This is a genomic window from Crystallibacter permensis, from assembly GCF_025960875.1.
Taxonomy (GTDB): domain Bacteria; phylum Actinomycetota; class Actinomycetes; order Actinomycetales; family Micrococcaceae; genus Crystallibacter; species Crystallibacter permensis.
Genome location: NZ_JAODLR010000002.1, coordinates 1 through 115,343, shown reverse-complemented (window position 1 = coordinate 115,343; position 115,343 = coordinate 1). Strand labels below are relative to the sequence as shown.

Below are 115,343 nucleotides of genomic sequence, written 5' to 3'. Positions count from 1 at the left end.
GTCGTCGCCTTCCGCTTGGATTGGCAGTCCGGCGTGGGAGGGCCGGCGCATCACAAATGCCCTCCCTGGCAGTGAGAAGCGTTTTACCAAGCCGAAACAGGGCCGAGGGCCGGCTGAAACACGGGCTCCGTAGCGTGGTAGCCATCGACAACCGATCCAACACCGAACGGGGTTCATGATGACCGTACTTACTGCTCCCGAGATGCACCTTGCCGCGGATACCCTCGACTGGCACACCGTCTGCGGCGTTGCCGATCTGGAAGTTGCCTGGGGCGAGGCCGCGCTGATCGACGGCGAACAGGTGGCCCTGATCAAGGTCTCCGCCAGCGAGGTCTACGCGGTTTCCCACCGGGACCCGGCCACCGGCGCCCACGTCATGGCCCGGGGCATCGTTGGCAACAAGGGCTGGCACCGGACGCTCGCATCGCCCCTGCATAAAGAGGTCTACGACCTGGCGACGGGGGAGTGCTTCACTGATCCGGCCTTGTCCCTGCGGGTCTACCCGGTCCGGCTGCGCGATGGCATGGTCACCGTTGGACTGCCGGCCGGCGCCGCCGTCGGAATCGCCGCATGACTGCCGCCGGTGTGCTGAGCAACCTGGACTGCGAGCCGTGGGGTGGGTTGGTGGATGTCCACGCCGCGAGTTCGCTGGTGGCGGCGTCCCACGGCACCAGTTCGCTGGCCGGCCAGTCAGCCATTGGCAACCTGGTTCGTGCCGTGGCCCGTCGCCGGCCGGACCTAAACGTGGCAGAAGCATTCGTGGACGTGCAGCAGCCCGACGTCTCCACGGTGCTGGGCGGGCTGGCCGAAGACGCGCGGATCGTGCCACTGCTGCTCTCCGCCGGGTACCACGTCCACGTCGACCTGGCCGAGGCCGCTGCCTGCCACGAAAGTGCATCAGTGACCCGTGCACTCGGCCCGGACCCGCGGCTGGTTAAGGTCTTGGCCCGCAGGCTGCAGGAAAGCGGTCTGAGGCGGGGCGACCGCGTCATCCTCGGTGCGGCCGGCTCCACCGATGCCCGGGCCGTGGCCGACTGCGAAACTACGGCGCGCATGCTGGGGAAGTACCTCGGCATGAAGGTGGCCACCGGCTACATCTCCGCCGCGCAGCCTGAACTGAAGTCAGCCGTCGCCGTCGAACGCGCCCGAATCGCTAAGCGGCGCTTCGCCGGCAGGAACGCCCGCGTGGTGGTGGCAGCCTACCTGCTGGCTCCGGGGTATTTCGCCTCGCTGGCTGCCAGCTGCGGAGCCGACATCGTCACCGAACCGCTGCTGGTGCCGGATCAGGAACCGCCCGCCGAGCTGGTCAACCTGGTGCTGGAGCGGTTCACCCGCGGCTGAGTTTTTCCAGAAGCCGGGCTACGTCAACGCGAGAACGTCTCTTAGCCACGAGATCGTTCCTCGGACGAGGACGTGGACGCCGGGAGGAACGATCTCGCGATCGGCAGCTCACACGCACCCGCACCGCTACAGCCCGAGGGCGTCGCTGATGTCTTCCTTGATGGTCTCCAGCGTGCCGCGGACCTTGTCATGCATCCCGGTCAGTTCATCGGCACCGTCCACCGGCTGAACCACTTCGATGTAGCACTTGAGCTTCGGCTCGGTCCCGCTGGGCCGGATGATGACCCGTGAGCCGTCCCGGGTCAGGTACTGCAGCCCGTCGGTCGGCGGCAGGTCCGCGCTGCCTTCGGCAAGATCCAGCGTCGAGTCCACCGGCGAACCACCGAACGACGACGGCGGGTTTTCGCGGAGCCGGTGCATCATGGCGCCCAGCAGATCCAGGCTGCCCACCCGGACGGAGAGCTGGTCTGTGGCGTGGATGCCGTGCGCCAGATGGAGCTCGTCGAGTTCGTCGCGGACGTCGCGGCCCTTGGCAATGGAATCGGCCGCATACTCGGCAACCAGCAGGGCGGCGGAAATACCGTCCTTGTCCTTGACCAGGTCGGGAGCCACGCAATAACCAAGCGCCTCCTCATAGCCGTAAGACAGGCCGGGCACGCGCGAGATCCACTTGAAGCCGGTCAGCGTCTGCACATGCGCGATGCCGTGCCGCTCGGCGATCTTGCCCAGCAGCCGCGAGGACACGATGGAGTTGGCGAAGACCGGCACAGCGCCACCGGCACCCTCGACCGCGAAACCAGTGCTCCCCGAAGCCGCGTCAACGGCGTCGTTGGCTGAATCCATGTCCGCCTGCGCCCTCAGCCGGTCTGCCATGTGCGTGCCCAGCAGGGCGCCCACATCGTCGCCGCGGAGCATGCCCCACTTGCCGGTTTCGGGCCGCTTCACGGCGACGGCGGCGCGGTCCGCATCCGGATCGTTGGCGAGCACGATGTCCGCATCAATCCGCTCGGCCAGTTCGAGGGCCAGGTCCAGCGCGCCGGGTTCCTCCGGGTTCGGAAAGGCCACGGTGGGAAACAGTGGATCCGGCTCGGCCTGCTCCTCGACCAAAGTGACGTCTTCAAATCCGGCCCTCCGCAGTACGTTCAGCGCGGTCTTCCCGCCGACCCCGTGCATGGGCGTCAGCACGATCTTCAGCCGGCGGGACGGGAAATGCCGCGGATCGGCCAGTGCGGTGACGGCGTCCACATAGGCGTCTTCGATGGAATCGGGTTCGCCCGAAGCCGGCAGGACGGTCCAGCCGTCCTCGGCCAGCGCGATGCCTTCCAACCCGTCGAACGCGGCAATCTCGGCGGCAATCTGCTCATCCGCCGGCGCCACAATCTGCGCACCGCGGCCACTTTCCTCCACGGTCCGCCCGCCCAGGTACACCTTGTAGCCGTTGTCCTGCGGCGGATTGTGGCTCGCCGTCACCATCACCCCGCCGTCGCATTCGAGGGCACGCACCGCATAGGCGAGCACCGGCGTCGGAAGCGCCGACGGCAGCAGGAAGGTTTCGATGCCGGACGCGGTGAAGATGGCCGCGGTTTCCTGCGCGAAAATGTCCGAATTGCGCCGCGCGTCATAACCAACGACGGCGCGTGGCCGGCCATGGGTGCCCACCTTGGCTACCAGGAATCTCGCCAGCCCCGCGGCCGCATGGCGCACCACTACCCGGTTCATCCGGTTCGGTCCGGGGCCGAGCGCCGCCCGCAGTCCGGCGGTGCCGAATTCAAGCCGGCCGCTGAAACTGTCCGCCAGTTCCTGCTGCGCCGCGGATCCGGCCTGGCCTTCCTCGCGGGTCCGTTCCAGTAGTTCCCGGAGTTCCTGCACGGTCTGCGGGTCCGGATCCTGCGCCATCCAGGCTTCGGCGGCGGCGGTGAGGGAAGCCAACGGATCCTGTTCGGAGTCAGTCAATGGGGTTACCTAGTCCTTTTAGAGCTTGGCGATGATGTCGGCCAGCAAGCGCGAGATGCGTGCTCCGGCGGCTTGCCCGGCTTCGATCACTTCCTGGTGGCTGAGCGGGACGGGGCTGATGCCGGCAGCCAGGTTGGTGACCAGCGAAATGCCGAAAACTTCCATCCCGGCATGGCGGGCTGCGATTGCCTCCAGCGCAGTGGACATGCCTACCAGATCCGCGCCGATCCGCTTGGAGTACTGCACCTCCGCCGGCGTCTCGTAGTGCGGGCCGGTGAACTGCGCGTAGACGCCCTCGTCCAGGCTCGGGTCCACCTCTTTGGCCAGTGCGCGGATACGAGAGGAGTAAAGATCCGTCAGGTCCACGAACGTCGCGCCTTCAAGCGGCGACCTGGCCGTGAGGTTTATGTGGTCGCTGATCAGGACCGGCGTGCCGGGCGTCCAGTCCGGGTTGAGGCCGCCGCAGCCGTTGGTCAACACCAGTGTTTTCGCGCCGGCCGCCGCTGCCGTGCGCACCCCGTGGACCACCGCGCGCACACCTTTGCCCTCGTAGAAATGCGTGCGGGCACCGAGTACGAGGGCCCGCTTGCCGTCCGGAGTCAACACAGACCGGATGGTGCCGACGTGGCCCTCGACCGTCGGCGCGGAGAAGCCGGGAATCGACCAGGCGTCCAGGGTGTGGGTGGTCTCGCCGATCAGCTCGGCGGCCCCGCCCCAGCCGGAACCGAGCACCAGCGCGACGTCGTGGTTCTGCACGCCGGTCTGTTTGGCTATGTACGAGGCGGCCGCGGAGGCAAGTTCAAACGGATCAATAGTCACACAGATAACCTACCCGCTGCCCGCCGCAGGCTCCATAGCTCACACCGGATGCCGCCGTCGTCTGGCACGATCAGGTTGAGTGGCGTGATCAGGTGCGACAGAATGGCGAGTGTGACGAACCAAATTGATTTCAGCGCCCCCCGTCTGGTGATCCTGGGCGGCGGCCCGGGCGGATACGAAGCCGCCATGGTGGCCAACTCACTCGGGGCGAAGGTGACCGTCATTGAGCGCAAGGGCATGGGCGGCTCGGCCGTGCTCACCGACGTTGTGCCCTCCAAAACCCTGATTGCGACGGCGGACGCCATGCGCCGCGTCGTCGGCGCCCACGATCTGGGTGTGCGGTTCGACGAGGGCTCCCGCGCAGCCTTTGTCGACCTGCAGACCGTCAATTCGCGCCTGCTCAAGCTTGCCGAAAGCCAGTCTTCGGACATCCACCGCGGGCTGGAGCGTGCCGGCGTACGGGTCATCATCGGCAACGGCCGGCTCGCCGATTCGAACACCATCACGGTCGAAACCGAGACCGGTACGGAGACCATCGACGCGGATGCCGTGCTGGTCGCCACCGGTGCCACCCCGCGCGAGCTGCCCTCGGCCAAGCCGGACGGGGAGCGCATCTTCAACTGGACCCAGGTCTACAACCTGACCGAAATTCCGGAGCACCTCATCGTGGTCGGTTCCGGCGTCACGGGCGCCGAGTTCGCCTCCGCCTACCGGATGCTCGGCACCAAGGTCACACTGGTCTCCTCACGCGACCGCGTGCTGCCCGGCGAAGACGCGGATGCCGCCGAGGTGCTGGAAGAGGTTTTCGCCCGCAGCGGGATGACTGTTCTCTCGAAGTCCCGTGCCAACGCAGTGGAAAGGACCGACGACGGCGTCCGGGTCACGCTGAACGACGGACGGATCGTGGATGGTTCGCACTGCCTGCTGGCAGTCGGCGGCGTTCCCAACACCTCGGGCATCGGGCTGGAAGAGGCAGGCGTGGCGCTGTCGGAAAGCGGCCACATCCAGGTGGACGGCGTCTCGCGCACCACTGCCTCGCACATCTACGCTGCCGGTGACTGCACGGGCGTCTTCGCCCTGGCTTCCGTGGCGGCCATGCAGGGCCGGATCGCCGTGGCGCACCTGCTGGGCGATTCGGTGATGCCGCTGAAGCTCAAGCGGGTCGCCTCCAACATCTTCACCAGCCCGGAAATCGCCACCGTCGGTGTGACCGAAGAGGACATCGCGGCCGGCAAGTACCAGGGGGACGTGATCAAGCTGTCGCTGAACACCAACCCGCGGGCCAAAATGATGAACGTGACGGAGGGCTTCGTGAAGATCATTGCCCGCCGCGGTTCGGGCACCGTAATCGGCGGCGTCGTAGTGGCCCCGCGCGCCTCCGAGCTAATCTTCCCGATCGCGCTGGCCGTGACGCAGAAGCTGCACGTGGATGATGTCGCCAACACGTTTACCGTCTACCCGTCGCTGACCGGCTCCATCTCCGAGGCCGCCCGCCGGCTGCACGTCCACCTGTAACGCCGAACCTGCCCTGGTCGCGGAACTGCCGGCCGACATCTGTTCAAGCACGCGCGGATCTTCCCGATAAGGTTATGTCCGGACGGCAAGCGCAATTCATCTGACGAGGGGCGGGGCGGGTGCACAGGCGGAGCAAGATTCTCAAAAACAAGACGTTGCAGAATGTGGGACTGGCGGTCCTGCTGCTGGCCACGCTGGCGGCATTCGTCTACGCCTTCCTGCCCAAGCCGCCTGCAACGCCGGTGGGCGGGACAACGCAGCCAGCGGAAGCCACGTCGTCGTCCGCTCCAACGGAAACCACCACTTCCAGCCCTTCGCCGTCCGCCACGGCCACCGAAACCGAGGAAGCCGAGCCGCCCGTTGCGGCCTTCCTGGGCGATTCCTACACCGAGGGCATCGGCGCTTCCAGCCAGGAGAACCGCTGGAGCACGCTGGTGGCGCTGGAGCTGGGCTGGGAAGAGATGAACCACGGAATCTCGGGCACCGGCTACGCCACCAATGCCCAAGGCCCGGGATACCTGGACCGGCTGGACGACGTTATCGCGGACAATCCGGATGTGGTGGTGGTCTCCGGCGGGCAGAACGATTTCAGCACCTACCAGTTCGATCCGCAGGGCACGATCCAAGCCATTTCCAGCGTCTACGAGGAGTTGCGCGCAGAGCTGCCCGACGCCGAAATTATCGCCGTCGGCCCGTCCACGCCAAGCGCCGCGGACCAGACTGTCTTTGCCCTCAACGCGGCGGTGCAGGAAGCGGCGGAGAGCATCGATGCCACCTATGTGAGCCTGCTGGATCCCGATGTGTTTACGCTCGAGATGATCCAGCCGGACGGAGCCCATGTGGACGACGCCGGCCATGCGGCGATTGCCGAACGCGTCATCAACGCGGTGGAGTAAACGAGCTGCGGAGCGGACCAAGTCCTCTCTGCCTGGCTGAACCTAGACGGTCAGGACCTGGATGAGCCGCCAGCCTTCCGGAATCTGCTGTTCCAGGGCGATTTTCGCCTCGGCATAGTCAACTCCTTCGGCTTCAATTTCTTTGATTTCCACCGGTTGAATTTTCCCTATTACCTTGACCACAAGGCCAGACTAACCTGTTCCGGCGGCGGTCCGGGGGAGCGGCGCAGGTGGTTCCGGTCACCCCACCGGAGCGTGCACTCATTCCGCCGAGATGCTGTTGCCGGAGCCCTCGTCGTCGATCTGCGGATTACCGGCGCTGAAGGTGACCTGATTGCCCTGTCCTTCGAGGGCGATCTTGCCTACCTCGCCGGCATGCAGCGTGTTGTTGCTGCCCTCGGCCCGGAGCTCGCCAGCTTTCTCCACGGTGACATTGTTCCGCGGCCCGTCGACATCGATTTCACTGACCGATTCGGCCCGCACCGTGGTGCCGGAAGACAGGATGTCGATTTCCTGGCAATGGCCCGTGACGGTCAGGGTAATGCCGTTGCCCAGCACTTCGATCTTCCCGCCGCCGTCACAGACAAGTTCCACGTCCGCGTCGGCCAGTGTGAGTTTGCGTTCCCGGCCAGGCGACAGGATCGGCTGCGCCAACGTGGTGCTGCTCGTCGGCGGCGTGGCGGGGGCCTCAACCGCAGCGGGAGCCTCAGCCGCGGTGCGGTCCTCAGCCGGCGCAGGTGCCGCCGGCGCGGGCGCAGACCCATGCACAGCACTGCCGATCGGGGTAGCGGTGTCCGTCGTGGCGTTCGTCGTACAGCCGGACATCAGGAGCACGACGGCGGCAAGACCCACCACGGTGCGCAGGGCCGGCTGGTACTTCATCGGACACTCCCTCGATCAGCGTGCGCGATGGACGCCCGTCCGCTGAGGCCGGCGGAGCCATCGCCCTACCCAGAGGCTAGCCCATGCAGGTTGGAAAATAACTGCAACGGCACAACCCGGTGGCGATATCCGGCAACTCTGCGCCGAAGCCGGCCAACCGCCGTCGTTATTTGCCCAGGCCGGCGCGGCGCAGGGCTTCCGCCATCGCGGTGTTTCCCGGAGCCGGTTCCTTGCCGTTGTCCCGGCCACGCGGCGGATTGGGACGGCCGCCGCGGGAGTTGCTGCGGGATTCCCCGCGGTCACGGGACGGGACGGGCCGGCCACCCTTGCCCGAGCCGCCGTTACCTGAGGATCCCTTGTCCGCGGAGCCGTCCCTGCCCGCACCTGCGCGTCCGCCCTGCTTGGCACCGGCTTCGTCGTCCAGTCGCAGGGTGAGCGAAATGCGCTTGCGGTCCGGGTCGGCCTCGAGCACCTTGACCTTGACTACCTGGCCGGACTTGACCACTTCGTGCGGGTCCGAGATGAACTTGTCGGACATGGCGGAAATGTGGACCAGCCCGTCCTGGTGCACGCCGACGTCGACGAACGCGCCGAACGCGGCCACGTTGGTGACGGTCCCTTCCAAAATCATGCCCGCAACCAGATCGGAGATCTTCTCCACACCCTCGGAGAAGGATGCCGTGGTGAATGTGGGCCGCGGGTCCCGGCCGGGCTTCTCGAGTTCGGAGATGATGTCCCGCACGGTGGGCAGGCCGAAGGAGTCGTCCACGAAGGTCTGCGGGTCCAGCGTTGCCAGTGAGCCCACCCCGCGCGGCACATCGGCGGCCGCGGCGCCGGCGGCCGAAAGGATTTTGCGGGCCACGCCGTAGGCTTCGGGGTGCACGCTGGAGGAGTCCAGCGGCTCGGCGCCGCCGGTGATCCGCAGGAAGCCCGCGCACTGCTCAAACGCCTTGGCGCCCAGCCGCGGAACCTTCTTCAGGTCCGCGCGCTTGGCAAATGGCCCGTTCTCGTTCCGGAAGGACACAATGTTCTCGCTGAGCAGCGGGCCGACGCCGGCCACCCTGGCCAACAGCGACGGCGAAGCGGTGTTCACGTCCACGCCGACGGCGTTCACGCAGTCCTCCACCACTGCGTCCAGCGAACGCTCCAGTTTGGTGGCGGTGATGTCGTGCTGGTACTGGCCGACGCCGATGGATTTCGGATCGATCTTCACCAGTTCGGCCAGCGGATCCTGCAGCCGGCGGGCAATGGACACTGCACCGCGGATCGAGACGTCCAGCTCCGGCAACTCGGCGGAGGCCAGGGCGGACGCCGAGTAGATGGAGGCCCCCGCCTCGGAGACCACCAGTTTCTGGATTTTCTGTTTCGGCGCCAGCAGCTTGATCAGCTCGGTGGCCAGCTTGTCCGTTTCGCGGGAGGCGGTGCCGTTGCCGATGGCCACCAGATCCACGTTGTGCTTTTCGGACAGGCGGGCCAGGGTGACCAGCGCATCGTCCCACTTCTTGGCCGGCGCGTGCGGGTAGATGGTGTCCGTGGCGACCACCTTGCCGGTGCCATCGACCACGGCGACCTTCACACCGGTCCGCAGTCCCGGATCCAGCCCGAGCGTGGCGCGGTTCCCGGCGGGGGCAGCCAGCAGCACGTCGCGCAGGTTGGCCGCGAAGATCCGCACGGCTTCGTCCTCGGCGTCGGTGAAGAGGCGCACGCGCAGGTCGATCGCGAGCTTGACCAGAATCCGGCGCCAGCCCAGCTGTGCCGTCTGCATCAGCCACTTGTCCGCCGGCCGGCCCTGGTCGGCGACACCGAGTTTGTAGGCCACCGCGTTTTCGTAGCGGCCGCGTTTAGCCGCGAACTCTTCCTTGTCCGAAGCGTCGCCCTCGACAATGTTCAGGTCCAGCACGCCTTCCTTCTCGCCGCGCAGCAGCGCCAGGACACGGTGCGAGGGCAGGCCGGACGGGACCTGCGCGAAGTCGAAATAGTCGGCGAACTTCTGCCCCTCGGACTCCAAGCCTTCACGCACCTGGGCGCGGACCAGCCCCTGCTTCCAGAGCCGTTCGCGCAGCTCGGTGACCAGATCCGCGTCCTGGCTGATCCGCTCCACGAGGATGGAGCGCGCCCCGGCCAACGCTTCGACCGCGTCGTTGATGGCATGCTCGGAGTTCAGGTAGCCGGCAGCTTCAGCCTCAGGCTCAAGGCGAGGGTTGGCGAGGAGTGCGTCCGCCAGCGGCTCGAGCCCTGCCTCGCGGGCGATCTGCGCCTTGGTCCGCCGTTTGGACTTGAACGGCAGGTAGATGTCTTCGAGCCGGGCCTTCGTGTCCGCGGCCTTGATGCTCGCTTCCAGCGCGGCGGTCAGCTTGCCCTGCTGCGCAATGCTTTCCAGCACCGAACGACGGCGGTCCTCGAGCTCGCGGAGGTAGCGCAGCCGTTCTTCCAGGTCACGCAGCTGGGCATCATCGAGCGTGCCGGTGACTTCCTTGCGGTAGCGGGCGATGAACGGCACGGTGGAACCGCCGTCGAGCAGCTCCACGGCGGCCTTGACCTGCCAAGGCTTGACGCCGAGTTCTTCGGCAATCTGGGCGTAGATCCGGGCGTTGAGCTGGTCCGGATCAACCGGCTTCAGAGCGGGGCTGGCGGCGGGCACTGCGGAGTTGGGCGTTTGCGTCACCCGATCCATTTTGCCGCATACGGGCGGCAGCGTGGGAAACGGTGGCGGAGTTGGAGCGTCACTGCTCGTCAGGGTAGTAAAAGCCGTAGTCGTCATACGGATCCCGCCAGGCGGACTCGTCCCGGGTAATGCGTCTAACGTCCGACGCCGGAACCCACTGTGTGCGCATGGAACCGTTTTCGTCCACCCACTTGAGCTGGACCGTGGTGCGGTCCCAGGAAATGGCCTTCGCATCCACGGTGTCCTCGGCGCCGGGGCCGAGGCGCGCGCGCACATAGGGCTCACGGCGGTAGGGCGCCCGGGCGACTTTTCCGCGCTTAACCGGGCGTCCGCCGTCGTTCCTTGCGTACTCCCTGGCGGTCACAACATCCACTTTATTCACGAACGCGAGCATGGCAGCCGGCTCGGACACTATTCGTGCGGACCGGCAGCCATTCGGCGAATCCCTGTTATTCCCAGGGCGAGGCACTAGCATGGGGCCAACTGCCAATCATCGGACGTGGGGATCCAATGGGACTAAAACGAAAATGGCGCCGCCTGAGCGACGCAAAGAAGCGGAACATCGCCAATACTGTGGTGGCGGTGCTGGCCGTGCTGGTGCTGGCGGCGGTTGCCTACGCCATGCTGGCGTAAGTGCCGCCGGTCCGGGCGAGGCCTGACTGCCGGTCCGCCGCAGTGCTCAAGCGGTCCGGCGCGCTTCGATCCGGCCGGAGACGAGGAACAGCGCGCTGGCACAGAGGCAGCAGCCAAGCATCAACATGGCCATCGGAGCGGCCGTGAAGCCTCCGCCGATGCCGGCCAGCGGTGTGACCAATGCGCCCAGCACGAACTGGGAGGCGCCCAGGACGGCTGAGCCTTGGCCCGCGGCCTGCCGGACCGTGCCGATGGCCAGGCTGGTGGTGTTTCCCATCAGGAAACCTGAGCAGCTGATGGCAAAGAAGATAGGGACGGCCGCCCAGATGGCTGGCGCGCCCGTTATGACCAGGACGAAGATGGCTCCGGTCATGAACAGCTGCGCCATCAGGGCCGCGGCGATAATGCGCCGCACGGCGAAGCGGCGGATCAGCCGGACCGAGGTCAGGCCGCACGCCATCATCCCCAGCGCGTTGACGGCCGCGGCGGTGCCGTACCCGATGGCGCTGAAGCCCATCAGGTTCTGGTAGACAAAGGACGAGGCCGAAATGTAGGAGATGATCACGCCGAAGGTAAAAGCGAACTGGAGCACGTAGGCCGGGAACAGGCCTCCCTTGAAGGCCCGCCGGACCACCTCGCCGGCGGCGAGCAGGGCGGCCTTGTCGCGGGCATGCGAAGGATGGGTTTCGCGGACCACCAGCAGGACGCCGCCGAGCATCACCGCGAAGATCCCTGCAGATACCCAGAAGATGCTGCGCCAACTGCCGGCGGCGAGCAGGACGCTGCCCAGCAGGGGAGCAAGCACCGGAGCCAGGCTGGAAATGGTCAGTAGCAGGGTGAAAGCCCGCGCCGCGCCGAGACCTGCGTTAAGGTCCGAAATGATGGCCCGGCCAATGACGATTCCGGCCGCAGCGGCAAAACCCTGGACAAAGCGGGCTCCCACCAGGAACCAGATATCCTGGGCCAGCGCAGCGGCAATACAAGCGACGACGGCGATGGCGACGCCGACCATGAGTGGCCGGATGCGCCCGTACCTGTCCGAGAGCGGGCCGAACGCCAGCTGCCCGAGCGCGATGCCGAGCAGCAGCGCCGTCAGAGTGAACTGGGCGCCGGAGGCACGCACGCCAAGGTCGGTGGCGATCATGGGCAGCGAAGCCAGATACATGTCGGAGGACAACGGCGCCGCGGCGGCCAACAGCGCAAGGACAGCCAGCAGCGGTCCCGACATGGCCGGCGTCGTACGTTGTGCAGTCATGGCCATTATCCAAACACGCTCCGGCAGCAAGTCATGGCTGTGTGACGCACAGACGGAGACCGGGAAGCTCGAAGGTATTTCGGCGCGGCCTGTCCAGCACTGTCCAAATATTGGAACAATGTCCGGATGCTGGACGAAGAGGCGTAGAATTTTCGGCGGTAATCATTCGTTTTCATCGAAAGCCGACACCATGTCTTCTGCAGCACCAGCCTCAACAGGTGCGTCCAAGGCCCCGGTCAACTCCCGCGGCCGTGTGATCGTTGCCAGCCTTATTGGCACGTCCGTTGAGTTCTATGACTTCTACGTCTACGCCACGGCCGCCGTGCTCGTTTTCCCGGCCTTGTTCTTCCCCGGGGCCGATGCGGCCACCGCGCTGCTGAGTTCGTTCGCCGTCTTCGGCGTCGCCTTCATCGCGCGGCCGCTCGGGTCCATTGTTTTCGGGCACTTCGGCGACAAGTTCGGCCGCAAGGGCACGCTGGTCGCCTCGCTGCTGACCATGGGCATCGCGACCTTCCTGATCGGCTGCCTGCCCACCGCGCAGGTCACCGGCTGGACGTTCTGGGCTCCGGCCCTGCTGGTGGTCCTGCGCTTTGCCCAGGGCCTGGCCCTGGGCGGCGAATGGAGCGGGGCCGCACTGCTGGCCACCGAGAATGCCCCGGCGAATAAGCGGGCCATCTACGGCACGTTCCCGCAACTGGGCGCCCCGATCGGCTTCATCATTGCCAACTCGCTCTTCCTGGTCCTTAGCCTGAACCTGAGCAACGAGGCGTTCATGTCCTGGGGCTGGCGCATTCCGTTCCTGGGCAGCGCCGTCATGGTCATCATCGGCCTCTGGGTCCGACTGAAGCTGGTGGAGACCCCGGCCTTCCAAAAGGTCGTGGACAAGGGCGAGGTCACCAAGCTGCCGCTCGGCCGCGTCTTCAAGTCCAGCTGGCGCCAGCTGATCCTGGGTACCTTCATCATGCTGGCCACCTACGTGCTGTTCTACCTGATGACCACCTTCACGCTGTCCTACGGCACCGCCGCCAAGACGGTGGACGACGCGGCAGCGGCCGCTGCCGCAGCCGGCAAGGACTTCGATCCCTCGGCGTTCACCGCCGGCCTGGGTTATGCCCGCAACGACTTCCTGCTGATGCTGATCATCGGCGTCGTCTTCTTCGGCATCTTCACGCTGGTGGCCGGACCGCTGGCAGAAAAGTTCGGCCGGCGGAAGACGCTGATCTGGGTATCGCTGGGCATCGTGGCCTTCGGGTTCCTCTGGGTTCCGCTCTTCGGCGGCGGCTTCGCCGGCACCATGCTGCACCTGATCATCGGCTTCACGCTGATGGGCCTGACCTTCGGTCCCATGGGTGCAATGCTGCCCGAGCTGTTCCCGACCAACGTGCGGTACACGGGCTCGGCCGTGGCCTACAACTTCTCCTCGATCCTGGGCGCCTCCGTTGCCCCGTTCATCGCGGTGGCGCTGTGGCAGGCGGCCGGCGGCAGCACCTTCCTGGTAGGCATGTACCTCAGCGGTGCGGCCGTTGTAACCCTGATCGCCCTGTTCCTGACCAAGGAAACCAAGGACATGGATTACGAAGGCCTGAGCAGCTGATTCCCCTCTGATTCCCGTCAAAGAAAGCCCGCGGTTCCAACAGGAACCGCGGGCTTTCTTTCAGTTATGAATTCGGCTGCCCGTTAGTGGACTTCCTTCCGTTTGGTGATGAAGCCCCAAATCAGCAGTACGATGACGGCGCCGGCGATGGCAACGAGCCAGCTCTGGATGCTCCAGAATTCTTCCAGTCCGACACCGAAGATGGCACTGCCGACCCAGCCGCCCAGCAGGGCGCCGATGACGCCGAGTACTAGGGTTGCGATCCAGCCGCCGCCTTGGTCACCCGGCAGGATCAGCTTGGCGATAGCGCCCGCAATTAGTCCGAGAATAAGAAAAGCAAGAAAACCCATGATGCTCTCTCCTTACGGTGATCAATGGTCCCCCGACGGGATTGCCGGGGAGTGTCCCTTACCAATTCCCACGGTACAACAAAGCATGCTTATTGTATTGTCTTTTTGCCAAAGGAATTTATGGCCGGTAGGGTCTCCGCTGCGCGCGCCGTCTCCAAGACAAGCGGGAGTGTCCGCAGCTGGTGGCTGCGGACACTTCCCTCAGGCGCCACGTCTTGCACGTTGCGCGCTGTGAGCGCCTACGGTGCCGCCTGAACCGCATCCGCAGTCGGTTCGGAAACCAACTGGACCGGGGTTCCGTCGCCTCCGGTGTAGGTGACGACCACCTGAACCGTGAAGCCGACTTCAGCTTCGCCGAGCAGGAAATTGCCGGTCGTACCGTCCTGGGTAGTGGCTGCTGCGCCCGTGTCGGGGTCAACGACCTGGAGTTCGAACCGGAGGTCCGTGACCTCTTGATCGGTAATCTCCGCCGTTGCGTTCACCGTCTGTCCTTCCACGAGGTCGCCCACATTGAGGTTGACCGTGCCGGCGGGCAGCTCGACCGGTGCTTCAACACCGTCGGAGACGTCCACCGTTTCATCGCTGAACTGCAGCTGCTCGACGTTGCGCAGAATGTCCTGGCGAATGCCGGGGTTGGCAACACTGGTGACCCGGATAACGCCATCGGAAAGCTGCTCGATCTCGAACTCTTCGCGGGTTTCCGCGTAGACGATCGTATCCGTGGCATCAGCCTGGTTGGCGTCAGCGCCGACAATCCTACGCTCAATGAACAGATCTGCCGGGCTAATGGTCCGGTTGAAGATCCGTTCCGAGAAGGCCGAGATCGACTTGGCCGTTTCGGCTACGGCACCGCCGGCAGGCCGCCAGACAACGTTCACGTCCAGCCATGCGTCGCCGTCGACGAAGTTGCGTCCGAGACGGGGTTCGACGAGGTCGCTGCCCGGACCGGCTAACAGGATGTTGTTGTTGAAATCAGCCGGTGTGGTGGGCTGGCCATCGAGGAACGGCAGGGCGTATTCGGGAAGCTCGCCACCACCCAGCAGGTCGCGAAGACCGGCGATCCGGTCCAGGTTTTCCTGGGTCATGCGGTGGCCGTACCCGAGGGTGCCGATGTCCGGAGCGACGAGATCATCTTCCGATTGGGATCCCCGGATAACGTCGTTGCTGTTCCAGCCGGCGACTGCTTCGACGCCGAGGTACCTGTCGCGGATACCCGACTCGACTTCGGGAACGATCTGCAGCCTGTCCATATCGACCCTGGCCGGGAACCTATTGTCCTTGAATGTCACCCAGTCGAAGCCAAGCATGCCGCCGAACCGCTCCGTCCCCGTGCCGGCGATCATGATGTCGTCGCCGCCTTCGGCATCGTGGTCCGCGTTGCCGGAGCCGCCGTTGAGGACGTCGTGCCCGCCGTGCCACAGGGCAGGATCGTTCATCATGGTGTTGCTCAGGTCGCCGACCAACAGATCGCTGCCGCCCGGACCGCCTTCAATCCAATCGTCCCCTTCATCGCCCCGGAGGTTGTCCGGTCCGGTGGAGCCAAGAATGAAGTCATTACCCAGACCGCCAAAGACCGTGGAATTGTCCTGGCCGCCGAGGATGAAATCCTGTCCGGAGCCGCCGAAGAGCAGGTCCGCTACGCCGGGTCCACCGCTGAGGGCATCGTTGCCGGCCTCACCCTGGAGCCTGTCGTCGCCGTTGAGATCGGTCAGGATGTCATCGCCGTCACCTCCCATCAGGGCATCGACGCCGTCGTCGCCTTCAATCCGGTCATTTCCGGCACGGCCCCAGAACGAGTCATCGCCGATGCCACCCCGGAGACTGTCATTGCTGTCCGTTCCCTGCATGGTCGTATGTTCGCCGCCGGTAAACCGGGACCATCCGTCCAGCGATTGCAGCCCGGCGGCGGAGAGATCCGCTGCCGGCTCGGTCAGGTCGAAGGTCGCCTGGGCTGCAGCGAAGACGTCGTGCGGCAGCTTGTCTGCGGAAGTGTTCCGGAGGATCAACTGGGAGAACGAATTGGCTTCGAGCGTGTGGAACAAGGAGTTGCCCAGGTTCCTGGTCAGGTAGTAGAAACGGTCGCCGTTCTGCAGGTTTTCCAGCTGCTGTTCGAACACCACATTAAATGTGGTGCCGAGCATGCCGCCGAAAACGAACGGCTTTTCAGCCATGCCGCCCATCCAGAAGTCGATGTCGTTGACACCGGTATCTGCGGCCGGAGCGGTCATGAACGCCTCGTCCTCGATGAGCACCGCCGCCGCTGCACGCTTTCCGTCCAGCGTGTCAACGTCCAGCGAGGGGTGGATTCCGTAGGCGGCCACGAAGTTCAGGATGGACTCCGGATTCTTCATCGCCAGCCGGAAGTCTTCCCAGCTGGTGTACGGGGCAAGTTCCGGATGCCGCGAATCTTCGTAGAACGTTTGGCGTGCCACCTGCAGTGACGGAACACCGGTCTCGCGTGCCCGCAGCATATTGATCGTGGCCAGGTCCAGCGGCAGTCCCAGCAACTGGTTGCGCAGCGTATCGGTCACGAATTCGTCGATGGCGTTTGCCGTCTGATGCGTGGTGCCCCGGATGATGGAGCCGGCAGCCTCATCCGGTGACAGTGCAGTGCCGTCAGGAGCTGTCAAGTAACCCTGCGGGTTCAGGAAGCCGTCGAAGAGCGGTATGTCCTCCATCTCGCCGTTGACCTCGCGCCGGATGTCCTCGGTCAGCAATGAATGCCCAAACCGGTAGACCACGTGCGCGAATTCCGCGACGATGGCCGGGTCAACATCCGGCATGTAGGAATTCTCGTTGAGGGTCGTGGCATCGATGTTCGGCTGGATCCGGCGGGCAAACTCTTCGAAAACGAGGTGCTGGTATTGCATCTCGGTGAAGAAGCGCGCCGCCTGGAACAGCCGCTCACCGTAGTCCCAAATACCGTCCTCGGCCATGTACCGCTCCCGAAGTTCGGCGGGTGCCTCGTTCTGCAGGAAGTCGTCGACCTGGTCCATGACCCGGTTGTGTTCCGAATGGAACACGTGGTGCACAGCGGTCAGGGCAATGTTCTCGTTGCCGCGTCCGTCGCCGGTGGCGAAGTGGCTTAACAGCAGCTCGGCGTCGTAACCGCTCGGTGGATTCGGCGTAGCGCCATGTGCAATGTCGTCCAGGAAAGCCTGGTTCACACGGACCACGTTCTCCGGTACGCCAACGCCGCCATTGGCAGGATCGCCTTCAACCATGGTGCCGTCTTCGAGAACCAGTTGCGGATAGCCGTTTGGGCCCGGAACAAAGCGGCCGTACGGATCCACCCGCAGCATCGGTACGTTCAGGACGTCCGTGTCCGTCAGGTTGATGCCGAGGACGGTACGGGCCTGGTTCTTGACGTCGTTCCAGGTAGCCAGGCCCTCACCGCCGACGCCGTTGAGCAGTTTGCCGGTGATCTCGGGTCCGTTTGTTCCGGCCGCATACTCCCGGAGGAACGCCTGGTGCGAGGGGTGCGATGTGTAGGTCTGGTTCTGGTCGACGAACGGTGTGGTGCGGTTGGTATGCTCCTGGCTGCCGTCCTCGCCGATGGTGGCGCGGGAGAGGGTCAGGAAGTTGGTACGGGAGCCCTCGACATACAGCGGATCATCTGGCTGCAGCGGGACTACGATGGTGCCGTTGCCGCCCTTGGATACCTGGTCCAGGCCGTGGTCGAAGAACTGCCCAAAGAACGTGAAGAAGCTGGTTACGGAAGCCGAGAGGCCCTCATCTGTAGCAACGTCGGGGATGAAGATTTCGGAACCCCCGACCAAGCCGGCCAGTTCGGCTTCCACTCCTGCGCTGACGGCCATCGGGCCGCCGAGGACAATGGCTTTCTTGGCCTTGAGCCGCTGCAGTTCGGCAGCGACACTGGCCGGGACTGCGCCGCTCTTGGGAACCAGCAGGATGGGCGCACCCCGCTTCCCCGCGGCAGGCGAACCGGAAAGCGCATCCGGGAAGTTCTCCCCGGTGCTGAGATAAACGGTGTCCACGCCGGATGCGTAGTGTTCGGCCGAGATCATCGCGGCCGTGTCATACAACGTGGTTCCGCCGATCCGGGTGACGGTGGAGTCGGTCCGGCTGTTCAGCTGGTTGAAGACCGGGTCGCTGACCGCCTTTGGCCCGCCGAGAACAACAATCTCAGAGGGATTCAACCGGTCCAGTTCAGTGGCGGTGGACGCAGGGATGCCGTCCCTGGTAACCAGGAGGACGGGATTGCCGTCCCTGGCCGCAGGGGCGGCGGCGGCCAACGCATCCGGGAAGTTCAGGCCCGTTGCGATGAACACCTTGGACGCACCATCGGGATGGTTGGCCCGACTGATGGCCGCCGCGGTGTCGTAGCGGGTTGTCCCGGCCTGGCGGGTCACCGTTCCTGCCGTGAATTGCTGGAGCGTGGTGGCTACATTGGCTGTGACAGCAACATCGCCGCCGACAACCACGATGCGCTGCGGCTGGAGCCGGGCCAGTTCGGTCCGGATGGAGGCGGGAATGCTGTTTGAATTGACCAGCAGCAGCGGTCCGCCGTTGGCCATGGCCGCCGGTCCTGCTGCCAATGCATCAGAGTAGTCATCCGCCCGGGCTATGTAGGCCACGGGGACCCCCGGGTTGTAGTTGGCCTTGCTGATTTCAGCGGACGTGTCGAACAGCGTGGTGCCATACGTTCGGCTGAACGCGGTGCCGTCAACGAGGCCGGATCCTTCAATCCGCTCGGACGCTGCCACTGCGGCGGGATTGTCGATGGTCTCGTCGACGATCAAGTTGCTGATGATGCGCGGTTCCGCGTCGTAGACGAATTCCCCGTCGGTGCTTTTGTACGAGGTCGGCGTCCCCGGAGCGCCGCCTGGTGCGCCGCCGCCGGGAATCGGATCGGCATCCTTGAAGTCGGCCGGAAGCAGCCGCGGAAAATCCTTCCCGCTTGTTCCGTAGCCGTCCTGGCCGGGCATGAGGTTGTTCCAGCGGCCGTCAACGGTCCGCAGCCCGAACGGCAGCGTCGGCGAACCCACGCAAGGGTCGCCGTCGACGTCGAAATGTGTCTGTTTGGCGATGTTGAAGGTGGCGCCGGCCCGGCACAGCGGAGATGAATCCTCGTCTTCAACAATGGTGTCCTCGGCGTGCGCTTCGGATATGTCGATCTGCTTGATAATGAACTCCAGATCACCGGTGGTGACATTGAAGTCCTGACCCGGCGGCGGTGCCGCCGCAGCTTGGCCGGGGAGCATCACCCCGGATAAGACCACCGCGCTGCCGGTGGCCAATGCTGCCAGTTTGGTCCTCGTTTTGCGGCGCGCTGAAATGTGCCGCGGACTCTTGTCCATCGTGTTTCCCCAATTCCGAATGGACCCGCTCTTTGCGCGAAGCCTCCCCAAACGGCCGGGCCGTCCGGTGCGAGTGGATGGAGCCGCTGTGCCGTCTGTGCGAGCCTTACACCAGCACCCTTGGAAAAAGTTGAGGCCCTAGTCGGAGCGTGGTTCGGGGAGTCCACACTGCAGGCGGCACAGCCGTGCGCACCGTCCGTTAACCAGCGGTGCCCGGTCCCTCAACGGAACCGGGCACCTGGACTGGAGCTGCCAGGGGCAAAGCCCGATACTGGCTAGCCGGGGGAATGCGGCCGACGCCGGGCTGCCTAGTCGATAATGGCGGCCAGCACCGCGCCGGCGGAGACCGTGGCGCCCGGCTTCGCCGTCAGTTTGGAAACGGTGCCGGCCTTGTGCGCTGTCAGCGGCTGCTCCATCTTCATGGCCTCAAGCACGACGACGAGATCGCCTTCCGCAACCGTGTCACCTTCGCTGACGGCCACCTTCACGATGGTGCCCTGCATGGGTGAGGACAGATCGTCCCCGCTGGCCGCCGCGCCAGCCGAGCCGCCGGAACGTCCGCGGCCGCGCTTGGGCTTGCCGTTGGACTTGGTGGCGGAGCCGCCGGAGGTATTCAGGCCGGCGGGGAGCACAACTTCCAGCCGTTTGCCGCCCACCTCAACGGTCACGCGCTGGCGCTCGCCGTCGTCGTCGTTGGTTGTTGACGCCGCGGCATCAAAGGCGGGAATCTTGTTGACGAACTCCGTCTCGATCCAGCGGGTGTGGACCTTGAAGGGCTCCAGCGGGTCCGCCGGGGCGAAGTCCGGATCCGCAGTCACGGCGCGGTGGAAGGGCAGGACGGTCGGCATGCCGACGATCTCCATCTCCTCCAGGGCGCGGCGGGCGCGCTGCAGGGCCTGGTTGCGGCTGGCGCCGGTGACCACGAGCTTGGCGAGCAGGGAGTCGAAGTTGCCGCCGACCACCTCGCCGGCTTCGACGCCGGAGTCCACGCGGACACCGGGGCCGGTGGGCAGTTTCATCGATTCCACCGTGCCGGGAGCCGGCATGAAGTTGCGGCCGGCGTCCTCGCCGTTGATGCGGAATTCAAAGGAGTGGCCGCGGATTTCGGGATCGCCGTAGCCCAGTTCCTCGCCGCAGGCCAGCCGGAACTGCTCGCGGACCAGGTCCACGCCGGCAACCTCCTCGGAAATGGGGTGCTCAACCTGCAGCCGCGTGTTGACCTCGAGGAAGGAGATGGTGCCGTCCTGGCCGACCAGGAACTCGCAGGTGCCCGCGCCCTGATACTTCGCTTCGAGCATGATGGCCTTGGACGCTTCGTACAGCCGGTAGTTCTGGTCCGCGCTCAGGAACGGGGCGGGTGCTTCCTCGACGAGCTTCTGATTGCGGCGCTGCAGCGAGCAGTCGCGGGTGGAAATAACGACGACGTTGCCGTGCGCATCGGCGAGGCATTGGGTTTCGACATGCCGGGGTGCATCGAGGAACCGCTCCACGAAGCACTCGCCGCGGCCGAAGGCGGCCGTTGCTTCGCGGACCGCGGACTCGAAGGCTTCGGGGATCTCGTCCCGGTCGCGGACCACTTTGATGCCGCGGCCGCCGCCGCCGTAAGCGGCCTTGATGGCCAGCGGCAGGCCGTAGGTGTCCGCGAAGGCCAGGACCTCGTCCACGCCCTGCACCGGATCCGCGGTGCCGGGAACCAGGGGAGCGCCGACCTTCTCGGCGATGTGCCGGGCCTGGACCTTGTCGCCGAGTTTGGCGATGGCGTCGGGGGAGGGGCCGATCCAGATCAGCCCGGCGTCGATGACCCGCTGGGCGAAGTCCGCGTTTTCGGCGAGGAAGCCGTAGCCGGGGTGCACGGCGTCGGCACCGGAGGCGGCGGCCGCTTCGAGCAGTTTGTCCATGGCCAGATAGGACTCCGTGGCGGTGCTGCCACCCAGAGAGTAGGCCTCGTCGGCCAGACGGACATGCAGCGCATCCCGGTCAGGCTCCGCGTAAACGGCGACGGAGGCGAGGCCTTCATCCCGTGCGGCTCGGATTACGCGGACGGCAATTTCACCACGGTTGGCGATCAGTACCTTGGTGATGCGCTGGGTCATTCAAAGCTCCTTCTATCCTTGAGGAGCCTAGCGCGGTTTTGCGGTTTTCGCCCATGAAGCATGCCATTTCTGCGTGTATGGGCGTGGTTCTTTGTAGGTGTTCTACAAAAGGGGCGGTGGTGGGAGCTGGTCTTGGGTGTCTCCGCCCGCCAGGGAGGTGCGGTCCCACTGTGACGATAATCCATTGAGGCCGATTCGCCGTTTTAGGTACCGTCGGCCGTTCGCCTCCTGTATACCTGTCGGTAACCCGTAGGGAGGATCAAGCGCGCCAAAGCGGTGCCCTTGGGAGCAAAGGATGGCAGTGGGGGACGTGTATTTGGGGCAGGTTCTGCCAGTTAGCCTGGGAGGCCGTTACAAGCTTCAGGAACTGATCGGGCGGGGCGGATCAGCGGCGGTCTATAAGGCCGTGGACGACGTGCTGGGCCGATTCGTCGCGGTAAAGGTTTTCCGCCCTGATGTCAGCGACGAAGGAGAGCTGCGGCGTCAGGAGGCAGAGGTACAACTGCTGTCGACATTCAACCACCCAGGCCTGGTGACTGTTTACGATGCAGGGAGGGAGACCTCCTCCGATGGGACCCGCTCCTTTGTGGTGATGGAGCTCGCGCAAGGCAAGGACCTGCGAAACCGGCTTCGGTTGGGGCCGCTGGAGGCCAGGGATGTAGCAAAGACCGGTCACCAACTGGCGGCTGCACTTCACTATGTCCACGTCCGGGGTGTGATCCACCGCGACCTCAAGCCGGCGAACATCATGCTCGCGTTCGATGAAGATACTGGTGAAGCCATGGCCAAGCTCATGGATTTTGGCATTGCCCGCGTCTTGGAAGGAACACGGCTGACCGCCACCGGGCAGACGGTCGGAACCGCAACCTACCTGAGCCCGGAGCAGGCGCACGGCGGGGCACTCGGAACATCCAGCGATATCTACTCCCTGGGACTGGTCCTGTTGGAGTGCCTGACCGGTCACGTCGAATTCCCCGGCAGTCCGGTCGAATCGGCAGTGGCCCGCCTGCAACGCGGACCGGTTATCCCAGCGGGGATCGGCCCTGGATGGGTTCGCCTTCTCTCGAAGATGACTGCGATGGATCCTGCCGCCCGACCCGACGCCGCCGAAGTAGCTGCCCTGCTGGCCGACCTGGATAACAGGGTGTGGGAGCCAGAGCCCGCCCTGGAGTCGCCGGAGAGGCCGGAGAGCAGTACGGCAGCCATGCCGGCTTCCCCGGTGGCAAGACCTCTGCGGTCGCTGCCCACGCTCAAGTTTGCCGTCTGGACCATCGTTGCTGTCCTCGTGCTCGCTGGTATTGCGGTCCTTGTACCTTCGCTGGCGTCCGGTCCGCAAGAGGCTCAGACCTCTGTCCCGGCACCATCGCCGGCCCTGACCGGAGAGCTCGAAGAGCACATGCGGAACCTTGAACGGAACCTTGTCCCATGAAGAAGCCACAAGGTGTTCGCCGTTTCGCAGCTGCTGCGGCAGTTTCTGCCGTGCTGCTCGGCAGCGCCTGCACTGCGCCGCCACAGCTGAATACAGGAGCCGCCGAAAGAATGCAGACCCACGCGGCCGAGGTCCGGACCGCCGCGGCCGCCGGGGATTATGAGAAAGCGATCGAGGATCTGGGCGACCTGACAGAGGAATTGAGACAGGCAGCCGGGGACGGCGACGTCTCTTTCGCCCGCTACCAGAGCATCGAAGCCGCCATCGAGCAACTCGGCGCAGACCTTGCCGCGGAACTAGCTGCTGCATCGCCTCCTTCGGAAACGCCGAATCCTGAAACAGAAGCGGCTGCGCCGGAGACGCCGAACAGTGTTGGGAAAACGGAACCGATCCAGGGGCAGCCGATTCCTCTTCTGCCGGCCCCGGTGCACGCACCCCCTTCCACAGTCTCTGCCCCGGACCCTTCCGAGACCTCGCCCGTGCCGGCTGAGCCGGACGGCGGCCAGGGAAATGGCAACAGTCAGCGGGACAAAGAACTTCCAGGCCAGGGCAACAACGTCAGCAAGAAGGACAACGGCGCCGGCCGGGACAATGTGACAGGCCCGGGTGGATCCGAGGGTGACGGGCATAAGGGAGGAGCTGGGACAGGTCCTGGTTCCGGCCAGGACAAAGGCAACTCCGGCAGGGACGATAGCTGATTCCCGCGGGGTCCGATACGCGGGCCACGTCGCCCGGGTGGCTGCCGTCTGTTATTGCCCCCAGAGGTCCGTAATCTGCACGTTGGCACTTGCCAGCAGGTGGCGCAGGGTGGAAACCGAAAGACCGACGACGGCGTGCGGGTCTCCGTCGACGCGCTCGATGAAGGCTCCGCCCAGCGAGTCGATAGTGAAGGAACCTGCTACCTGGAGCGGCTCGCCGGTGGCGATGTAGGCGTCGATCTCTGCATCGCTGAGTTGGGCGAAGTAGACGCCGGCCGAGGCAACTGCACCGATGGTGGCGCCGGTCCCGGCGTCGTTGTTCCTCTCTTCATCCTCATCCGAGTCCGCGGGCACGTCCCTGCAGTCGACCAGCCAGTGCCCGGTGTGCAGCACGCCGTGGCGGCCGCTCATCCGGTGCCAGCGCTCTCGGGCAATCTCGGGTTCGTGCGGCTTGCCGTGTGGTTCGCCGTCGAGCTCGAACACGGAGTCGCAGCCCAAAACCAGCGCCCCCTCCGCCTCGGGGAGGCTTGCGACGGCTTCAGCCTTGGCCCGCGCGAGCAGCAAGGCGGTGTCGTGCGGATCCGTCAGCCCGTAGCGCGCTGTCACAGCGTCCTCGTCTACATCGGACACGAGAATGCTGTGGGCGATGCCGGCGTCGGTGAGGAGTTTGGTGCGGGCGGGGGAGGCGGAGGCGAGAATCAGGTGCAAATCAGTCACGTCCCTAAGCGTAATGCCCGCGTCCGCAAGGCCCGCATCAGCCGGCGAAGAACGCCGCCGCTTCGGCCGCCGCCCGGCAAGCAGCGCACAAACCGACATATCCAATGTTGATTTATCAACATGCCGCTCCGGACCGTATGATCTCCACAGGGATTCTTCCGCTGCCTTCTTGCACCACAGAGTGGCGAAGGCAGCGGAATGGGCCGGTGCACCGTCGGGGGCTGCATCGTTCCGGGACCGGTGGATCGTTGGGGGATACACCGTTCCTGAACAGCAAAACGCTCGGCCGGAGGCATTTCCCGGCCGAGCGTTTTCTTGTACGTACTGCTGTACCTAGCGCAACAGGTCAGCGATTCGAGTCGACCAGGTCTTCCTCACGACGTCCGGTGGGAACCTCGGCAGACCCAGCGCCGGTTTCAATCCGGTCAACCCCGTCCGCGTCCACAGCGGCGTCGTCGGTAAACGGATCGCCGGTGCGCTTCGCGTTGTAGAGGTCCAGATCCAGAATGCCCTGGCGCTTGGAGACAATCGTCGGGACCACGGTCTGGCCGGCCACGTTGACCGCGGTGCGGCCCATGTCCAGGATCGGGTCGATGGCCAGCAGCAGGCCGATGCCTTCCAGCGGCAGCCCCAGCGTGGACAGCGTCAGGGTCAGCATGACGGTGGCGCCGGTGGTTCCGGCCGTCGCGGCCGAGCCAAGCACGGCCACCAAAGCGATCAGCAGGTAGTGTGTGAAGTCCAACTGCACACCGAAGAACTGGGCGACGAAGATCGCGGCGATCGCCGGGTAGATCGAGGCGCAGCCGTCCATCTTGGTCGTCGAGCCCAGCGGCACGGCGAAGGACGCGTAGGCCCGCGGCACGCCGAGGTTCCGCTCGGTCACCCGCTGGGTCAGCGGCATGGTGCCCATGGAGGAACGCGAAACGAAGGCCAGCTGGATGGCAGGCCACGCGCCGGAGAACCACTGCTTCACGGACAGCCCGTGGCTGCGGATCAGCACCGGGTAGACCACAAAGACCACCAGGGCCAGGCCCACGTAGATGGACAGTGTGAACATGGCCAGCGAACCCATGGTGTCCCAGCCGTACGTGGCAACGGCCTTGCCGATCAGGCCAACGGTGCCGATCGGGGCCACGCGGATGATCCACCACAGCACCTTCTGGATCACGGCCAGTGCGGAGGCGTTGAGCTTCAGGAACGGCTCGGCGGGCGCGCCCACCTTCAGGGCGGCGATGCCGACGGCGATGGAGATGACCAGGATCTGCAGCACGTTGAAGCTGACGCTCGTGGTCATGTCGCCGGATTCGGCCACCTTGGTGCTGGCTTCCAGCCCTAGGAAGTTGCCCGGGAACAGCCCAGTCAGGAACGCCCACCAGTCACCGGTGCGCCCGGTGTACTCGCCGGGCACTTCGCCGGCAGCGCTTGCGCCGGGCTGCATGACCGTGCCCAGCACCATGCCGATCACCACGGCGATGAACGCGGTGATGGCGAACCAGAGCAGCGTGTTCCAGGCCAGCTTGGCGGCATTGGAGACCGCGCGAAGATTGGCGATGGAGCTGACCACGGCGGTGAAGATCAGCGGCACTACGGCGGCCTTCAGCAGCGAGATATAGCTGGAGCCGATGGTCGTCAGGGTCTCGGTGAGCCAGTTCGGTTCGCCGGCGGCCGAGTCGCCCATGTCCTTGGCCACGAGACCAAGGATGAGGCCGGCGATCAGCGCGGCGATGATCTGCGGGCCGAAGGCGGTGGCCCACGAGGGCAGTCTCCGGGCCTGTTTTTCGGGGCTGGTAGCAGTAGTCACTCGAAGACCATAGATGGCGCGTATACCAAGTAAAAGGCAGCGTTGCGAAATATTACACCGACGTACGACGGCGGGCCGTCACTTTTGGCGCGACGGCCCGCCGATGCGTGGGTTGTGTGAAGTTATTCCCGGCGCCCGTGTGAGGAAGATCGCCGGCCAGGACCTTCCCGCTGCAACTGGATTCGGCCCTACGCCTCGGACGGGGGGCGTGAACGGTCTGCCTACTTGTAGAAGCTTCCCATCAGCGGCCTCCGTCGCGGCGAGCGGCTTGGCTCAGCTGCGAGATCGTTCCTTAGCGTCGAGATCGTCCCTCGCACAGGTCGCCCGCACCCGGCAGGGACGATCTCGCTGTAACTCGATGCAGCCCTAGGCCTCTGACAGAGCAGCGGCGTTGCCCAGCAGCGCGCGGCGCAGAGTGTCCAGCCCCACCGAACCCAGGTTCAGGGCCTCGCTGTGGAACCGCTTGATGTCGAAGGACTCGCCCTCGCGGCGGCGGCGCTCGTCGCGGATCTGCTCCCAGAGCCGCTGGCCCAACTTGTAGGAGGGCGCCTGCCCCGGCCAGCCCAGGTAGCGGGTGAACTCGAAGTTGAGCTGGCCCTCGCTGATGGCGATGTTCTTCTTCAGGAACTCGTAGCCCTTCTCCGGCGTCCATGTCCCCGAACCCCAGCGCGCAGGAATCTCAAGTTCCAGGTGCACGCCGATGTCGAACACCACGCGGGCGGCGCGCATGCGCTGGGCATCCAGCATGCCCATCTTGTCGCCGGGATCGGCCAGGTAACCCAGGTCTTCCATCAGCCGCTCGGCGTACAGCGCCCAGCCTTCGCCGTGGCCGGACACCCAGCAGATGTTCCGGCGCCAGTTATTCAGGAGCTCGCGGCGGTAGGTCGCCGTCGCAATTTGGAGGTGGTGGCCGGGCACGCCCTCGTGGTAGACGGTGGTGGTTTCCTTCCACGTGGTGAAGGTGTCCTCGCCCTCCGGCACGGACCACCACATGCGGCCCGGGCGGGAGAAGTCATCGGATGGCCCGGTGTAGTAGATGCCGCCTTCCTGCGTGGGCGCGATGCGGCATTCGAGCCGGCGCATCGGTTCGTAGATGTCGAAGTGCGTGCCGGACAGTTCCGCCACGGCGCGGTCCGAGAGCTTCTGCATCCAGGCCTGCAGGGCGTCCGTGCCGTGCAGCTGCCGGGACTCGTCCGCATCGAGCGCAGCCATGGCCTCTTCGATGGAAGCCCCCGGTTTGATCTGCCCGGCCACCGCTTCCTGTTCGGCGATGATGCGGTCCAGTTCCTCCACGCCCCACTGGTAGGTCTCTTCCAGATCGATCGCGGCGCCGAGGAAGCGGCGGGACATCAGCGAGTAGTGCTCCCGGCCGACGGCGTCCTTCTCCGGCGCAACCGGCAGCAGCTCGTTTTCGAGGAACGCAGCCAGCGAGGCATAGGCGTGCGAAGCCGTCTCAGCGCCGGCAGCCAAGCGCTTGCGCAGGTCCTCCGGCAGCCCGCCGTCGTTAATCCGGGCGGAAGCGGCCAGCGAATGGAAGAAGCCGTCCTCTGCCGCGTACGCCCTGGCCTGCTCCATAACGGTGCGGATCTGACGCTTGGCCGCCACCTGCCCGCGTTCCTTCGCCGCGCGGAGCGAGCTGGCGTAGCCGCTGATGGCATCGGGAACGTTGCCCATCCGGCCGGCGATGTTGTTCCAGTCCTCCACAGTGGCCGTGGGCATCAGGTCGAAAATGGCGCGGATGTCCTGCGAGGGCGAGGCGATGTTGTTCAGGTCCGCCAGGTCCAGGCCGGTCCCGTGGATCTCCAGTTCCAGCCCCAGCCGCTCGCGCATGGCATCCAGGGTCACACGGTCCACATCGTCTGTGGGCTCCAGGTCCTCCAGCCGCCGCAATGTCTCGCGGGTGCACTCGGCCAGCGCCTCGGCGCCGGCGGGGGAATAGTCCGCGTACTCGGTCTCGTGGCCGGGAATGCCCAGCGACGTGGCGAGCGAGGGATTCATCTCCAGCAGCGACTCGGTGAAGGAGTCCGCCACGGCATCGATCGCGGAGGGGCTCCGCACGGCCGTGTTATCCAGGGTGGGTTCAGATGTCTGGTTAGTCACAGGCCGAGCCTACCTGCCATCAGTTGCCTATGGACACTGCCTGTGGGTTTCCGGGCACTTCCGTGACGAGATTGTGCTCGGCGCAGGGCTGTTGTTTGCCCATGGGTGAACGTAGGTTGAAAGCACGGGGCCGGCCGGGGCAGCACGGCCAGGAAGACAAGAGGACGGTGCAGGGATGTGCATAGAAGAACGACGGCGGTGCTCGCCGCGCTCGGGCTGGTGCCGGTTGTGACGCTGGCCGGGTGCGGTGCGCCGGAGCCGGAACTGCTGGCGGCGGACGGAGTGGAGCAGCAGTCCGTCGCTCTGCAGGAGTATCCGGAGGCCGTGGCGTCGCTGCAGGATGCCACGCTCAAACTCGGCGCCGCCATGCTTGCCGGCAGGCCCGAGGCGAACCAGGTCACCAGCCCGGCGAGCCTGCTCTACGCGCTCGCCATGCTGCGCACCGGCGCCGGCACCACCACGGCGGCGGAAATGGATGCGGTGCTTGGCCTGCCTGCCCAGGACCGGGACGAGGCGATGAACGCACTGCTCAACGCATGGCAGGAGCACGACGGCGATCCCGGCTCCGTGGACGAGGACGAGCCTCCGGCCACCCCGCTGCTGCACCTGGCCAACGGGGTGTTCGTCGATGCGGGCACACCCACCGGCGAGGGGTACCTGGCCCGGCTGGCGGAGCACTACGGCTCGGGCGTGTATCCGGTGGACTATGCGGATCCGGCCACCAAGGACAAGCTGGACGCCTGGGTGGACCACCATACCGGCGGCCGGATCACGGAAGCGCCCGGCGAGTACGACAAGGACAACACACTGACCCTGCTGAACACGGTGTACTTCGCGGCCGCCTGGGCGGATCCGTTCTCGCCGTCGTCAACCAGCACGGAGGACTTCATCCTGCTGGGTGGGGAGGTAGTCCAGGCTGAACTGATGGGGAAACTGCTGCGCGCCGACTATGCCCGCGGCGAGGACTGGCAGGGCGTGGACCTTCCCTATAACGAAGGCTTCCTGATGCGCCTGGTGCTGCCGGACGACGGTTCGCCTGCGCTGGATGAAGCCGGGCTGGCCGCGGTGAACCGCGTGATGGCTTCTGCGGAGCCGGCCATGGTGTCGCTGGGGCTGCCGAAGTGGGAGCACGAGTACACCCAGGATCTGATGCCGGTGCTGCGCGGCCTGGGCCTGGCGGAGACATTCGGCAAGACGCCGGACTTCGAAGCCATCCAGCCGGAAGCCCGCGTCACCGGGGCAACCCAGCAGGCCAACATCACGGTGGGAGAGAAGGGAACGGTGGCGGCTGCCGTGACGCAGCTGGATGTGATGGCCACCTCGCTTCCGCCGGAGCCGGACGTGGAACTGGACTTCAACCGCCCGTTCCTTTACCAGATCATCCACGCGGAAACGGGGCTGCCGCTCTTCCTGGGCACGGTGATGGATCCGCGCTGACCGGAGGGACGGACGGAAGGTGGGCGGTCCGCCGTCGTTAATCGTGACCAGCCGCCATCGTAGGCCGGGACCGTGACGGAGGCTCAGCGGTAGCCGGTGGTGTCGGCTGGTTTGTCCGGATCCTGGACCTCGCGCATGTACCGCCAAGCGTCGGGTTGGCTGCCGTCGACGTCGGTGAAGCCGTAGACCTTGGCCAGCTCGCCGCTGGAGAGTGACTTGCCGTTCCAGCGGGAGACCTCGGGATCCTGGGCCAGCGCCGCGACGGCCCGGCCCACGTAGGCCGGGGTCTCCGAGATGGCGAAGTGCGGAATGCGCTCGGTGGCATCGCGCCAGTTCGCCTCGGTCACGCCGAATTCGTCCAGCATTGCCTCGGACCGCAGCCAGCCCGGGGTCAGCGAGAGCGCCGTGGCGCCGTAAGGCTCCAGATCGTGTGCCAGCAGGAACGCCATCCGGTTCGCCGCGGCCTTGGCCAGATCGTAGAAGAACGAGGCCCGGTAGTTCGCCGCGTTGTACTCGTCCGTACCGTCGGTCACCTCGATAGCCAGCCCGCCCGGCTGCCGGATCAGGAGCGGCAGGGCGAAGTGGCTGGTGATGGCGTGGGTGTCCACGCCAAGCCGGAGCATGTGCAGGCCAATATCCAGCGTGGACTCCCACACCGATTTGTCCCACTCCATGGTGGTGGCGCCCCAGATGTCGTTGACGAGGATGTGCAGGGCGCCCTGCTCGGCGTCGATACGGGCCACCAGATTACGCACTTCATCCGGCACGAGGTGGTCCACCCTGACCCCGATTCCGTGGCCGCCGGCCTCCTCGACCAGTTGCGCGGTCTCCTCGATGGTCTCCGACCGGTTCATCTCCGACGGCTGTTCCCGGGTGGTCCGCCCGGTGACATAGACGGTGGCGCCGGCCGCGCCGAGCTGGACGGCGATTCCACGGCCGGCACCTCTGGTCCCTCCGGCGACGAGCGCAACTTTGCCTGCCAGCGATGCTTGCATGCGGCCGACGTTAGTCCTGCGGAGGTTACTCCGGCAAGTGCGGAAAATCGTCGCCGAGCAGCGTCCTGCTGATCGCGGCCAGCTGGCGGACCTGCTCTTCGTCGAGGCGGTCAAAGACGGCGGCCCGGACCGCGGCTACATGGCCAGGCGCGGCGGCAGCGATTTTGGCCATGCCGGATTCGGTGATGCGGGCCAGCACCACGCGGCGGTCGTTGGCGTCCATGGCCCGGGTGACATAGCCGTCCTTTTCCAGCCGGGCAACAATCCGGGAAAGGCGGGACTGCGAGGTATTGGTCAGCTCCGCCAGTTTGCTCATTCGGCATTCGCGGGTGGCGGACTCGGAAAGCATCGCCAGCACCATGTAGCCGGCGACGGTCAGATCCTCGTCGCGCTGCAGCTGGGACTCCAGCGTGGCCGGAAGCCGGAACATTAGCGAGGCAACGGCCAGCCATGCTTTGCGTTCCTCGGGGTTCAACCACTGCGGCTCTGTCATGGGACAACTCTACCGGGATTCACTTGACGCTTCAAATGATTCCATCTACATTAGTTTCGGTTGCAAGTAATCAACGCAAGGAGCAACATGACCACGTACGCAGTAACGGGAGCAACAGGCGAACTGGGTGCACTCGTGATCGATGCCCTGCTGGAACGCGAGATCGAAGCGGCAGCAATTGTCGCCGTCGTACGCAATACGGCGAAGGCCGCAGCGCTGCAGGAACGCGGCGTGACGGTCCGCGAGGGCGACTACGACAAGCCCGAAACCCTGGCTTCGGCACTGGCAGGCGTGGATACGCTCATGTTTATTTCCGGCAGCGAGGTCGGCCAGCGCGTCCGGCAGCACGGCCACGTCCTGGAGGCTGCCAAGGTCGCCGGCGTGAAGCGGATTGCCTACACCAGCGTGCTGCGGGCGGATACCAGCGACCTGGCCCTGGCTCCGGAGCATAAGGCCACCGAAGCCCTGATCCGCGAATCCGGCATCCCGTTTACCCTGTTGCGCAACGGCTGGTACACCGAGAACTACACCGGACAGCTGGGCCAGTACCTGCAGTTCGGCGCGGTCATCGGCGCCGCCGGTGATGCCCGGATTGCCGCCGCCACGCGTGCGGACTTTGCCGAGGCAGCGGCCGTGGTGCTGACCGGCGAGGGTCACGAGAACGCCGTTTACGAACTCGGCGGCACGCCCTTCACCATGGTCGAGCTCGCCTCCGCCATCTCCGAGGTGACCGGCCGGAGCATCGACTACCGCAACGTCACGCTGGATGAGTACCAGCAGGGCCTGCTCGCCGCCGGCCTGGATGAGGGTATGGCAGGCTTCCTCAGTGCGCTCGAGGCCAACACCGCCGCAGGCGACCTAGACACCGAAAGCGAAGACCTGGCGAAGCTGATCGGCCGTCCCAGCACGCCGCTGGCTGAAGCGGTGCGGGCGGCCCATACCGCCTGATCCACGGGACCCAGTCCCGTACAAATACCGGAGACCGGCAGCGCGTTGGGGGCTGCCGGTCTTCTTTTTACCTAAAGGTGTGCCGCCAGGCGCCGGGGCCGTGCTGAACCACCGGGCGCAGCAATTCACGACGGCGGGAGCCGCGGCGGCGCGATTTGCCGGTCTCATCCTCGGTAGAGGAGGACTGCAGGGCAAGAACGACGGCGGTCAGCGCCGCGAGTTCCTCGGCGCTGGGATTTCCTTTGGCAACAGTGAACAACGGGGCCTGCCCGGCCTGGGCCTCGGCTTCTGCGTGCATGCGTTCCTCATTTCCGGACCAGCGCGTGGCGGCCTGGTCGGGGCTGGACCAGCGGGTATGGCCGGCGGCTGCGTCCGTCGGGCGGATGGGTGTCCTGGCGTGGGCGGTGGTCACAGCGGGATGTTTCCGTGTTTCTTGTGCGGCATGGTGGCGCGCTTGTCGCGCAGCGCCCGGAGCCCGCGGACAATCTGCAGCCGGGTGTCGGACGGGGCCACCACCGCGTCCAGGTAGCCGAGCTCGGCGGCCTGGTACGGGTTGAGCAGTTCTTCCTCGTACTGGGTGACGATTTCCTGGCGGCGGGCTTCAACGTCGCCGCCCTCGGCCTGCACGGCGGCCAGGTCCCGGCGGTAGAGAATGTTGACCGCGCCCTGGGCTCCCATGACGCCGATCTGGGCGGTGGGCCAGGCGATGTTCAGGTCCGCGCCGAGCTTCTTCGAGCCCATGACGATGTAGGCGCCGCCGTAGGCCTTGCGGGTGATGACGGTCAGCTTGGGGACGGTGGCTTCGGCGTAGGCGTAGAGCAGCTTTGCGCCGCGGCGGATGATGCCGTTGAACTCCTGGTCCTTGCCGGGCAGGAAGCCGGGGACGTCCACCAGCGTCAGGATGGGAATGTTGAACGCGTCGCAGTGCCGGACAAAGCGGGCGGCCTTCTCCGAGGCATTGATGTCCAGCGTGCCGGCGAACTGCATGGGCTGGTTGGCGACGACGCCGACCGTGTGCCCCTCCACCCGGCCGTAGCCGATGATGACGTTCGGCGCGTAGAGGGACTGCATCTCCAGGAAGTGGCCGTCGTCCATGACGTGCTCGATGACCGTGCGCATGTCGTACGGCTGGTTGGCCGAGTCCGGGATGAGCGTGTCCAGCTCAAGGTCCGCCTCGGTGGTCTCGAGCACCTCGTCGAAGTCCAGCAGCGGGGCTTCGGTGAGGTTGTTCGAGGGCAGGAAGTCCAGCAGTTCCCGGACGAACTCGATGGCGTCGGCTTCATCGGCGCCCAGGTAGGTGGCGGTGCCGGTGGTGGAGTTGTGCTGCCGTGCGCCGCCGAGGGTCTCCATGTCCACTTCCTCGCCGGTGACCGTCTTGATCACGTCGGGGCCGGTGATGAACATGTGCGAGGTCTTGTCCACCATGACCACGAAGTCCGTCAGCGCGGGGGAGTAGGCGGCGCCGCCCGCACACGGGCCCATGATGAGCGAGATCTGGGGAACGACGCCGGAAGCGGCCACGTTGTTGCGGAAGATGTCCGCGAACATGGCCAGCGAGGCGACGCCTTCCTGGATGCGGGCGCCGCCGCCGTCGTTAATTCCGATGACCGGGCAGCCGTTGCGTAGCGCGAACTCCTGGACCTTGACGATCTTTTCGCCGTTGACCTGGCTCAGCGAACCGCCGTAGACGGTGAAGTCCTGGCTGTAGAGCGCCACCAGCCGGCCATCCACCGTGCCGTATCCGCTGACCACGCCGTCCCCGAGCGGCTTCTTCTTCTCCATGCCGAAGGCGGTGGAGCGGTGCGTGGCCAAGGCGTCGAACTCCACAAAGGAGCCCTCGTCCACCAGCAGTTCGATGCGCTCGCGGGCGGTGTGCTTGCCACGGGCATGCTGCTTCTCGATGGCTTCGGCGCCGGAGGGCTGCATGGCCTGGGCCTGCCGGCGGCGGAATTCCGCGATCTTGCCGGCAGTGGTCGACAGATCAAGATCTGTTTCGAGGCTCATGAAATCTCCGGATTCTGCGCGCTTGGCGTTGCTGGTGGCGATGCTGGTGGCGGTCTCAGTGTGCCCGCGGGGAGGCGTTAAGTAGGTTTCGTACAAAAAGTCTGCCGACCGCGGCACTGTTTCACCAAGTCTAGTAAGCGCCGGTGGGTCAATAGCTGTAGCAATCCTACAATTTCGCGCACGGACATTTTGCCGTCCGCGCGTCCGGTGCCTAAACGGCCCGCTCTGCGTAGGATGGATTCATGAGCCAGAGTTTTTCCGACGTTGACCGACCGGCGCTGGATTTTGATGGACTCAGTGATGCGCTCTGTGCTCCGCTGGGACCCTACCGGAAGCTGGAACTGGTGGAGTCTACCGGCTCCACGAACTCCGACCTGGCCACCAAGGCCGGCGGAGACAAAGTGGGCTTCTCCGATCTGAGCGTCCTGGTGGCCGAAGAGCAGACCCAGGGCCGCGGCCGGCTGGACCGGCAGTGGACCGCCCCGCCGCGCTCCTCCGTGATCGTCAGCGTGCTGCTGCGCCCGTTCAACCACGCCGGCAACCCGGTGCCCACGCAGAGCTACGGTTGGTTCTCGCTGCTGGCGGCCATGTCCCTGGCCGAGGCGCTGGGCGAGTATGCCCAGCTGGAGGCCAAGGTCAAGTGGCCCAATGACGTGCTGGTCAGCGGCCGGAAGATCTCGGGCATCCTCGCGCAGATGGTGAGCTACCCGGACGGCACTCCGCCCGCCGTTGTTATTGGCAGCGGGGTTAACGTGACCCTGGGCAAGGATGACCTGCCCGTTCCCACGGCCACCTCCGTTGCGCTGGAAAAAGGTGCGACGACGGACCGCACCATCCTGCTCATGTCCTACCTGCGCGTTTTTGCCCAGCGCTACCGCCAGTTCTGCAACGTCAACGGGGACCCGAAGGCGCAGTGGAAGGACGGCACCACCTTGCTGTCCCGGCTGCAGAAGGTCATGGTCACGCTCGGCCAGCAGGTGCGTGCGGAGCTGCCGAACGGCGGGGAGATCATCGGCGAGGCGTTCGGACTGGACAGCTTCGGCGCGCTCAAGGTGCGTGAAGCGGACGGCACCGAACATGTAGTGTCCGCCGGCGACGTCGTACATCTGCGCCCCTACGAAGGTTCATGATTTGCCCCACTCAACCACCCTGGTCCCGGAGCTGCGGTGCGGCTGAAACTGAAACTGGACCCGGGGGAGCGGGTCATTGTCATCACCCGGCCCCAGGCGCGGCGCCTGTTCTGGCCCGCCGTGGCGTTCCTGCTGGTGCTGGCCGCCGGCGGTTTCGGCGCCGGCTGGCTGAGCCGGGAAGACCTGCCCGACTGGCTGGCGGACTGGCGCGCGCCCCTGCTGCTGATCGGGCTGCTGCTGGCGGTGCTGCTGGCGGGGAAAATGTCGGTGCTGCCGCTGCTGCGCTGGCTGGGCACCAGATACCTGCTCACCAACCGGCGGCTGATAGTCCGCCAGGGCTGGGGCAAGCGGCGCGAACACCAACTGCTGCTGGCATCGATCTTCGGGCTGGCCACCGAGCAGAGCTTGCTGCAGCGGATGCTGCGCAGCGGGCACTTGCGGGCGGACGTGGGGTACGGGCGTTTTTCGGTGCTGCCGGATGTGCCCGAGGTGGTCCGTTTCCGTTCACTGGTGGTGAAGGCGATCGAGGACCTGCCGCGGACTGCAATGTTCGATGGCGTAGACATGGAAAGATTGCATGAAATGGAATACGGCGAGGAAGGTTGGCAAGGCGATGACCAGCAATAGCGAGCAACGGGAACCGGAGCCGCTGACGCTGTCCATGCCCAGGATCGTGCCCAAGGAAGAGGTCCGCGCGGTCCAGGCGGATGTGCGGGAGGACCCGCAGCCGAACAAGGTGAACCGGCAGGCGGTCCGGGACCTGGAGGTGCGGCTGCTCGGTTCCGAACGGACCATGCGCCGCCGCGAGGTGGCCGCGGGGGCCGGGGTGTCCCTGCTCTCGGCGCGCAAGATCTGGCGCGCGCTGGGTTTTGCCAACCTCGGCGACGAGGACGTGGCGTTCACGCAGGCTGACCTGGAGGCGCTGACCACCATTATCGACATGGTCCGCGACGAGCGCCTGACCGAGGAGGCGGCGATCTCCATCACCCGGTCCATCGGCCAGATGACGGACCGCATGGTGGTCTGGCAGGTGGAAGCGCTGGTGGAGGAGATGGTCCACCAGATGCGGATCACCGACGCCGAGGCCCGTAAACGCCTGGTTACCGAGCTGCCCAACCTGATCGAATCGCTGGAAAAGGTGCTGCTGTATTCCTATCGGCGCCAGCTCAACGCTGCGGTGGCCCGGCTGACCGTCCGGGCCGAGGCCGGCCTGGGCGCGGCCGGGGAGCACGACGACGATTCGATGCCGCTGCTGCGCGCCGTGGGCTTTGCGGATCTGGTCTCCTATACCAGCCTGTCCCGCCAGATGAACGAGAAGACGCTGGCCCAGCTGGTGCAGCGGTTCGAGAACAAGTGCGCGGAAATCATCTCCGTGGGCGGTGGCCGGCTGGTCAAGACCGTGGGCGATGAAGTGCTCTACCTGGCGTCCACGCCCCACGCCGGCGCCGAGATCTCGCTGGCCCTGGCCAAGGCGATGGCCGACGACGACCTGCTGCCGAACGCCAGGGTGGGCATGGTCTGGGGCGGCATCGTCTCCCGGCTGGGCGACATCTACGGCCCCACCGTGAACCTCGCCTCCCGGCTGACCGCCTTGGCGGAACCGGGCACGGTGCTGCTGGATTCGACCACCGCGGCCACGCTGGCCGGGGACGAACGCTTTGTGCTGATGCCGCAGAAGGTCCGCACCATCCGCGGTTTCGGCGAGATCCACCCGGTGACCCTGGCGCACGGCACGGGCACCGGCCTGATTGTGGACTGACCGGCGGTTGGGCCAGCGGGGACCAGGGCCCCAACGCCAGACCCGTGGGTAGTTCTGCCCATCGGCGCAGGTTTACCTCAATCGGTTAACCTGCCATAGTCAGACACGGACAAAACCGAAGATGAGGATCTTTGGCGCGCCCGGGCATGGCCGTCTGCGCGCGGGGCAATAGCTGGACAATAACGGGGAAGAAACGACTTTGCGAAGGCAGCAGATTGTTTGGGCGTAACCGGCGCAGGAAGGCCGTCGCTTCGACCACCACTTTTTCGGTTGCCACCGCGCTGGTGGTCGGCGGTGCCCTGTACTACGAAGGCTTCCCTACCGCGGACGTCGACCTGAACGACGGCGGCGTCTGGGTCACCAACAACAGCGCCAACATGGTGGGCCACCTCAACTACCCCTCCAAAACGCTCGACGGCGGATTCCTCGCCAACAGCACCGGCTTCGATGTTCTGCAGCACGCCGGCAGCGTCTTTATGGAAAACCAGGACCAGGCCATGCTGAGCCCGGTCGATGTGGCGGAGATGTCACGCGGGGCCGAACAGCAGCTGCCCGGCAGCGCCGACGTCAGCTTCGGCGGGGACCTGCTGGCCATCACTGACAAGGTCAAGGGCCAGGTCTTCATCAGCCCGGCAACCGAACTGGCGTCCTTCAGCGAGGAAACTGCCGAGCCCGTGGTCGCCGATGCCAAGGGCTCCGTGGCCACGGTCGCGCCGGACGATACCGTCTTTGTGGCCAACCCGGACGCCAACGAAATCTACACCTACCGCGTGAACGACGAGGGCGTGCCCGAACGGGTGGAAACGCAAGCCGCGGAGCACCTCGACGAGACGGGGGACGCGCAGATTGCCGCCGTCGGCGACAAAGTGGTGGTGCTCGATGCCGGATCCGGCACGGTGTCCCTGCCCGGCGGCCGCAGCGTGGAGCTGCCCGGACTGGACGGCGCCAAACTCCAGCAGAGCAGCACGGACAGCGGCTTCGCCGCCATCGCCACCGAGACCGACCTGATCAAGCAACCGCTGGACGGCTCCGAGGCCACCCGCACCCCGATCGAGGGCACCGGGACGCCCGCCGCGCCGGTCCAGCTCAACGGCTGCCTGCACGCCGCGTGGTCCGGTGCCAACCACTACCTCCGCGACTGCGGCAACGATGCCGACGACCTCGTCCAGCCGATCAAAGGGATCGGCTCCAACGCCTCGCTGGTGTTCCGGGTGAACCGCGACGTCGTCGTACTTAATGATGTGAACGCCGGCAACGTCTGGCTGGTGCTGGAAAACATGCAGCTGGTGGACAACTGGAGTGACCTGATCCCGCCGGAGCAGGAGAGCGACGAAGAGGACGAGGACTCCGCGGACGAGAACCCGATCAACACGCTGCCGGACCGGACCGAGGAGAACCGGCCGCCGGTGGCGCAGGATGATGAGTTCGGGGTCCGGGCAGGGCGCACCACCACGCTGAGCATTCTGGACAATGACTCGGATCCGGACGGGGACGTGCTCACCGCCGCGCTGAGCGGGAATCCGCCGTCGGTCGGCACGGTCCAGAGCATCTACGAGAAGACCGGCCTACAGATTGTCATCGACGCCGGCGCCTCGCCGGGCCGGCACAGCTTCGAGTACGAGGTCAACGACGGGCGCGGCGGCACGGACACCGCCGCGGTGAACATCACCGTGCGCGCCGAAGGCAGCAACGAGCCGCCGCGGGCGAAGCGCAAGACCAGCATCCTGCTCGAACAGGGCCGGGAAATCAGCCAGAACATCCTCACGGACTGGAAGGACCCCGACGGCGACGACCTGTTCCTGGTCAGCGCCGAAAACACCGCCGACGGCGACCTGGTGCGCACCCGGCCGGACGGGCTGCTGACCTTCCAGGACGTGGGCAAGACCTACGGCAAGAAGGAAGTGAAGATCCAGGTTTCGGACGGGATCGAGACGGTCGCCGGCACTATCATCGTGGACGTGCGGCCGCCCGGGGCGCTGCCGCCGGTGGCGAACGCGGACCACTTCTTCACCACGGTGGGCCAGGAAATCCAGATCTCGCCGCTGAAGAATGACCTGGACCCCAACGGCGGGCAGCTGCGTCTGGCCAAGGTGGAACCGGTGGGCAATGCGGCCGCGGTGCCGGACTACGACGCGAACACCATCAAGTTCAGCGCCGAAACTCCGGGCGCCTACTACCTGACCTACCTGGTGACCAACGGCCCGGCCAGCTCCACCGGACTGGTGCGGGTGGACGTCGGTGCTACCGCCGGCGACGGCGCGCCGGTGGCTGTGCGCGATGTGGCGCTGCTGCCGCAGAACGGCCAGGTGCTGGTGGACGTGCTGGCCAATGACAATGACCCGGCCGGCGGCGTGCTGGTGGTCCAGGGCGTGGAATCCGGCGCCTCGGAGGTCAGCGTGGAAGTGCTCAACCACAACTTCCTGCGCGTCACCGATGTGAAGGGCCTGAACCAGCAGACCACCATCACCTACACGGTCTCCAACGGGTTCGCCTCCGCCACCGGCGAGGTGAGCATCATTTCCGTGCAGGGCCCGGACAAGCTGCTGCCGCCGCAGGCCGAGAACGACACCGCCACCGTGCGGGCCGGCGACGTGGTGACCGTGGACGTGCTGCACAACGACAGCCACCCCAACAACGATGAACTGACCCTGGTGCCCGAACTGGCCGAGACCGTGGACCAGGCCGACGGGGAGATTTTCACCGCGGAGAACTCCGTGCGCTTCATCGCCGGCAACACCGCCAAGACCGTCTACGCCGTGTACGAGGTGGTGGACTCGGCCGGGCAGAAGGATTCGGCGGAGATCCGGATCAACATCATCCCGCGCGACGACGAATCCAACTCCCAGCCCGCGCCGAAGAACCTCGAGGCCCGCGTGATCTCCGGCTCCACGGTGCGCATTCCGATTCCGCTCAACGGGACCGACCCGGACGGCGACTCCGTGTTCCTGCAGGGGATCGACCGCGCGCCGCAGCAGGGCGCCGCCGTCGCCGGCCCCAACTACATTGACTACACCGCCAGTGAGCAGGGCGCGGGAACGGACACCTTCACTTACCTGGTCAAGGACCGGCTCGGCGCCACGAATACGGCGACGGTGCTGGTGGGCATCGCCCCCGCGCAGGAGACCAACCAGAACCCGATCGCGCTGGACGACGGCATCGTGATCCGGCCGGGCAAGGCCGTGGCCGTGGATGCGCTGGCGAACGATTCGGATCCCGACGGCGATCCGGTCCAGCTGGATCCGGACAAGATTGCCGGCGAACCGGCGTCGTTGAACGCCGCCGCCAACAAGGGCCGCGTGCAGTTCACCATACCCGAGGAAGAGGGCACGGTCAACGTCCGCTACACCGTTGCCGACGGCCGGGGCGGCTCCGCCGTGGGGACCGTGACGGCCGAAGTGCGCCGGGATGCCCCGCTGCTGGCGCCCGTTGCCCGGGACGACAGGGTGGAGCCGGTGGATACCAAGGGCAAGACCGCCGTCGATGTTCCGGTGCTGGAAAATGACGAGGATCCGGACGGCGTCGCCGAGGACATGGACGTCCTGATTAACGGCAACTACCCGACCGCGTCCGTCACCGCGGGCGGCGAGGTCAACGTCGAACTGACGGAGAACGTGCAGTTGATTCCCTACACAGTGCGCGACGTCGACGGTCTGCAGGCCACCGCGGTGATCTGGGTGCCGGCGCTGGGCGAGCAGTACCCGACGCTGCGCGACACGGCCCCGGTAGACGTCACCGCCGGGCAGCAACTGGTCCTGGACCTGGCGGACCGGGTGGAGGTCCGCGACGGCCGCACCCCGCGGATCACCGTGGTGGACAAGGTCTCCGCCATCGGGACCAGCAATGACGACTGGGTGCAGGACCCGCAGACGCTGAGCTACCAGGCGGACATCGACTATGCCGGCCGCGGCTCCATCACCTTCGAAGTGACGGACGGCTCCGGCCCCGACGATCCCGAGGGCCTGAAGGCCACGTTGACCGTCATGACCAACGTCATCCCGGACGAGAACCGCAACTTCCCGCCGGAGTTCACCACCGGCAACGTGGACGTGGCCAAGGGCGAGGACGCCGTGGCCTACAACCTTGCCCCGCTGGTCACCGACCCCAACCCGGAAGACCTGGAGAACCTCGAGTTCACCCTTGAAGGCGGCACGCCGGAAGGTTTCGCGGTGAACCTCGACGGCGGCGTGCTCAACGTCTCCGCCGACGCCGACATCGAGACCGGCGCTTCCGGCGTCGTCAATGTCTCCGTGACCGATGGTCGCTCCGACAAGGTCATGAGCCGGGTCACCGTGACCGCGACGGCGACCACCCGGCCGCTGCCGGTGGCCAACGACGACGAGATCCCCGAGGCGGTGCAGGGCGCAGCGGTCACGGTGCCGGTACTGGAGAACGACGTCAACCCGTTCCCGGAGACCCCGCTGAACATCGTCAAGGCGACCGCCGGCAACGGCGGCACCGCGCAGGTGCAGGGCGAGAACATTGTGGTCACGCCCGGGGCCGACTTCTCCGGCACCATGAACGTGGAATACACCGTGGAGGACAAGACCAAGGAAGGCTCGCGGCAGGCCAGCGCGAACATTTCGCTGGTGGTCAAGGGCCGGCCCGAGGCGCCGTCCACGCCGCTGGTGGACTCGGTCCGCGACCAGACCGTGGTGCTCTCATGGGGTGCCCCGGCGGACAACGGTGATCCGATCACCAACTACCGCGTGACGGGCACCGGCGGCTTCAGCCAGGACTGCCCGACCACCACGTGTACGCTGACCGGTTTGACTAACGACGTCGAATACACCTTCACCGTGGTCGCCGAGAACAGTGTCGGTGAGTCGGACGCCTCGGCGGAGTCCGCTGTCGCACGTCCCGATGTGCGGCCGGAAGCGCCCGCGGCCCCGCAGCTGAAGTTCGGAGACAAGTCGCTGGACATCCGCTGGGAATCGCCGGTCAACGAGGGCTCGGCCATCGAAAGCTACACGCTGGAGATCTCGCCGGCCCCGCCGAGCGGCCAGCTGCAGAAGACCGGCCTGACCGGTACCGCCTACACCTGGGAAGGGCTGGAGAACGGTCAGGCCTATGAAGTACGGGTCCAGGCGCACAACAAGGCGCCCGAGCCCAGTGAGTTCAGTCCGTACTCCGCCAAGGAAGTGCCGGCCGGACCGCCGGCAGCCGCCGCGGCGCCGAGCACCGAACGGGTGAAGTCGGTGGGGGAGCAGAGCCAGCTGAAGGTCAGCTGGAGCGCCCCGGGCAACAACGGCGGCGAAATCCTCGACTACACCGTGCGCGAGTACCAGGGCGGGGACCTGCAGCGGACGTTCCCGCCGGTCAACGCGACCTCGCAGACCGTGACCGCGCCGAACTCGGAGACGGACTACACCTACACCGTGACCGCGCGGAACAAGGCCGGCGACGGCGAATCCAGCCCGCAGTCCAACGCCCGCCGGGCCGTGGGCGCCCCCGCGGCTCCCACCGGGGTGTCGCTGAAGGAAGCCAACACCGGCGGCGCCGGCCGGGCCGTGACAGTGTCCTTCAACGAGCTCACCGCTGCCCAGCGCAACGGCGCCCGCGCTGGCGAGGTCAGCTACCGCGCCAGCTTCAACGATGGCCGATCCATGACCATCACCAACGGCCAGAAAGTCACCGGCTTCACCAACGGCACTGCCGTCACCGTCCAGGTCACGGCCGTGGCCAACAGCGACGGGGCCAGTTACAACAGTCCCGCCAGCGCCAAATCCGGCGCGGCGAATCCCTACGGCGCTCCGGGCAAGCCCAGCGCCTCGGGCAAGGGCCAAAGCGGGGAGACAACCAATCCGCAGGTCACGCTGAGCTGGGGCCCGCCGAACACGTCAACACACGACGTGGACAAGCTGCAGATCAATATCGACGGCAAGGGCTGGGAGAACGTCGCGGTCCGCTCCGGCAGCCGCACCGTCAACGCCGGCCACAGCGAGACACACTCGATCAAGGTGCGCGCCGTTAACTCGCGCGGCGACGTGGGATCGACGGCCTCGGCCTCTGCCACCAGCGGAAGCAAACCCAAGCCGAAGCCGCCGACTTCCTGGCAGGTCGTCGTCGGTGGAAGCGGCACAGACCTGCAGACCAATCACCGCACCTGCATGGAGAGTCAGGACGGGAGCAGCAACAACTTCAACAATGGTGAGTGCAGGAATGGCCACTGGGCCGACTGGGGCAGCACCATCACCGTGGACTGTTATGTCGTCTGGCCCAGCAAGAACTGGTACAGGCAGTCCAGCGGCGGCAAGAACAGCGGCATGGTGATCAAGGGCATTCATATCCACGAGGCCGGCAAGGGCGGCAACATGGGCGGCAGTGCACCAGCCGGCATGCCTCGGTGCAACGGGTAGAAGACGTCGAATCTGGTTTGCGGCGAGCGGGCAGCAACCTACTCGAACGGGTCCGAAGCCTGGATTCACCTTGCCCACAGTTCCCTACCTCACGGCGGAACCTCGCCCCTCGTTGACTGTCCTCGCCTCAACTTCTATTGACTGATCAGAACGGAGGTGGGTCGTTTTTGATGATGCCGTCCCATGGTGGTGCCGGTTTTGGGCGGAGCCGTTGGCGGTGGTCATCGGGCAGATTGTCCAAAACCGTATCGGGGTAGGCCGGTGGGCTGGTGTCGCGGAAATCGCCTGGCCTGGTGGTGTATTTCTGGTTCCCAGGCGTGGTCGTGGTGAATTCGCCGGGACCGGTTTGAATGATTTTCCAACCGGCGTGGGACTTGAGCCGGTGAAGCGATTTACACAGCGGGCCGAGATTGATGTAGTCGGTTTCGCCGTGGCCGCCGTTTCCGTGGTACTCGATCGTGTGGTCCAGTTCGCAGTCTCTCGCGGGCGCGGTGCAGCCGGGTCCGGCACAGACAGGGTCGCGGTGTCTGACGGCGCGGGCCAGATCCGCCGGCGGTTTGTAGGTGGTTTTGCCATAGGAAAGCACGGCCCCGGTCTCCGGGTGCGTCAGGATCCGGTGGAACGAGGGCGCGTCCTGGCACAATCGCCGTGCCACGTCGGCGGGAATCGGCCCGTATCCTTCCAGCGTGGCGGGTTCTTCGTCCAGTCCCAGAAGCGTGAACACGGGCACCGTGAGGGCGACTTCAGGGCGGATGCCGGCGGCGGGGCCGGTGTCCATGCCTGCGTGCAGGAGCAAGTCGGCGAACACATCGGCGCGGAGCTGGCCCACGGTGCGGGTCTCGTCCTTGGACTGCAGACTGCGGGCAGCATCGTTGAGCCGGTTGAGGATGGCCATCCCGGTCTCCGCGGACACTCGGGCGCGCAGGGTGACCATGCCGTCGTCATCCGGTTCCAAGCACACGTTGCGGCGCTTAAGTGCCCGGGCATGGCGTTTGGCCAGGGAGTCCGGATCGCGGGATTCGCGTTCTTTCCGCGCGGCGTAGTGCAGTTGCCGGGCGGTCTGCTGCCCGGCCTTGGCCAGGAGGGCCTGTTCGTAGCCTTGTTTCTGTCCGTCCGGCAAGGTATCGCCTTGCCGTACGATGACGGTGGCCTGGTCCAGGTCCATTTCCCCCGCGGTCAGCGCGGCCAGTGTGCCCGGGTAATGGGCACACAGCTCGCGCGCCTGATCGAGGGTTTTCCTCCCCTCTAGCTCGGTGATCCGGTACAGGCAGGCTAGTTCCTCGGCCGCGGACTGATCGGCCAGCTCCTGCAGCGGGCCCGTCAACTCCGGGCCGGCACCTTCGCGCGGCGGCGGGAGCTGTGCCAGAGCCGCGTCGCCGACGCGTGTGGCCAGGCGTGCCATGCCGGCCTGAACCCAGGCGACCAGTCGCCGGCCCGCTACCAAGTGCTCGACTGCCCCTTGGTAATCCAACTCGTCAACCCCCGCCAAGGCAGAAGCATCACTGGCGGCGCCACTGGTTGTGGCTGCGGCAACGGCGTCCGCCGCTTTGGCAGTCTCAGCAGCGCTGGCAGCGTCGGTGGTGTTTGACGTGTTGATGGTTCCGAAGAGACGGAACCATTCGTTAGGGCCGCCGGCGGCGATCCGGCTAAGGCGGTGGGCGTAATACTCCGCGTGATCTTCGGTGAACAGTTCCGCCGGGACATCGCCGAGTTCCTCCGCAGGCCCCCAGCAGACCGGTACCGGTCCGACCAGCGGCGGGCACGCCCATTCGGGTTCGCGGTCCCAGGGAGCGAAGTCATCGAACCCCACCTCGCGGTCGTACAGCAATGGCTCTTCCGCGGGCCGCGGGATGTCCTGTCCGGCCAGCGGATCCGGACCGTACTCCGACGTCGCCGGGTCCGGGTATCTGGCTTTGGCACTCAGCTCCTCCATGGCCTTGGCCTTCGCACGCAGTTCCTCCATGTCCTTGGCCATCGCCGGGCTCCTCGGCGGCAACCCGGCGGCGAGACGTTCGCGTGCCTCTTCCCGGCGCCGCTTTATCCAAAACGCAACGTTCTCCCGCAGCTTTTCCTGCGTTCCCCGGAAATGGCTCCAGCCATCCTCACGGCGGATCACGGTCTCACGTTCACGATCCCGGGGCCGCCGGCCGCCAGGCATCGGTGCGGGGACATTCTCCTGCCCGGGAAGCGGCCCGGAAGACGCGTGTCCGTCGGCCGGGGATTCAGGATCCGGTGAGTGCTCTTCTGCTGCCATGACTCCAGTCCATCACCTGCCTCTGACGGTCAAGAGGCCTAATCCATTCGAATAGCGGCATTCGGAGAAAATTCTTTAGAAATTTCTTCTCAAGACTTCTTCCTTCAGATGCGGGCCGGCCGACGGATCCGCGAACCGACGTTTAACCCGTAGCCGGTCTAGACTGTTCTGGTGCGGCAAGGGGGCCGCGGGTTCCGATCTCGGGCAAAACATCAGTCTCTCAAAGGTCTCTCGCGGTGAAGTTCAAGGGGTTTGGCAGGAAACGTCCTGCCTCAATGCGTCATGGGGCCGTCCCTGCTACTGCCTTTTCCGTTGTGCTCGCTGTCATCGGTGCCGGAATTTTCCTGCATCCGGGCACGGATACCGCGGACGTTGACTTGCACGACGGCGGGATCTGGGTCACGAACCAGAGTGCCAACCTGGTCGGCCATGTCAATTACCAATCCCGCACGCTCGACGGCGGCTTCCTGGCCAACAGCACCTCGTATGACATCCTTCAGTATGAGGGCGATGTCATGCTGGAAAACTTTGACCAGTCCAGCCTGAGTACGGTGGACACCGCCGCTATGGCCTTTGTCGGCGGCACTCCCATTCCCGATGGCGCCGATACCAGCCTGAGCAATGACCTGCTGGTGGTTGCCGATCCGGCGAAGGGACTTGTCTGGGCCATGGATCCGGCGGCCCTGCCGGCCTTTACCCCGGACAGGCTGGAACCCGTGCATACCGCGACGCCGGGGGTCACCGCCGTCGCCGGTCCGGATCAGACCATCACGTTGGCCGAGCCGGAGTCCGGGATCCTGACCACGGTAGAGCTGGACGAACAGTACCTGCCCGCCGGGACCGACAGCACGGAGGTTCCCCAGCTACGTGGTGCAGACGAACTGCAGCTGACAGCCGTGGGGGACCAAGCAGTGGTCCTCGACGCCGCACGGGGGCTGGCATTCAACGGTGCCGGCCGACAACTTGACCTCGGGGAAGGAACTTCCTCAGCTCTTCAGGGCGAACAGGCGGCCGCCTTTCAGGGCGCGCAACTTCAGCAGTCCGGTGGGGCCAGTACTTATGCGGCGATCGCCACCACAAATGCCCTGGTCAAAGTCCCGTTGGATGGAGATGAGCCCACGGTTCTTCCTGCAAAGGGCGGGACGCCGGCCGCGCCAGTCCAACTGGATGATTGTACTCACGCAGCCTGGATCGGGAATTCACAGTACCTGCGCAGCTGCGAAGACCCTGCCCACAACCTTGACCAGGAGCTGCCCGAACTCGGCGAATCCTCGTTGCCGGTTTTCCGCGTCAACCGGGACAACGTCATCCTCAACGATGCCGTCAGCGGCAACGTCTGGCTGGTCAAGGATGACCTGGTGCTGGTGGATAACTGGGAAGAGCTGCTTCCGCCGCCGGATGAGACCGACGAGGAGGAGGAGACGGCGGACACCACCACCAACAACACGCTGCCGGACCGTAGCGAGGCCAACCGTCCGCCCTTGGCCGTGGCAGATGAATTCGGCGTCAGGCCGGGCAGGACCACCGTACTGCCGGTACTGGACAATGATTCGGACCCCGACGGCGACGTCCTCACCTCGGCGGTCCGCGGCGAGCAGCCGGATATCGGCCAGGTCCAGCGCATCTACAACGGCGGCGGACTGCAAATCAGAGTCGCCGAGGATGCCGAGCCCGGCACCCGCTCCTTCAGCTACCAGGCCGACGACGGCCGGGGCGGTACCGCCGATGCCGACGTCACCCTGCGGATCCGCGCCGACAACGAAAACGGCGCCCCGCAGCAGAAGCGCAAGACAATCATCCAGCTGGAACAAGGCAAGTCCATTACCCAGAACGTGCTCAATGACTGGACGGATCCGGACGGCGATGATCTGTACCTGGAGGAGGGCGCAACAACCGATGACAACCAGGTCGCAGTACGCCGGGACGGTCTGCTGACCTTCCAGGACGCCGGCGACGAACCGGGCCGCAAGGAGGTGCGTATTTCCGTCTCTGACGGGCGCAGCACCACCGAAGGCGTGGTGACGATCGACGTCCGTCCTACCGGTTCGCTGGCTCCGGTGGCCAACGCGGACCACGTCTCCGTCGTCGCGGGCCAGGACCTGCGCATCAGTCCGTTGGAGAATGATCTGGATCCGCGTGGCGGCACGCTCGCGCTGGCCCGTGTGGATGTGGAGGGCCAAGGGGAAGTTGAACCGGACTTCGCCTCCAATACTTTCGTTTTCAAGGCGGCCCCGGTGGGGCGGTATTACGTGACCTATCTGGTGACCAACGGTCCGCTGAGTTCCACCGGCCTGGTGCGCGTGGACGTCCTGGGCAGCGCCCGCGAGGGTGTGCCCGTGGCTACCCGGGATACGGCGCTGCTGCCTGCCGGCGGGGAAGTGCTGGTCGATGCACTGGCCAACGATTCGGATCCCGGCGGCGGGGTGCTGGTCATTCAGGGCGTCTCCGCCCCCGGAAACGACGCCATCTCCGTTGCGGTGCTCGAACACGGGGTCATCCGCGTCCAGGACCTGCGCGGTCTGGCTGAACCCACCACCCTGAGCTACACCATCTCCAACGGCGGCCAAAGCGCCGTGGGGGAGATCGCCGTCGTTCCTGTTCCCGCGCCGGACCGGGCGGAACCGCCGGAGGCCAATCGCGACACCGCCCGCGTGCGCGCCGGCGACATCGTGACCATCGATGTGCTGGCTAACGACACACATCCCAATGGCGACCGGCTCAAGCTCGTGCCGGAACTGGTGGAAACGGTGGATGGGTCCGCCGGCCGGCTTTTCGTATCGGAAAACTCGCTGCGCTTCATCGCCGGCGACCAGGCCCGGACGGTCTCGCTGGTTTACGAGGTGGAAGACTCGCTGGTCCAGCGGGACTCGGCCCAGGTGCTGATCCATATTGAAGCGCTGGATGCGGAGAAAAATGACCGGCCCAATCCGCGGCACCTGACGGCGCGTGTCTTATCGGGCGCCACCGTTCGCATCCCGGTGCCGCTGAACGGTATCGATCCCAACGGGGATTCGGTCAGCCTGACCGGGATCACCAAGGCGCCCGCTCAGGGTACGGCGCTGCCGGGCAGCAACTACATCGACTACGTCGCCACCGATGTTGCCCGCGGAACCGACACCTTCACCTATTCCGTCACGGACCGGCTGGGTGCCACCAACACCGCCACGGTGCGGGTGGGCATCGCTCCTGCCGGCGAGACCAACCACGCGCCCGTGCCGGTGGATGACGTCTTCCAACTGCGCCCGGGCCGAGCGGCCGCCCTGGATGTGCTGGCCAATGACACGGATCCCGACGGCGACCGGCTCACCTTGGTACAGGACGGCGTCGACGGCCCGCAGCTGAATGCCGAAGCCCGGCAGGAGCGCGTCTGGCTGCAGACACCCGCCGAGGCCGGGGCGCACAACGTCCGTTACCGCGTGGCGGACGGCCGCGGCGGCACGGCGTTGGGAACGGCCACGGTCACGGTCGACCCGGACGCGCCGCTGCAGTCGCCGATCGCCCGCGATGACCGGGTGGAACCGGCGGAGGCCATGGGCCGGACCGCCGTCGACGTGCCGGTACTCGAAAATGACGAGGACCCGGACGGCGTGGCCGACGAACTGGACGTGGAAGTCGATGCGCTCGGCGGCACCGCCACGGTAATGAACGACGGCGTGGTGCGGGTTAATCTCACGGCGGCACCGCAGTTGGTTCCCTACACCGTGACGGACGCGGATTCGCTCAGCGGCACGGCCGTGATCTGGGTGCCGGGGCTGGGCGACCAGTTCCCGGTGCTGGCGGAGACGGTTCCGCTTGAAGTCATCGCCGGGCAAAGCCTGACGCTGGATGTCGCCGACCTGGTTCGGGTGCGCACGGGCCGCACGCCCGTCATCACGCAGGAAGATTCCCTCCGAGCCATCGGCACGGACGGCAGCCCGCTGCTGGCCGATCCCACCACCTTGACCTACACCGCGCACCAGGACTTCATCGGCCGCGGCTCCGTCACCTTCGAGGTCACCGACGGGACGGGGCCGGACGATCCCGAAGGGCTCAAGTCCACCCTGACGGTGCTGATCGACGTCCTCGCGGACCCCAACCGCAACCAGCCGCCGGCCATGCGCAACGGCGCACTGAATGTTGCGCAGGGGGAGGAGCAGCAGACGCTGGACCTGCGTCAGCTGGCCGAAGACCCGGACCAAGACGACGTCGACCGGCTCGACTTCTCCTTGTCCGACGCCATCCCGGCCGGCTTCACCGCGTCGATCGCGGACGGCCGGCTTGAAGCGGCGGCAACGGAGGACGCCGCCGTCGGCTCCACCGGAGTCCTGGCGGTGACCGTCACCGATCCCTACGGCGAAGAGGCCACGGCGCAGATCTTCCTCAATGTCGTGTCCTCCACGCGGCCGCTCGCCGTGGCTAATCCGGACAGCCGCGACGACGCGGTCCAGGGGGAGCCGGTTACCGTGGACGTGCTGGCGAATGACACCAACCCGTTCAGCGGCGACCCGCTACGGCTGGTCAGTGCGAAGGTGACCACCGGAGACGGCCGGGCCGAGGTCGCCGGGGATGCCGTCCGCGTCACGCCGGGCGCCGATTTCACCGGTGTGCTCCAGGTGACCTACACGGTGGCCGACAAGACGGGCCAGGCGGACCGTCAGGTGAACGGGCAGCTGCGGGTCACCGTCCGCGGCAGGCCGGACACGCCGGCCCAGCCGGTGGTGGAATCGGTGGAGGACAGCTCCGTGGTGCTCAGCTGGGCGCCGCCGAACAACAACGGGCTGCCCATCACCGGCTACACCGTCCGCGCCGCGGGCTTCGCGCAGGAATGCGCCGCCACCACGTGCACCCTGACCGGACTGACCAACAACGTGGTGTACAACTTCACCGTCGAAGCAACCAACGACGCCGGCACCTCCGAGGTCTCGCCGCCGTCGGCCGATGCGCGTCCCGACACCCGGCCGGACAAGCCCCAGCCGCCCACCCTGATCAGCGGTGACGGCAGCCTGGCGGTCAGCTGGGCACCGGCCACCAGCTCGGGCTCGCCGGTGGAAAGCTACAACGTGCGCATCACGCCCGCGCCGGCAACGGGCAATCCCACGAAGACCGGGGTGACCGGAACCGGCCTGGTCTGGGAAGGCCTGCAGAACGGCCAGGCCTACACGGTGGCCGTGCAGGCCGTGAACCAGGCGCCGGAACCGTCCGACTTCAGCGAGCCGTCCGCGCCCCAGACCCCGGCGGGGCTGCCGCGGCAGCCGGCGCCGCCGTCGGCCGCCGTCGTTCCTTACGGGGCCAGCCAGTCCCAGCTGAGCGTGAGTTGGCGGGCGCCGGATTCCAACGGCGCACCGATCCAGCACTATGTACTCTCCGTTTTCCGCGGCGGTGCGTTGCAGCAGAAGCTGGAAACAGCAGGCACCAGTCAGACGGTGACGGTGGCCAACGCGGACCAGGACTATACGTTCGCCGTTGCCGCCGTCAACAAGGTGGGTCGGGGCGAGCCGAGCGGCACCTCCCCGCCCAAGCGCGCCGCCGGTAAGCCGGGGACCGTTTCCGGCGTCAAATTGGCGGCCCACAATACCGCCGGCGACGGCGGGCAGGTTCAGGCGAGCTTTACCCCGGTGGCCGACTCCGGGCTCAACGGTGCCCGCCGCAGCGAGATCAGCTACATCTGGACGGCATCGACCGGGCAGTCGGGCACGTTCTCCGGCAGCGGCCGGCCCGAGACGCTTTCCGGCTTCACCAACGGGGTGTCCACGTCGGTGACGGTCCGCGCCGTCTCACGTGCCAGCGGCACTGCCGTGCGTGGGGCCGGCGCCACATCCGGTTCCGTGGTGCCCTACGGCAAACCGCTGCCGCCCAGGGTGCAGGGCCACGATGCCCCCAAGGGCTCGCAGGACGTCAAGTTCACCTGGGAGACTCCGGTGGCCAATGGGAAGGACGTGGACCGGATCGAATGGCGCCACATCGCAACCACCTACCCTTGGGATGACCCGAACCCGGACCGTGCCGGAGACCTTGCGCCGAGAGCAGGCAGCAAGACGATCAAGACCAGCTGGGACAACTCCACAACCTTGGAATTCCGCGTGTGCGATGTCACCAACGTCTGTTCGGACGGCGTTATTGTCCACGGCAGGACCGGTCCGGCGCCGGGCGGGTAGCCAGCGCCGCGCTGCCATGGGTAGTTCTCCCCGTGGCAGCGTTTAACCTGGCGGTTTACACTGTCTGGGGTGGCAAGGGGGCCGCGGGTCCCGGTTCCGGGCAATAAATCAGTCTCTCAAAGGTCTCTCAGCGGTGAATTTCAAGGGTTTCGGCAAGGCACGCAATGCTGCCTTCCGCCGTAGGGGCATGCCCGCCACCGCCTTCTCCGTGGTGCTCGCCGTGATCGGCGCGGGCATCTTCCTGCACCCGGGCACGGACACCGCGGACGTGGACCTCAACGACGGCGGCATCTGGGTGACGAATAAGTCCCAGTCCCTGGTGGGCCACCTGAACTACCAGTCCCAACTGCTCGACGGCGGATTCAAGCCCGCCGGCGCCAACTTCGACGTCCAGCAGGAAGCGGCCACGGTGCTGCTGCAGAACCTGGACCAGAATGCCGTCAGTACCGTAAGCGTCGCCGAGATGATCCACGGCGCCGAAAACCAGCTCCCTGGCTCGGCCAAGCTGTCCCTGGGCACGGAGGTGGCCGCGGTCAGCGATCCGGCCTCCGGGCAGGTCTGGGCCGTCGCCGCGAACGGCTTGGATTCCTTCACACCGGAAGCCGCGCAGCCGCTGGCCGAAGACGCCCCGGGCGCCATCGCCGTCGTCAGTAACGCCGATACGGTCTATGTGGCCGATCCGGAGGCCGGCAGGCTGACCGGTTACCGCGCCCCTGAGGGCGGCGGCATGTTCGAGGAAGTCTCCGCCCAGGACCTGCCGGGCATCAAGGACGCGGACGGGCTGCAGCTGACCACCGTGGGCGATGAACCGGTGCTGCTGGACCCGGCCGGCGGCACGCTGTATCTGCCTTCCGGCAAGAGGGTGGAGCTGGAGGATGCGCAGGACGCCAGGCTGCAGCAACCCGGCGACGCCAGCAACAGAGTAGCCATTGCCACCTCCAACGGCCTGCTCGCCCAGCCGCTGGACGGCGGCGAGGCCCGGCTGACCGAAATCCGGAACCCTGCGCCGCCCATCGCGCCGGTGCAGGTGGCCGGCTGCATCCACGCCGCGTGGACTTCAGACGCCGGCTACCTGCGCGACTGCGCGGACGATGCCTTCGACCTGTCGCAGCCCATTCCGTCCCTGTCCGCCCAGTCGGAGCTGGTATTCCGGACCAATCGCGACGTGGTGGTGCTCAACGACGTCAACGCCGGCAACGTGTGGCTGGTCAACAAGAACCTGCAGCTGGTCAACAACTGGGGCGATTTGATCCCGCCGAAGGGCGACGACGAGGACGACACCACCGAGTCCGCGGACATCACCGCGGCCACCCGGCTGCCTGAGCGCCAGGAGGAAAACCAGGCGCCGGTCGCGGTGGCGGACGAGTTCGGTGTCCGCGCCGGCCGCACCACGGTGCTGCCGGTGCTCTTCAACGACTCGGACCCGGACGGGGACCTGCTCACGGTCGCCGTTAACGGCGACCAGCCCGCCACCGGTACCGTTCAGCGGATTTACCAGGGGACCGGCCTGCAGATTGTGCTGCCCGGGGACGCCACCGGTTCGTCGTCGTTCGCCTATGAGGTCAATGACGGCCGCGGCGGCACGGACACCGCCCAGGTCAGGCTCCGCGTGGTGCCGGAGGGTTCCAACGCGGCGCCGGAGCAGAAGCGCGAGACCATCCTCGCCGTCGAATCCGGGCAGAGCCTGAGCCGGAACGTGCTGACGGACTGGCTGGACCCGGACGGCGATGACCTGCTGCTGATGGGCGCGGTGGCCGAGGATCCGGGGGACATTGTCCGCACGCGGCCGGACGGTGTGCTCACCTACCAGGACGTGGGGACCTCCGACGGCGAGAAGAAGGTCACCATCACGGTCTCCGACGGCCGCACCAGCACCACGGGCGAGGTCACCGTGGAGGTCGAACCGCGCGGCGAGCTGGCTCCGGTGACCAACCCGGACCACGTGCGCGCCACGGTGGGCGAGGAAGCCACCATCTTCCCGCTGCGCAACGACGCGGACCCCACCGGCGGATCCATGCGCCTGGCCAGCGTGGGCGAGGTGCCCAATGCCGTCGTGCAGGGGAATTACGACGTCGGCACGGTCACCTTCAGCTCCGCTGCCGCCGGCACCTACTATCTGGAATACCTGGCCACCACCGGCCCCACGAGTTCCCCGGGGCTGATCCGGGTGGACGTCACCGAGGCCGAGCAGGGCAGCGGCGTGCCCACGGCCGTGCGCGATGTGGTGCTGCTGCCCTCGCGCGGCGAAGCGCTGGTGGATGTGCTGGCGAATGACTCGGATCCGGCGGGCGGCGTGCTGGTGGTCCAGTCCGTTTCCGTGCCGCGCGACGCGCCGGTGGACGTGGCCGTGCTGAACCACTCCATCCTGCGCGTCAATGATGCCCGCGGCCTGGCCTCGCCGCTGACCATCACCTACACCGTCTCCAACGGCTCCGGCAGCGCCACCGGCGAGGTGGCCATCTTCCCGGTTCCCGCGCCGGCCAAGCTGCTGCCGCCGCGGGCGCACAATGACGAGGCAGTGGTCCGGGCCGGCGACATCGTCAACATCCCGGTGCTGGAAAACGACGAACATCCCAACGGTGCCGCCCTGACCCTGGACACCGAACTGGTGGAAGCGCCCGCCGCGGCGGACGGCACCATCGCGATCTCCGGAAACCAACTGCGGTTCAAAGCCGGCCCGGAGGCAAACGGTGGGAAAACAGTCACCGCGGTCTACCGCATCAGCGGGCCGGACGGACAGGTGGCCAGCGCGCAGGTGCGGATCCGCATCACCGGACCGGACACCGAGAACAACGCCCGCCCGGTGCCGAAGAACCTGACCGCCCGGGCGCTGGCGGGCAAAACCGTGAGCATCCCGGTGCCGCTGGACGGCATCGACCCGGACGGGGACTCGGTCAGCCTGGCCGGGCTGGAACGCGCGCCGACGCTGGGCACCGCCGTGATCAAGGCTGCGGCCATCGAATACACCGCCGGCAGCGGCTCCACCGGCACGGACACCATCAGCTACGTGGTCCAGGACCGGCTCGGCGCCCGCTCCACCGCGACCATTTCCATCGGCATCGCCCCGTCCTCGGACGCCAACCAGCCGCCCAACGCCGTCGACGACGAGGCGAGCGTGCGGCCGGGCCGCAACCTGTCGGTGGACGTGCTCAAGAACGATTCGGACCCCGACGGCGACCGCATCGCCTATGCTGCCGACGGCCTCGGCTCGGACGCGGACCTCCAGCTGAGCCTGCGGGAGGGACGCCTCCGGATTGCTGCCCCGGAAACGGAAGGCACCGCCGTCGTCCGCTATACCATCACCGATGGTCGCGGCGGCACTGCCACCGGGACGCTGACCGTGACGGTGGATCCGGACGCGCCGCTGCTGCCGCCGGTGGCGCGGGATGACCGGGTGGCGGTGGCCGAGACCACGGGCAAGGACCAGGTCAGCGTTCCGTTGCTGAACAATGACGAGGATCCCGACGGCGACCTGAGCGAGCTGGCCATCAGCATCGATGACTCGGCCGGCGGCGCTGCCCTGGCCGAGGACCGGACTTTGACCGTGCCCGTCCGGGCCGACACGCAGATCATTGCCTACACACTTGAGGACGTGGACTCGCTGACCTCCACCGCGTTCGTGGTGGTGCCCGGCAACAGGGACCAGCGGCCGGCGCTGAAGGAACAGCAGCCGCTGGAGGTCCGCTCCGGTGAACCGCTGAGCCTGGACATCGGGCAGCTCGTGGCGGTCCGCGAGGGCAGGACGCCGCGCCTGACCCAGGATGACAAGGTGGCCGCCGTGGCCGGTTCGGCGAGGATCAACGGCGCCACGGGCCTGACCTTCACCTCCAACGACGGCTACGCCGGTGCAGCGTCGGTCAGCTTCGAGGTCACCGATGGCTCCGGCCCGGATGATCCGGACGGGTTGAAGGCCACGCTGACCGTGCCGATCACGGTGCTCCCGCTGCCGGAGCAGAACGCGCCGCCCACCCTGAGCGCCAATTCGCTCCAGGTGGCGCAGGCCGGCGAGCCGGCAACCCTGGACCTGCGGGACGCGGCGAGCGATCCCGATCCGCAGGACGCCGATGCGCTGGAGTTCGCGGTGACCGGTGGTTCCGTCGAGGGCGTGGACGTGTCCATCGACGGCAGCGTGCTCACCGCCCGGGCCCGGAACAACGCGGCCAAGGGCGCCGAGGGCACCGTCAACGTCAGCGTCACCGACGGCAACCACGATCCGGTGTCCTCCACGGTGACGATCAGCGTGGTGGCCACGGACCGCCCGCCTGCCGTGGCCGTGGACGATCTGGTGCCGGACGCGCACCAAGGCGAGACCGTGACCGTTCCCGTGCTGGACAACGATTCGAACCCGTTCCCGGAAACGCCGCTGAAGATCCTCAGCGCCCAGCCGCAGGACGGCGGGCAGGGCAGCGTGGCGGTCAGCGGCGACGCCCTGGCGATCACCCCGAACGAAGACTTCGTGGGCACCATGGGCGTCATCTACCGGGTCCAGGACGCCACCGAGGACCCGGACCGCGAGACCGAAGGCCGCGTCACCCTGACAGTGAAGGGCAAGCCGGACGCACCGAGCACTCCGCGGATGGTCAGCGAGGGCAACCAGACCGCCGTGCTGACCTGGGAAGTGCCCGCGGACAACGGCGAACGCATCACCTCCTACACAGTGTCCGGCGGCGGGTTCAGCCAGGAGTGCGCGGCCAACACCTGCACGCTGGAGAACCTGACCAACAACCAGGAGTACAACTTCACCGTGACGGCCACCAACGCGGTGGGGACCTCCGAAGCTTCGCCCGCGTCCGGCGTCGTCCGTCCGGATGTGAAACCCGAAACCCCGGCAGCGCCGCAGCTGGAGTTCGGCGACGGCGCGCTGACGGTGACCTGGCAGACGCCGGCGTCGCAGGGCTCGCCGGTGGAGTCCTTCAACCTGGAGATCTCGCCGGCCCCGCCGGTGGGCGACCTGCAGAAGAACGGCGTCACCGGGAACTCGCTGGTCTGGAACGGACTGGCCAACGGAACCGCCTACAAGGTGCGGGTGCAGGCGAACAACCGTGCCTCCACACCGTCCGACTGGGGCGCCTACTCCGCCGAGGAGATTCCCGCCGGCGTCCCCGGTGCCCCATCGACGCCCACCGCCACACGGACCACCAGCGCGGTGAACGAGGGCTCGATCGACGTGGCCTGGACCGCCCCGGCCAACACCAACGGCGCTCCGGTGGAAGCGTACGACCTGCGGATCTTCGAGAACGGTGCGCCGGCCGGAACCCGCAGCGGGCTCTCCGCCGGAACCACCGGGGTGTCGCTGACCGGGCTGAAAACCGCCGGCAGCTACACCTTCGACGTCGTCGCGCACAACAAGGCCGGCGCGGGGGAGCGCAGCGGCCGTTCTGCCGCCGTCGTGCCTTATGGTGTTCCGCACCAGGTGCAGGGCGTGACCGCGGCGGCCACCGGGGCCAACGAGCAGGTCAAGCTGGATTTCGCGGCCCCGTACAACAACGGCAGCGCGATCACCGGCTACGAATACGCGATCGACGGCGGCGGCTGGCGTGCCTTCGGCGGTCCGGGCAGCGCGGTCTCCTCGCCGACCAACGGGCAGAACCACACGTGGAAGGTCCGGGCGCTGAACGCGGGCGGCCCCGGGGCGGCGAGCCCGGCCTCCAACGCCACCAGCGCCTACGGCCCGATCACCGATGCCTCCAATCTGGCCGCCTCTACTGCCGGGCCGAAAGTGACGTTTACCTGGAACACCAACTGGCAGGCCTACGGCAACGGCCGGAAGGTCACCGGCTCCTCGGTCACCGTCAACGGCCAGGCGGTAAACGCGGGCGCCGGGAGCTGGACCAGCCCGGAGGAAGCCAACAAGTCCTACACCATCACGGTGACCGTGAGCCGGTCCGACGGCAGCAGGAGCTTCAGCCGGACCCAGGTTGTCCCGCCGGCCGAGATCACGGGGATCTATCGCGGCGATAGGGTGAATGTCGACGGGAAGTCCGGCTGGCACTACGTCATTGTGGAGTACCGGAACTTCCCGCAGGGCACTCGGGATGTCTGGTGCCGGGCGAGCGATACCAACCTGGATCCGAACTACGGGCGCGCACCGATAGGATTTGCCCATAGCGGCAGGGTCCAGACCAAGTGCATCGCGAAAATCGATTCCCCCGAACCAGGTGCCATCACCATGTCCGTGGAAGGAATGGGAGATTTCCAGTTCTCCAACTGGAGCGGCTGACGGCTGGCTCCACACAACAAGCCCCAACCCTTTTAATTCAGCCCTGTACAAGAGAAAGACACAATCCCCATGACGATGACAGCAGAGCAGGCCGAATGGTTCGCCGAAACCTTCGAGAAGCTGGTCGGCAACGTCGGCCAGGCCGTGCTGGGCAAGCCGCACGTGGTCAAGCTGATCCTGACCGCCATGCTCGCCGAAGGGCACGTGCTGCTGGAGGACGCGCCGGGCACGGGCAAGACCATGCTGGCCCGGTCGCTGTCGGCCACCGTGCAGGGCACCAACTCCCGCATCCAGTTCACGCCCGACCTGTTGCCCTCCGACGTCACCGGCATCACCATCTATGACCAGAAGACGCAGAACTTCGAGTTCCACAAGGGCCCGATCTTCGCCAACGTGGTGCTGGCCGACGAGATCAACCGCGCCTCGCCCAAGACCCAGTCAGCGCTGCTGGAGGTCATGGAGGAATCCCGCGTGACGGTGGACGGCGTCACCTACGAGGCCGGCCGGCCGTTCATGGTCATCGCCACCCAGAATCCCATCGAGCAGGCCGGCACCTACCGCCTGCCCGAGGCCCAGCTGGACCGCTTCCTGATCAAGACCTCCATCGGCTACCCGGACCTGGCCGCCACCGTGGAGCTGCTCGGCGGCAGCACCACGCGGGACCGTTCGCTGGCGCTGAAGCCGATCATCACCACCGCGGCCGTGACCGATATGGCGGATCTGGCCACCACCAACCACGTGGATATCGCCGTATTGGAGTATGTCTCGCACCTCTGCGACGCCACCCGCACGGCCGACGAAACCCGGCTGGGCGTGTCCGTCCGCGGCGCGCTGGCGATGGTCCGCGCGGCCAAGGTCTGGGCCGCCGTCCACGGCCGGAACTACGTGCTGCCGGACGACATCAAGGAACTGGCCCCGGTGGTCTGGACGCACCGTTTCGTGATGGACCCCGAGGCTGAATTCGCCGGCGCCACCCCCGAGGCCGTGCTCAAGCGGGTGCTGTCCGAGGTGGCCGCGCCGCAGCAGCGCAGCGTCTCGGTTTAATGTCCACGACAAAAGCGGGCGCCGGCCGCGTCCGGCTCAAACGGCTGCTGCGCAAGGCCGCACCGGAGCACAACAGCAAACTGCATCCGGCGTCGCTGCTGAAGCTGGCCAGGGAGACGGCCGCGTTGACCGGCGAGTTTCTGGCACCGCATTGGCAAAGAACGACGGCGGTGCTCGCCAAATACGTGCAGCCAACCGTTTCCATCGTCTCGCCGCTGGGCTGGATCGTGCTGGGCGCTGCCGTGCTGTTGTTCGGCCTCGGTGCCGCCTACGGCTGGGCCGAAGCCAAAGCCGGCGGTCTGATGGCGGTGCTGCTGCTGCTGATCGCCATCGGCTTTGTGCTCGGGCGCTCCTCCTACGGCGTGAAATTGGATCTCGCCCGCACCCGGGTGGCCGTCGGGGACCACGCGATCGGCAGTGTGGAAGTCACCAACACGGACCCCAAGCCCCTGCTGCCGGCCGCGCTGGAACTGCCCGTGGGCGGCTCCACCGCGGTGTTCCACCTGCCGCGGATGAAGCCCGGCCAAGTGCACGAGGACCTCTTCACCATCCCCACCCAGCGGCGCGCCGTGATCGTCGTGGGCCCGGTGCGCTCGGTGCGGGCGGATCCGCTGGGCCTGCTGCGCCGGCAGATGATGTGGACCTCACCGACCGATCTGTTTGTGCACCCGAAGACCACCGCGCTGATCGGCTCGGCTTCCGGTTTCATCCGCGATCTGGAAGGGCTGCCCACCAAGGACCTCTCCAGCGCGGATGTGTCCTTCCACGCGCTGCGCGACTACGTTCCGGGCGACGACCGCCGGCACATCCACTGGAAGACCACCGCCCGCACCAACGAGCTGATGGTCCGCCAGTTCGAGGAAACCCGCCGCGCACACCTGGCCGTCGCCGTATCCACCAACACCGAGGAGTACACCAGCGAGCATGACTTCGAGCTCGCCATCTCGGTAGCCGCCTCCATCGGGCTGCAGGCCATCCGGGAGCAGCGCAACCTCTCGGTGCTCACGCAGCAGGGACCGCTGAGGACCGAGACCGGGCGCAATCTGCTGGACGAAATGACCCGGATCGAAGGCCGGCCGCAGCGCGCGACGGCGGTGGACCTGGCGCGCATCGCGGCCGACACGGTACCGAATGCCTCAGTCTTCTTCCTGGTGGTCGGCGAACACGTCACCGCCACGCAACTGCGCCGTGCCGCCGCTGCCGTTCCGCCCGGCATCCGGGCCTTCGCCATCCGCTGCGCCCATGGGCTGGACGCGGCGAAAGCCTCCATTGGGGACCTGACCGTCCTCACGTTGGGCAACCTGGACGACCTGGCCATCATTCTGCGAAAGGCTGCCGCATGAGCGCCCCCGACAGCCCCGGGAACGAACCCAGGCGCAGCCGCCGCCGGGCCGCTGCGCCCCGGGAACAGGACGCCTCTCCCCGGAACCGGACCGCCGCCACGCGGGAACGCGCCGCATCACGCGACCGCGGTCTGCCCCCGCAGGAGCGCGGGCTGGTGCTGCAGCGTTCCTGGCAGCACCTCGGTATTGATGCGGCCGTGCTCACCCTGTTGCTGGGGATGGGCGTGCTCGGTTTCCACAACGTTTTTGCGGGCGAGCCGCGTTATCTGGTCGCCGGGTTCGGCGGCATCATGGCCGGACTCGGCCTGGCCCTGGCATGCGCCTGGTACCGGCTGGGCCTGCTGGCCACCGCGACCGCCGGGCTGCTGACGTATGTGCTGCTCGGCAGCGCCTTTGCCGCGCCCACCCAGGCGATTGCCGGCGTCGTGCCTTCGCTGGAATCCCTGCGTACGGTTCTGACCGGCTTCATCTTCGCCTGGAAGGACATCCTGACCGTCGCCGCGCCGGTGGGTGTCAACGGAGGCATGCTGGTGGTCCCGTTCCTGGGCTCGCTGGCCGCGGCGCTGCTGGCCGGCACGCTGGCCTGGCGCCTCAAGACCCCGTACTGGGCCATCCTGCCCGTGACGGCGATGTTCATTCTGGGCATCGCATTCGGCACCAACGCGCCCACGCTGCCGCTGCTGCGCGGCGTGCTGCTGGTGGCCGGGGCCGTATCGTGGCTGGCCTGGCGCCGGCACATTTCCCGCACCGACACCGCGCACGTCTCCGCCAACCCGCAGACCGCCGACGCAGCCGCCCACCGGACCGGCGTGCTCCGGCGGCTGGGCCTGGGCGCCGGAGTGCTGGTGCTGGCGACGGCGGTCACCGTGCTGGCCGGCCCCGCGCTGACCGCAGGCGGTGAGCGCAAGGTGCTGCGCGACGTCGTTGTTCCCCCGGTGGAGCTGTACGACTACCCGTCGCCGCTGATGGACTTCCGCCAGTTTGTGAAGGACAAGTCCGAGGACACCCTCTTCACCGTGCAGGGCCTGCCGCCGGGGGAGCGCGTGCGGCTGGCCGCGCTGGATACCTACGACGGCGTGGTCTACAACGTGAACCCGCAAAGCGGCGGCAACTACGCGCCCGTGGGAGATGCGCAGTCGCTGGGCAACCTGGACGGCGACGGCGGGAATCCCAATCCGAACACCGCGCAGATGACGTTCAGCATCGCCGACTACAACGGTGTCTGGCTGCCGGCCGGCGGGCAGCTCAACGGGGTGGCGATGGACGGGCCGCGGGCCGACGAGGTGGCGGGATCCCTCTACTACAACGAGGACTCCGAAACCGCGCTCTCCACCCGCTACATCCGGCCCGGCGACAACTACTCGGTCAACGTGTCCTTCCCGGCCAAGCCCGAGGACGGGCAGCTGGCCCAGTTCGACTTCGCCCCGCTGAACCTGCCCGAACCGGAGCAGGTGCCCAACATCATCGGGACCAAGGCCAGCGAACTGGTGGGCGACGAAACCGTGCCGATCGAGCAGGTCCGCCAGCTGGAGCGGAGCCTGCACGAAAACGGCTTCTTCTCCAACGGCAAGGAGGACGAGGCGCGCAGCCTCTCCGGGCATAGCGCCAGCCGCATGACCACGCTGCTGGACGCCGAGCAGATGATTGGCGACGACGAGCAGTACGCGGTGGCGATGGCGCTGATGGCCCGCCACCTGGGCATTCCCGCGCGCGTGGTGATGGGTTTCTATCCGGACCCGAGCATCGAGCGCACCGCCGGGCAACCGGTGGAGATCAAGGGCAAGGACGTCCATGCCTGGGTGGAGATCGCGTTCACCAACGCCGGCTGGGTGGCCTTCGACCCGACTCCGGACAAGGACAACGAGCCGACCCCGCCGCAGCAGCAGCCGAAGTCGACGCCGAAGCCGCAAGTGCTCCAGCCGCCGCCACCGCCGCAGGAACCGGCCGAGCTGCCGCCGGATTCCGCGCCGGAACCGCAGGACGCCGAGCAGAACGAGAAGGGCTTCTGGGAGCAGTGGGGCTGGCTGATCAGCGCGATCGGTGTGGCCACGATTCCGCTGGTGATCCTGCTGATCCCACTGCTGCTGATCGCCTGGCTGAAGCTGCGCCGGCGCAAACGCCGCGCCGCCGAAGGCCTGCCGAGCACCCGGGTCAGCGGCGGCTGGAGCGAGGTCATGTCGCTGGCCACGGACATGGGCGCCAGCGCCAATGCCAAGGCGACCCGGCGCGAGCATGCCTCGGAGCTGGCGAACGCGTTCCCCGCGGCCTCCGGCACGACGACGGCGCTGGCGCACCGGGCGGACGCGGCCGTGTTCGGCGGCGTGGAGCCCACCGAGGTGCAGGTGCGCGAGTACTGGGACATGGTGGAGAAGTCGCTGGACGAAATCGGCTCGTCGGTGGGCTTCTGGAAACGCCAGCGGGCGCGGTTCTCGCCCCGCTCGCTGGTGGCCGAGGCGCGCTTCCGGCTGTCACAAAAGTTCGGCAAGGGCGTGTCCGGCCGGTCCTTGGGCAACGCCGAGAGCACAAACCGTAAAGTAGAGTCACCCACCGAGGAACAACACAAGGGAGTGAGCCATACGTGGCAGCAAGACTGAACCTCGTCAGCGCCTCTGCTGGCAAGCGGGTCGGCGCGTGGCTGATCGATAAACTCCCTCCCGCCGTGCTGGTGGGCATCGGCTACGGGGTCGGCATGGCCGGGCTGCTGGGTGCAGCCGGTTCCGGCTTTGAAGAGGCAACGGCCTCTGCTGCCGCGGGCCTGTTCCTCTGGCTGGGCATTACCTCGCTGCTGGCCCTGGCCTACGGCATCTGGAAGTGGGGCTGGGAAGCGCGGACGGGCAAGACCCCGGGCAACGTCCTGCTTGGCCTGCGGACGGCGAACGAGGACGGCAACGCCCCCGGCTGGGCGGCCATCTTCATCCGCGGCCTGATCATCGCAGTCGGCGGACTGGTCCCGGTTGTCGGAGCCGTCATCGTGGTTATTTCCAACCTCTGGGACGCCAACCACCAGCGGCAGGGGTGGCACGACAAGGTGGCCAAGACCCTGGCCCTGGACGTGAATGCCGGCCGCGACCCGCTGACCACCGGCGGCCTCTACGGCCACAGCACCTTCACGCCGGAAGATGGGCAGGCGGGCGTTCCGCAGCCGAGTTTTGTCGGTGCCCCGGCCGGTGGTCCCGGTTCTGAACCGAGTCCGCAGTCGCCGCGCTTTGACGACAATGCTGCCCGTTCGGGCGGCATTATCTCCGGCATCCCGGGCTTCAGCGGCCCTCCCGCAGTCAGCACCCCCGCCGGCACTCCGGCAGGCAGCACCCCCAGCGGCACTCCCGCAGTCAGCAGTCCCGCCGGCACTCCTGCGGATATGCCTGCCGTGCAGGATACGCATGCTGCGCCCGTCGCCGCGGCGCCCGCCGCTCCAGGTGCACCCGAAAGTGCGCCTGGAAGCTCCGCGCCCACGCAAGCACCGCCGTCGCACGTCGACGACGAGTTCGCATTCACCCGCATCCGCGAAGCCGCACCCGCCCCCACAGACGTAGCCGGTTCCGGGCAGGAACCGGCCGGCCTCAACATCCGCTTCGACGACGGCCGCGAGGTCGCCATCGGATCCAGCGCGCTGATCGGCCGGAATCCGGCCGCCGCGGCAGGAGAAGAAGTGGACCAGCTGATCGACTTCGCCGATCTGGACCGTTCCGTTTCCAAGACGCATCTGGAACTGCGCGTCGAGGGCGGCACCGTCTGGGTCAATGACCGCAATTCAACCAACGGCACCGCCGTGACCGGATCGGATGGCGTGCGCCAGCAGCTTGTCCCCGGTGCACCGGTAGCGGCCAAGTCAGGAGCAACCGTGGAGTTCGGCGACCGAAGCTTCGTCATTGGTCAGGCATGACCCAGGACAAACCGAGCCACATCGACAACATCAGGCTCACAGTCGGATCGGGCACGGACCGTGGACTGCGGCGTGAGCTCAACGAGGACTCCTTCACCACTGCGTCGCCGCTGTTCGCCGTGGCCGACGGCATGGGCGGCCACGAGGCAGGCGAAGTTGCCAGCCGGATCTGTGTGGAGACGATGACGGACTACGTCCGCCGCCATGAGCTGGGAGCGGCCGAGCTTCAGCAACTCATTGCCGATGCCGACCGGCGGATCCGGGCAGCTGCGGGCTCGCGGGCCGGGACCACGGTCACCGGCGCGGCGCTGGTGGCGGAACGCGGTGTGCCGTACTGGCTGGTGTTCAACGTGGGTGATTCGCGGACCTACCGGCTCAACCAGGGCAGGATGGAACAGATCAGCGTTGACCACTCGGAAGTCCAGGAACTGCTGGAGGCCGGCCGGATCACCGCCCAGGAAGCGCTGGTCCATCCTCGCCGCCACGTGGTGACCCGCGCGCTGGGGACCGGCGATGATTCCGAACCCGACTTCTGGATGCTTCCGGTTGAGCCCGGGGACCGCATGCTGATTTGTTCCGACGGCCTCACCTCAGAAGTCAGCGACGAGCACATCCATGCCATCCTCAGCTCTACCACCCGCCCGCAGGATGCTGTCCAGGCGCTGATCCAGGCGGCGCTGTGCTCGGGCGGTCGGGACAACATCACCGCGATCGTCGTCGATGCCGCCGACCTGGCGCAGGACGCCGCGCAGGCAGCTACCGCGCCGCGTACCGAGGAAGAAGATACGGATACGTTGCCGCGGCTGGAGCCCGGCGGATCCGGGCCGGCGGGTCAGCAGGAGCAGATCTGATGGCAGCAATTACCTACTGCCCGGGCCCATGGCTCGGGCTGGTCCGGGGTGGCACCATTGTGCTGCTGGAACAGAGCATCCGCGAAGATGTGATCATGGCCGTCTGGGATGTCCTAGGTGCGCAACCGTCGGCGGAGTCCGTGCTCGGTGCCGTGGTGAGCGGCTATGGCATGGACCTGGCTTCCATACCGCAGTTCGCCATCGTGTCCTTCCAAGCCAAGTTGCATGCGATCCTGCGCGGCGACGTGGTCCTCAATAGCGACGGCGTGGGGACCTCGGCAGAACTTTCCGGCGAGGGCGTCACCACCTGGACGGAGCGCCTGCTGCCTGCCCAGGAGCTGTTTGACCTCGTGATCAATGACGGGCGCGACGGCGAGGGCCGCTGGCTTCCGCTGGCCGAAGGCATCGTCCAGTTGGGCGGCATCCGCATCGGTATGGATACAGCAGCCGGTCCGGCTGACCCCTCGCCAGGCCGACCCGAACCGGCTGCACCTGCCGTACCGAAGTCGAGGCACGAGGAACTCAACGTTCCGGAGGGCATCGAAGTCACCGGCATCTACAATCCTGATGACCTGGATGAGGCGGAAGACTTCGAAGACACGGTCATTCATACCAAGGCCCAGCGCGCCAACCTGCCCGGCCCGGCAAAGCTGTCCGCTCCGACAAGCCTGATCGATTCCGTGCCATGGCTGACGCCGTCGGCCTCCGCCCGGGCCCGGGCTGCCGAATCAGCTGCGGCTGAAGCTGCCCAGGATCTGCCCGCGGTGAACCAGGTGGACCGAACAGCCGAGGCACCCGAGACACCCGAGGGCGACCATGACGGGCAGACTCTTCTGCGCCGCGACCTGCCGCAGGCGCCCAAAACCGCGTCCGCTTCAGTTCCGGATCCGGCACAGCGGCCGGCCACCGGCCCGATGGTGCTGGCACGAGTCTGCCCGCAGGGGCATGCCAACCCGCCCACCAGTTCCAACTGCAGCATCTGCGCCGCCGGACTGGCCGACGATGCCAGCCAGGTGCAGCGTCCCAGCCTGGGCAGGATGCGGCTCTCCACTGGGGAAGTCATCGAGCTGGACCGCCCGGTGATCGTCGGCCGCCAGCCCTCGGCCTCGCGCGTGCAGGGCAACGGCATGCCGCGCCTGGTTCAGGTGCGCAGCGTCAGCGGCGACATTTCGCGTTCACATCTGGAGGTGCGGCTGGAAGGCTGGCATGTCATGCTGTGCGATCTGAAAGCGACCAACGGCACCATGCTGATCCGCGAAGGCCAGCCGCCGCGGCGGCTGGGACAGGGCGAGTCCATGATCTTGCTTGACGGCGACATCGCCGACCTGGGCGACGGCATCTCGCTGCGGTTCGAGGACCTGCCGTGAGTTCCAAGCGTCCCCCCGCACCACCGCCCGCGATCGAGGGCTACCGGTACGTCAGCCTGCTCGGGTCCGGCGGGTTCTCCGACGTCTATCTCTACGAACAGGACCGGCCCAAGCGCAAGGTCGCCGTCAAGGTCCTTGTCGCCGACCTGAAGACCCAAGGCGCGCGCCGCCGCTTCGAGTCCGAGGCGAACCTGATGGCGCAGCTGTCCACCCACCCGTTCATCGTGACTATTTACGAGGCGGACATTACCGGCAGCGGCCACTCCTACCTGGCCATGGAGTACTGCTCGCGCCCGAGCCTGGACGTGCGCTACCGCGGCGGCCCGCTCGGTGTAGATGAAGTGCTCTCGCTCGGCATCCAGGTGGCCTCCGCGGTGGAAACCGCCCACCGGGCCGGGATTGTGCACCGGGACATCAAGCCGGCAAACATCCTGGTCACGGACTACAACCGGCCCGCGCTGACCGACTTCGGCATCTCCGGCACCACCGACAGCATCGACGACGACGCCGGCATGTCCATCCCGTGGTCCCCGCCCGAAGCCTTCCAGGGCGAGGGTGCTGACGGCATCAAGATCGACATCTGGGCCCTCGGCGCCACCCTCTACACCCTGCTGGCCGGCCGCTCGCCCTTCGTCCGGCCCGGCGGCGACAACTCCCAGCGGGAACTGATGAACCGGATCGCCACGTCGCCGGTGCCGCCGCTGCGCCGTGCCGACGTGCCCGAATCCCTCGAACAGGCGCTTGCGACGGCCATGGCCAAGGCTCCGTCCTCCCGGTTCCCCACGGCCCACGCCTTTGCGCTGGCGCTGCAGCGGATCCAGGCGGAGCTGAATCTTTCGGTCACGCCCTTCGAAGTGCTTGAGGAAGCCCGCCCGGGGGATGACCTGCCGCAGGACGACGGCGGGGAAGCCACCCGGGTGCGCCAGGTGGTCTCGATCGACCCGGCCGCGACGACCAATTCGCCCACATTTTTCCGCCCACGCTTCCCCGAGCGCACCAACGCCGTGCACCCTGCCGATGACCGGACCGTCCTGCGGCCACCATCCCTCCAAGGTACGGAGCAGACCTCCGGTACCAGCCACAGCGGCCAGGCCGGCGGCTGGGTTCCGTCGCCGCCTCCCGGCGTGGAGAACACTGCGTACGACGGCGGATCCGCCACCCAGCCCACAGTCAGCTTTGGTGAGACTCACCACGAAGGCGGGGACACCGCCGTCGTACCTCGGAGCCGGAAGAATCTGGTTGGGATCATCGGCGGAGCCGCCGCGGTGGTTGTCCTGGCCGTGGCAGCCGTGCTGGTGGTCACGGCGCCGGAACCGGAAGCGGCCGAGTCGCAGCCGCCGGTCAGCCAGCCGCCGTCGAACGCAATCGAGGGCCTGTCCGGGAACGTGGTGGCGCCGGAAGAACTGGCGGGCAAAGTGGACGGGGACGAGGCCGTCTTCTCCTGGACCAATCCAGACAAGCGCGACGGCGACCTGTTCATCTGGACGCCGGTGACCGCCCTGGGCAAGGGCGAGCCGCAGCGGACACCGGATCCGGGCGTGAGCATCCCGCTGGCCGAGAACGACAGGACCTGCATCGAGGTGGTAGTGCTGCGGGCCAACGGAAAGTCATCGGACCCGGTCCGCGGTTGCGCCGACTAACCTAGAAGCAAACAACATCGTGCCCACGGCCGGCTCAGCGGCTGTTGAACGTTGCACGATCAAACGAGCGACCAAAAGGGGGACCTGCAGTGGCCGAAATCAGCATCGAGTTCTGCGGTGAATGGTACGACGCGGGGGACGACGACGTATTCAGGATCGGCCGCGAAGGTGACCTGGAAATCGACGACAATCCATACCTGCACCGGAAGTTTCTGGAGATCTGCCGGTACGAGAACATCTGGTGGCTGGCCAACGTCGGCTCGATGATCTCGGCCACGATCGCCGACACCAGCGGCGGGATGCAGGCCTGGCTGGCGCCCGGGGCACGGATTCCCATGGTCTTCAGGCAGACCAACGTGGTCTTTACCGCCGGACCGACCACCTATGAGCTCTCGGTGCACGTCAAAACGCCGTCTTTCCGGCAGGAAGCCCGGGACCATGACTCCGTGGGGGAGACGACCATCGGCCCGGTGATCTTCACGGATTCGCAGAAGGCGCTGATCCTGGCGCTGGCCGAGCCCATGCTCAAGCGCGACGGTACCGGCCTGAGCTCCATCCCGTCTTCCTCTCAGGCAGCGGCCAGGCTGGGCTGGCCGCTGACCAAGTTCAACCGCAAGCTGGACAACGTCTGCGACAAGCTGGACCGGGTGGGCGTGGCCGGACTCCGGGGAGGCGGCGGGAAGCTGGCCACCAACCGGCGGGCACGGCTGGTGGAACATGCGGTCACCTCGCACCTGGTCACCGCTGCGGATCTGCCGCTGCTGGAGACGCAGCGGGATCCTGAAGACTGACCGGATGAATGCGCCGGTTCCCGGCGACGGCACGCGCTTTAGGGCAAGATAGTTCCGTGAGCAAAGTGGAAGCGCAGGCCAATGAAATCCCCAGTGACGCCCTCCGGGACGAGTACGAGCAGCTGACGGAGGACGTCCGGCGCTACCGCTACGCGTACTACAACGATGATGCCCCGCTGGTATCCGACGCCGAGTTCGACAGGCTCTACCGCCGGCTGGAAGAAATCGAAGCGCTGCACCCGGAGATGGTGGCCAACGATTCGCCCACGCAGGAGGTCGGCGGCGAAGTGTCCGCGGCCTTCACCCCGGTGCAGCACCTGCAGCGGATGTACTCGCTGGAGGACGTATTCTCCCTCGATGAGCTTCAGGTCTGGATCAGCAGGGCGTCGTCGTCCGTGGAAAAACTTGGCCGCGCGCAGGACCTGAAGTGGCTCACCGAGGTCAAGATCGACGGGCTGGCCGTCAACCTGCTCTACCGCGACGGCGAGCTGGTCCGGGCGGCCACCCGCGGCGATGGCCACACCGGCGAGGACATTACCCACAACGCGCTGACCCTCAAGGACATCCCGCGCCGGCTGAAGGGCAAGAACCTGCCCGCCGAAGTTGAGATCCGCGGCGAGGTCTTTATCCCCTCCAAGGGGTTCCTGGAGCTGAACGAAAAAATGGTGGAGGCCGGCAAGGCGCCCTTCGCCAATCCGCGCAACGCCGCCGCCGGATCCCTGCGGCAGAAGGATCCCGCCCTGACCGCGCAGCGGCCGCTGAGCATGTTTGTCCACGGTATCGGCGCCCGCGAGGGCCTGTCCGCGGGCAGCCAGTCGGAGACGTACGCGCTGCTGAAGGAGTGGGGGCTGCCCACCAGCCCCTACTTCAAGGTGCTGGACAGCTACGAGGAAGTGTTGGAGTTCATCCAGCATTTCGGCGATCACCGGCATGACCTGCTGCACGAGATCGACGGGATTGTCATCAAGGTCGACGACTTCGGGCTGCAGCGGGGCCTGGGCCACACGTCACGGGTACCGCGCTGGGCCGTGGCCTACAAGTACCCGCCGGAGGAAGTTCACACCAAACTGCTGGATATCCGGGTCAACGTGGGCCGCACCGGCCGGGTGACGCCGTACGGAGTGATGGAGCCGGTGAAGGTGGCCGGCTCCACCGTGGAGATGGCCACCCTTCACAACCAGGACGTGGTGAAGGCCAAGGGCGTGCTGATCGGGGACACCGTGGTGCTGCGCAAGGCCGGCGACGTGATTCCGGAAATCGTGGGACCGGTGGTGGCGCTGCGGGACGGCTCCGAACGCGAATTCGTGATGCCCACCGAATGCCCGTCCTGCGGCACTCCGCTGGCGCCGGCCAAAGAAGGCGACGTCGACATCCGCTGCCCCAACGCGCGGTCCTGCCCCTCGCAGCTGCGCGAGCGGGTCTTCCATCTTGCCGGGCGCGGCGCGTTCGATATCGAGGCGCTCGGCTGGGAAGCGGCGATCGCCCTCACCCAGCCGGCCGAACCGGAGCAGCCGCCGCTGACCACCGAGGCCAACGTCTTCGACCTCACCCCGGAGATGCTCGCGGATGTGAGGATCGCCCGCGAGAAGAAGTCCAAAGGCGTGGCCACCGGCGAAATTGAACTGGTGCCCTACTTCTACACGAAGGGGACGCCCAAGAAGCCTTCGGAACCGAGCGCCAACACGCGCAAGCTTTTCACCGAGCTGGAAAAGGCCAAGGGCCAGCCGCTGTGGCGGGTCCTTGTGGCCCTGTCCATCCGGCACGTAGGGCCCACTGCCGCGCGCGCGCTGGCGACGGCATTCGGCTCCATGGAAGCCGTCCGTGCGGCGTCGGAAGAGCAGCTCGCTGACGTGGACGGGGTGGGACCGATCATCGCCCGCGCCCTCATCGAATGGTTCGAGGTGGACTGGCACCGCGAGATCGTGGACACCTGGGCCGCGGCCGGCGTGCGGATGGCGGACGAGATTGACGAGAGCAAGCCCCGGACCTTGGAGGGGCTGACCATTGTGGTCACCGGCTCGCTGGAAAACTTCAGCCGGGACGAGGCCAAGGAAGCCATCATCAGCCGCGGCGGCAAGGCCTCCGGCTCCGTGTCCAAAAAGACGGACTACGTGGTCGCGGGGGAGAGCGCCGGGTCCAAGCTGGACAAGGCCGAGCAGCTGGGCCTGCACGTGCTGGACGAGGACGGCTTCGTCAAACTGCTGGAAAACGGGCCTGATCCAGCTACGGTCGACCCGGCGGCAACCGGCTCAGCTGAATCCGGTCCGGAAGGTGCTGTCGAGAGCTGAATCGCAGGGCAGGCTGAGCCGAAAGGGAGGGATGACATGGACCGTGACCAGCAGTCCGATAAGCCGGTCAGCTGGCAGGCCATCCTGGCCACGCTGGCCAGTTCGAGGCTGCGGGAGCTCTATGCCGCGTTCGTCTTGGGCCAGGAACCTGCCCTTTCGGCCAAGGAACGGCGAAAGCTGCTGGATTCCTCCTTGCTGTACGACGACGGCGGCCGGCTCGTGGTGAACGAGCACGCCTTCAAGGCAGCGCTGGCCGGTGCCCGGCGTCCGGAGCCGGAAGGCGCGGAACGCTTCCTCCTGGCGGGCCGGATCGAGGGGCTGCCCAGTCGGGCGACGGACCGCCTGAAGCTGTTCGAGTTCCTGATCCCGCAGATCCTCGAACCTGATGCGACACTGACGGAGAAGCAGCTGAATGCGAAACTCGCGGCTTTCACCGATGACGTGCCCCTGCTCCGGCGCGCCCTGGTGGACTACGGGTATCTGGACCGTGAGCGGGACGGCAGCGCCTACCGACGCGCCCGCTGATAGTTCCGGTAACAGCGGGCGGCTACCGCCCGCCCGTGAACACATCTCATCCGCAGAGCCATTGAGCAGTCGGGAGCCGGGTGGCACGATGGAAGGGTGAGCGGCCGTGAATGAGCTCTTCGCCGATGGCTTCCCCTGGTGGCTGATCTGGGTTGGATTTGCCGTCTTTTCCGGCGCGGGCCAAAAGTTTTCCCACAGCAGGAAGCGCCACCGCAGGAAAACCGAACGCCGGCAGGCGGAAGCGCGCGCGGAAATGGAGCGGCGCCGGCAGGTCAAGGCCTGGGAGGCGCAGCGCCTCAGTGACATCGAAGCCCTGATGGCGGACCATGACAGAGTCAACGCCCGCTGGCTGGAGTACGAGCTGGATGTCGGCAAGCTGATCGACTACCCGATGATGTCCGACGTGCGCGAGCCCCTGACCGTGGACTTCCTGCGCGCCAAACGCGTAGCCGACGCATTGCGGCCCGGCAGCGCGGCCGATATTACTACCGACGCGCGGCTGCTGGAATACCGCGACGCCGTCCGCGCCTTCGAGCTGGCTTTCGAGATCGCCGAACGCGAGGCCCGGCGGATCAAGGACCAGCATTTCAGCGGGCCAGAACGCCAGCGGCTCAATACCGCCAGAAGGCTGCTGACGCTTGCCGTCGACGAGGCGGCCACGGGAGCCGAACGCCAACTGGCCTACCTGCGGGCGTGCAAGGAGCTGGACGGCCTGCTCGCCCTGCCCGAGGAAGCCATCGCCGCGCTGGAACAACGCATTGCCCCGCAGCTGGCCCCGCGGGCACAGTGGCCTGAACCACTCCGGTAGCCGGCCACCGCCAGTGGTGAGGCAGAATTGATAGGCGGCCGCCGCCGTCGTACTTCTAATTGACCTTTGAGGACTGCATTACCTGATGAGCATCACCATCCGCCCGGCCACCGAAGCCGATTACGACGACGTTGCCCGGATCACGCGGGAGGCCTACGTCCACGGCGGGCACATTGCCGAGGGCGACGGCTACCTGGACATGCTCGGTGATGTTGCCCACCGCGCCAAGCACGCCATCGTCTGGGTCGCCGAGCTGGACGGCAAGGTTGCCGGCTCCGTGGCGCTGACTCTGGAGGGGCAGGAGTACTCGGACATTGCGCGTGCCGGGGAGCTGGAGTTCCGCATGCTGGCGGTGGATCCGGCGATCCAGCGCGCCGGGATCGGCCGGGCCATGGTGGAGGCCATTGTCGATTACGCCCGCGCGGTGGAGGGCGTCCACTCGGTCAGCCTCACCAGTATTGAAAATATGACCAACGCGCACAGGCTGTACGAATCGCTGGGCTTCGAGCGGATCCGCGAGCGGGACTGGAAGCATGAGGACACCGGGCTGTTCGTGTTCGTCAAGACACTGGAATCCTGAGCACCGGGCCAAGAAGTAGACTGTTTCTAGAAAACCCAATCCATTCGCGTAGGAGACTCATGTCTGAGATCAATCGTGAGGCCGTGGCGCACCTGGCGCGGCTGGCCCACATTGAGATGACCGCAGGAGAGCTGGACAAGATGGCCGGCGAACTCGATGTCATCGTTGACTCGATCAAATCCGTCCAGGAAGCAGCGGGGCCCGATGTGCCCGCCACTTCGCACCCCATCCCGCTGGCCAACGTGTTCCGTGAGGACGTTGTCGGCGAGACCCTGACCCAGGAGCAAGCGCTCTCCGGTGCACCGGATTCGGCCGACGGCCGCTTCAAGGTCCCCGCCATTCTGGACGAGGAGTAAAGACATGAGTGAACTGACCCGACACAGCGCTGCCCGGCTGGCGGAGATGCTGGCCGCCAAGGAAGTCACCTCCGTGGAGGTCACGCAGGCGCACCTGGACCGCATCGCCGAAGTGGACGGCAACATCAACGCCTTCCTGCACGTCAACACCGAGGAAGCGCTGGCCGTCGCCGCGGATGTGGACAAGGCCCGCGCCGCCGGCGAGGACCTGCCGGCGCTGGCCGGTGTGCCCATTGCCATCAAGGACCTGATCGTCACTGTCGGCCAGCCCACCACGGCCGGCTCGAAGATGCTCGAGGGCTGGATGAGCCCGTACGACGCCACGGTGATCAAGAAGATCCGTGCCGCGCGGATGCCGATGCTGGGCAAGACCAACCTGGACGAGTTCGCGATGGGTTCCTCCACCGAGCACTCCGCCTACGGACCCACCCGCAACCCGTGGGACCTGAGCCGCATTCCTGGCGGTTCCGGCGGTGGCTCCGCGGCCGCCGTCGCCGCTTTCGAAGCCCCGCTCGCGCTGGGCACGGACACCGGCGGCTCCATCCGCCAGCCAGCCGCGGTCACCGGTTCGGTGGGCGTGAAGCCGACCTACGGCGGCGTTTCCCGCTATGGTGCCATCGCCATGGCCTCCTCGCTGGACCAGATCGGCCCGGTTTCGCGCACGGTGCTGGACTCGGCGCTGCTGCACGAGGTCATCGGCGGCCACGACCCGCATGACTCCACCTCGCTGACCGATCCGGTGGGCTCGCTGGTCGAGGCCGCGAAGACCGGAAACGTTGCCGGCATGAGGATCGGCGTCATCAACGAGCTGCAGGGCGAGGGCTACGACGAGGGCGTGCTGGCCCGCTTCCACGAGTCGCTGGACCTGCTGCGCGACGCCGGCGCCGAGATCGTCGAGGTCTCCTGCCCGAACTTCAAGTACGCCCTGGGCGCCTACTACCTGATCATGCCCTCGGAGGCCTCCTCCAACCTGGCAAAGTACGACGGCGTGCGGTTCGGCCACCGGGTACTGCCGGCCGAGAGCCCGCTCACCATCGAGCGTGTCATGGGCGCCACCCGTGCCGCCGGCTTCGGCGACGAGGTCAAGCGCCGCATTATCCTGGGCACCTACGCCCTGTCCGCCGGGTACTACGACGCCTACTACGGCTCGGCGCAAAAGGTCCGCACCCTGATCCAGCGGGACTTCGACGCCGCGTTCGCCCAGGCCGACGTGCTGATCTCCCCGACTTCCCCGGTCCCGGCCTTCAAGCTAGGGGAGAAGCTGAACGATCCGCTGGCCATGTACCTGAACGACGTTGCCACCATTCCGGCCAACCTGGCCGGCATCCCGGGCATCTCCATTCCGGGCGGCCTGGCCGACGGCCTGCCGGTGGGCATCCAGTTCCTGGCCCCCGCCCGCGAGGACGCCCGCCTGTACCGCGCCGGCCACGTGCTGGAAACCTTGCTTGAGGAAAAGTGGGGCGGCCCGCTGCTGTCCCAGGCCCCCGACCTTCGCCAGCTCAGCGGCGCCGAAACCACTTCAGGAGCCAAATAATGTCTGCTGTCACGGAAGAGATCCTGTCCTTCGAAGAGGCAATGGAGAAGTACGATCCGGTGCTCGGTTTCGAGGTCCACGTGGAGCTCAACACCAAGACCAAGATGTTCTCCTCGGCGCCCAACGTGTTCGGCGATGAGCCCAACACGGCCATCACCCCGGTGGACCTGGGCCTGCCCGGCGTGCTGCCGACGGTCAACAAGGCGGCCGTGGAGTCCTCCATCAAGATCGGCCTGGCGCTGGGCTGCAAGATCGCCCCGTCCTGCACTTTTGCCCGGAAGCAGTACTTCTACCCGGACACGCCCAAGAACTTCCAGACCTCGCAGTACGAGGATCCGATCGCTTTCGACGGCTCCATCGACATCGAACTCGAAGACGGCACGGTCTTCACCGTGGAGATCGAGCGCGCCCACATGGAAGAGGACGCCGGCAAACTGACCCACATGGGCGGCGCCACCGGACGCATCCAGGGCGCGGATTTCTCCCTGGTGGACTACAACCGCGCCGGCGTGCCGCTGGTGGAAATCGTGACCAAGCCGATCGAGGGTGCCGGCTCCCGGGCCCCCGAACTGGCCAAGGCCTACGTGGCCGCCATCCGCGAGATCGTCAAGAACCTGGGCGTTTCCGACGCCAAGATGGAACGCGGCAATGTGCGCTGCGACGCCAACGTCTCGCTCCGCCCGTACGGCCAGGAAAAGTTCGGCACGCGTTCGGAGACCAAGAACGTGAACTCGCTGCGCGCCGTCGAACGTGCCGTGCGCTTCGAGATCCAGCGCCACGCCGCCGTGCTGGACTCGGGTGAGAAGGTTGTCCAGGAGACCCGCCACTGGCACGAGGACACCCGCTCCACCACCTCGGGCCGGCCCAAGTCCGACGCCGACGACTACCGGTACTTTCCGGAGCCGGATCTGCTGCCCGTGGTGACCACCGAAGAGTGGATCGAGGAACTGCGCGCCCAGCTGCCCGAGCCGCCGGCCGAGCGCCGCAAGCGCCTGAAGACGGACTGGGGCTACTCGGACGCGGAGTTCCGCGACGTGGTCAACGCCGGCGTCATGGACGCCATCGAAGAGACCATTGCCGCCGGTGCCTCCGCCGCCGTGGCCCGCAAATGGTGGATGGGCGAGGTCTCGCGCCGCGCCAAGGAAGCCGAAGTGGATCCGGTGGATGTCGGCGTCACGCCCGAGCTGATCGTGGAACTGGACAAGCTGGTCCAGGCCGGCAAGATCAATGACAAGCTCTCCCGCCAGGTGCTCGACGGTGTCCTCGCCGGCGAGGGCACACCGGAAGAGGTCATCGAAAAGCGCGGCCTGGCCGTGGTGTCCGACGACGGCCCGCTGCTCGAGGCAATCGACGCCGCTCTGGCCGCCCAGCCGGATGTCGCAGAGAAGATCCGCGGCGGTAAAGTCCAGGCAGCCGGCGCGATTGTCGGCGGTGTCATGAAGGCCACTCGCGGCCAGGCCGACGCCGGCCGCGTGCGCGAGCTGATCTTCGAGCGCCTCGGCGTCCAAGGCTAGCGCCCGCTTCCCTTCCCCCCCACCTGATCGAGTGAGCAGATAACGCCCTTCCGACACCCCGGAAAGGGCGTTATCTGCTTACTGGATGGAAAATGGGCCAATGCCCCTCATGCCCGCCGCGGATATCGACCTGAACGAGCCGCTGGTCCGGCGCCTGCTCACCGAACAGTTCCCCGACCTTGCCGGACTGCCCCTGCGCCTCGCCGCCAACGGCTGGGACAACGCAATCTTCCGCCTCGGCAGCAACCTGGCGGTCAGACTGCCCCGGCGCGAGGCCGCCGCGCACCTGATCGAACACGAACAGCGCTGGCTGCCCCAACTGACCCGCGGCCTGGCCATGCTCACGCCGACCCCGGTCCGGTGCGGAACGGCGTCGTCGTTCTTCCCCTGGCCCTGGTCCGTCACCCCGTGGATTCAAGGAACGACGGCGGCTGCGCAGCCCCTTTCCGCCCGCCGGGCGTGGGCGGCGGAACTGGCCCGGTTCGTGGACGGACTCCAGCAGCCTGCTCCCGGAGACGCCCCCTTCAACCCCGTCCGCGGCGTGCCCCTGAACACGCGGGACGAACATGTCCGGCGGCGCCTGGCAGGCGGACTGGTTCCCCGCGCCCGCGAGGTGGACCGGCTCTGGAGCACCCTCGCCGCGCTGCCGCCGTGGGAAGGACCCGCGCTGTGGCTGCATGGGGACCTGCACCCGGCCAACCTCGTCACGCAGGGCGGGATGCTGGCAGCGGTGATCGACTTCGGCGATCTGACCGCCGGGGATCCCGCCACCGATCTGGCTGCCGCCTGGCTGGTCTTCGACGCAGAGGGCCGGCGGTTGTTCATGGAGCACCTTAACGCCCGCCGCGACGTCGCCACCGGTACCTGGCAGCGGGCCCGCGGCTGGGCGTTGGTCATGGCGACGGCGCTGCTGGCGCATTCCGATGACAACCCGGCCTTCCGGCAGCTGGGCCTGGACGTGCTGTCCCAGGTCCTCGACGGCTAATCCCGCCGCGGGCTTGCTGGCTTCAGGCGACCACGATGGGGCTGCTGGCGCGACGCACGCCTTGCGCGACGATGTCGGTGAAGAACCGCAGATGTTCCTCGGCCATGCGTGCCGCGCTGAAATAGGTCTCAGTCACCTGGCGGCACCGTCGTCTGTCCAGGCTATCCGCCTGCTGTAGTGCCGCGGCGAGCTGGTGGTTTCCGCGGCGCAGGAATCCCGTTACGCCGTCCTCGATGATTTCCGGGGCGGAGCCGCGCAGGGTGGCGATGACCGGCGTACCCGTGGCCATGGCTTCGATCATGACCATGCCGAAGGGCTCGGGCCACTGGATGGGGTTCAGCAGGGCGATCGAGCTGCCCAGCAGCTCGTACTTCTCCGGGGCCGTCAGCTCGCCCAGGAATTCGATGGGCGGCTTCAGCTGCGGCCTGATGGCGGCGTCGAAAAAGTCGCGCTCTTGGTTTTCCATCACCCTTGCGGCGATGCGCAGCGGAACCCCGGCTTCGCGGGCTATCTCGATCGCCTGCAAGGGGCCTTTGTCCGGATGCATCCTTCCGAGGAAACATGCATAGCCGCCGTCGCCGTCTCCCAGCGGAACAGTGGACGCGTCGATGCCATGATGGATGACCTGGCGGACCGAAACTTCAGGAGCCGAGACCGCCTGATGCCGCGAGATGGCGATCAGTGGCGTGTGGGTTGCGATGGCGCGGTAGACAGTGCGGAACGCTCCCGTCAAGGGGCCGTGGGCGGTGGTAACCAGCGGGATGCCCGGCGGCCGGTGGCGCGACAAAGGCCCGGCGAGCGTATGGTCGTGGATGATATCGACGCCGTCCAACGCCTCATGGGCCAGGACCACATGGGTCAGTTCGTCCACGGCCGCTCCCAAGGTGCTGATCTGCCGCGCGGGCAGTCCGCAAGCTTTCGGTACCGGGCAACCGCTGTCTTCGGCGGCCACCAGAGTGACCTCATGGCCAGCGGACATGAACTCCCGGGCCAGGGAATCGATGACGGCCTCGATGCCCCCGTAGCCGCACGGCGGGACAGCGATCCATGGTGGGGCGACAATGCCGATGCGCATGTGGTGCTCCTGCGCTAGTTCCCGGTGTTGGTTACGTAGACGTCCAGCAGATCTGCCAGCGGCTTGCGCGGTTTTCGGTGCAGCTGGATGGATTCCGGAATGCCATCCACCTGGGTCTGGCCGTCGGCCACGGTCACGGAAATGCGGGCCCCTGCCAGCGGCAGGTTGGTGACGTGGAGAGGTCCCAGCTCCGCCGGAATCTGCGGTGCCAGCCACAATCCGTTGTGTGTCATGCACGGATCGAACCTCAGCAGCACCCGCATGAGATGTACGGGCGCGGCCGCGGCCCAGGCCTGCGGCGAGCAGGATGTCGGATAGGCCACCGGCACCGGATAGGTTTCCCGGTCCAGTCCGCAGAACAGCTCCGGCAGCCGCCCGCCGAACTGGGTAGCCGCGTTAAACAGGGCCAGGGCAATACGAGTCGCCTCGTCCATGAAGCCGTAGCGCATCAGGCCGGCGGCGATGAGCGCGTTGTCATGTGGCCACACGGATCCGTTGTGGTAGCTGGCCGGGTTGTAGGCACCCATATCCGACCCCAAAGTACGTACGCCCCAGCCGCAGAACATTTCGGGGGACATCAGCCGCCGGGCCACCAGCGGCGCCTTGTCATTGTCCACGATCCCGCTCCATAGGCAGTGCCCCATGTTGGAAGCGCAGGAGTCCACCGGGCGCTTATCGTGGTCCAGGGCGATGGCGAAGTAGCCGCGGTCCTCGAGCCAGAACCGGTCGTTGAATGCCGTTTTCAGGTCGGCCGCCCGGGAGCCCCAGTGGGCCGCCAACTCATCGTCGCCGGCACTCTGTGCCATTAGTGCCCGGCTGATGTAGGCCGCATAGACGTAGCCCTGGACCTCGCACAAGGCGATCGGAGGCGAGGCGAGCCTACCGTCGGCGAAATTGACCCCGTCCCAGGAATCCTTCCAGCCCTGATTCAACAGGCCCTTGTCGGTGGCCCTCGCGTACTCCACGAACCCGTCGCCGTCGATGTCGCCGTACTGCGTGATCCAATCCAGGGCCCTGTCGACGGCGGGCAGGAGGGATCCTTTGACCTCGGGCCAGAAGCCCCAGCGGGTCAGCTCGCCCGCCAGCGTGACGAACAGCGGCGTCGCGTCGACAGATCCGTAGTAAGCGTTGTCGCCGCCGAGCAGCTGTCCGGCACTGGCTCCGAAGCGGACTTCGTGGAGAATCTTTCCGGGCTGCTCCTCACTGCGCGGGTCCACCTCGGTGCCTTGCCGCTCGGCCAAGGTCTGCAATGTGCCGAGGGCCAGTGACGGATCAAGGGGCAGAGTCATGAAGGATGTCAGCAGTGAATCCCTACCGAAGAGCGCCATGAACCATGGCGATCCTGCCGCCACCACAACGCGGCCGGGATGATCCGGGTCGAAAATGCGCAGGGACCCTAGGTCGGCCTGGCTCTGTTCGAGCACTTTTTCGAAGTCCTTGTTTTCCATCCGGGCCAGCGGAACGTTCCTGCGCCATTCCATCAGCCGTTCCTCCGGCAGGGTCGAATGCACCTGCTGGCGTGGGTTGACGAGGTCTTCCACGGAACGGTTCCGGTCCATATCGGGCAGGGCCGTGAATGATCCAGTCCATGTCTGCTGTGGGGGGATCACAACGCTGTAACTGATGTGGTTTCCCGCAATCTCGGCGCCCTCAGCGGCCACGACTATTCTGGCGGTGATCGGCAGCCCCTCGGATTCGATGATCAGGTTGTCCGTGTGCCGCTCGGCCGGCTGGGAGTGGGCAACCTCCTTTAATCCCGCTTTCACCTCGAACAGGTCGGCGAAATCCGCGCCGATGGTCAGCTGGACCTGGCAGGCCGCCGGTTCCCGGGAGTGGTTGGAGACGGTCACATCCTCGTGGACCCCGTGGTTCAGGCTCCGCCGGCGCTCGACCAGCAGATTGCTGTCGGCGAGACCGTCCGTCCGCTCGGCCCGGCCGATAAAGATGGCGCGGTAAGGGTCGTAAAGGATGGCTTCCAGCGGCTCGACCGGCCGGCCGTTGACGGACAGGGACCAGGTTGAGATGAACCGCGTGTCACGGTAGAAGAATCCGTGCGGCCGTTCCGGGTTCATATCCCCGTTGGCGAAGGAGATACAGAAGGACGTTCCCTGCAGGAGGGTCACGGCGCCTTCGCCGGCAGAACCGGCGGTGTTTTCTTCACTCCACCCGGTCATGACAGGGCCATTCCGTACGCCCGGGCTGTGAAACGTCTATCCCCTGGGAGCCGGATCAAGTAGGCCGAATGAACAATCACGCGCAACTTGCCGTCCACAGCATGCTCCGTTGCCAGGTAGGTTTCCGCTACCCCCACTATCATGGAAGCACCAAAACCGACCGGTGGAAAGACCTTCGCTGAAAGTCGGAAAAGCCCCGTTCAGGAGGCGCCCGAACGGCGGCCGCGCCGCGAGGCGCGGCCGCCGTCCGGCCCGTAAATCCGTTAATAACTCAGTTCGCGGCGTCGATCAGGGCAGACCGGATCAGGAACCGTTTGCCTTCCGGAGCCTCCACCGAGAAGCCGCTGCCGCGGCCGGCGACCACATCTACCGTCAGATGGGTGTGCTGCCAGTAGGCGAACTGTTCCCGCGACATCCAGAAGTCGATCGAACCGCACTCGGGCAACTCGAAGACCCCCATCAGCACATCCGCTTCGGCGGTGATGAACTCGCCGGCCGGATAGCACATGGGCGAGGAGCCGTCGCAGCAGCCGCCTGACTGGTGGAACATGAGCGGCCCGTGGATTCCCCACAGCTTCTGCAGCAGTTCCACCGCGGCCGGTGTCAGCGCTACCCGGGAGAAGTCTTCCCCGGGTATCGCTACCGCAGCGTCGAGATTGACGAGGTCGGCCATGTTTAGAAGAAACCGAGCTTGTTCTCGTCATAGCTGACCAGCAAGTTCTTGGTCTGCTGGTAGTGGTCGAGCATCATGGTGTGGTTCTCGCGGCCGATGCCGGAGGACTTGTAGCCGCCGAAGGCTGCCCCGGCCGGGTAGGCGTGGTAGTTGTTGACCCACACCCGGCCGGCTTGGATTTCGCGGCCGGCGCGGTAGGCCACGTTGCCGTTGCGGGACCAGACGCCGGCGCCCAGGCCGTAGAGCGTGTCGTTGGCGATCTGAAGCGCCTCGGAGTAGTCGTTGAACCGGGTGACGGAGACCACCGGACCGAAGATCTCCTCCTGGAAGATACGCATGTCGTTGGTGCCCTCGAAGATGGTCGGCTTGACGTAGTAGCCCTCGGCCAGGTCGCCGTCGAGGATGTTCCGCTCGCCGCCGGTGAGGAGCTTCGCGCCTTCCTGCTTGCCGATGTCCATGTAGGAGAGGATTTTTTCCAGTTGGTCGTTGGAGGCCTGCGCGCCGATCTGGGTGGCGGTGTCCAGCGGGTTGCCCTGGATGATCTTCTCCGTGCGGGCCAGCGCGTCCGCCATGAACGAGTCGTAGATGGAGCCCTGGACCAGCGCGCGGGAAGGACAGGTGCAGACCTCGCCCTGGTTGAAGGCAAAGAGGGTGAAGCCTTCGAGTGCCTTGTCGTAGAACGCGTCGTTTTCGGCCGCGACGTCGGAGAAGAAGATGTTCGGGCTCTTGCCGCCGAGTTCCAGCGTGACCGGAATCAGGTTCTGGCTGGCGTACTGGCTGATCAGCCGGCCGGTGGTGGTCTCGCCGGTGAACGCGATCTTGCGGATCCGCGGGCTCGAGGCCAGCGGTTTGCCGGCCTCGACGCCGAAGCCGTTGACCACGTTGAGCACGCCGGGCGGCAGGATGTCGGCGAGCAGTTCCATCAGCACCAGGATGGACGCCGGAGTCTGCTCCGCAGGTTTAAGGACGACGGCGTTTCCGGCCGCCAGCGCGGGGGCCAGCTTCCAGACGGCCATCAGGATCGGGAAGTTCCAGGGGATGATCTGGCCGACCACGCCGAGCGGCTCATGGTAGTGGTAAGCGGTGGTGTCATCGTCGAGCTGGGAGAGCCGGCCTTCCTGCGCCCGGATGGCGGAGGCGAAGTAGCGGAAGTGGTCCGCGGCCAGCGGGATGTCGGCGGCGAGGGTCTCGCGCACGGCCTTGCCGTTGTCCCAGGTCTCGGCGACGGCGAGCATCTCAAGGTTGTCCTCGATCCGGTCCGCAATCCGGTTCAGCACCGAGGCGCGCTCGGCCACCGAGGCTTTGCCCCAGCCCGGGGCCGCCTTGTGCGCTGCGTCGAGGGCCAGATCGATGTCTTCGGCGGTGCCGCGGGCTACTTCACAAAAGGGCTTGCCGGTCACCGGGGAGATGTTCTCGAAGTACTGGCCCTTGGCCGGGGCAACCCATTCGCCGCCGATCCAGTTCTCGTAGCGCGGCTTGAAGCTGACCTTCGAACCATCCTGGCCTGGCTGTGCGTAAACAGTCATTGCTAACTCCTTCAGCGTGGTTTGAGCGCGTCATCGTCGACTCCCGCTCATGATCCACAGCCTAGGCGGCGCAACGTTGCACCAAGGTTGCACGGTGGATCGGCCGGTAACTGGCGGTGCGGGCTGCCACGACGCTGGGAGCCCGTTACTCCGGCCGGCGCGGGGTCCCGGCCGGGTGTCCCGCCGCCGAACCGGGCGTTCCCGCTGCCGGTTCTCCCCAGCCGGCGACAGGCTGCGGCCGGGCGAAGAAGAGCGTCACTACGGCACCGGCCAGCGCCACCGCCGCCGGCAGCAGGAGGGACTGGGCCATCGCCGTCGAAAAACCTGCATGCAGGAAGTCCGGCAGGACCGCTGCGCCGGCCTCGGCCTGGGCGCCGGAAACAGTGGCACCGCGCGGCAGTTCCTCGGCGAGCCGGGCCTGCATCAGGGCCGCGATGGAGGCGCTGCCCAGTACCGCGCCGATTTGGCGGGTGGTGTTGTAAACGCCGGAACCGGCCCCGGCGTCGGCCGGCCGCAGGTTCCTGGTGGCGGTGGTGGACATGGGGCCCCACACGCAGGCGTTGGCCAGTCCCAGCACCGCGGCGGGCAGCAGGAGCAGGCCCACCGCCGTCGTCGGTGTCATGAGCAGGGCGTACCAGATAAGGCCGCTGGCCATGAACACCAGCCCCGCTGTTGCGAAGTACTTTGGATTGACCCTGTCGATGGTTTGGCCGACCAGCGGCGCCAGCGCGGCGGAGATGATGGCGGTGGGCGCGAGCATGAGCGCCGACTGGGTGGGGGTGAGGCCGCGGACGCTTTGGAAGAAGAAGATCAACGGCAGGGACATGCAGGTGACGGCGAAACCGACCGTGGTGATGCCGCCGTTGGCCAACGAGAAATTGCGGTCCCGGAAAATCTTCAGGGGCAGCAGCGGTTCCTTCCGGTTCCGGGACTGCCACACGACGAACCCGGCCAGGAAGAGGATCCCGGCGAGGATGAGGCTCCAGACGGTGATCGGCCCGGCGATCGTTGACCAGTGGTAGGTTTCGCCTTGCTGGATGCCGAAGACGAGCAGGAACATTCCGGCGGCGCTGAGCAGCACGCCGGCGAGATCAAAGGTGTGCGTATGCGTGGGCAGGGCAGGGACAAAGCGCCAAGCCATCAGGAAGCCCAGCAGACCCACCGGGATGTTGACGAAGAAAATCCACTCCCAGCCCAGCGAGTCCACCAGCAATCCGCCGAGGATGGGACCAGTCAGCGCGGCCAGTCCGGCCACCGCGCCCCACATTCCCATCGCGGCTCCGCGCCGGTCCGGCGGGAAGATCCGCGTGATGACGGCCATGGTCTGCGGCGTCATCATGGAGGCTCCGACCCCTTGGAAGACGCGTGCCAGGATCAGCATCTGGATGTCGTTGGCGAAACCGCACCAGGCCGACGCCGACGTGAATAGGACGAGCCCGGTCAAGTACAGGTTCTTCGGCCCAAAGCGGTCGCCGAGCCGGCCGGTGATCAGCAGCGGAACGGCATAGGCCAGCAGGTAGGCACTGGTCACCCAGATGACCGAGTTGATGTCGGTCTGCAGGCCGCACATGATCGCAGGGTTGGCCACCGAGACAATCGTGGTGTCCACCAGGATCATGAAGAACCCGATGACCAGTGACCAGAGCGCGGGCCAGGGGCGGCTGACGTTATCCACCGCTGGAACTTACCACGGCTCAGCGCAGTTCGGCCTCGAGCCGTTCAAGATGGGCGACGACGGCGGTGCGCCTCGGCGAGCGCGCCGGCAGCACGCGCAGGGCACTGAGCCAGGCCTCGGCGTCGTACTCTGCTTCCGGCAGTTGCAGGTAACGCAGCAGCGTTTCCGCGGAGGCATCGCTGAGCACGGCCTCGCGGAGGTTCGCACTGACCTCCTCGCGGAAGCGCACGATGCCGGGGGCCTCCGAATTGGGCAGCAAGGCACCTTGGTAAATGTTCAGGGCCAGGCGGTGGGCACCGCGCTGCAGGTAGTTGAGGACCTGGCGGGCATCGAGGATCAGCTCCTGCGGCAGCCGGTACGGCCGGGACTGCGGAACCGCGTTCGGGTTGGCCGAGCCGATGAGTTTGCGCAGCCGGACCATTTCGGCCCGCAGGGTGGTGCTCTGGGCATCCGCATAGAGCAGGTCGGCGAGTGCGTCGGCGGTCAAACCGCGCGGATGCAGGGCGAGCAGCGTGAGGATCTCCGTGTGGCGCAGGGACAGGTCCAGCGTGATGCCCTCCAGGCTTAGCTGGCCCTGTTCCCGGCCGGTGATGGAAAGCGTGTTGCTGTAGAGCCGGGGCCGCGAGGTCCGTCCCGGGGCCTGAGCCTTGCGCAGCGGCTTGGCTGTGGCTGTGGGATGTGCCTGCCCGCGCTGCAGGCGTTCGATGCGCAGCTGTGCCTCTGCCGCGGCGACCGTGGCCTGGACCAGGGAGAGCGTGTGCGGCGCGACAGCCTCCTCGCGGCCGGTGATGTCCACGACGCCGAGCACGGCGCCCGAATCAGGATCGCGGACCGGGACGGCCGTGCAGCTCCACGGGTGGACAATGCGGCTGAAGTGCTCGGCCCCGGAGATCTGCACCCCGCGGCCCAGCGCCAGTGCGGTGCCCGGGGCGCTGGTGCCCACGGTTCCTTCGGACCAGTCCGCGCCGGCGATGAAGGTCATTTTCTCGGCCTGGCGCTTCAGCCTGGCATCCCCGTCCACCCAGAGCAGCCGGCCGTTCTCGTCGCCGACCGCTACCAGCATTCCCGTGTCATGGCTGGGCAACACCAGGAGGCGGTGGATGACGGGCATGATCGCCGCCAGCGGGTGGCTCAGCCGGTACTCCTCCAGATCCTCGTCCACCAGGTCCACCCGTGCCAGCGCGTCTTCCGGGTCCGGGACCATCGTCATGGAGCGTTCCCAGGATTCGCGCACTACCTGCCGCAGGCCGGACAGCGTGGCGGTGCCGGCGCGGGGCATCCTGCGGACCGCATCGTCGAGGAGTTCGTGGGCAGCGTAGGCCTGTTGCTGGACGGGCCCTGCGGTCGATCGGACGTGGGAATGCACCATTGCTCCACTCGTTAAGTTCGGCCACCGGGGATTCAGGGTTCAGGACAGCTCAAGAAGATTAGGTGGCGTGCCTCACAGTCTATCCAACGGCGCAAGCCGCACTCCGCCGTCGTTCTCTGCCTGCAGCGCCATGGTGAAGCCAGTCCCGCCCGTAGCGTCCGCTCATGCCTGGACGAGCCGCAGCGGGAGGGAGTCCCAGCCCTTGAGCGTGTTGTGCAGGTACGGCACGGGCTCGCCGGCCAGCTCAAGGCGCTCCACGTGCTCGGCGAGCCAGCCGAGCACCACTTCCATTTCCAGCCGCGTGATGGGTTGGCCGACGCAACGGTGGATGCCGTTGCCGAAGGCGATCATGCTGGCCGCATCGCGCTCGATCCGGAACTCGCCGGCGTCCGGCCCGAACTGCGCCGTATCCCGGTTGGCGGATCCGAGGAAAAGCACAATCTTCGTGCCGGCCGGAATCGGAATGCCGCGGAATACCGTGTCGGCGCCGGTGGTGCGGAAGAAGGACTGGAACGGCGAATCGAACCGGAGCACCTCGTCGATGGCGAACTTCACCAGCCGCGGATTCTGCCGGAGCTTGGCCCACTCGTCCGGGTGCTCGGCCAGGAGCTTCAGTGCGTTGCCGAGACCGATCACGGTGGTATCCAGCCCCGCGGAGAGCAGCGCCCGGACCAGCAGCGGCGCCGCCTCCGCACTGATGTCCCCGGCATGAGCGCGGTCCCATAGCTGCGCGCCGAGGCCACCGGGTGCCAGCTTGGCGCGGGCCGTGTGGTCCATGACCCATTCGAAGGTGCCGGCACCCTGGGAGATGAAGTGCTGCTGGCGTTCGTCCTCCGGGCCGAAGTAGCTGAAACTCATGGCACCCTGGCTGATCAGGTTTTCCGCCCGGCCTTCGCGCGGAATGCCCACCGCATCGCCGAACACCCGGAGGGGATAGACCTGCGCCAGGTCTAGGATGCCGTCGATCTCCCCGCGCTCCAGCAGTTGCGGCAACAGCTGCGCGGCGAAGTCCTCGAACCCGGCGCGCAACACACGCGTGCCCTTGGGCGAGATGACCGAGGCCATAGCCTTGCGCAGCTGCGTGTGGACCGGCGGGTCCGAATCCAGGATGCCCTGTGGTTTCCAGGACGGCTCCTTGTGCAGGTTCTTCGGCCCCACACCGGCACCGTTGACGAACGTCTGGTGGTCCGCCAGGATATCCCGGCATTCCTCGTAGCGGGCGAACGCCAGCACGTTGTACTTCTGCAGGTAAACCGCCGGCCCGGCCGCACGCATCCGCTCGAACAGTGGATACGGATCCGCCAGGTTCCCGTCCGAATACGGATCATCGCCCAGCACCTGGACACCCGGGTACGCCAGCACTTCGGTCACATCGGCCTCACTTTCTCTGCAGTCCTGCTGACAAGTTATCGTCCAAACGCCCCGATCACTAGCGGCAACCGCCCCATGTTGATAACTAACGACGTCGGCCGCCACCCGCCGTCGTTAGCTTGCCGCCGTTCAACGCCGCGACCGGATTCAATGTCCCAACTGTCCTACCGCTTAAGTAGAGTGGTTCCATTGCGTGACCGCGGTCACGTAGGCGGCCGGCGATCCCGGTCCGCCCACGGGCCGCGGCAATCCGAATCGGAAGGAAGTGTCAGTGAAGGCGCTGTTCAAGTCCGGGCCACAGGCCGGCTTCGAGCTCGTTGACCGTCCCGAGCCGCGAACCGGCGAGGGCGACGTCAAGATCAAAGTAGTGACCACCGGAATCTGCGGGACGGACCTGCACATCCAGGCGTGGGACCCGTGGGCGCAGGAGAACATTCCCACGCCGCTGATCCCCGGGCACGAGTTCTACGGCGAGGTGGTCGAAACCGGCAGCCTGGTCCGGGACGTCCAGATGGGGGACCTGGTCTCCGGCGAGGGGCATATTGTCTGCGGTACCTGCCGCAACTGCCGCGCCGGGCGGCGCCAGATGTGCATCCGGACCGTCAGCGTCGGGGTCCAGCGGGACGGGGCCTTCGCCGAGTACGTGGTGATTCCGGAGACCAACGTCTGGGTGCACCGCGATCCGTCCATCACCCCGGAGCTCGGCGCCATTTTCGATCCGTTCGGCAACGCGGTCCACACCGCCCTGAGCTTCCCGCTGGTCGGCGAGGACGTGCTGATCACGGGGGCCGGGCCGATCGGGCTCATGGCGATCGCCGTTGCCCGCCACGCCGGGGCCCGCAACATCGCCATTACGGACATTTCCGCATCCCGGCTGGACCTGGCCAAGCGGATGGGCGCGGACATGACCATTGACGTCAGCCATGAACGGATGGCCGAGGCCCAGGAGCAACTGCGCCTGACCGAGGGCTTCGACGTCGGGCTGGAGATGTCCGGACGGGCCAGCGCGCTGCGGGAAATGATCGACAACATGACCCACGGCGGGCGGATCGCGCTGCTGGGACTGCCCACCGAAGACATCGCCATCAACTGGGGCAAGGTGGTCACGCACATGCTCACGCTCAAGGGCATCTACGGGCGGGAAATGTTCGAAACCTGGTACGCGATGAGTGCCATGCTGCAATCGAACCCGGTGCTGCACGAGGCCATTTCGGGAGTCATCACGGACGTGCTGCCGGCTGCCGAGTGGGAACGGGGCTTCGAAACCGCCCGCCACGGCACCGGCGGCAAGGTTGTCCTCGACTGGAGAAGGATCTAAGGAGCTTCGCATGTACTCTGCCCTCAAGGACCAGCTGGCCGCGGAACTGGACGAACTCCGCGCCGCCGGATTGTTCAAAGCCGAACGCCGGATCAGCTCACCGCAGTCCAGCCACATCACTGCCGGCAGCCTGGACGGCCCGGCCCGCCAGGTGCTCAACTTCTGCGCCAACAACTACCTCGGCCTGGCCGACCACCCGGACATGATTGCGGCGGCCAAGTCGGCGCTGGACGAGCGAGGCTTCGGCATGGCCAGCGTGCGCTTCATCTGCGGCACGCAGGACCTTCATCTGGAGCTCGAACGCCGGGTCTCGGAATTCCTCGGCACGCAGGACACCATCCTGTTCTCCTCCTGCTTCGATGCGAACGGCGGCGTCTTCGAGTCCCTGTTCGGTCCGGAAGACGCGATCATTTCGGACGCGCTGAACCACGCGTCCATCATCGACGGCATCCGACTCTCCAAGGCGGCCCGGTTCCGCTACGCCAACCGGGACATGGCGGAGCTGGAAGCCAGGCTGCAGGAAACCGCGGCAATGAACGACGGCGGCGGGGCACGTCGCCGGATCATCGTCACCGACGGCGTCTTCTCCATGGACGGCTACCTCGCCCCGCTCCCGGACATTTGCGCGCTCGCCGAGCAGTACGATGCGCTGGTCATGGTGGATGACTCGCACGCCGTTGGCTTCATGGGCGCCACCGGTGCCGGTACGCCTGAGCACACCGGTGTGTCGGACCGGGTGGATATCTACACCGGGACCTTCGGCAAAGCCCTGGGCGGCGCCTCCGGCGGCTACGTTTCGGGGCGCGCGGAGATCGTGGCGGTGCTCCGGCAGCGGGCCCGGCCGTACCTCTTCTCCAACTCGGTGGCCCCGGCGATTGTCGCCGCCACGCTCCGGGCGCTGGAGCTGGTGCGCGAATCTGCTGAGCTGCGCTCCCGGCTGCAGGAGAACGCGGCGCTCTTCCGCCGCCGCATGGCCGATGAAGGGTTCGAGCTGCTGGCCGGAGAGCACGCGATTATCCCGGTGATGTTCCACGACGCCGTGCTGGCGGGAAAGGTGGCGGAACAGATGCTGGCACACGGCGTCTACGTGACAGCCTTCAGCTATCCGGTGGTTCCCCAAGGCGCCGCCCGGATCCGCGTCCAGCTTTCGGCCGCCCACAGTACAGACGACGTCGAAGCGTGCGTGCGCGCGTTCATCGCCTCGCGTGATGCAGTAGGCAGGTAGGCCGGGGAGCATGCAGCCGGATGCCGTGGGGGAGTTCTGGGCCTGGTGGGAAGCGGATGCCGCCCGGCACATTGCGCAGGGCGCAGAGGGCTACGCCGAGCACTACGTCAAGCAGCTGGGCCAGCGGATCGCCTGGATCGATCCGGGCCTGGCCTGGGAGCTTGGCCCGGGAGCAGCGGCGGAACACGAACTGGTCATCTTCCCCGACAGTCCCGAGCACGCGGCCCTGGCCCGACGCGTGCTCAAGGCGGCACCGGCGCCGGACCGGCACTGGGAGTACGCGGATGCCCGCAGGGCGGCCGCGCGCTTCGAGGACCTGACGCTGGGGGTCGGCGGCGAGGATTTCGCCGGAGAGGACTTCCGGGTGGGCCTGATGCGCAACCGCTACTCGGCGGACATCTCGGTCTACCACCCGAAGCTGGGCCGGCTCCCCGAAGACAAGCGGCTGGTCCCGGTGGCCATCATGCTGGACCACGCCATCGGCCAGCAGGACGTGAACGCGTGGATCGGCATTATCGAACCGGTGCTGCAGCCGCATCCGGGGGACATCCCGCTGAGTGAACTGCCGGCCGTGGTGCAGCAACTGCGCGCCGGCGCGTTCGATGGGCACGGCGAGCCCATCTGGGAAGAGCTGCACGGCCGCTCGGTCGAGGACCGCCCCATCACCGCCTACGTGCAGGTTCCGCTGGTACCGGCGTTCTGGCCTGATTTCGACCAGCATGTGGCCGTGCAGCTCGACTACGCCCAGATCCTCGACGACGGACTTCCGGGCGAGGCCTCTGGGCGCCGGCTGCAGGCGATGGAACAGGCGCTCGCAGAAGCGCTCAACGGCAACGGCCGGCTGGTCGCGGCCGAAACCACGGACGGCCGCCGGATCCTGCACTTCTACGTGGATTCGACCACCTCCGCCGGCTGGGACTTGGAAGCGGCCGCGGCGGCCTGGGAAGAGGGACAGACCGGGGTCGGTGCGGAACTTGATCCCGGTTGGTCCGGCGTCAACCACCTGAGGATCAGATAGGGCGCGTGAGAACATAACACCATGCCCCTGACCTGCGACGTTCTCATCATCGGCGGCGGAATCGCCGGACTCTCCCTCGCCTCGGCGCTCGCCGGCCGGGCCACCGTAATTGTGGCGGAGGCCGAAGCCGCGCTGGCCAGCCACACCTCGTCCCGGTCAGCGCGCCAACTGATCCCCAGCTACGGCCCGCCCGCCATCCGCGAACTCACCGTGCGCACCCTGGCGTTGCTGCGCCGCACCGAGCAGGAGACCGGGCGCCGCTTCCTGACACCACGCAGCTTCCTGCTGATCGGCGACGAAGCACAGGTCCGCGGGCAGGCGAGCAGCCACATGGCATTCATCAGCCACGCCGAAGCCATCAAACTCAGTCCCGAACTCAGGCCCGGTTCGTTCGAGGCTGCCGGACTGGACACCACCTCTTTCGGCTGCGACACGGATCTCCTGATCGAACACCACCGCACGACGGCGGAGGCCGCCGGGGCGCGGATTCTCACCAATGCGCCGGTCACCGCTGCTGTTCGCGGCGCCGACGACGGCGGGGCCGGCGGGGACGGCGGGTGGGAGGTCCAGGCCGGTGCCCGGAGCATCGTGGCGGACACGGTGGTCAACGCCGCCGGTGCGTGGGCCGACAACGTCGCCGCATTCTTCGGGGCAGCGCCGCAGGGGCTGGTTCCATACCGGCGGACCGCCGCGGTGGTGAAGGTGGCACGGCCGCTGTTACCCGAACAGCCGATGGTGGCCACCGCGGACAACACCTTCTATTACCGGCCGGAGGGGGACCAAGTGCTGATCTCGCCCTCGGAAACCGAACCCAGCCGGGCCGAAGACGCCCGCCCGCGGGAAACGGACATCCAGGCGTTGGTCGAAAACATCAACTCGGCCACCACCATGGGCATCGAAGCCGTGGACCGGGCCTGGACGGGGCTGCGCACCGAACCGGCGGACGGCCATCCCGTGGTCGGCTTCGACGGGCAGACGGCCGGCTTCTTCTGGCTCGCAGGCCAGGGCGGGTACGGCTTCCAGACGTCCGCGGGCATCGCCGAACTGGCTGCCGGACTGATTCTGGACGGCACGGCTGACGGTACCGGAGTATCCGGTGAGACTATCGCGGCCCTCAGCCCCCGCCGTCGTACGCTCTGATGACCTTTCGCGGCGCGGTCAGCTGGCGGCCATGCCGGCGAAGGCCCGGTAGTAGCGCAGGCCGAGCTCGCGCGCGCCGGCAGCGTTGAAGTGGATGCCGTCGTTGGCGCCGCTAGCACTGGACGGTCCCTCGACGAAAGCGGTTTGCGGCCGGTGGGAGGGGACGGAACGGTGCACCGCGTCGATGGGGCCGCGGATCTTCTTGTCAGCGGCGATCCATTCGGGCACCATGCCGCCAATGAGGAACGGGACCGGGCCCAGCTCCGCGCGGTACAGATCGATGATCTGCAGCAGCTTGCGCCGGTACCAGTCCTGGCCCACTTTGGGCAGCGCGTCCGATTCGCCCTGGTGCCACAGGATGGCCACCAGCCGGTGCGAGGGGTTGAGCGCGAGGGCGCGGACGCACGCATCCAGGCCCCAGCGGGCCAGATTCACTGAGGCGGTCGTGTTGTACGGGTCCCACGAATAGTCCGCGTTGCCGGTGATCGAGGTGCCACCGAGGGCCGCGGGCACCAGTAGCACCTTGCGGTCCGCCGCTTGGTTGAGCCAGAGCTGCCGGGCAAATTCCATCCCGGGGCCGACGGTGGGCGCACCGTCGCGCAGGTTCTGCGTGACGTGGAACAGCGCGTCCGCGGCCGGAATCACGGTGCCGGTGTGCGGCCCCGAGCCGGCGAACTGGTCGATGCCCTCCAGCCTGATGTCAATGGCCGGATCATAGGGCAGTCCCGAACCTTGCATGTTGGACTGCCCCAGCAAGAGAACGACGTCGGCACCGGACTTGCGCGGGTCCGTGCGGCCGTTGCCCGCAGCAGCTCCGACAACATTCTCGGCGTTCTGCATAACTGGGCCGCCGGCGGGCTGGGAGGGGTTGAATAAATTGGCCAGTGCCCGGTGGGTGGCTGATTCCGGGTCGGCGATCAGCCGGGCGATGTCCTCGTCGGAGGGCAGTGCCAGGCTCCCCGGCAGCGGACTGCCCGGGCGGGCCGCGCTTGCCGCGCCCGCCCCGAGGGCACCGGAACCAAGGCCGACCGCGATGATGGGGGCGGCCCGGCGGAACAGCGTCCGTCGACTGGGGCGGGGGCTGGCAGGACCTTCGGAGCCGGCTTGTTGCGCTGTGTCAGGCTCGTCCGTGCCCATGCTCGCGTCCCCCTCCAGGCCGGACGCCGGCGGGCTCACCCGCCGGCTGGCAAAATTACTCCGATCAGTTTAGCGCCGACCCGAGCTCCTGCTGGACGGCCTCGATCAGCACGCCGCTGTCCACCAGGACACGCACGGCTTCGATCTCAGGGGAGAGGTAACGGTCCGTGCCGGGACCTTCGACCACCTTGCGGATTTCGCGCCGGACAGCGGTGACGGCCGCGGCGCTCCGGGAGGAATCCAGGCCGCCGTCGCGCATGTCCAGGGCGCGGGCACTGGTGAGCAGCTCGATGGCCAGCACACGCGTCAGGCCATCCAGCGCCCGGCGCAGCTTCAGCCCGGCCGACCAGCCCATGGAGACGTGGTCCTCCTGCATGGCGGAGGAGGGGATGGAGTCCACGGAAGCCGGGTTGGCCAGCCGCTTGAGCTCGGAAACGATGCCCGCCTGCGTGTACTGCGCGATCATGTGGCCGGAATCCACGCCGGGATCGTCGGCCAGGAACGCGTTGAGCCCGTGGCTGCGGGCCTTGTCCAGGAAACGGTCCGTCCGCCGCTCGCTCATCGACGCCAGGTCGGCCACGGCGATGGCGAGGAAGTCCAGGGCATAGCCGACCGGCGCCCCATGGAAGTTCCCGTTGGATTCCACCCGGCCGTCCTGGGTGACCACCGGATTATCGATGGCGGAGGACAGCTCGTAGCCGGCCACGGATTCCACGTGCGCCAGTGTGGACCTTGCGGCACCGTGCACCTGCGGGGCGCAGCGCAGCGAGTAGGCGTCCTGCACGCGGGTGAAGCGGTGGCCGTCGCCATTGTCGGACGACTTCTGCTCGGCGATCAGGGGCGAGCCGTCCAGGATCCGGCGCATGTTGGCCGCGGCCGCAATCTGCCCGGGATGCGGGCGCAGCGCGTGCAGGTCCTCGGCCAGCACCGAGTCAGTGCCCAGCAGGCCCTCGATGCTCATGGCGGCAGCCAGGTCCGCGGTCTTGAGCAGCAGGTGCAGGTCCGCCGAGGCCATGATGAGCATGCCCAGCATCCCGTCCGTGCCGTTGATCAGCGCCAGCCCTTCCTTCTCCCGCAGTTCCACCGGCTCGAGCCCGGCGGCAGCCAGCGCCTCAGCGGCAGGCACCAGTCCGCCGTCGTTATTCCGTACCTCGCCCTCGCCCATCAGCGCCAGGGCGCAGTGTGCCAGCGGCGCCAGGTCCCCGGAACAGCCGAGCGAGCCGTACTCGCCGACCACCGGGGTGATGCCGGCGTTGAGCATGGCGGCATAGCCTTGCGCCACCATCGGGCGGACCCCCGTGCGGCCGGTGGCCATGGTGGAAAGCCGGTTGAGCATCAGGCCGCGGACCACCTCGCGGTCCACCTCGGAGCCGGAGGAAGCGGCGTGGCTGCGGATCAGGCTGCGCTGGAGCTGGGTGCGCAGCTCGATGGGGATCTGCTTGGTGGCGAGCGCGCCGAAGCCCGTCGAGACGCCGTAGTGCGGCTTGTCATCGGTGACCAGCGCGTCGATCACGGCGCGGGACTGCGCCATGGCCGCCAGGGACTCGGCGCTGAGCTCGATCGGTGCACCGTGGCGCGCGACGGCGATGACTTCCTCCGGCGTGAGCGGTCCGGTGGAGATGGTGACGGGCTGAAGCTGGGACATGGTGCCTTTCATCGAAGGTGTGGTGGCGGGGGTGGAGTGGGTGGCGGGGGTGGCGGGGGCGGACACGGCTACTTGGCAATCAGGGCATCATAGTCCGGCTCGTTTTCCAACACTCCATACTTCTGGGCCGCGGTGCCCAGTTTCTTCAGTCCGTCCATGTTGACCTCGGGATACCACTTGGACATTTCCACGGTCTCGGCCAGTTCCGGGGTGATCTTCGCGTAGTCCTGGATGATGGTGCGGACCTCGCCCTCGTTTTCCATCGCGAAGGTGAAGGACTTTTCCAGCGCGCGTTGGAAGCGTTCTACCAGTTCCGGGTTTTCCTGCAGGGTCTGCTCGGAGGTGAAGTAGAAGGCCGAATCGAAGTTTTCGGTCAGATCCGTCATGGGGCTGGCCACGATCTCGCCGCCGGCCTCCAGGATCTGCGTGCGGAACGGTTCGGTGGTCCAGGCTGCGTCAACGTCTCCGCGCTCCAGCGCTGCGGGCATGTTGGGATACGGCATCTCCACGAAGTTCACGTCCTGCGGATCCCCGCCGGCCTCTTCGATGGAGTTGCGGATGGTCACGTCGGCGAAGTTGTTCAGGGCGTTGACCGCCACCGTCTTGCCCACGAGGTCCGCGGCGGATTCAATGCCGCTGTCGGGCATGGCGGCCACCTCGGTAACGTCCTTGCCCGGAACGTTCGTTGAGCTCGAGCCGTTGGAGACCACCTTCACCGGCAGCGTCTTGTCCTGGGCGATCAGCAGCGAGACAACATTGGAGTAGCCGAACTGGTATTCACCGGTCATCACGGCCGGCACAATCGCCGCGCCGCCCTGGGCCAGCTGGACGGAGAGCTGGATGCCTTCGTCCTCGAAGTAGCCCTCCTGCATGCCCAGGTAGATGGGGGCGACGTCGGTGATGGGGATGAGTCCGACGCTCACCTGGTCCAGGCCTTCCTGGGGTGCGGCGCCATTGGAGTTCGGGGCGTCCTCGGGAGCCGACGGGCTGCCTGATCCGCAGCCGGTCAGCGCCAGAAGACCCGTGAGGGCGGCGGCGGACGCGCCCGTCAAGAACGTGCGGCGTTGGGTGGTGGATCCGCGGAAGGGCTTTTCCATGGGAGTTTCTCCAGTTCTGCCGCTGAATGGCAAGGCCATTTCAGACAGTAAAATTTATGGGCTGATAGGGAAAAGGTACAGAGCGATCGGGCTGCCGTCAATGGTCGGATGAAAAAGGGGCATTGCCACTAGATGAAATTGATGTTTTACTAAGTGCAACGCCAGTGAAACGACGATCCCGACCGAAAGGCACTCCATGGTGGATACCACTACAGAGACCGCTGCGGCGCCGGACGCGACAACCCGCGCCGCGGACCGCGCCCTGGGCCTGCTGCGCGTTGTTTGCGAGAACGACGGCGTCAAACTCGCCGATGCGGCCAAGGCGGCAGACCTTTCGGCCAGCACCGCGCTTCGCCTGCTGAGAACCCTGGAAGCGAACGGCTTCGCGGCCAAGCGCGAGGACGGCCTGTACCGGCCGGGCTTCCGCATGGTCCAGCTCGGCGTCCAGGCCTTGAGCCACGAATCGCTGGTCGCGACTAGCCAGGATGCCTTGCGCTCACTGGTCGCCCGGACGGGCGAATCCGCCTACCTCAGTGTGGCGGCCGGCAGCACCGACGGGCTGTACGTGGCTATCGAGGAAGGCACGCACACTGTGCGCCACATCAACTGGGTGGGCCGCACCTTTCCCATGGTCGGCAGCGCCGCCGGGGAAGCCCTGCAGGGGAAGGTGGCGCCCGGGTCCTTCGCCGTCGTGGCCGAAGGCGTCGAACCCGACATCACCGCGGTGGCCGCCCCGGTGATGGCCGGTTCCAAGGTGGTCGCAGCCCTGAGCATCGTCGCGCCGAGCTACCGCACTACCGCCGAAGCCGCGCAAACCTTCGGCGCCCTGCTGGCTGCCGAAGCCGGCCGCGTCTTTGCCGCCCCAGGCGGGGACGCCGCCGTCGTTAGTCCCCGACATTCCTAGCTTGTTCCTAGCCTGACAGCCGGATAACTACCCGCTTCCATCAGAGAAAGAGCCTTCAGAAATGACTTTCACGCAACACGATTCCTCCCGCACCGTCCGCGCCCCCCGGGGCACCGAGCTGACGGCCAAGAGCTGGCAGACCGAAGCGCCGCTGCGGATGCTGATGAACAACCTGGATCCCGAGGTCGCCGAGCGGCCCGAGGACCTGGTGGTCTATGGCGGCACCGGCCGCGCGGCCCGCAGCTGGGAGGCCTACGACGCGATTGTCCGCACGCTGGCCACCCTGGAGAAGGACGAGACCTTGCTGGTCCAGTCCGGCAAGCCGGTGGGTGTCTTCCGTACCAATGAATGGGCCCCGCGCGTGCTGATCGCCAACTCAAACCTGGTGGGGGACTGGGCCAACTGGCCGGAGTTCCGCCGGCTCGAGGCCGAAGGGCTGATGATGTACGGCCAGATGACCGCCGGGTCCTGGATCTACATCGGTACCCAGGGCATCCTGCAGGGCACCTACGAAACCTTTGCCGCCATCGCCGACAAGCGCTTCAACGGCACGCTGGCCGGAACGCTGACCCTCACCGGCGGCTGCGGCGGCATGGGCGGCGCGCAGCCGCTGGCCGTAACCCTTAACGGCGGAGCGTGCCTGATTATCGACGTCGACGAGACGCGCCTTCGCCGCCGTGCCGGCAAACGCTACCTGGACGAAGTGGAGACGGATCTCGACGCCGCGTTGGCCAAGGTCATGCGCGCCAAGGAGGAGAAGCGTCCGCTGTCCGTGGGTTACGTAGGCAATGCCGCCGCGGTGTTCCCGGAGCTGCTGCGCCGGCACAAAGCCGGCGAGATCAGCGTGGACATCGTCACCGACCAGACCTCGGCGCATGACCCGTTGAGCTACCTGCCGCTGGAGTACTCGGTGGAGCAGTGGGACGCCGAGGCCAAGGCCGACCCCGTGGGCTTCACCAAGAAGGCGCAGGAATCGATGGCACGCCACGTGCAGGCGATGGTCGAGTTCCAGGATGCCGGTGCCGAGGTCTTTGACTACGGCAACTCCATCCGCGACGAGGCGCGCCTGGGTGGCTACGACCGCGCGTTCGAGTTCCCCGGCTTCGTCCCGGCCTACATCCGTCCCTTGTTCTGCGAAGGGCTCGGCCCGTTCCGCTGGGTGGCCCTGTCCGGTGATCCGGAGGACATCCGCGTCACGGACGAGGCGATCAAGGAGCTCTTCCCGGAGAATGAACATCTGCATCGCTGGATCGACGCCGCGCAGGAGCATGTCGAGTTCGAGGGTCTTCCGGCGCGCATCTGCTGGCTGGGCTACGGCGAACGGCAGAAGGCCGGGCTGCTGTTCAACCAACTGGTGGCCGAGGGCAAGGTCTCCGCGCCGATCGTGATCGGCCGCGACCATCTGGACTCCGGCTCCGTGGCCTCGCCGTACCGCGAGACCGAATCCATGGCGGACGGTTCCGACGCGATCGCCGACTGGCCGCTGCTGAACGCCCTGGTCAACACGTCCTCCGGCGCCACCTGGGTGTCCATCCACCATGGCGGCGGCGTCGGCATTGGCCGCTCCATCCACGCCGGCCAGGTCTCCGTGGCCGACGGCACCGAACTGGCGGCGCAGAAACTGGAACGGCTGCTGACCAACGATCCGGGCATGGGAGTGATCCGGCACGTCGATGCGGGTTACGATCGGGCCGTCGAGGTTGCTGCCGAGCGCGGGGTAAGGGTACCGATGAACGAGTCCTGACCCTGCCCCGTCCAACCCGCCCGTCTTGTCCGCCTGTCCCCATCCGGAGGTCCTCTTTGGAAACCGTTTCCCAGCTGCTCGAGTCAATCAGCGACGTCGGCCGTGACACTGCCCGCGGCGGCTACTCGCGTCCGGTGTATTCGACGGCGGAGCTGGACCTGCGCGGCTGGTTCGTCGAGCAGGCCGGCCGGCGCGGGCTGGAGGTGGAGACTGACCGCAACGGCATCATCTGGGCCTGGTGGGGTGCGCCCCAAAAAGGCGCGCTTGTCACCGGCAGCCACCTGGACTCGGTCCCCGGCGGGGGCGCCTTCGACGGGCCGCTCGGCGTGGCCTCGGCACTCGCCGCCGTCGACGTCCTGCGGCAGCGCGGGGTCCAGCCGAACCGGTCCCTTGCCATCACGGTGTTTCCGGAAGAGGAGGGCTCACGCTTCGGCGTGGCCTGCCTCGGCTCGCGGCTGCTGACCGGCGCCATCGGTCCGGACAAGGCCCGTAACCTGCGCGACGCGGACGGCAACACCTTTGCGGAAGTCTCGCAGGGGAACGGGCTGGACCCCGAACACTTCGGGCGGGACGAGGAAGCGCTAGCCCGGATCGGCGACTTCGTCGAACTGCACGTCGAGCAGGGCCGCGGCCTCGGCGAGGAGGGGCCGGCGATCGCCGTCGGTAGTTCCATCCTGGGCCACGGACGGTGGAAGCTGACGGTCAGCGGCCAGGGCAACCACGCCGGAACGACGCTGATGCAGGACCGGGCGGATCCGATGGTGGCGGCCGCGCAGATCATTATCGCCGTGCAGAAATCGGCCGCGGCACAGCCGGACGCCCGCGCCACGGTGGGGCGGCTGGAGCCGATCCCCGGCGGCACCAACGTCATCGCCTCGCGGGTCCAGCTATGGCTCGATGTCCGGTATCCGGAAGACGCCGTGACCGGCGCGCTCGTGGAGGCGATCCACGGCAAGGCGCAGAAGATTGCCGCGTTCGAGGGCTGCTCCGTGACGCTGACCGAGGAGTCCTATTCCGGCACCGTACACTTCGATGCCGCACTGCAGCGGCAGCTCGAAAACGCGCTGCCCGGGGCCCCGGTGCTGGCAACGGGTGCCGGCCACGACGCCGGCGTGCTGGCCGGTTATGTGCCGTCCGGCATGATCTTCGTGCGCAACCCGACCGGTATTTCCCACTCGCCGGAAGAACACGTTGAGGACGACGACGCCGACGCGGGCGCCGGTGCGCTGGCCGATGTATTGGAGGGGCTGCTGTGAGTGTCTGGTGCGAAGCCGCTTGGATCCGCGGACGCGGCATCGTGTCCGGGGTGCGCGTGGAGGTGGACGAGTCCGGAATCGTTACCCGGTTGGAGCTCGGCGCGGAGCGGAAGGCTTCGGACCTGCCCGTCTCCGGCGTGGCCTTTCCTGCTGCTTCCAACGCCCACTCGCATGCGTTTCACCGGGTACTGCGCGGCCGCACGCATGACATGGGCGTGGGCAGTTTCTGGACGTGGCGGGAGCAGATGTACCGCGCCGCAGGGGCGCTGACCCCGGCGCTGTATGAGCAGCTGGCCACCGCCGTCTTTGCCGAAATGGTGGTGACGGGCTGGACCAGCGTGGCCGAATTCCACTACGTCCACCACCGCCCCGACGGCACGCCGTACGGCAGCACAGGGAGCTCAGCAAGCGCCGGCAGCGCAGACCCGAACGGAGCCGACGGCCCGCATGCCATGGAGCTCGCCTTGGCCAGGGCGGCGGTCAACGCCAGGATCAGGCTGACGCTGCTGGACACCTGCTACCTCGCCGGCGGCATAGGGCAGGAGCTCTCGCCGGAACAGCTGCGGTTCGGCGACCCGGATGTCCACGCGTGGTTGTCGCGGCTGGCGTCCCTGCGCGAAGCCATCTCGCGGGAATTTAGCCCGGATCAGGTCACTGTTGGTGCCGCGCTGCATTCGGTGCGCGGTGTGCCCGCCGACGTGCTGCCGGTCATCGCCGAGCAGCTGCCGCCGGAGATTCCGCTGCACATCCACCTTTCCGAACAGCCCGCCGAAAACGAAGCCTGCCTGCAGGCCACCGGCCTGACGCCCACGGCGCTGCTGCGCCGGAGCGGCCTGCTCACCCGCCGGCTTTCGGCCGTCCACGCCACCCACCTGACGGAGCAGGACATCGCCATGCTCGGCGCCGCCCACGCCACCGTGGTGATGTGCCCGACCACCGAGGCGGACTTGGCGGACGGCATCGGTCCGGCCGCGGCACTGCGCGACGCCGGGGCACGCATCGCGCTCGGCACGGACCAGCACGCCGTCGTCGATCCGTGGCTGGAAATGCGCGCGCTCGAACACGGTGAACGGCTGCGGTCCGGGCAGCGCGGCTGGTTCCCGCCGGAAGCATTGCACGAGGCGGCCTCGGACGCCGGCGCCCGCTCGCAGGGCAGAAGGCTGCCCGGATTCGAACGGGGCAAGTATTGCGATTTGATGGCGGTAGATCCCGGCAGCCTGCGCACCATCGGCTCGCAGCCGGACCAGCTGGCGCTTTCCGCCACCGCGCAGGACGTCAGGACGGTCGTCATCGGCGGCCGCCTCGCCGCCCGCCAAGGCATCCACGCGACGCTGGGCGACCCCGCCCGGCTGCTCGCGGCAGCCATCACCGACGTCGACGCCGCAGGAACCGGCGATACCGCAGCCAAGGGAGCCCTCCACAGATGACCTCTACGCAGTCCACGCTGATCACCAACATCGGCGAGCTCATGACTCAGGACCCGGCACGCGGGACGGCTTCAGTCCTGCGCGACGCCGCCGTCGTTATTGAGGGTGAACGAATCAGCTGGATCGGACCCGCCGGGCAAGCCCCGCAAACAGATGAAATGTACGACGCCGAAGGCCGCGCGGTGCTGCCGGGCTGGGTCGATTCGCATACCCACTTGGTGTTCGCCGGGGACCGGACCGCTGAGTTCGAGGCACGGATGGCTGGGGAGAGCTATGCGGCCGGCGGGATCGCCGTGACTACCGGGGCCACCCGGGCTGCCGACGATTTCGACCTGACCCGGTTGCTGATGGGACGCGTCGCCGAGGCGGTCGCCGGCGGTACGACCTACTTGGAAACGAAGACCGGTTACGGGCTCGATGTGGAGCACGAGGCGCGGTCCGCGCGCATCGCGTCCACGGTGGCGGACCAGGTGACGTATCTGGGCGCCCATCTGGTTCCGGACGGAATGGACGCGGATGCCTACACGGAACTGGTCTGCGGCGAGATGCTCGAGGCGGTCCGGCCATACGTGCAGTGGGCGGACGTCTTCTGCGAGCGTGGTGCCTTCAACGAGGAGCAGTCGCGGCGCGTGCTGGCTGCGTGCCGGGATGCCGGACTGGGACTCCGCGTGCACGGCAACCAGCTGGGCGAGGGGCCGGGCGTGCAGCTTGCCGTCGAGTTCGGTGCCGCCAGTGTGGATCACGTCAACTACCTGGCGGACACCGACGTGAAAGTACTGGCTGACAGCTGGTCCGGTTGGGATCGCGCGGCCGGGACGGGGGAGCGCGGCACGGTGGCTACCTGCCTGCCGGCCTGCGATCTCTCGACCCGGCAGCCCTTGGCGCCGGGTCGGCAGCTGCTCGATGCCGGCGTCGAAATTGCCCTCGCTTCCAACTGCAACCCAGGCACGTCCTACACAAGCTCGATGAACTACTGCGTGACCACGGCGGTCCTGCAGATGGGCCTGAGTGTCCAGGAGGCAGTCCGGGCGGCGACGTACGCGGGCGCCCTCGCCTTAGGCAAGCACGTTGGCGCCGACGTCGATGGGCAGCGGGCGGTGGGCTCGCTCGCCGTCGGTCATCGGGCGGACCTGCATTTGCTCAATGCGCCCTCCGCCACGCATCTGGCCTACCGTCCCGGCATGCCGCTGACTGCCGCTGTCTGGCGCGCTGGCGTGAAGGTGCGTTGATTTTCGCCGCTGGTTGCCTGCCTGCCAGCCGCTCGTCTGACATGCCGGCTGCCGCTGGTCGAACATGCCGGCTGCCGCTACTTCGCGGTCCAGCCGGGATTCCGCCCCGTCAGTCCCAGCAAGCGGTCCAGCAGCGGTGCGTCGGCGGGAATCTCGATGACCGGGCCGAACAGGCCCTCGCGGTCTTCGCCTTCCCTGGCGGAGAGCTCGGCAAATTCGTAGGCTGCCTGCAGGTTGGCTGTGTCGGCGTCGAACGTCTGGCCCGTGGCGGCGGCCAGATCCCAGCCGTGGACCACCAGCTCGTTGGTAGCCACCAAGCCCATGAGCTCGGCCGGCATGGTCACGCCGCCCGCCTGTGCCATACCTTGCCAGGCAGACGGATGTTGCCAGGCAGCAGCCAGGCCATCCAGGCGCTGGGGGAGAAGGTTTCGCCAATCCGGGTCCAGGTTCGCAGCCGAGGGCCGATTATCCGGGGCGTTGGGCGGCACCGAGCCATAGCCCGGCTCCATCGATGCTTTGGTCGCCGCGTCCCTGAAGGCGAGGGTCAGGCCCATGAAGTGGTCCAGCAAGTCCCCGACGCTGTAGTACTCGCAGGGCGTTGGCCCGGCCAGTTGACTGTCCCCGATGCCCTTGACAATTTCCGCCACCTGCCGCGTGGCTGGTTCCAGATTGAGCACGCCGGACCTCCCTCTTTTGTCGCCTATTTCCCTGTCTTTTTGACCTTCGCACGCGGGGTGCCCGGCGTCCAGAGCCAATCCGCGGCATTGCGCCAATCCGTCCTTGTTGAGCACGCTCCCAGCAGGAGTTGGCAAGATAGACCCATGCAGAGCCAGACCGCAGCCACCGACACCGTGCCCCGCACCCGCCGTTACTACCGGGCCGAAGTGCTGATCGTCCTGGGGCTCTCCCTGGGCCAGTCCGCCGTCTACGCCATTGTGAACTTGCTGGAAAAGATGACGCGGGCGCCACTCGGGTCGCAGACGACGGCGCTGAACCCGGTCCTGAACGAGCGGGAGCTGTTCGACCTGCTCTACCAACTGCTGGCAATCTTCTTTGCCCTGGTCCCCGTGGCGCTGGTGCTGTTGCTGCTGGCGGGGCCGGGCGAACGTGCCCGCGAGGCCTTCCGGAAGATCGGGTTTACCTTCGCCCGACCTGGCGTGGACTTTGGACTGGGCTTCGGGCTGGCCCTGCTGATCGGTGTGGGCACCTTGGGCGTGTATGCGGGCGGGCGCGCCCTGGGCATCACGACGGCGATAGTCCCGGCCGCGCTGGACGAATACTGGTGGACTGTCCCGGTCCTGGTTCTCTCTGCCCTGCGCCACTCGGTGCTGGAGGAGGTCGTTGTGGTCGGCTATCTCTTCAACCGGCTGGCCAAGCTGGGCTGGGGCACCTGGACCATCATTTTCACCAGCGCTGTGATCCGCGGCAGCTACCACCTGTACCAGGGGATCGGGCCCGGCATCGGCAACTTCCTGATGGGCCTTGTCTTTGGCTACGCCTATACCCGGACCAAACGGGTGATGCCGCTAGTGATAGCCCATGCCCTGCTCGACATCGCCGGCTTCGTTGGCTACGCCCTCTTCGGCTCCGCCATCGGTATCGGCGAATAAACTTCTCCCGCCCGCGGCGCTTCCCGCCCCTGCCTCAGCTGGCGCGGCACAAAAGGTGTTTCAGCCCTCGCTGCAGAAAAGGATAGCTCCATTTTGGGCGAAGGCTCCGTTGCGTCGGGGAGCCGGTGCCCAAAGCGGAGCCATCCGAGGCTCAAAGTCGGTTGCCGGGAGTCGCCTTTACATGCCGGGCCAAGGTGTGCTCTGTCTGGCTTGCGGCAGTCCGGCGTCGCGCAGGATCCGGATCAGCCCGCGGGGTTCGAAGGACTCCGGCTCCCAGGCGGCGCCCCAGTCCCATCGGGCCATCGACAAGCCTGTCGCCCGGATGCGGTCTTCCCTTTTCTTCTCTTCAACGACCGCGTCTCGTGGAGTGCCGTCCTTGAGGTACTCGCCGCGTGAGTACTTGATCGCACCATCAAATTCCCCAGCCAGCCGAAAGGTTGGCCAGTAGAAGTCAACGATGCCGACCAGACCGCCGTATTGGTCTTTCACTTCGTGCTGCAGTACAGGGCAAGGAAAGCCGCGCAGCCACATCAAAGCGCGGGAATACGATTCGCCAGGCAATTGCGCCAACGGATCCGCAAACGCAATGGCTCTCTCCACTCGCCGGTTTCTCGACAGTGGCATCGCTTGAGCCAGTTCCCGAAGTTCATCCCGGTGCAATGCGCGCAGTCCCCGAATCCGATCAGGGCGCAGTACGTGGTCGATTACAGGAACGGCATGAGCGAATGGGCTATTTGCCGCGATATCGACCACTGTTTGCGCTCGTGACGTCACGGTATAGCCGTCCCGCACTTCGAGGGGCTCCAAGAGTGGAACTTGCCGGAAGCGTATGCCTGCGCGGGCCCGCCCGTGGGTTCCATTGGTAGCAAGGAGCTGGACCTCCATGCTGTTTCCGATTGTCGGTATGCCCCAGATATCGGTCGCAGAACGATGTATAAGTATCCGATCCGTCCGCCCGGTTCCGACAGCTGCTTCGATATACAGCCTCCGCTGTTCCCACCACTGCAGTCGTGCGAATTCATCAGCACATACATATACGCCCTGTCGCAACCGGACGAGTTCGCCGACGGCAGCGCGTCTGGCCAGCAACCGCCGGTCACCTCCTGCATTTTCGAAGTCTCTCGAATAAGTCAGACTCAGTGTCATATTTCAAAGCTGCAGTGTCAGGCCATGGAGAAGAACGGCAGGCGATGCCGATGTGGACGAATCAAGCCATAGGGCAGGCTGTGTAGGGTTGCTGGCCCAGGGAGTCGAATCGTGTCATTCCCTTAACAGAAGGAGCTCCGCTTTGGGCGCTGGCTCCGCGGCGTCGCGGAGCGTGTACCCAAAGCGGAGCGAAACCTCCGAAAGGAGCGGTTAGAGTTCGACGACGCCCTTGTCGGTCTCGAACCGTACGGACATGATGCCCGGGGTGCCGTTCGGCGCCGTCCAGGCAACCTTCACGTCATCCAGCAGCGCATCGATCGGTGTTCCCAGCCAGTCCGCCACGCGGGTAGAGGAGCCGCCGATGGTCAATCCGATCAGCTTCGCCGTCGCGGGATAGGCCTTAGACGGGTGCAGCTCTTCGGTGCCGTCGTCCCAGCGCAGCATGTACGGAACCTGCGGGTCCGCGATGAGGCCCTTAATGCCGATCTGCTGCCAGGTCAGTTCGCGGCCATCCGGGAACTTGCGGCCGCCCGGCACCGCGTGGCGGCCCAAGCGCTCCTCGAACGGGGCTAGATCGTCGACCTCGACGCACCAGCCCATCCAGCCGCCGCCGGCTTCAGAGCGGGCACGTACGGCCTGGCCGAACGGCGCCTTGTCCGACGCCGGGTGGTTCAGGACCTCGACGACCTCAAGGTAGTGGCGGTCCGTCAGGGGGAAAATCATGTTGCGGGTTCCAAAGCGGGGGTGGACGCCCCCCTTGACGGCTTCGATACCTAGCGCTGCCGAAATCCGTTCGGTAGTAGCCGCCAGGCCATCGGGTTCACAGGCATATGAGACATGATCGAAACGCATGCCTCATTTTGGCATTTTGTGATGTGCCTCTCGACTAAGGGTGTCCTAACCGACATTCACACACCGTCACATACTTGCTGAAAAAGTGCCCGTCGCCGAACCTAGATACAGGTCATGAGTGCCAGCAACAAGCCCCGGCTAGCTGGCCGGCAACCCTCCAACCGCGGTGGGGTGCCCCGGGTGAGGACCAGGCTTCCGCTAGCAGGCGGGACGCAAGCGCGGGTCACCCGAGGAGAAACGCCGGAAAGCCGGTTCCCGGGCAGACCCCTTTGAGACAAGAGGGAGTTCCACATGTCAAATGACTGGTCATTCGAAACCCGCCAGATCCATGTAGGCCAGGAGCCGGACGCCGCAACAGGAGCGCGCGCCCTGCCCATCTACCAGACGACGTCGTTCGTCTTCCCGAGTGCCGAAAGCGCGGCCAACCGTTTTGCGCTGGCCGAACTGGCGCCCATCTACACCCGGATCGGCAACCCGACCACGGAAGCCGTGGAGAACCGGATCGCGAACCTGGAAGGCGGCGTTGGCGCACTGCTGCTGTCCTCCGGCCAGGCGGCGTCCACGTTCTCCATCCTGAATGTTGCCGAAGCCGGTGACCACGTCGTCGCCAGCCCCAGCCTCTACGGCGGCACGTACAACCTGCTGAAGAACACCCTGAAGAAGTTCGCCATCGAGGTGACCTTCGTCGAGGATCCGGACAACCTGGACCAGTGGCGCGACGCCGTCAAACCGAACACCAAGGCGTTCTTCGGCGAGGCCGTGTCCAACCCGCGCCTGGACGTGCTCGACGTCGAGGGCATCAGCGCCATCGCCCACGAGGCCGGGGTGCCGCTGATCGTGGACAACACGCTGGCCACCCCGTACCTGATCCGCCCGATCGAGTGGGGCGCCGACATCGTGGTCCATTCGGCCACCAAGTACCTCGGCGGCCACGGCAGCGCCATCGCCGGCGTGATCGTGGATTCGGGCAACTTCGACTTCGCCAAGGACCCGGAGAAGTTCCCCGGTTTCAACACTCCGGATGAGAGCTACAACGGCCTGGTCTTCGCCCGCGACCTCGGCGTCGGCGGCGCGCTCGGCGCGAACCTCGCCTACATCCTGAAGGCCCGCGTCCAGTTGCTGCGCGACCTCGGCTCCTCCGCCGCTCCCTTCAACGCGTTCCTGATTGCCCAGGGCCTGGAGACATTGAGCCTGCGCATGGAGCGCCACGTGGAGAATGCGCAGAAGGTGGCCGAATGGCTTGAAAAGCACGACGACGTTAAGTCGGTTGCGTACGCCGGCCTGCCTTCCAGCCCGTGGTACGAGCGCGGCCGCAAGTATGGCCCCAAGGGCACGGGTGCCATCATCGCGTTCGAAATCGCCGGCGGGCTCGAGGCCGGCAAGCGCTTTGTCGATGGACTGGAACTGCACTCCCATGTGGCCAATGTCGGCGACGTCCGCTCGCTGGTCATCCACCCGGCGTCGACCACCCATGCCCAGCTGTCTCCGGAGGCGCAGGCAGCCGCCGGTGTCACGCCGGGCCTGGTCCGGTTGGCCGTTGGCATCGAGCACATCGACGATATCCTCGCGGACCTTGAAGCCGGTTTCCGCGCATCCAAGGGTGCCGCCTGAACGCGGCATCATGAAGGAATCACAGGCATAGCATTGACAACTCTGCAACCACAGGAGCTGCTGGACACGGCGGCGGACGGCATTTTGCGTTACGCGTCCATCGGCGCCCTCGAGCTGGAAACGGGCGGTTTTCTGCCCGACGTCGTTCTGGGCTACGAAACCTGGGGCACCCTGAACGAGGATGCTTCCAACGCCGTGCTCATTGCGCATGCCCTGACCGGCAGCACCCATGTGGCGCGCGGAGATACGGATGAGGCGGGCTGGTGGGATCCCCTGGTGGGGCCCGGCGCCACGATCGACACCAACGAGTACTTCGTGGTGGCGGCCAACATGGTCGGCGGCTGCTACGGCTCCACCGGTCCGTCCTCATCGGCGCCTGACGGCAAGCCCTGGGGCTCGCGCTTTCCGCTGGTGACCATCCGCGATTCGGTCCACGCCGAGGCGCGGCTGGCCGACCGGCTGGGCATCAAGCGCTGGCATGCTGTTCTTGGCGGCTCCATGGGCGGTGCCCGCGCGCTTGAATGGGCCGCTACCTACCCGGAGCGAACTGCACGTTGTGCCGTGATTGCCTGCGGTGCGGCGAGCACCGCGGAGCAGATCGCGTTTTCGCAGGCGCAGGTGCTGGCCATCCGACTGGACCCGAACTTCAACGGCGGCGACTACTACGAAGGGCCCGCGCCCGACGCCGGCCTCGGCATCGCGCGCCGGATCGCGCACATCAATTACCGGTCCGAGCCCGAATTCGAGTACCGCTTCGGCCGCAACGCCCAGGGGACGGAGCAGCCCTTCGGCAGCGCCAACCCGGCAGAGCGCGGGCGGTATGCCGTGGAAAGCTACCTGGACCACCAGGCCAACAAACTGGCGGGCCGGTTCGATGCCAACAGCTATATCCTGATGACCGAAGCCCTGATGAGCCACGATGTGGCTCGCGGGCGCGGTTCGGTCGAGCAAGCCTTGGCCGACGTGGAAACGGACTTCTTCATCGCCGCCGTTGACTCCGACCGGCTGTACTTCCCGGTTCAGTCGCGCCAACTGGCCGAAGCGCTGCCCACGCCGCCCAAGGTGCACATGATCGAGGTGCCCACCGGCCACGACGGATTCCTGACGGACATCCGTCAGCTGCACAATGAGCTGGTGACCCAGTTCTTCCCGCACAGCTGATCCGGCTACGTCCCGGGCAGCCGGGTCCCGCCGACCGGATCCTTGCCGTGTGACGCGTTGAGAATTGCGCCGCGGATAACCACCACGACAATTCCGATCAGGAACTCAGCCCATCAGGAATCGAGCAGGTCTACCGTGACAGTGCGGCCCAGGAACGTTTCATAGCGGGCGACGGCGGCGGCCAGGGCGCGTTTCTGCGGCGGCGTCAGTGCCCGGTGCAGCAAGATACTAACGACGGCGGACTCCGGCTTCAGCGTGTGCTGCCAGTTTCCGATCATGCGCCCGTCCAGCAGGACCACGTGGCTGGGCTGCTTGCTGGCCACTGAGGCCGGGGCAGTCCCGCCCAGGTAGTGCCTGGTGGGCGTATAGCCCATGACGTATTCGTCGTAGCACTGGATCAAGTCGATCCGAGGGGCTGCCGGCGCAGCGCTGGGTGGTGCGAAATCAGCATCTGAAGCAGCGGTGGCGGCTTTCGTCGCAGAGTGTGCGGGGCCGGAGGCCATGAGGAATTCGTAGCCATCGGCGATGAACGACTGCAGGTGGGACCGCTCGCCCGCTGCAGCCAGTCCACGCCGGACGTCCGCCTGCGTCAGGCCGGACCACAGCGCGCAGTCTTTGACCGTGGCGGGTCCGCGGCTGGAGAAGTAGCGCCGGGTCAGTTCGGCAAGTGCCTGGTCGCGGTCGAAGACCGTTGCCAGGGCAGGCACCCGTTCGTCGAAGAGCGCGTAGGTCTGGCGGACCGCGCCGCTTCCGCTGATCCGAGGTATGCCGCTGACAAGAACTTGGTCCATTTCCGCGTGGAAGACCATATGGCCCAGGCGCTGGCCCCGCAGGGGTGACCCGTTCAGACGCTCGCCCGTATCCTCGAGCAGGCCCGCCCGTTCGAGCTCGGCGGCCAGCTCGTCGCGGGTCAGCTGCCGGCCACCGGCTACGGCCGCGCCGAGGACGTCGTTGCTGCGGCTTACGGTCTTTGCGTCGAGTCCCAGCTGCCGGTCCCGGGTTTTGTTGCCGGCCCTGAGCCTCGGGCCGGACAGAGTCATCAGCCAGCGCAGATCCTCCGCAAGGACAAAGTGCCAGGTCGGCCGGAGCACATGGGTCCGCAGTATCGTGCCGGTTGCAATGGCGGCATCCACGGCTGCCGCGTTGTCCCGGTCCGACCCCTGGCACCGTTGCGCTAATGTCCACCGGGCATACGCATACTCTTGCGCCTGCACGGCGAGCAATGAGCGCAAGGAGGCCTCGGCGTCGTACGCTCCATCTCCCCACAGCTGCTGCGCGAGCAACCGGTGCCGGACAATCCCAACTGCCAGCGCAGACTCGTCGTTGAGCCCACCAACACTGGAAATCTTCTGGCCGCCAAGGGCGCTGCCCGTGGAATCCACGCTCAGCCCGCCCTTTATCCGGCGGCGCCGGGCGGCATGCCCGGCCCGAACATCGGGCCGGCCGTCGGGCGCTTGGGGGAGATCCCGTCGCCCAGCGACTGGTGGCGAAGAGCCCGCAGGACCCAGGGGAACAGATGCTGGCGGGCCCAGACCAGATCCTCGGTGCGGGCGGTGCGCCAGTTCTTTGGCGGCAGCGGCTTGGGGATTTCGGGTTGCAGGCTGTGCTCTACGTTCAACGCGTCCAGCACCATTGCGGCGATGGTGTGGTGGCCCAGCGGCGAGAAATGCAACCGGTCCGGGGCCCACATCCGCGGATCCTTCAGCTCCCGCAGCGCCCACATGTCGGCGATGACCGCATCATGCCGGGTAGCCACGGTGCGGAGGTTTTCGTTATAGATCGCCGCCCTGCCGCGGACACTGCCGATCAGGGGCGTATCGCCGACATCCGGGGCCGTGAACAGGACAACGGTCGCACCCGATGCCGCCAGCGTTTCGATGGCAACATCGATTTTCTCGGCCAGGACGTCCGGATCCGAGCCCGGCCGGATGACATCGTTTCCGCCCGCGCAGAAACTGATCAGGTCCGGCGCGAGCTCAACGGCCGGCCCGACCTGTTCGTCGATGATCTGCTGCAGCAGCCGCCCGCGGATAGCGAGATTGGCGTATGCAAAATCCGGGTGGTCCCGTGCGAGTTCCTCGGCAACCCGGTCGGCCCAGCCGCGGTTACCGCCGGGGCTGTCCGGATCCGGATCGCCGATCCCTTCCGTGAAGGAGTCACCGATGGCAACAAAGCGGCTCCAGGGATGACGGGCGCTTTCGAGCGGAGTCGAAGCTGCCTCAGGCAAGTTACTCACAAGTTCATCCTGCTCCAGCGGCTCTTCGTTGGCAAAGGCCGAAACGCTCAAGTTTAAGGTTCAAGTATCGATATGTCAGAATGGCAGCATGACCGAAACTACTTATAAGCCCGTCGTCGTCTGGTCCAAGCCTGAATCCGAGCGGGCCGGCACTCCCTTGCTGGTGCTCTTCCACGGCTACCTCTCCAACGAAGAGGACCTGATGGGCCTGGTTCCGGGGCTGCCCGAAGATTTCACCGTTGCCGCCGTCCGCGCCCCCGTCGCCCTGGGCCCGGGCTTTTCCTGGTTCCCGCTGATGCACGAGCCGGATTTCTCCGTGGACAAGGTCACCAAGGCCGCCGCGGATGTCTGGTCCTGGTTGGATACCGTCAAGGAGCAGCACAGCAGCGTTTCCGTCCTCGGCTTCTCCATGGGCATGGCCGTTGCGACGTCCATCATGCGCCACCGCCCCGAGGAAATCGCCGCAGTCATTGGCCTCTCCGGCTTCGTGATTCCTGCTGACAGCGACCCGTTCTTCAACGACGAGGCGGTCAAGGCGCTCAAGCCTGCGGTGTTCTGGGGCCGCGACCAGGAAGACCAGGTCATCACGCCGGACAAGATCGAGTACAGCCACGCCTGGCTCAACGAGCACGTCGACCTGACCAAGGTGCTTTACGCCAACATCGGCCACGGCATCAACGCCCAGGAGCTCGCCCACGTGAAGGAATTCCTGACGTACAAGGTGCTCAACGCGAAGTAAAACGTCGCGCCCAACCCGAGCCGCCGTCGTCGTTATTTGGTTATCCAGCGCTCCTGGCTGCCACCGATAACGACGGCGGCGCTTGGCTTAACGGCGGCGCTTGGCTAACAGCGGCGCCGGCTTCAGGGCCGGCCTACTCGTGAACCACGCGGACGGTCTCGCCGTTGACGGTGACCGTGTCGCCCGCGTGCAGTTGGCGGCCGCGGCGGGTTTCGATCTCCCCGTTGACCTGCACCATGCCGTGCTCGACGAACTCCTTGGCCTCATTCCCGTCCTCGGCGAGGTTCGCCAGCTTGAGCAGCTGTCCCAGCCGGATCATGTCGTCGCGGATGGAAATGTCATTGATGTCATCAGAGGCCATAGGTACATTCTGCCTGACGCATCGGCCATGGTGCTCGCCACATTGCGGTAGGGCCGGGTGCGTTGTGCCCGCCGCGGCGGAGCCCCTGACGTAGGGTGAAACGGTGCCCCACGTTCCCAGAATGCCGCTTGCGATAGGCCTGCCGCTGGCCGTGGTGACGGGTCTTTGCATGCCGGTGCAGGGCCGGATCAACGGGGCGCTCGGAGAAGTGCTTGACGACGGACTCGCAACCGCGGTGGTGAGCTTCGGTACCGGGCTGGTCCTGATGATCCTGATCTGTTTGCTGGTGCCCAGCGGCCGCGCCGGAGTGCGCCGCATCGCACCGGCAATACGGCAGAAAAAGTTCCCCCGCTGGTACCTGCTGGCCGGCCTCAGCGGCGCCTTCCTGGTGGTGAGCCAGGGGATAACCATTTCGTTGATTGGCGTGGCCCTCTTCACCGTCGCGGCGGTGACCGGGCAGTCCCTGAGTGGACTGCTGGTGGACCGGCTTGGCCTGGGCCCCGCCGGTAAGAAACCGGTCACGATCATGCGGGTGCTCAGCGCGCTGCTGACGGTGGCGGCGGTTGCCTGGGCCGTTTCGCCAAAATTCTCAGCCGGTTCCGACGTGAGCGACTGGCTGATTCCGGTGCTGCTGCCCCTGGCGGCCGGATTCATGCAAAGCTTCCAGCAGGCTTTCAACGGCACGCAGACGCTGCATTTCGGCTCACCGCTGCCCGCCACCCTGGTCAACCTCACCGTCGGCATGGTGCTGCTGGTTGCTGCCTGGCTCGTGAAAGTGGCTGTTGCCGGCGTCGGAAATCCCTTGCCGGACGAATGGTGGTACTACCTTGGCGGCCCGATCGGCTGCCTCTTCCTTGCCCTCGCCGCCGTGCTGGTCCGCTCTTTAGGCGTGTTGCTGACCGGCCTGGGCATGATTGCCGGACAGGTGCTCGGCTCCCTGTTGCTGGATGTCGTGTTTCCCGCGCCCGGCACCATTATTACGACGGCGACGGTGCTGGGTACGCTGCTGACTCTCGTGGCGATGGTGCTCGCCACACTGCCCTGGCCGCGGACGGCGTTGAGTCCGCTGCGCCGCAAAGCCCCCGTTGGAGCAGGGGAGAGGAACCGATGACGACGACGGCGGACGGCGGTTTCATGTCCTTGAGCCCCCATTTAGTGAACCTGCGGAATGGCCGTTTGACCGTCGGCGGCCTGGCCTCGACCACGGCCGAGGATGTGGACCGGATTTTCGAGGTCCACTTGCCCCGGTTCATCGCCGAGCATCCCGGCAGGCCGGTGCCGTTGATGTTCTGGGCCCATGGCGGCCTGGTGCCGGAGCGGACCGGTCTGGCGGCCGCCACCCATCACGTTCCCTGGTGGCTGGCCAACGGCGTTTACCCGGTCTATTTCGTTTGGGAAACCGGTCTGCTGGAAGCCCTCGCTACCAGGATCCGGAATGGCATCGACCGGTTGCGGCCAGCCGTGCCCTTCGAGGAGGCCGCCGACATGTTCGTGGAATGGATCGCCAGGCATGCCGGTGGCCGGGCAGTCTGGGCGGACCTCAAAGCCGGCGCGGCCCGGTCCGTCGATCCCGCCGACAGCCCAAGTCCTATTGCTGACGACGGCGATGCTGCCGCCGGCGATGTCGGTCCTGGCACTGACGCCGACGATGCCGATCCTGATGTCGTCGAAGGCGGTATCGGCGCCGATGAAGGCGGAGCGCGATATGTCGCGCGAAAGCTCGCCGAGTTCCTCCGGCAATACCCTGGCACGGTCACGTTGCACGCCGTCGGCCACAGCGCCGGGTCCATCTTCCACTCGTATTTCCTGCGTGCGGCGTTCGAGGAAGGAGTGCCGGCGTTTGAGTCCTTTATTTTCCTTGATCCGGCCATCCTGATCGAGGAGTTCAAGCGGGATATAGTGCCGCGCATCGGCAACGGCAACGGCATCTATGCCTTGTCTACTTTTGCGCTGGGTAACCAGAGGGCGCTGGATGACGAGTGCAAGTTCCTGAACATCACTTTCTATAACAAGTCCCTCCTGTATCTGGTTCATCACGCGCTGGAAGACGAAGAGGACGCACCTTTGCTTGGACTGCAGGAAAATGTGGAAGCGGATCCCGTGCTGCGCGAAATGTTCAGCGGGGCGGATCCTCGGGTCCAGGCGATCTGGTCGCCACAGCTGGACGGCCCTTTGGACAGCCGTTCGGATGCAAGGGCGCACGCCGGCATCGATAGCGAACCCGTGACCATGGAGAGCGTCGCCCGGCGCATTATCGGCCAGGAGAATATCGAAAGCTTCCCCGGTATCTTGCCCTGATCCCGCCGGCCCCGTCGACGGTGTTGTTTTCGCCGTTGGTTGTCGGGGGCAGGTGATGGACTGGACTCATGGCAACGCAGAAGCTCTCGTTTCCGGTTCGCGGGATACCCGCGGCTTACTGGCTCGCTGGATACCCGCTGCCGAAATCCGGGCCGTGCCGTATAGCCGGCGCCGGTGTGCTTCCTGCCGTGCTCAAGAAAACTCGTGCGGAAAAGAATTTTGAAGAACTTTTGTGGAAGCGTGCACTTGGTGCTTTTGGGCGTCTGTATTGTCATGGCCGGATGATGGACTGAAGTCATGGCAACGGAAGAGCAACCGGCACCGGTTTCCGGTTCCCCGGCCCCCGGACAGGGGCCCGCGGGGCAGGGGTTTTCGCTGCGGTGTCTTCAGCCGGCCCGTCCTACGACCGCCGCGCAGCGGCAGGAAGCCCTGCGCAAGGCCCTGGAGCGCCTGGACCACGATTGCGCGCGGGACCGCAAACGCGGCCTGGCACAGGCGCGTGAATATATCGCGGCCGGGAAACCGCCGAAGCACGCCACGATGGCGGGCTATATGGAGGAGATTTACGCCGAGGCGCGCGGCCCGGTCCTGGACCCGCCGAAGCTGGAATCCTACGGCGAGGATCCGCTGGCCGGTCAGGAGGTTCCGGACCGGGTCGGGGAGCCGGAGCATCTGGGGGCCAGCGCCGGCCTCGATGACTTCGCGGCCTGGGAACGCGAGGAAGCCTGGGCCAGTTGGCCGCCGTCGGGCCCGTTCCCCGCGAACTGGGGCCCTGCCGAAGACCTCGAGGGGCTGCCCGCGGAAGTGTTCTCCGAAACGCACAGGGAGTATTACGCCGAGCGCCTGCGCCGGATCACCGCCGGCACCCCCGCCGACTGGTTCCGCCTCTTCGAAGCCACCGCCACCGCCAGCAACACCAGCAGTAACGCGCTGAACCCTGCCAGTGCTGCCGGCAACGCCGAGGCCGCGACCAGCGCTGCGGGTACCGTTCTGGTTGCCGATGCCGATGCCGATGCCGATGCCGG

General features: G+C 66.7%; 82 protein-coding genes and 1 riboswitch. Of the genes, 49 read left to right on the top strand and 33 right to left on the bottom strand.

What is annotated here, in order from left to right; all coding sequences use genetic code 11:
• The first annotated feature begins 178 nt into the window (after window positions 1-178).
• Both nirD and B0G38_RS02900 read left to right on the top strand, forming a co-directional pair.
• On the top strand, window positions 179-574 hold the full coding sequence (nirD, locus tag B0G38_RS02905) for a nitrite reductase small subunit NirD (protein WP_264668054.1): 396 nt from the start codon (window positions 179-181) through the stop codon (window positions 572-574).
• On the top strand, window positions 571-1,341 hold the full coding sequence (locus B0G38_RS02900) for a sirohydrochlorin chelatase (protein WP_264668053.1): 771 nt from the start codon (window positions 571-573) through the stop codon (window positions 1,339-1,341). Before nirD ends, B0G38_RS02900 begins: the two co-directional genes overlap by 4 nt.
• Window positions 1,342-1,467: 126 nt before the next feature.
• Here B0G38_RS02900 and B0G38_RS02895 read toward each other — a convergent pair whose 3' ends face one another.
• On the bottom strand, window positions 1,468-3,237 hold the full coding sequence (locus B0G38_RS02895) for a phospho-sugar mutase (protein WP_264668268.1): 1,770 nt from the start codon (window positions 3,235-3,237) through the stop codon (window positions 1,468-1,470).
• Window positions 3,238-3,312: 75 nt separating this feature from the next.
• The gene (locus B0G38_RS02890) at window positions 3,313-4,113 is read right to left on the bottom strand and encodes a purine-nucleoside phosphorylase (RefSeq protein WP_264668052.1); all 801 of its coding nucleotides are present in this window, start codon (window positions 4,111-4,113) and stop codon (window positions 3,313-3,315) included.
• A 111-nt stretch (window positions 4,114-4,224) separates the two neighbouring features.
• On the opposite strand from B0G38_RS02890, the gene B0G38_RS02885 reads away from it, so the two are divergent.
• The gene (locus B0G38_RS02885; protein WP_264668051.1) at window positions 4,225-5,628 is read left to right on the top strand and encodes an NAD(P)H-quinone dehydrogenase; all 1,404 of its coding nucleotides are present in this window, start codon (window positions 4,225-4,227) and stop codon (window positions 5,626-5,628) included.
• Between the two features lie 164 nt (window positions 5,629-5,792).
• A complete protein-coding gene (locus B0G38_RS02880; RefSeq protein ID WP_264668050.1) occupies window positions 5,793-6,524 on the top strand; it encodes an SGNH/GDSL hydrolase family protein in 732 nt (243 codons plus the stop codon).
• A 261-nt stretch (window positions 6,525-6,785) separates the two neighbouring features.
• On the opposite strand, the gene B0G38_RS02875 is transcribed toward B0G38_RS02880, so the two are convergent.
• From B0G38_RS02875 to B0G38_RS02865, 3 genes are all read right to left on the bottom strand, one after another.
• Window positions 6,786-7,406: a DUF3060 domain-containing protein gene (locus tag B0G38_RS02875; protein ID WP_264668049.1), complete on the bottom strand. Its 621-nt coding sequence runs from the start codon at window positions 7,404-7,406 to the stop codon at window positions 6,786-6,788.
• A 166-nt stretch (window positions 7,407-7,572) separates the two neighbouring features.
• Entirely contained in the window at window positions 7,573-10,071 is a 2,499-nt protein-coding gene (locus B0G38_RS02870; RefSeq protein WP_264668048.1) for a Tex family protein, read from the bottom strand.
• Window positions 10,072-10,129: 58 nt separating this feature from the next.
• Window positions 10,130-10,435, bottom strand: a complete 306-nt coding sequence (locus B0G38_RS02865; RefSeq protein WP_264668047.1) for a hypothetical protein — start codon at window positions 10,433-10,435, stop codon at window positions 10,130-10,132.
• Window positions 10,436-10,581: 146 nt separating this feature from the next.
• On the opposite strand from B0G38_RS02865, the gene B0G38_RS02860 reads away from it, so the two are divergent.
• Window positions 10,582-10,704: a hypothetical protein gene (locus B0G38_RS02860; RefSeq protein WP_264668046.1), complete on the top strand. Its 123-nt coding sequence runs from the start codon at window positions 10,582-10,584 to the stop codon at window positions 10,702-10,704.
• 46 nt (window positions 10,705-10,750) lie between these two features.
• Here B0G38_RS02860 and B0G38_RS02855 read toward each other — a convergent pair whose 3' ends face one another.
• Window positions 10,751-11,959 carry a Bcr/CflA family efflux MFS transporter gene (locus B0G38_RS02855; RefSeq protein WP_264668045.1) on the bottom strand — a complete coding sequence of 403 codons (1,209 nt, stop codon included), beginning with the start codon at window positions 11,957-11,959 and terminating at the stop codon, window positions 10,751-10,753.
• Between the two features lie 190 nt (window positions 11,960-12,149).
• Between B0G38_RS02855 and B0G38_RS02850 the strand changes: the two genes are divergently transcribed.
• Window positions 12,150-13,553 carry an MFS transporter gene (locus B0G38_RS02850; RefSeq protein ID WP_264668044.1) on the top strand — a complete coding sequence of 468 codons (1,404 nt, stop codon included), beginning with the start codon at window positions 12,150-12,152 and terminating at the stop codon, window positions 13,551-13,553.
• A gap of 83 nt (window positions 13,554-13,636) precedes the next feature.
• Here the strand turns inward: B0G38_RS02850 and B0G38_RS02845 are convergent, their stop codons facing one another.
• The 3 genes from B0G38_RS02845 to B0G38_RS02835 form a co-directional block, all read right to left on the bottom strand.
• Complete coding sequence (locus tag B0G38_RS02845; protein WP_169994984.1) at window positions 13,637-13,903, bottom strand: GlsB/YeaQ/YmgE family stress response membrane protein; 267 nt, start codon at window positions 13,901-13,903, stop codon at window positions 13,637-13,639.
• 239 nt (window positions 13,904-14,142) lie between these two features.
• Window positions 14,143-19,224, bottom strand: a complete 5,082-nt coding sequence (locus tag B0G38_RS02840; RefSeq protein WP_264668043.1) for a peroxidase family protein — start codon at window positions 19,222-19,224, stop codon at window positions 14,143-14,145.
• 308 nt (window positions 19,225-19,532) lie between these two features.
• A complete protein-coding gene (locus B0G38_RS02835) occupies window positions 19,533-21,317 on the bottom strand; it encodes an acetyl/propionyl/methylcrotonyl-CoA carboxylase subunit alpha (RefSeq protein WP_264668042.1) in 1,785 nt (594 codons plus the stop codon).
• A gap of 295 nt (window positions 21,318-21,612) precedes the next feature.
• Between B0G38_RS02835 and B0G38_RS02830 the strand changes: the two genes are divergently transcribed.
• Entirely contained in the window at window positions 21,613-22,746 is a 1,134-nt protein-coding gene (locus B0G38_RS02830; protein WP_264668041.1) for a serine/threonine-protein kinase, read from the top strand.
• Entirely contained in the window at window positions 22,743-23,444 is a 702-nt protein-coding gene (locus B0G38_RS02825) for a hypothetical protein (protein WP_264668040.1), read from the top strand. Before B0G38_RS02830 ends, B0G38_RS02825 begins: the two co-directional genes overlap by 4 nt.
• Window positions 23,445-23,495: 51 nt before the next feature.
• On the opposite strand, the gene B0G38_RS02820 is transcribed toward B0G38_RS02825, so the two are convergent.
• The 3 genes from B0G38_RS02820 to B0G38_RS02810 form a co-directional block, all read right to left on the bottom strand.
• Window positions 23,496-24,161, bottom strand: a complete 666-nt coding sequence (locus B0G38_RS02820) for a Maf family protein (protein ID WP_264668039.1) — start codon at window positions 24,159-24,161, stop codon at window positions 23,496-23,498.
• 346 nt (window positions 24,162-24,507) lie between these two features.
• Complete coding sequence (locus B0G38_RS02815) at window positions 24,508-25,962, bottom strand: dicarboxylate/amino acid:cation symporter (RefSeq protein ID WP_264668038.1); 1,455 nt, start codon at window positions 25,960-25,962, stop codon at window positions 24,508-24,510.
• A gap of 366 nt (window positions 25,963-26,328) precedes the next feature.
• The gene (locus B0G38_RS02810; RefSeq protein ID WP_264668037.1) at window positions 26,329-28,062 is read right to left on the bottom strand and encodes a DUF885 domain-containing protein; all 1,734 of its coding nucleotides are present in this window, start codon (window positions 28,060-28,062) and stop codon (window positions 26,329-26,331) included.
• Between the two features lie 177 nt (window positions 28,063-28,239).
• Here B0G38_RS02810 and B0G38_RS02805 point away from each other — a divergent pair, with 177 nt between their 5' ends.
• The gene (locus B0G38_RS02805; protein ID WP_264668036.1) at window positions 28,240-29,499 is read left to right on the top strand and encodes a serpin family protein; all 1,260 of its coding nucleotides are present in this window, start codon (window positions 28,240-28,242) and stop codon (window positions 29,497-29,499) included.
• 83 nt (window positions 29,500-29,582) lie between these two features.
• Here the strand turns inward: B0G38_RS02805 and B0G38_RS02800 are convergent, their stop codons facing one another.
• Window positions 29,583-30,494, bottom strand: a complete 912-nt coding sequence (locus B0G38_RS02800; RefSeq protein WP_264668035.1) for an SDR family oxidoreductase — start codon at window positions 30,492-30,494, stop codon at window positions 29,583-29,585.
• Window positions 30,495-30,519: 25 nt separating this feature from the next.
• Complete coding sequence (locus B0G38_RS02795) at window positions 30,520-30,987, bottom strand: MarR family winged helix-turn-helix transcriptional regulator (RefSeq protein WP_264668034.1); 468 nt, start codon at window positions 30,985-30,987, stop codon at window positions 30,520-30,522.
• Between the two features lie 87 nt (window positions 30,988-31,074).
• On the opposite strand from B0G38_RS02795, the gene B0G38_RS02790 reads away from it, so the two are divergent.
• Entirely contained in the window at window positions 31,075-31,935 is an 861-nt protein-coding gene (locus B0G38_RS02790; RefSeq protein WP_264668033.1) for an SDR family oxidoreductase, read from the top strand.
• Window positions 31,936-32,002: 67 nt separating this feature from the next.
• Here B0G38_RS02790 and B0G38_RS02785 read toward each other — a convergent pair whose 3' ends face one another.
• Window positions 32,003-32,347, bottom strand: a complete 345-nt coding sequence (locus B0G38_RS02785) for an acyl-CoA carboxylase subunit epsilon (protein ID WP_264668032.1) — start codon at window positions 32,345-32,347, stop codon at window positions 32,003-32,005.
• Window positions 32,344-33,939, bottom strand: a complete 1,596-nt coding sequence (locus B0G38_RS02780; RefSeq protein ID WP_264668031.1) for an acyl-CoA carboxylase subunit beta — start codon at window positions 33,937-33,939, stop codon at window positions 32,344-32,346. The genes B0G38_RS02785 and B0G38_RS02780 overlap by 4 nt, the downstream gene beginning before the upstream one ends.
• A 242-nt stretch (window positions 33,940-34,181) precedes the next feature.
• Here B0G38_RS02780 and B0G38_RS02775 point away from each other — a divergent pair, with 242 nt between their 5' ends.
• The 4 genes from B0G38_RS02775 (at window position 34,182) to B0G38_RS02760 (ending at window position 43,184) form a co-directional block, all read left to right on the top strand.
• Entirely contained in the window at window positions 34,182-35,069 is an 888-nt protein-coding gene (locus B0G38_RS02775) for a biotin--[acetyl-CoA-carboxylase] ligase (protein ID WP_169994964.1), read from the top strand.
• Window positions 35,070-35,105: 36 nt separating this feature from the next.
• Window positions 35,106-35,696 (top strand): PH domain-containing protein, encoded by a 591-nt coding sequence (locus B0G38_RS02770; protein ID WP_264668030.1) that lies wholly within the window; start codon window positions 35,106-35,108, stop codon window positions 35,694-35,696.
• A complete protein-coding gene (locus B0G38_RS02765) occupies window positions 35,683-36,828 on the top strand; it encodes an adenylate/guanylate cyclase domain-containing protein (protein WP_205834442.1) in 1,146 nt (381 codons plus the stop codon). The genes B0G38_RS02770 and B0G38_RS02765 overlap by 14 nt, the downstream gene beginning before the upstream one ends.
• A gap of 215 nt (window positions 36,829-37,043) precedes the next feature.
• Window positions 37,044-43,184 carry an Ig-like domain-containing protein gene (locus B0G38_RS02760; protein ID WP_264668029.1) on the top strand — a complete coding sequence of 2,047 codons (6,141 nt, stop codon included), beginning with the start codon at window positions 37,044-37,046 and terminating at the stop codon, window positions 43,182-43,184.
• Between the two features lie 145 nt (window positions 43,185-43,329).
• Here B0G38_RS02760 and B0G38_RS02755 read toward each other — a convergent pair whose 3' ends face one another.
• Window positions 43,330-45,438 carry an HNH endonuclease signature motif containing protein gene (locus tag B0G38_RS02755; protein ID WP_264668028.1) on the bottom strand — a complete coding sequence of 703 codons (2,109 nt, stop codon included), beginning with the start codon at window positions 45,436-45,438 and terminating at the stop codon, window positions 43,330-43,332.
• 275 nt (window positions 45,439-45,713) lie between these two features.
• Here B0G38_RS02755 and B0G38_RS02750 point away from each other — a divergent pair, with 275 nt between their 5' ends.
• From B0G38_RS02750 to B0G38_RS02665, 18 genes are all read left to right on the top strand, one after another.
• Entirely contained in the window at window positions 45,714-51,572 is a 5,859-nt protein-coding gene (locus B0G38_RS02750) for an Ig-like domain-containing protein (protein ID WP_264668027.1), read from the top strand.
• Window positions 51,573-51,705: 133 nt separating this feature from the next.
• Window positions 51,706-57,792, top strand: coding sequence for an Ig-like domain-containing protein (locus B0G38_RS02745; protein WP_264668026.1), 6,087 nt, complete (start codon window positions 51,706-51,708; stop codon window positions 57,790-57,792).
• Between the two features lie 69 nt (window positions 57,793-57,861).
• A complete protein-coding gene (locus B0G38_RS02740; RefSeq protein ID WP_264668025.1) occupies window positions 57,862-58,836 on the top strand; it encodes an AAA family ATPase in 975 nt (324 codons plus the stop codon).
• On the top strand, window positions 58,836-60,179 hold the full coding sequence (locus B0G38_RS02735; RefSeq protein ID WP_264668024.1) for a DUF58 domain-containing protein: 1,344 nt from the start codon (window positions 58,836-58,838) through the stop codon (window positions 60,177-60,179). The genes B0G38_RS02740 and B0G38_RS02735 overlap by 1 nt, the downstream gene beginning before the upstream one ends.
• Window positions 60,176-62,773 (top strand): transglutaminase TgpA family protein, encoded by a 2,598-nt coding sequence (locus B0G38_RS02730; RefSeq protein WP_264668023.1) that lies wholly within the window; start codon window positions 60,176-60,178, stop codon window positions 62,771-62,773. The genes B0G38_RS02735 and B0G38_RS02730 overlap by 4 nt, the downstream gene beginning before the upstream one ends.
• On the top strand, window positions 62,758-64,062 hold the full coding sequence (locus tag B0G38_RS02725; protein ID WP_264668022.1) for an RDD family protein: 1,305 nt from the start codon (window positions 62,758-62,760) through the stop codon (window positions 64,060-64,062). The genes B0G38_RS02730 and B0G38_RS02725 overlap by 16 nt, the downstream gene beginning before the upstream one ends.
• Window positions 64,059-64,913, top strand: a complete 855-nt coding sequence (locus B0G38_RS02720) for a PP2C family protein-serine/threonine phosphatase (protein WP_264668021.1) — start codon at window positions 64,059-64,061, stop codon at window positions 64,911-64,913. The genes B0G38_RS02725 and B0G38_RS02720 overlap by 4 nt, the downstream gene beginning before the upstream one ends.
• The gene (locus B0G38_RS02715) at window positions 64,913-66,280 is read left to right on the top strand and encodes an FHA domain-containing protein (RefSeq protein ID WP_264668020.1); all 1,368 of its coding nucleotides are present in this window, start codon (window positions 64,913-64,915) and stop codon (window positions 66,278-66,280) included. Before B0G38_RS02720 ends, B0G38_RS02715 begins: the two co-directional genes overlap by 1 nt.
• Window positions 66,277-67,920: a serine/threonine-protein kinase gene (locus B0G38_RS02710; protein WP_264668019.1), complete on the top strand. Its 1,644-nt coding sequence runs from the start codon at window positions 66,277-66,279 to the stop codon at window positions 67,918-67,920. Before B0G38_RS02715 ends, B0G38_RS02710 begins: the two co-directional genes overlap by 4 nt.
• Window positions 67,921-68,009: 89 nt before the next feature.
• Window positions 68,010-68,711, top strand: coding sequence for a hypothetical protein (locus B0G38_RS02705; protein WP_264668018.1), 702 nt, complete (start codon window positions 68,010-68,012; stop codon window positions 68,709-68,711).
• A gap of 8 nt (window positions 68,712-68,719) precedes the next feature.
• A complete protein-coding gene (ligA, locus tag B0G38_RS02700; protein ID WP_264668017.1) occupies window positions 68,720-70,999 on the top strand; it encodes an NAD-dependent DNA ligase LigA in 2,280 nt (759 codons plus the stop codon).
• Between the two features lie 36 nt (window positions 71,000-71,035).
• The gene (locus tag B0G38_RS02695; protein WP_264668016.1) at window positions 71,036-71,524 is read left to right on the top strand and encodes a DUF2087 domain-containing protein; all 489 of its coding nucleotides are present in this window, start codon (window positions 71,036-71,038) and stop codon (window positions 71,522-71,524) included.
• 106 nt (window positions 71,525-71,630) lie between these two features.
• Window positions 71,631-72,332 (top strand): hypothetical protein, encoded by a 702-nt coding sequence (locus tag B0G38_RS02690; RefSeq protein ID WP_264668015.1) that lies wholly within the window; start codon window positions 71,631-71,633, stop codon window positions 72,330-72,332.
• Between the two features lie 85 nt (window positions 72,333-72,417).
• Entirely contained in the window at window positions 72,418-72,912 is a 495-nt protein-coding gene (locus B0G38_RS02685; protein ID WP_264668014.1) for a GNAT family N-acetyltransferase, read from the top strand.
• 59 nt (window positions 72,913-72,971) lie between these two features.
• On the top strand, window positions 72,972-73,268 hold the full coding sequence (gatC, locus tag B0G38_RS02680; protein ID WP_074698618.1) for an Asp-tRNA(Asn)/Glu-tRNA(Gln) amidotransferase subunit GatC: 297 nt from the start codon (window positions 72,972-72,974) through the stop codon (window positions 73,266-73,268).
• Between the two features lie 4 nt (window positions 73,269-73,272).
• A complete protein-coding gene (gatA, locus tag B0G38_RS02675; protein ID WP_264668013.1) occupies window positions 73,273-74,802 on the top strand; it encodes an Asp-tRNA(Asn)/Glu-tRNA(Gln) amidotransferase subunit GatA in 1,530 nt (509 codons plus the stop codon).
• Complete coding sequence (gene gatB / locus B0G38_RS02670) at window positions 74,802-76,316, top strand: Asp-tRNA(Asn)/Glu-tRNA(Gln) amidotransferase subunit GatB (protein WP_169994929.1); 1,515 nt, start codon at window positions 74,802-74,804, stop codon at window positions 76,314-76,316. The genes gatA and gatB overlap by 1 nt, the downstream gene beginning before the upstream one ends.
• A gap of 100 nt (window positions 76,317-76,416) precedes the next feature.
• Window positions 76,417-77,301 (top strand): aminoglycoside phosphotransferase family protein, encoded by an 885-nt coding sequence (locus B0G38_RS02665; protein WP_264668012.1) that lies wholly within the window; start codon window positions 76,417-76,419, stop codon window positions 77,299-77,301.
• 22 nt (window positions 77,302-77,323) lie between these two features.
• On the opposite strand, the gene B0G38_RS02660 is transcribed toward B0G38_RS02665, so the two are convergent.
• The 7 genes from B0G38_RS02660 to B0G38_RS02630 all read right to left on the bottom strand — a co-directional run bounded on the left by B0G38_RS02660 (window position 77,324) and on the right by B0G38_RS02630 (window position 87,164).
• Window positions 77,324-78,376 (bottom strand): glycosyltransferase family 4 protein, encoded by a 1,053-nt coding sequence (locus B0G38_RS02660; protein ID WP_264668011.1) that lies wholly within the window; start codon window positions 78,374-78,376, stop codon window positions 77,324-77,326.
• 14 nt (window positions 78,377-78,390) lie between these two features.
• Window positions 78,391-80,550 carry an amylo-alpha-1,6-glucosidase gene (locus tag B0G38_RS02655; RefSeq protein ID WP_264668010.1) on the bottom strand — a complete coding sequence of 720 codons (2,160 nt, stop codon included), beginning with the start codon at window positions 80,548-80,550 and terminating at the stop codon, window positions 78,391-78,393.
• Window positions 80,551-80,821: 271 nt separating this feature from the next.
• The gene (locus tag B0G38_RS02650) at window positions 80,822-81,223 is read right to left on the bottom strand and encodes a DUF779 domain-containing protein (protein WP_264668009.1); all 402 of its coding nucleotides are present in this window, start codon (window positions 81,221-81,223) and stop codon (window positions 80,822-80,824) included.
• A gap of 2 nt (window positions 81,224-81,225) precedes the next feature.
• Window positions 81,226-82,749 (bottom strand): acetaldehyde dehydrogenase ExaC, encoded by a 1,524-nt coding sequence (gene exaC, locus B0G38_RS02645; protein WP_264668008.1) that lies wholly within the window; start codon window positions 82,747-82,749, stop codon window positions 81,226-81,228.
• 145 nt (window positions 82,750-82,894) lie between these two features.
• Window positions 82,895-84,424 carry a DHA2 family efflux MFS transporter permease subunit gene (locus B0G38_RS02640; protein ID WP_264668007.1) on the bottom strand — a complete coding sequence of 510 codons (1,530 nt, stop codon included), beginning with the start codon at window positions 84,422-84,424 and terminating at the stop codon, window positions 82,895-82,897.
• Between the two features lie 19 nt (window positions 84,425-84,443).
• Window positions 84,444-85,793 (bottom strand): helix-turn-helix domain-containing protein, encoded by a 1,350-nt coding sequence (locus B0G38_RS02635; protein WP_264668006.1) that lies wholly within the window; start codon window positions 85,791-85,793, stop codon window positions 84,444-84,446.
• A 162-nt stretch (window positions 85,794-85,955) separates the two neighbouring features.
• Window positions 85,956-87,164, bottom strand: a complete 1,209-nt coding sequence (locus B0G38_RS02630; protein ID WP_264668005.1) for a cytochrome P450 — start codon at window positions 87,162-87,164, stop codon at window positions 85,956-85,958.
• A gap of 271 nt (window positions 87,165-87,435) precedes the next feature.
• Between B0G38_RS02630 and tdh the strand changes: the two genes are divergently transcribed.
• Genes tdh through B0G38_RS02610 form a run of 4 tightly spaced genes read left to right on the top strand, consistent with a single transcriptional unit; the run spans window position 87,436 to window position 91,865 of the window.
• A complete protein-coding gene (gene tdh / locus B0G38_RS02625) occupies window positions 87,436-88,482 on the top strand; it encodes an L-threonine 3-dehydrogenase (protein WP_169994915.1) in 1,047 nt (348 codons plus the stop codon).
• Window positions 88,483-88,492: 10 nt separating this feature from the next.
• Window positions 88,493-89,707: a glycine C-acetyltransferase gene (locus tag B0G38_RS02620; RefSeq protein WP_264668004.1), complete on the top strand. Its 1,215-nt coding sequence runs from the start codon at window positions 88,493-88,495 to the stop codon at window positions 89,705-89,707.
• 10 nt (window positions 89,708-89,717) lie between these two features.
• Entirely contained in the window at window positions 89,718-90,725 is a 1,008-nt protein-coding gene (locus B0G38_RS02615) for a DUF695 domain-containing protein (RefSeq protein ID WP_264668003.1), read from the top strand.
• A gap of 21 nt (window positions 90,726-90,746) precedes the next feature.
• Window positions 90,747-91,865, top strand: a complete 1,119-nt coding sequence (locus B0G38_RS02610) for an NAD(P)/FAD-dependent oxidoreductase (RefSeq protein ID WP_264668002.1) — start codon at window positions 90,747-90,749, stop codon at window positions 91,863-91,865.
• A gap of 18 nt (window positions 91,866-91,883) precedes the next feature.
• Here the strand turns inward: B0G38_RS02610 and B0G38_RS02605 are convergent, their stop codons facing one another.
• The 3 genes from B0G38_RS02605 to B0G38_RS02595 all read right to left on the bottom strand — a co-directional run bounded on the left by B0G38_RS02605 (window position 91,884) and on the right by B0G38_RS02595 (window position 95,744).
• Window positions 91,884-93,002, bottom strand: coding sequence for a sialate O-acetylesterase (locus tag B0G38_RS02605; protein ID WP_264668001.1), 1,119 nt, complete (start codon window positions 93,000-93,002; stop codon window positions 91,884-91,886).
• A gap of 64 nt (window positions 93,003-93,066) precedes the next feature.
• Complete coding sequence (gene hutH / locus B0G38_RS02600; RefSeq protein ID WP_413542022.1) at window positions 93,067-94,659, bottom strand: histidine ammonia-lyase; 1,593 nt, start codon at window positions 94,657-94,659, stop codon at window positions 93,067-93,069.
• Between the two features lie 56 nt (window positions 94,660-94,715).
• A complete protein-coding gene (locus tag B0G38_RS02595; protein ID WP_264668000.1) occupies window positions 94,716-95,744 on the bottom strand; it encodes an ABC transporter substrate-binding protein in 1,029 nt (342 codons plus the stop codon).
• A 196-nt stretch (window positions 95,745-95,940) separates the two neighbouring features.
• On the opposite strand from B0G38_RS02595, the gene B0G38_RS02590 reads away from it, so the two are divergent.
• The 5 genes from B0G38_RS02590 (at window position 95,941) to hutI (ending at window position 102,304) form a co-directional block, all read left to right on the top strand.
• Complete coding sequence (locus tag B0G38_RS02590) at window positions 95,941-96,648, top strand: IclR family transcriptional regulator (protein ID WP_268019557.1); 708 nt, start codon at window positions 95,941-95,943, stop codon at window positions 96,646-96,648.
• Window positions 96,649-96,709: 61 nt separating this feature from the next.
• Window positions 96,710-98,392, top strand: coding sequence for a urocanate hydratase (gene hutU / locus B0G38_RS02585; protein WP_264667998.1), 1,683 nt, complete (start codon window positions 96,710-96,712; stop codon window positions 98,390-98,392).
• A 56-nt stretch (window positions 98,393-98,448) separates the two neighbouring features.
• Complete coding sequence (locus B0G38_RS02580) at window positions 98,449-99,648, top strand: allantoate amidohydrolase (protein ID WP_264667997.1); 1,200 nt, start codon at window positions 98,449-98,451, stop codon at window positions 99,646-99,648.
• Complete coding sequence (locus B0G38_RS02575; protein ID WP_264667996.1) at window positions 99,645-101,075, top strand: formimidoylglutamate deiminase; 1,431 nt, start codon at window positions 99,645-99,647, stop codon at window positions 101,073-101,075. Before B0G38_RS02580 ends, B0G38_RS02575 begins: the two co-directional genes overlap by 4 nt.
• On the top strand, window positions 101,072-102,304 hold the full coding sequence (gene hutI, locus B0G38_RS02570; protein ID WP_264667995.1) for an imidazolonepropionase: 1,233 nt from the start codon (window positions 101,072-101,074) through the stop codon (window positions 102,302-102,304). The genes B0G38_RS02575 and hutI overlap by 4 nt, the downstream gene beginning before the upstream one ends.
• A gap of 77 nt (window positions 102,305-102,381) precedes the next feature.
• On the opposite strand, the gene B0G38_RS02565 is transcribed toward hutI, so the two are convergent.
• Window positions 102,382-102,981, bottom strand: a complete 600-nt coding sequence (locus B0G38_RS02565; RefSeq protein ID WP_264667994.1) for a TIGR03086 family metal-binding protein — start codon at window positions 102,979-102,981, stop codon at window positions 102,382-102,384.
• A 144-nt stretch (window positions 102,982-103,125) separates the two neighbouring features.
• Between B0G38_RS02565 and B0G38_RS02560 the strand changes: the two genes are divergently transcribed.
• Window positions 103,126-103,914 carry a CPBP family intramembrane glutamic endopeptidase gene (locus B0G38_RS02560; RefSeq protein ID WP_264667993.1) on the top strand — a complete coding sequence of 263 codons (789 nt, stop codon included), beginning with the start codon at window positions 103,126-103,128 and terminating at the stop codon, window positions 103,912-103,914.
• Between the two features lie 177 nt (window positions 103,915-104,091).
• On the opposite strand, the gene B0G38_RS02555 is transcribed toward B0G38_RS02560, so the two are convergent.
• Entirely contained in the window at window positions 104,092-104,514 is a 423-nt protein-coding gene (locus B0G38_RS02555; protein ID WP_264667992.1) for a hypothetical protein, read from the bottom strand.
• Between the two features lie 756 nt (window positions 104,515-105,270).
• Window positions 105,271-105,912 (bottom strand): VOC family protein, encoded by a 642-nt coding sequence (locus tag B0G38_RS02550; RefSeq protein WP_169996534.1) that lies wholly within the window; start codon window positions 105,910-105,912, stop codon window positions 105,271-105,273.
• Between the two features lie 110 nt (window positions 105,913-106,022).
• Window positions 106,023-106,137, top strand: a riboswitch (SAM riboswitch).
• Between the two features lie 66 nt (window positions 106,138-106,203).
• Here B0G38_RS02550 and B0G38_RS02545 point away from each other — a divergent pair.
• Both B0G38_RS02545 and metX read left to right on the top strand, forming a co-directional pair.
• The gene (locus B0G38_RS02545) at window positions 106,204-107,523 is read left to right on the top strand and encodes a bifunctional o-acetylhomoserine/o-acetylserine sulfhydrylase (protein WP_264667991.1); all 1,320 of its coding nucleotides are present in this window, start codon (window positions 106,204-106,206) and stop codon (window positions 107,521-107,523) included.
• Window positions 107,524-107,556: 33 nt separating this feature from the next.
• Entirely contained in the window at window positions 107,557-108,684 is a 1,128-nt protein-coding gene (gene metX, locus B0G38_RS02540) for a homoserine O-acetyltransferase MetX (protein WP_264667990.1), read from the top strand.
• A gap of 113 nt (window positions 108,685-108,797) precedes the next feature.
• On the opposite strand, the gene B0G38_RS02535 is transcribed toward metX, so the two are convergent.
• Together B0G38_RS02535 and B0G38_RS02530 are read right to left on the bottom strand one after the other, a co-directional pair.
• The gene (locus B0G38_RS02535; RefSeq protein ID WP_264667989.1) at window positions 108,798-110,066 is read right to left on the bottom strand and encodes a winged helix DNA-binding domain-containing protein; all 1,269 of its coding nucleotides are present in this window, start codon (window positions 110,064-110,066) and stop codon (window positions 108,798-108,800) included.
• A gap of 14 nt (window positions 110,067-110,080) precedes the next feature.
• Window positions 110,081-110,920 carry an SGNH/GDSL hydrolase family protein gene (locus B0G38_RS02530; protein WP_264667988.1) on the bottom strand — a complete coding sequence of 280 codons (840 nt, stop codon included), beginning with the start codon at window positions 110,918-110,920 and terminating at the stop codon, window positions 110,081-110,083.
• Window positions 110,921-111,008: 88 nt separating this feature from the next.
• Here B0G38_RS02530 and B0G38_RS02525 point away from each other — a divergent pair, with 88 nt between their 5' ends.
• The gene (locus B0G38_RS02525) at window positions 111,009-111,659 is read left to right on the top strand and encodes an alpha/beta hydrolase (RefSeq protein WP_264667987.1); all 651 of its coding nucleotides are present in this window, start codon (window positions 111,009-111,011) and stop codon (window positions 111,657-111,659) included.
• 133 nt (window positions 111,660-111,792) lie between these two features.
• Here B0G38_RS02525 and B0G38_RS02520 read toward each other — a convergent pair whose 3' ends face one another.
• Window positions 111,793-112,020 carry an RNA-binding S4 domain-containing protein gene (locus B0G38_RS02520; RefSeq protein WP_169996527.1) on the bottom strand — a complete coding sequence of 76 codons (228 nt, stop codon included), beginning with the start codon at window positions 112,018-112,020 and terminating at the stop codon, window positions 111,793-111,795.
• 121 nt (window positions 112,021-112,141) lie between these two features.
• On the opposite strand from B0G38_RS02520, the gene B0G38_RS02515 reads away from it, so the two are divergent.
• The 4 genes from B0G38_RS02515 to B0G38_RS02500 form a co-directional block, all read left to right on the top strand.
• Window positions 112,142-113,131 carry a DMT family transporter gene (locus B0G38_RS02515; RefSeq protein ID WP_413542017.1) on the top strand — a complete coding sequence of 330 codons (990 nt, stop codon included), beginning with the start codon at window positions 112,142-112,144 and terminating at the stop codon, window positions 113,129-113,131.
• On the top strand, window positions 113,128-114,318 hold the full coding sequence (locus tag B0G38_RS02510) for a hypothetical protein (protein ID WP_264667985.1): 1,191 nt from the start codon (window positions 113,128-113,130) through the stop codon (window positions 114,316-114,318). The genes B0G38_RS02515 and B0G38_RS02510 overlap by 4 nt, the downstream gene beginning before the upstream one ends.
• A 68-nt stretch (window positions 114,319-114,386) precedes the next feature.
• Window positions 114,387-114,611 (top strand): hypothetical protein, encoded by a 225-nt coding sequence (locus B0G38_RS02505; protein ID WP_264667984.1) that lies wholly within the window; start codon window positions 114,387-114,389, stop codon window positions 114,609-114,611.
• 4 nt (window positions 114,612-114,615) lie between these two features.
• Window positions 114,616-115,343: hypothetical protein (locus tag B0G38_RS02500; protein ID WP_264667983.1), on the top strand; the 728-nt coding region annotated here is incomplete at its 3' end.

Coding starts and splice junctions, on each gene's coding strand:
- nirD (WP_264668054.1), top strand. CDS start 179: ATGACCGTACTTACTGCTCCCGAGATGCACCTTGCCGCGGATACCCTC.
- B0G38_RS02900 (WP_264668053.1), top strand. CDS start 571: ATGACTGCCGCCGGTGTGCTGAGCAACCTGGACTGCGAGCCGTGGGGT.
- B0G38_RS02895 (WP_264668268.1), bottom strand. CDS start 3,237: ATGGCGCAGGATCCGGACCCGCAGACCGTGCAGGAACTCCGGGAACTA.
- B0G38_RS02875 (WP_264668049.1), bottom strand. CDS start 7,406: ATGAAGTACCAGCCGGCCCTGCGCACCGTGGTGGGTCTTGCCGCCGTC.
- B0G38_RS02860 (WP_264668046.1), top strand. CDS start 10,582: ATGGGACTAAAACGAAAATGGCGCCGCCTGAGCGACGCAAAGAAGCGG.
- B0G38_RS02855 (WP_264668045.1), bottom strand. CDS start 11,959: ATGACTGCACAACGTACGACGCCGGCCATGTCGGGACCGCTGCTGGCT.
- B0G38_RS02850 (WP_264668044.1), top strand. CDS start 12,150: ATGTCTTCTGCAGCACCAGCCTCAACAGGTGCGTCCAAGGCCCCGGTC.
- B0G38_RS02845 (WP_169994984.1), bottom strand. CDS start 13,903: ATGGGTTTTCTTGCTTTTCTTATTCTCGGACTAATTGCGGGCGCTATC.
- B0G38_RS02840 (WP_264668043.1), bottom strand. CDS start 19,224: ATGGACAAGAGTCCGCGGCACATTTCAGCGCGCCGCAAAACGAGGACC.
- B0G38_RS02835 (WP_264668042.1), bottom strand. CDS start 21,317: ATGACCCAGCGCATCACCAAGGTACTGATCGCCAACCGTGGTGAAATT.
- B0G38_RS02830 (WP_264668041.1), top strand. CDS start 21,613: ATGGCAGTGGGGGACGTGTATTTGGGGCAGGTTCTGCCAGTTAGCCTG.
- B0G38_RS02825 (WP_264668040.1), top strand. CDS start 22,743: ATGAAGAAGCCACAAGGTGTTCGCCGTTTCGCAGCTGCTGCGGCAGTT.
- B0G38_RS02800 (WP_264668035.1), bottom strand. CDS start 30,494: ATGCAAGCATCGCTGGCAGGCAAAGTTGCGCTCGTCGCCGGAGGGACC.
- B0G38_RS02795 (WP_264668034.1), bottom strand. CDS start 30,987: ATGACAGAGCCGCAGTGGTTGAACCCCGAGGAACGCAAAGCATGGCTG.
- B0G38_RS02790 (WP_264668033.1), top strand. CDS start 31,075: ATGACCACGTACGCAGTAACGGGAGCAACAGGCGAACTGGGTGCACTC.
- B0G38_RS02780 (WP_264668031.1), bottom strand. CDS start 33,939: ATGAGCCTCGAAACAGATCTTGATCTGTCGACCACTGCCGGCAAGATC.
- B0G38_RS02775 (WP_169994964.1), top strand. CDS start 34,182: ATGAGCCAGAGTTTTTCCGACGTTGACCGACCGGCGCTGGATTTTGAT.
- B0G38_RS02765 (WP_205834442.1), top strand. CDS start 35,683: ATGACCAGCAATAGCGAGCAACGGGAACCGGAGCCGCTGACGCTGTCC.
- B0G38_RS02755 (WP_264668028.1), bottom strand. CDS start 45,438: ATGGCAGCAGAAGAGCACTCACCGGATCCTGAATCCCCGGCCGACGGA.
- B0G38_RS02750 (WP_264668027.1), top strand. CDS start 45,714: ATGCGTCATGGGGCCGTCCCTGCTACTGCCTTTTCCGTTGTGCTCGCT.
- B0G38_RS02740 (WP_264668025.1), top strand. CDS start 57,862: ATGACGATGACAGCAGAGCAGGCCGAATGGTTCGCCGAAACCTTCGAG.
- B0G38_RS02735 (WP_264668024.1), top strand. CDS start 58,836: ATGTCCACGACAAAAGCGGGCGCCGGCCGCGTCCGGCTCAAACGGCTG.
- B0G38_RS02730 (WP_264668023.1), top strand. CDS start 60,176: ATGAGCGCCCCCGACAGCCCCGGGAACGAACCCAGGCGCAGCCGCCGC.
- B0G38_RS02720 (WP_264668021.1), top strand. CDS start 64,059: ATGACCCAGGACAAACCGAGCCACATCGACAACATCAGGCTCACAGTC.
- B0G38_RS02715 (WP_264668020.1), top strand. CDS start 64,913: ATGGCAGCAATTACCTACTGCCCGGGCCCATGGCTCGGGCTGGTCCGG.
- ligA (WP_264668017.1), top strand. CDS start 68,720: ATGCGCCGGTTCCCGGCGACGGCACGCGCTTTAGGGCAAGATAGTTCC.
- B0G38_RS02695 (WP_264668016.1), top strand. CDS start 71,036: ATGGACCGTGACCAGCAGTCCGATAAGCCGGTCAGCTGGCAGGCCATC.
- B0G38_RS02685 (WP_264668014.1), top strand. CDS start 72,418: ATGAGCATCACCATCCGCCCGGCCACCGAAGCCGATTACGACGACGTT.
- gatC (WP_074698618.1), top strand. CDS start 72,972: ATGTCTGAGATCAATCGTGAGGCCGTGGCGCACCTGGCGCGGCTGGCC.
- gatA (WP_264668013.1), top strand. CDS start 73,273: ATGAGTGAACTGACCCGACACAGCGCTGCCCGGCTGGCGGAGATGCTG.
- gatB (WP_169994929.1), top strand. CDS start 74,802: ATGTCTGCTGTCACGGAAGAGATCCTGTCCTTCGAAGAGGCAATGGAG.
- B0G38_RS02665 (WP_264668012.1), top strand. CDS start 76,417: ATGCCCCTCATGCCCGCCGCGGATATCGACCTGAACGAGCCGCTGGTC.
- B0G38_RS02660 (WP_264668011.1), bottom strand. CDS start 78,376: ATGCGCATCGGCATTGTCGCCCCACCATGGATCGCTGTCCCGCCGTGC.
- B0G38_RS02655 (WP_264668010.1), bottom strand. CDS start 80,550: ATGACCGGGTGGAGTGAAGAAAACACCGCCGGTTCTGCCGGCGAAGGC.
- B0G38_RS02650 (WP_264668009.1), bottom strand. CDS start 81,223: ATGGCCGACCTCGTCAATCTCGACGCTGCGGTAGCGATACCCGGGGAA.
- exaC (WP_264668008.1), bottom strand. CDS start 82,749: ATGACTGTTTACGCACAGCCAGGCCAGGATGGTTCGAAGGTCAGCTTC.
- B0G38_RS02635 (WP_264668006.1), bottom strand. CDS start 85,793: ATGGTGCATTCCCACGTCCGATCGACCGCAGGGCCCGTCCAGCAACAG.
- B0G38_RS02620 (WP_264668004.1), top strand. CDS start 88,493: ATGTACTCTGCCCTCAAGGACCAGCTGGCCGCGGAACTGGACGAACTC.
- B0G38_RS02615 (WP_264668003.1), top strand. CDS start 89,718: ATGCAGCCGGATGCCGTGGGGGAGTTCTGGGCCTGGTGGGAAGCGGAT.
- B0G38_RS02610 (WP_264668002.1), top strand. CDS start 90,747: ATGCCCCTGACCTGCGACGTTCTCATCATCGGCGGCGGAATCGCCGGA.
- B0G38_RS02605 (WP_264668001.1), bottom strand. CDS start 93,002: ATGGGCACGGACGAGCCTGACACAGCGCAACAAGCCGGCTCCGAAGGT.
- hutH (WP_413542022.1), bottom strand. CDS start 94,659: ATGAAAGGCACCATGTCCCAGCTTCAGCCCGTCACCATCTCCACCGGA.
- B0G38_RS02595 (WP_264668000.1), bottom strand. CDS start 95,744: ATGGAAAAGCCCTTCCGCGGATCCACCACCCAACGCCGCACGTTCTTG.
- B0G38_RS02590 (WP_268019557.1), top strand. CDS start 95,941: ATGGTGGATACCACTACAGAGACCGCTGCGGCGCCGGACGCGACAACC.
- hutU (WP_264667998.1), top strand. CDS start 96,710: ATGACTTTCACGCAACACGATTCCTCCCGCACCGTCCGCGCCCCCCGG.
- hutI (WP_264667995.1), top strand. CDS start 101,072: ATGACCTCTACGCAGTCCACGCTGATCACCAACATCGGCGAGCTCATG.
- B0G38_RS02560 (WP_264667993.1), top strand. CDS start 103,126: ATGCAGAGCCAGACCGCAGCCACCGACACCGTGCCCCGCACCCGCCGT.
- B0G38_RS02550 (WP_169996534.1), bottom strand. CDS start 105,912: ATGCGTTTCGATCATGTCTCATATGCCTGTGAACCCGATGGCCTGGCG.
- B0G38_RS02545 (WP_264667991.1), top strand. CDS start 106,204: ATGTCAAATGACTGGTCATTCGAAACCCGCCAGATCCATGTAGGCCAG.
- B0G38_RS02525 (WP_264667987.1), top strand. CDS start 111,009: ATGACCGAAACTACTTATAAGCCCGTCGTCGTCTGGTCCAAGCCTGAA.
- B0G38_RS02520 (WP_169996527.1), bottom strand. CDS start 112,020: ATGGCCTCTGATGACATCAATGACATTTCCATCCGCGACGACATGATC.
- B0G38_RS02515 (WP_413542017.1), top strand. CDS start 112,142: ATGCCGCTTGCGATAGGCCTGCCGCTGGCCGTGGTGACGGGTCTTTGC.
- B0G38_RS02510 (WP_264667985.1), top strand. CDS start 113,128: ATGACGACGACGGCGGACGGCGGTTTCATGTCCTTGAGCCCCCATTTA.
- B0G38_RS02505 (WP_264667984.1), top strand. CDS start 114,387: ATGGCAACGCAGAAGCTCTCGTTTCCGGTTCGCGGGATACCCGCGGCT.